At 72.5% G+C, this 115,343-nt stretch carries 8 protein-coding genes and 1 pseudogene (1 of these 9 running past the window's edge); 7 read left to right on the forward strand and 2 right to left on the reverse strand.

The genetic code is table 11. The features are described from left to right. Nucleotides 1-502: 502 nt before the first annotated feature. Together QSK25_RS04130 and QSK25_RS04135 are read right to left on the reverse strand one after the other, a co-directional pair. Nucleotides 503-2,191, reverse strand: coding sequence for a flavin monoamine oxidase family protein (locus tag QSK25_RS04130; protein WP_285633048.1), 1,689 nt, complete (start codon nt 2,189-2,191; stop codon nt 503-505). A gap of 33 nt (nt 2,192-2,224) precedes the next feature. Continuing rightward, the gene (locus tag QSK25_RS04135; RefSeq protein WP_285633051.1) at nt 2,225-2,965 is read right to left on the reverse strand and encodes a carbon-nitrogen hydrolase family protein; all 741 of its coding nucleotides are present in this window, start codon (nt 2,963-2,965) and stop codon (nt 2,225-2,227) included. Nucleotides 2,966-3,647: 682 nt separating this feature from the next. On the opposite strand from QSK25_RS04135, the gene QSK25_RS04140 reads away from it, so the two are divergent. The 7 genes and pseudogenes from QSK25_RS04140 to QSK25_RS04170 form a co-directional block, all read left to right on the forward strand. Beyond that, nucleotides 3,648-6,374 carry a helix-turn-helix transcriptional regulator gene (locus tag QSK25_RS04140; protein ID WP_285633054.1) on the forward strand — a complete coding sequence of 909 codons (2,727 nt, stop codon included), beginning with the start codon at nt 3,648-3,650 and terminating at the stop codon, nt 6,372-6,374. Between the two features lie 231 nt (nt 6,375-6,605). Next, the gene (locus tag QSK25_RS04145; protein ID WP_285633057.1) at nt 6,606-33,563 is read left to right on the forward strand and encodes a type I polyketide synthase; all 26,958 of its coding nucleotides are present in this window, start codon (nt 6,606-6,608) and stop codon (nt 33,561-33,563) included. Between the two features lie 195 nt (nt 33,564-33,758). Next, a complete protein-coding gene (locus tag QSK25_RS04150; RefSeq protein WP_285633059.1) occupies nt 33,759-54,296 on the forward strand; it encodes a type I polyketide synthase in 20,538 nt (6,845 codons plus the stop codon). A 25-nt stretch (nt 54,297-54,321) separates the two neighbouring features. Beyond that, the gene (locus QSK25_RS04155; RefSeq protein ID WP_285633063.1) at nt 54,322-74,703 is read left to right on the forward strand and encodes a type I polyketide synthase; all 20,382 of its coding nucleotides are present in this window, start codon (nt 54,322-54,324) and stop codon (nt 74,701-74,703) included. Nucleotides 74,704-74,965: 262 nt separating this feature from the next. Then, a pseudogene (locus tag QSK25_RS04160) lies at nt 74,966-81,247 on the forward strand (SDR family NAD(P)-dependent oxidoreductase); the annotation flags it as partial. Nucleotides 81,248-81,290: 43 nt separating this feature from the next. After that, a complete protein-coding gene (locus QSK25_RS04165) occupies nt 81,291-100,913 on the forward strand; it encodes a type I polyketide synthase (RefSeq protein WP_285633070.1) in 19,623 nt (6,540 codons plus the stop codon). 38 nt (nt 100,914-100,951) lie between these two features. Next, nucleotides 100,952-115,343, forward strand: partial view of an SDR family NAD(P)-dependent oxidoreductase gene (locus QSK25_RS04170; RefSeq protein ID WP_285633073.1) — the 5' portion only. 497 nt of this gene lie beyond the right edge of the window; the window shows 14,392 of its 14,889 coding nt (coding positions 1-14,392); its start codon is at nt 100,952-100,954; its stop codon lies off the right edge, out of view.

Here is a 115,343-nt window from a genome sequence, read left to right on the forward strand (position 1 = left end):
TCATCCGCTGCCTCAAACGCTACCTCGCCCGCGAGATCTATCCCCGCCTCATCGCAGACCTCGCCGCCATACCCAGCACAGCTTGACAATCCATAGGAGCATCTTCGGGGCCCTTGCGAGGCGCTGGTCGTCCGGAAAAGGCCGGGCTGAAAAGCGCCCGGCCGATCCGCCGGGGGTAGCACCTCGCACCCGAAGTCAAGCCCCGAGCCCTTCGGGTGCGTGGCTGGGTTTGTGCTGGCACGTCACCGATACCGGCTCGACGGTGTAGCCAAGACTGTCGGCTCGCCTGCGGCATTGCGTTGGGTCTTGGCGGGCTCGGCCGCGCCGTCGCGGTGCTTGTGCTCGGACGGGCTCGCCTGCGGCTTCGCATCTCCTCAAGCCATCTTCGATCAGGTCTTGCCTCGACCCGTCCGGGCTGGCCGCTTCCCCGTCTGCTGCCGGAACACGTCTGGGCCCCGCGATCAGCTGATCGCGGGGCCCAGACGGTGGGAAGGGAAAGTGGCTAGTGGTCGGGTAGTTCGAGCGGGGCGATCTCGTGGAAGACGTCGCCGGGGCCGGGGTTGCCGCGGTGCGTGCGGCCCCCGAGGTGGTGCAGCACGCCCCAGACCGCGTTCAGGGCTGTCGTGACCGCGCCCTCGGCGAAGCCGCCGCACCACGAGATGTCGTCGCCTGCCAGGAAGAGACCGCGCTGGGCGTCCGTCAGGCCGTCCTGCATGAAGTGCGTGTAGAGCCGGCGCTGGTAGCGGTAGTGCCCCGGCAGGTTGGCCTTGAACGCGCCCATGAAGTGCGGTTCGGTCTCCCACGTGATGGTCACCGGGTCGCCGATGATGTGCTTGCGCACCTCCACGCCGGGGTAGATCTCGGCCAGCGAGCCGAGGACGACCTCCAGGCGTTCCTCGAGGGTGAGGGTCGCGAGTTTGAGCGAGTCGTCGTTCCAGGTGTAGGACAGGCACATCACGCCGGGCTTGTCCGGGCCGTCGTCGAACAGGTAGACGCCGCGCGGCATGCGGTCGGTGAGCGTCATGCTCATGACGTGCCGGCCGGTGTCGGGGTCGATGTCGAGCCAGAACGGGCGGTCCGTCACGACGAAGAGTTTCGAGCTGCCCATGTAGTGGGTGCGTTCGACCGCGGTCCACAACGGTTGGGGCAGCAGGGCTTCGTCGGTCTTGACCTTCGACAGCAGCGCCCAGCTCTGTGCGGTGAACACCACGGCGGGGAACGTGCGGATGCCGTGGTCGGCGTCCTCGACCGTGATGCCGTGCGCGGTGCGGCGCATCCACTTGGCCGCGGGCAACGGTTCGCCGCGCCGGTGCAGCGAGGCGAGCGTCGTGCCCTCCGGCCAGTGGTCGAGCCGTTCCGGCGCGTGTGACCACAGCCTCGTCGGCAGCTGCTGGCTGCCGCCGATGATGCGGTGCTGGTCGACGTCGGCGCCGTTGTAGACGACGCGCAGGATCTCCAGCATCGAGTTGGGGAAGTCGGTGTCCCAGCCGCCGGTGCCGAAGCCGACCTGGCCGAAGATCTCGCGGTGCTCGAACGAGGCGAACGCCGGTGAGCCGGCCAGGAAGCCGTAGAACGAGACGTCGTCGAGGCGGGGCACCAGCCGGTTCCAGATCGCCTTGATGGCGGCCACGTCGCGGGTGCGCACCGCGTCCGCCATCGCGGAGAGCTCCGCGGTCTCGTGCAGCGCCTTCTCCCACGCGTCCGCTACCTGCTGGTAGATCACCGGCAGGTCGGTCATGGTGTGCGCGAAGTGGCTGACGCCCTTGAGGTCCACCACGGTGCTGGGGGTCTCGTGCGACAGCGGGTTGGGGAACGGCGAGGTGCGCAGACCGACCTTGTCGATGTAGTGGAACAGGGTCGTGGCCGCCAGCGGGAACCGCATGGCGCCCATCTCGGCGACCGACTCCGGGTGCTCCCGGAACGGTACCGAGCGCATCCGGCCGCCGAGCTGCTCGGCCTCGTAGAGAACCGGTCGCAGGCCGAGCTTCATCAGCTCGTACGCGGCCACGAGGCCCGCGATGCCGCCACCGATCACCGCGACTTCGGTGCCGTGGGCCGAGGCCGGCACGGCACCGAGGCCCGCGGGGTGGTTGAGCCAGTCGTCGTAGGCGAACGGGAAGTCCGGGCCGAACATCGTGACCGGCGATCGCAGGCCGTGCGGAACGGCGTCGGACGGGAAGCCTTGGTCCATGTGCGCTACCCCCGGGTGACGGTGGTGACCTGTTCAGGCAGGGTCGGTGGAAAGGGAGCCGTAGAGGTCCGGCCGTCGGTCGGCGACGTAGTCGTTGATCTCCTTGGCCTTCGTGATCCGCGCGGGATCGAGGTCGGCCAGCACCAGCTGTTCGCCGTGCACGTCGTCGTGCAGCGCGAAGCCGGACGGCCCGACCACGCGGGTGAGGCCGCAGTAGTCGAGTTCGCGTTCGGAGCCCGACCAGTTCACATAGGCGATGTAGATCTGGTTCTCCAGCGCGCGTGCGTGCACGAGCGTCTGCGCCACGATCTCCCACGGCTTCATCAACGCCGTGGGCACGACCAGCAGTTCGGTGCCCGCGAGCGCGTGCGCCCGCACGGTCTCCGGGAACTCGACGTCGTAGCAGATCAGCATGCCGACGGTCAGCCCGTCGAGCTCCGCCTGCACGACGGGGGTCTGGCCGGGTTCGAAGATCGCCCGGTCGATGTCGCCGAACAGGTGGGTCTTGCGGTAGGTCGCGAGGGTCGCACCCGTGTGGTCGACCATGCGGACGGAGTTGTACACGTTGCCGTCGGCCAGTTCCGGCCAGCCGAAGACGATCGCGATGCCCGCCTCGGCGGCGATCTCCGCCACCTCGGTGCACATCGGGCCGTCGCCCGGCTCCGCGAGCTGGCGGAGCCTGCGCGGACCCAGGTGGTACCCGGTCAGCGACACCTCCGCCGTGATCAGCAGTCGGGCACCCGCCGCGGCGGCTTCGTGTGCTGTGGCCCGCAACCGGTTCCTCGGGGGCTCACCACCCGCGGTGGTTTGCCAGCAAGCGATCCTCATGTGCTTCGGCCCCTAGTCGACGGTGGGTGGGCAATGACGGGATGAGAGATCCAACGCGACAACGCTAGGTAGCGCCGTCACCGCGCTACAACCCGGCGAAACCCCCTGCCCGACCCCTGTCCGACCTGGGGTGACCCCTGTCGTGCCCAGGGCGGTGCCGGTGCGGTGACGCGGCGTATTGGCACGAGTTCGCCAGATGAACTTTGCGGGCGTGTTTGTGAAGTATTTATTAAGGACGAGTTTGGTGGCATGTGTGTGCGCATCCGTGTTAAATCGACGTCAGTTGTACTCGCTGGCTATTTTTCGCATTTGGTTCACCGGGCACGCCTGAGGGCGTCGCGCCTGGCTCGCGCGACCTGTTCCTGCTCCTCGGAGCCCTGTTAAAAGCGGGACTATCGCGGATTTGCGCTGTTCTATCGCATTGCTATCAAGGCTCTAATTTCCGGGCTCAGGCATCTCAATAGACGCCTGACTAGGGGATGTACTAAGGGCTCTCGGGGTCTGATTTTCGCAGTGCCGGAATGCCCTGGTGTCACACCTCCTCGGTCTTGAGCTCGTCGCTGCCGGATCGCAGCGCGCTCGTCTGCGGGGCAGGGGGAACAACACCGCGAGAGGAACGTGGTCCTAGATGTTGGTCGAACGAACGCGCGAACTGGCCACCCTCCTGCACGCGCTGGAGGACTGCCGGCGAGGCCGGTCCGCGGTGGCCATGATCACCGGCGCCAGGGCGACCGGTAAGACCGCGCTGCTGCACGCGTTCGGCGAGGAGGTCCAGCGTTCGGAGGCACTCCTGCTCAGCGCTTCCTGCACGCCGGGGGAACGCTCCTTACCGCTGGGGGTGTTCAGCCAGCTGCAGCGCAACGTGCCGGAGGAGTTCCGCCCGGCCCGCCCCGCCGACGACCTGGCCCCGCTGCTGGACGAGGACACGAAGCGCGGGCACCTGCTCCGCGAGGCGAGCACGGCGTTGCTCGCCATCGCGGAGACCCGGCCCGTCGTGATCGTCGTGGACGACGTGCAGTACGCGGACGAGCTGTCCAAGGAGGCCCTGCTGCACGTGCTGGGCAGGCTGCGGTCGACGCGCGTCGCGGTCGTCTTCACCCAGGGCGTCGGAGCGCGGGAGCCCCGCTCGCTGTTCCACACCGAGTTCCTGCGCCACCCCCACCGCCACAGCGTCTGGGTGGGCCTGTTGTCGCCCCGCGGGGTGGCGGAGGTCGTGGCCGCCGAGCTGGGCTCGCGGATCGCGGACGAGTTCGGCGCGCGGTACCACGAGATGACCGGTGGCAACCCGTTGCTGCTCCGCGCGTTGCTGGAGGACCAGCACCGCACGCCGTTCGACGGTGCCCCGGTGGCGGGCGAGGGGTTCGCCGAGGCCGTGATGAGTTGCCTGCACCGCGGTGACCCGGCGATCCGCGAGGCCGCCCACGCGCTCGCCGTGCTGGGCACGCACTCCGACCACACCAGGCTGCTGGCCCGCCTGCTGGGCGCCGGCCAGAAGACCGCGGCCAAGGACGTCGAGACCCTCGCGGACATGGGATTGGTGCAGGGCACCGACTTCCGCGACCCGGCGATCCGCGAGGCCGTGCTCGACGACGCGCCGAACCTCCCGGAACTGCACCAGCGCGCCGCGTGCCTGCTCTCCCAGGACGGTGAGGACCGGCGTGTCGTCGCCGCGCACCTCGTCTCGTCCGGCGAGGCCTGCCCGGCGTGGGCGCTGCCCCTGCTGCGCGAGGCCGCCGACGCGGCGATCCTCGACGACCAGGTCTGCGAAGCCGTCGAGTACCTGGAGTTCGCCCTGCTCGACCACGAGGACCAGGCACCCGTCGACCTCGTGATGATGCTGGTGCGCCTCAAGGAACGCCTGGCGCCCGCGTCCGTGCTGCAGCACGTGCCCGAGCTGGGACAGGCCATGCGCGAGGGCAGGCTGCTGGGGCACGGGCTGTCCTGGTTCGTGCGCCTGCTGGTCGTGCACGGACGGGGCGACGACGTCGCGGAGGGCCTGGCGAAGCTGGTGTCCCGGGCCGAGGAGCTCGACGACCACGACAGGGCCGAGGTCGCCATCGCTCGCATGTGGACCGCCGGGGAGTACCCGGACCTGGTCGCCGACGTGCCGCAGATCCGCCTGGAGCCCGTCGGGGTCGACGTGCGGACGGGGATGCGGGTGGACGCCGCCACGGCGCTGTCACAGGTCGTCGACGGCCGGCTCGACGAGAACCTGATCATGACCGCGGAACGCGTCCTGCAGAGCGCCAACCTCGCGGAGGAGCCGTCCGACGAGATCAGCTCCGCGCTGCACGTGTTGCTGTACCTGGAGAAGCTCGACAGCGTGAAGACGTGGTGCGACCGGCTGGTCGCACGCGGGCCGCACTCGTCGCCCGGCTGGCACGGCGTGCCGGCGATGGTCCGCGCCGAGGTGGCGTACCGCACGGGAGACCTGGGCACCGCGCGGGACCACGCGCAGGAGGCGCTGGAGAAGGCCGACCCGCGGATCTGGGGCGCGAGCATCGGCATGGCGCTGGGAACGTTGATCCTCGCCACCACCGCGATGGGCCGCTACGACGAGGCCGCCGCCGCGATGCGCCAGCGCGTGCCGCAGCACGCCTACCGAGGCCGTTACGGCCTGCACTACCTCTACGCGCGAGGGCACTACCACCTGGCGACCGAGCAGTTGCACGCCGCGCTGGGCGACTTCCTGACCTGTGGCGAGCTGATGGTGAAGTGGAAGATCGACTCGCCGGGCATCGTGCCGTGGCGCGCCGGCGCCGCCGAGGTCTACACCCGGCTCGGGAACCACGCCAAGGCACGGGAACTGGCGGACCAGCAGCTGGCCCTGCCGGTCATGGACCGCTCGTCGTCCCGCGGCATGGCGATGCGGGTCAAGGCCGCCACCACGGACCTCCGGCAGCGTTCGCAGCTGCTGTACGGCGCGCTGGAGGAAGTGCAGGCCGCCGGGGCCCAGCTGGAGGTGGCGCGCGTGCTGGCCGACCTCTCGCAGATGTACCACGAGCTCGGCCAACCCGACCGTGCCCGCATCACGGCCCGCCGCGCGTGGCGCCTCGCCAAGGACTGCCAGGCGGAGACGTTGTGCTCCCAGCTCATCCCCGACAACGAGGCGCGTGCCGAGACGTCGCCGGGAGAGGCCAGGGCGGAGGCCCGCTGGGGCGCGCTCTCCGACGCGGAACGCCGGGTGGCGGGACTCGCGGCCCTCGGCCACACCAACCGGGAGATCGCCACCAAGCTGTACGTGACGGTCTCCACCGTGGAGCAGCACCTCACCAAGGTCTATCGCAAGCTGAACATCACACAGCGCAGGGACCTTCCCGCCGATCTGTGGAACGTCGTGGCGCTGGGTGCCTGATGCCGGACCGCAAGAGCTCCCTCCGAGCGAGGGAGCTCTTGCTGTGTCCGCAGCGCCGTCAGCGGTGCGACGACCCGTCCCGTCAAGTTCTTCGCACCCCGCCTCGGCCCACCTGGAACGCCGTGAACGCAAGGGTTTCTTAGGGGCCGGGTAGGGGTGTTTGCGTCCGGGCGACCGGGAAACGATGCGTACGGTCGCGCATTTTCTGCCTTCGGATTGTGGAGCGTCACGTTGAACGAGCCAGAGCACAACACGTCCACCTCCACCAACGCTGCGGAGTCGTGGGAACGACTCGTGCACGCTCCGGCAGCCGAGCAGCACCAGTTGCTCGTCGACCTCGTGGCGCAGGCTTCGGCCGCCGTGCTCCGCCGGACGCAGGAAATCCCGCCCGACCGGCCGTTCCTCGAGCTGGGGTTCGACTCCATCGCGGCGGTGGACCTGCACGCCAAGCTGACGGCGGCGACCGGGTTGCACCTGCCGATCACGCTGGCGTTCGACTACCCGACGCCGGAGGCGGTGGCGACGTTCCTGCGGGCCGAGGCGCTGGGACTGTCCGCGGCCCCGATCCTGCCGCCCGCCGCCAACACGGCGTCCGACGAGCCGATCGCGATCGTGTCCATGGCCTGCCGCTTCCCCGGTGGCCTCAACAGTCCGGAAGACCTGTGGGCGTTCGTCGAGGACGGCGGCGACGCGATCAGCGAGTTCCCGGACAACCGCGGCTGGGACCTCGCGAACCTCTACGACCCCGACCCCGAGCGGCAGGGCACGACCTACACCCGTGAAGGCGGGTTCCTGCACGACGCCGACCTGTTCGACGCCGGTTTCTTCGGCATCGCACCCCGCGAGGCCATCGCGATGGACCCGCAGCAGCGGTTGCTGCTGGAGACCTCGTGGGAGGTGCTGGAGCGGGCGGGCATCGACCCCGGCACCCTGCGCGGCAGCGCGGCCGCCGTCTACGTGGGTGCCGAGCAGCAGGACTACGGCCCCCGCCTGCACGAGGCGCAGCAGCACGAAGGCACGCTGCTGACCGGTAACACCGCCAGCGTCGCGTCCGGTCGCATCGCTTACACGCTGGGACTTGAAGGTCCCGCGGTCACCGTCGACACGGCCTGCTCGGCCTCCCTGGTGGCATTGCACCTCGCGGTGCAGACGCTGCGCCGCGGCGAGGCCACGCTGGCGTTCGCCGGCGGTGCGGCGATCATGGCGAGCCCCGGGTCGCTGGTCGCGTTCAGTCGCCAGCGCGGGCTCGCGCCCGACGGCCGGTGCAAGGCGTTCTCCTCCGACGCGGACGGCACCGGCTGGTCCGAGGGCGTCGGCATGCTGTTGCTGGAGCGGCTTTCCGACGCCCAGCGCAACGGGCACCCCGTGCTCGCCATCGTCAAGGGCACGGCGATCAACCAGGACGGCGCCTCGAACGGCCTCACCGCGCCGAACGGGCTGTCCCAGCAACGCGTCATCCACCAGGCGCTCGTCGACGCCGGTCTGTCCACCGCGGACGTCGACGTCGTCGAGGCGCACGGAACCGGCACCAAGCTCGGCGACCCGATCGAGGCCCAGGCCATCCTGGCCACCTACGGGCAGAACCGCGACAAGCCGCTGCTGCTGGGATCGCTGAAGTCGAACCTCGGTCACACGCAGGCCGCCGCGGGCGTCGCCGGTGTGATCAAGATGGTCATGGCGTTGCAGAACGAACGCCTGCCGCAGACCCTGCACGTCGACCGGCCGTCCCCGCACGTCGACTGGTCCGCGGGCTCGGTCGAGCTGCTCACCGAGGCCGCGCCGTGGCCGGTGGGCGAGCGCACGCGGCGGGCCGGCGTGTCCGCGTTCGGCATCAGCGGCACCAACGCGCACACCATCATCGAGGAGTACGTCCCCGAACCCGTCGCGCGGCCGGAGGCGCAACGCCCGGCGGGCGTGCTGCCGTGGGTGTTGTCGGCCAAGACGGTGGAGGCTCTCGGCGACCAGGCCCGGCACCTGCTGGCGCACCTCGACGCGCGGCCCGAACTGTCCGAAGTGGACGTCGGCTGCTCGCTCGCCACGACGCGCGTCCCGTTCGAACACCGCGCCGTCGTGCTCGGCGCGGACCCCTCCGACTTCCGGCAGGCGCTGCAGGCGCTCGCCGACGGCACCTCCTCGCCCGGTCTGCTGACCGGCAGCGGCACCGGTGGCAAGCTCGCGTTCCTGTTCACCGGTCAGGGCAGCCAGCGGCTCTCGATGGGACGGGAGCTGCACGAGCAGCTCCCCGTGTTCGCGCAGGCGTTCGACGAGGCGTGCCGCCACCTGGACCCGCACCTCGACGTGCCGCTGCGCGACGTCGTCTTCGGTGACGACGCGGACCCGCTGGACCGCACCGAGTACACCCAGCCCGCCCTGTTCGCGATCGAGGTCGCGCTGTTCCGCACGCTCGAGTCCTGGGGCGTGCGGCAGGACTTCGTGGCAGGGCACTCGATCGGCGAGATCGCCGCCGCGCACGTCGCCGGGGTGCTGTCGCTCGACGACGCCTCCGCGCTCGTCGCCGCCCGCGGCCGGATGATGCAGGCGCTGCCCGCCCTCGGCGCGATGGTGGCCCTGCGCGCCTCCGAAGAAGAAGTGCTGCCCCACCTGCACGACCTCGTCTCGATCGCCGCGATCAACGGGCCGGGTTCGGTCGTCATCGCCGGTGACGAGGACGCGGTGGCCGAGGTCGTCGCGGCGTTCCCCGACCGGCAGTCCAAGCGGCTCACCGTGTCGCACGCGTTCCACTCGCCGCTGATGGAACCGATGCTCGACGAGTTCCGCTGGGTCGCAGAGGTCCTCGACTACTCGGCGCCGCGCGTGCCGGTCGTGTCGACCGTGACCGGCCGGGTCGTGACGGCCGAGGAGCTGTGCTCGCCCGAGTACTGGGTGCAGCACGTGCGCGAGCCCGTCCGGTTCGCCGACGCCGTGGAGACGTTGAAGGCCAAGGGCGTCTCGACGTTCCTCGAACTCGGCCCCGACGCCGTGCTCACCGCCATGGCCGCGGAGTCCGCGCCCGACAGCGAGCTCATCCCGGTGCTGCGCAGGGACCGGTCCGAGGTCCGCTCGCTCGTGACGGCGCTCGCCCGGCTGCACGTGCGCGGTCTGCGCGTGGACTGGGCCGGTTTCTACGAGGGCACCGGCGCGGTCCGGGTCGACCTGCCGACCTACCCCTTCCAGCGCGAGAGCTTCTGGCTCGTCGGCCAGTCCGCGCCCACCTCCGTCGACCGGCACGAGACCGAGTTCTGGGCCGCCGTCGACCGCGAGGACCTGGACTCGCTCACCGCCTCCCTGTCGCTGCCCGACTCCGCCGCGCTCGCCGACCTGCTGCCGGTGCTGGCGAAGTGGCGCCGCGGCTGGGCCTCTTCCTCCATCGTGGACTCGTGGCGCTACCGCGCCGAGTGGCGCCGGCTGGCCGAGGGCGGGACCAGGGCGACCGGCCGCTGGCTGCTCGTCTCCCGCACGGACCTCGACCTCGGTCTGGACCTCGTGCGGGTCGACCCGTCGGCCGACCGGGTGGCGCTGGCGGAGACGCTGGCCGCCGCCGGTCCCGTCGACGGCGTGCTGGCGTTGTGCGACGACGTCGTCGAGACCGTCGTGCTGATCCAGGCGCTCGGGGACGCGGGCATCGGAGCGAAGCTCTGGTGCGCCACCCGGGGCGCGGTGTCCGCCGCACGCGCCGACGAGGTGAACCCGGCGCTCACCCAGATCTGGGGTGTCGGCCGGGTGGCCGCGCTGGAGCACCCCGACCGCTGGGGTGGTCTGGTCGACCTGCCCGCCGTCGTGGACGGCCGCGTGCTGGACCGGCTCGCGTGCGTGCTCACCGGCGACGAGGACCAGGTGGCCCTGCGCGGTCACCGCGTCCTGGGCCGCAGGCTCGTGCAGGCCTCCGCGGCGGGCGGCGCGGAGTGGACTCCGCGCGGCAGGGTGCTCATCACCGGCGGTACGGGTGCGCTGGGCTCGCAGGTGGCCCGCTGGCTCGCGGACGCGGGCGCCGAGCACCTGGTGCTGACCTCCCGCCGGGGCATGGACGCTCCCGGCGCGGCCGAACTGGTGGCGGAGCTCGCTGTTCCCGTCACGGTGGTGGCCTGTGACGTGGCGGACCGCGACGCGTTGGCTGCCTTGCTGGCGGAGTACCCGCCGGACGCCGTCGTGCACGCCGCGGGCGTCGACTCGCTGGTGTCGCTCGACGCCGAGGACCCGGACGGCTTCCGCGCGGTCGTCGCCGCCAAGGCGGCCGGCGCCGCGAACCTCGACGCGCTGGTCGGCGACGTGGACGCGTTCGTGCTGTTCTCGTCCATCGCCAGCACGTGGGGCAGTGGCGGCCAGGCCGCTTACGGTGCGGGCAACGCCTTCCTGGACGGCCTCGCGGAGTCGAGGCGGGCGCGTGGCCTGACCGCGTTGTCGGTGGCCTGGGGTGCCTGGGCCGGCGCGGGCATGGCGACGGTCGAGGACACCGAGGAACACCTGCGGCTGCGCGGCGTCCGCGCGATGGACCCGGCGCTGGCGCTCAGCGCGCTGCGCAAGGCCGTCGCACTGGACGAGACCGTCGTGACCGTCGCGGACGTCGACTGGGCGCGGTTCGCGCCGGTCTTCACCTCCGAACGGCACAGCCCGCTGTTCCAGGACCTGCCGCAGGCCAAGGAGGCCCTCGCGGCGGGCGTGCGCAAGGACGCGGGAGCGGGCCTGACGGCCAAGCTGACCGGACTCGGCGAGCAGGAGCAGCGCCACGTCGTCCTCGACCTGGTGCGCAGGCACGCCGCCGCCGTGCTCGGTCACTCCTCCGGCGAGGCCATCGAGCCCAACAAGGCGTTCAAGGAGATCGGGTTCGACTCGCTGGCCGCCGTGGAGTTCCGCGGCGTGGTCGCGGCGGACACCGGGCTCGCGCTGCCGGCCACGGTGGTGTTCGACTACCCGACCCCGGTCGCGCTGGCCGACCACCTGCGGGCGGAGCTCGTCGGCGGCCAGGCGGAGGCGGTGGACACGACGGCGGTCCGCACGGACGAGCCGATCGCGATCGTGGCGATGGCGTGCCGGTTCCCCGGTGGCGTCTCGTCTCCCGAGCAGTTGTGGGACCTCGTCTTCGAGGGCGTCGACACGGTGACCGGCTTCCCGGCGGATCGCGGCTGGGACCTGGCGGACCTCTACGACCCGGACCCGGACGCGGCGGGCAAGACCTACGCCCGCGAGGGCGCGTTCCTGCACGACGCGGGGGAGTTCGACCCGGCGTTCTTCGGGATCTCCCGGCGTGAGGCCCTGGCGATGGACCCGCAGCAGCGGTTGCTGCTGGAGACGTCGTGGGAGGCGTTCGAACGGGCGGGGATCGACCCGACCTCGTTGCGGGGCGGTCAAGTCGGCGTCTTCGCCGGTACGAACGGCCAGGACTACGGCGCGCAGCTGACGTCGTTGCCGCCGGAGCTGGAAGGCTACTTCGGCACGGGTAACGCGGCGAGTGTGTTCTCCGGTCGCATTTCGTACACGTTCGGCTTTGAGGGTCCTGCGGTCACGGTCGACACGGCGTGTTCTTCTTCGTTGGTGGCGTTGCACTTGGCGGTGCAGGCGCTGCGCAATGGTGAGTGTTCGCTGGCGTTGGCCGGTGGTGTGACGATCATGTCGTCGCCTGCCGCGTTCATCGACTTCTCCCGGCAGCGCGGGCTCGCGGCCGACGGGCGTTGCAAGGCGTTCGCCGCTGGGGCCGACGGCACCGCGTGGGGCGAGGGTGTCGGCATGCTGCTCGTCGAGCGGCTGTCGGATGCCCAGCGCAACGGTCACGAGGTGCTGGCCGTGGTGCGTGGCACCGCGATCAACCAGGACGGTGCGTCGAACGGTTTGACGGCGCCGAACGGTCCGTCGCAGCAGCGGGTGATCCGCAAGGCGCTGGCGAACGCCGGTCTGTCCACTTCGGACGTCGACGTGGTGGAGGCGCACGGCACGGGTACCGCGCTCGGTGACCCGATCGAGGCGCAGGCGCTGCTGGCGACCTACGGCCAGGACCGCGAGGTTCCGCTGCTGCTGGGCTCGATGAAGTCGAACATCGGGCACACCCAGGCCGCCGCCGGTGTCGCCGCGGTGATCAAGATGGTGCTGGCGATGCGGCACGGGATCGTGCCGAAGACGTTGCACGTGGACGAGCCCACGCCCGAGGTCGACTGGTCGGCCGGGGCGATCGACCTGGCCACGTCGACCACGGACTGGCCGGAGGCCGACCGGCCGCGGCGGGCGGGTGTGTCGTCGTTCGGGTTCAGCGGTACGAACGCGCACGCGATCCTGGAGCAGGCGCCGGTCGCCGAGGCACCCGCCGCGACGAGGCTGACGCCGGCCGTGGTGCCGGTGGTGTTGTCCGGCAAGACTTCCGCGGCGTTGCGGGCGCAGGCCTCCGCGCTGCTGGACTACTCCGGTGACGTGACGGACCTCGGGTTCTCCCTCGCCACCGGCCGGGCCCGGCTGGAGCACCGGGCGGTGCTCGCGGTCACCGACGACCTGCGCGCGGAACTGGAGACCGTGCTGCGCGGCGAGTCCGAGCCCGCGACCGGCGGCCGGCTCGCGTTCCTGTTCACCGGTCAGGGCAGCCAGCGGGCCGGCATGGGCCGGGAGCTGTACGAGGCGTTCCCCGTCTTCGCGGACGCCTTCGACGAGGTCAGTGACCTGGTCGACGTGCGGATCGACGACCAGGAGACGTTGAACCGCACGGAGTTCACGCAGCCGGCGATCTTCGCGCTCGAGGTGGCGTTGTTCCGGTTGGTGGAGTCGTGGGGTGTGCGCCCGGACTTCCTGGCCGGGCACTCGATCGGTGAGATCGCTGCCGCGCACGTCGCCGGGGTGTTGTCGCTCGAGGACGCGGCGAAGCTGATCAGCGCCCGTGCGCGGTTGATGCAGGCGTTGCCCGAGGGCGGTGCGATGGTGGCGTTGCAGGCCACCGAGGACGAGGTCACGCCTCACCTGACCGAGCTGGTCTCGATCGCCGCGATCAACGGGCCTTCGTCCGTGGTCGTCGCCGGTGACGAGGCCGCGGTCGAGCAGGTGGTGGCGCAGTTCGCGGACCGCAAGTCGAAGCGGCTGGCCGTGTCGCACGCGTTCCACTCGCCGTTGATGGATCCGATGCTGGACGACTTCCGGGCCGTGGTCTCGGGTCTGACGTTCCACGAGCCCCGGATTCCGATGCTGGGCGACGTCACCGACCCGGAGTACTGGGTGCGGCACGTTCGCGAGGCGGTGCGGTTCGCCGACGCGATCACGACGTTGGAAGGCCGGGGCGTTTCGACGTTCCTGGAGCTGGGGCCGGACGGTGTCCTCACGGCGATGGGCGCGGAGAGCGTCACGGACGCGGTGCTGGTCGCCGGGCTGCGCAGGGGCCGGCCGGAGGCCGAGTCGCTGGTGCGGGCGGTCGGCGCGGCGCACGCCCGTGGCGTCGAGGTCGACTGGGCTGCGTACTTCGCCGGGTCCGGCGCCCGGCGGGTGGAGCTGCCGACGTACGCGTTCCAGCGCGAGTGGTTCTGGCTCGGCGCGGAGTCGCGTGATTCGGGCTGGGGCTATCGGGTCGAGTGGCGGCCGGTCACCGTTTCCGGGCGGGTTTCGGGACGCTGGTTGGTGGTCGCTGACCAGGACGAGTCGGCGTTGGTCGACGGACTGGTGGCGCGTGGCCTCGACGTGGTCGTGGCGGGCCCGGATTCGTTGCCGGACGGCGAATTCGACGGTGTGCTGTCGTTGTGCGCGGACGTGCTCGACACGATCTCGCTGGTGCGCGGCCTCGATGCGAAGCTGTGGTGCGCGACGCGCGGCGCGGTGTCGACCGGCCGCGACGACGTCGTGGTCGATCCGGACCTGACCCGGATCTGGGGCCTCGGCCGGGCCGCCGCGCTGGAGCAGTCGCACCGCTGGGGTGGTCTGGTCGACCTGCCGGAGCTGGACGACCGGGCGCTGGACCGCCTGGTCGCGGTGCTGGCGGGCAGCGAGGACCAGGTCGCGATCCGGCCGTCCGGTGTGTTCGGCAGGAGGCTCGTCTCCACGAGCGTCGGCACCACCGAGTGGTCGCCGCGCGGCACGGTGCTGATCACCGGCGGTACGGGTGCGCTCGGCAGCCGGGTCGCGCGATGGCTGGCCGGTGCGGGTGCCGAAAGGCTGGTGCTGACGTCTCGCCGGGGCCTGGACGCTCCCGGCGCGGCCGAACTGGTAGCGGAGCTGGGCGTTCCCGTCACGGTGGTGGCCTGTGACGTGGCGGATCGCGACGCGCTGGCCGCGGTGCTGGCGGAGTACCCGCCGGACGCCGTCGTGCACACGGCGGGCGTGGAGATCTCCGCTCCGCTGGCGGAGCAGGACCTGGCCGAGTTCGAGACCGTGCTGGCCGCGAAGGTCGACGGCGCCAGGAACCTCGACGCGCTGGTCGGCGACGTGGACGCGTTCGTGCTGTTCTCGTCGATCTCGGGCATCTGGGGCAGTGGCGGCCAGGCCGCCTACGGCGCCGCCAACGCCTACCTCGACGGTCTCGTGGAGTCGCGCCGGGCACGGGGGCTGACCGCGACGTCGGTCGCCTGGGGTGGCTGGGCCGAGAGTGGCATGGCCACCGAAGGCGACACCGAGGAACACCTGCGGGCGCGTGGTGTTCGTTTGATGGCGCCGGAGCTGGCGCTTGCGGAGCTGCGGCGCGCGGTCGGGTCGAACGCCGGTGCGGTGGTCGTCGCGGACGTGGAGTGGGAGAAGTTCGCCCCGCTGTTCACCTCCGTGCGGCCGAGCGCGTTCCTGGCGGACCTTCCCCAGGTGCGTCAGGCCCTGTCCTCCGTTCCGGCCGGGAACGCGGACGTGGTGGCCCGGTTGAGGGACCTGTCCGAGAACGACCAGCGGCACCTGCTGGTGGAGCTGGTGCGCGAGCACGTCTCCGCCGTGCTGGGCGCCAAGGACGTCGTCGAGTCCGGACGCGCGTTCAAGGACCTCGGCTTCGACTCGCTGACCGCGGTGGAGTTCCGCGGCGCGATCGCCACCGCGACCGGGCTGAAACTGCCCGCCACGGTGGTCTTCGACTATCCGACACCGGCCGCGCTGGCCGAGCACCTGCGGTCGGAACTCGTGGGTGTCGAGTCCGAGGCGCTCGACACGACGGCCGTCCGGTCCGACGAGCCGATCGCGATCGTGGCGATGGCGTGCCGGTACCCCGGTGGCGTCACGTCCCCGGAGGACCTGTGGCAGCTGCTGCTCGACCACCGCGACGCCGTGACCGGGTTCCCGGCCGACCGCGGCTGGGACCTGGCGGACCTCTACGACCCGGACCCGGACGCCGCGGGGAAGTCGTACGCCCGCGAGGGCGCGTTCGTCGACGGTGTCGGCGACTTCGATCCGGCCTTCTTCGGGATCTCGCCGCGTGAGGCGCTGGCGATGGACCCGCAGCAGCGCCTGTTGATGGAAACCTCGTGGGAAGCCTTCGAGCGGGCGGGGATCGACCCGACCTCGTTGCGCGGTGGCCAGGTCGGTGTCTTCGCGGGCACCAACGGCCAGGACTACGCACTGCAGGTCGGGACGGTGCCGGCGGAGCTGGAAGGCTACTTCGGCACCGGTAACGCGGCGAGTGTGTTCTCCGGTCGCATTTCGTACACGTTCGGCTTTGAGGGTCCTGCGGTCACGGTCGACACGGCGTGTTCGTCTTCGTTGGTGGCGTTGCACTTGGCGGTGCAGGCGCTGCGCAACGGTGAGTGTTCGCTGGCGTTGGCCGGTGGTGTGACGATCATGTCGTCGCCTGCCGCGTTCATCGACTTCTCCCGGCAGCGTGGACTCGCGGCCGACGGGCGCTGCAAGGCGTTCGCCGCTGGGGCCGACGGGACGGCGTGGGGCGAGGGTGTCGGCATGCTGCTCGTGGAGCGGCTGTCTGACGCCCAGCGCAACGGTCACAAGGTGCTGGCCGTAATTCGTGGCACCGCGATCAACCAGGACGGCGCCTCCAACGGCCTGACGGCGCCGAACGGTCCGTCGCAGCAGCGCGTCATCCGCAAGGCCCTGGCCAACGCCGGGCTGTCCACTTCGGACGTCGACGTGGTGGAGGCGCACGGCACCGGTACCGCGTTGGGTGACCCGATCGAGGCGCAGGCTCTTCTCGCCACCTATGGCCAGGACCGCGAGGTGCCGCTGCTCCTGGGGTCGATGAAGTCGAACATCGGGCACACGCAGGCCGCCGCCGGTGTCGCCGCGGTGATCAAGATGGTGCTGGCGATGCGGCACGGGGTCGTGCCCAAGACGCTGCACGTGGACGCGCCGTCGCCGCAGATCGACTGGAGCGCCGGTGCGGTCGAGCTGGCGACGGAGACCGTGCCGTGGCCCGAGACGGGTCATGCCCGCCGGGCCGGTGTGTCGTCGTTCGGCTACAGCGGCACGAACGCGCACGCGATCATCGAGCAGGCCCCGGTCGTCGAGGGTGCTGTGGTGGAGCGCGTCACTCCTGGCGTGGTGCCGGTGGTGCTGTCCGGTAAGACCCCGGAAGCGTTGCAGGCGCAGGCGTCGTCGTTGCTGGAGTACTCGGGTGATCTGACGGATCTCGGCTTCTCGCTGGCGGTCGGCCGGGCCAGGCTGGAGCACCGGGCCGTGCTCGCGGTCACCGATGATCTGAAGGCTGAGCTGGAGACCGTCGTCAACGGCTCGTCGACCGCTGCCTCCGAGGGCCGGTTGGCGATCCTGTTCACCGGTCAGGGCAGTCAGCGGGCCGGGATGGGCCGTGAGCTGTACGACGCGTTCCCCGCTTACGCCAAGGCTTTTGACGAGGTCGCGGCTCTGGTTGATGTTCGTGACGAGGAGCTGGACCGGACGGAGTTCACGCAGCCGGCGATCTTCGCGCTGGAAGTCGCGTTGTTCCGGTTGGTCGAGTCGTGGGGTGTCCGGCCGGACTTCCTGGCGGGGCACTCGATCGGTGAGATCGCTGCCGCGCACGTTTCCGGTGTGCTGTCGCTGGAAGACGCGGCCACGTTGATTTCCGCTCGGGCACGCCTGATGCAGGCGTTGCCCGAGGGCGGTGCGATGGTGGCGTTGCAGGCCACCGAGGACGAGGTCACGCCTCACCTGGGTGACCTGGTCTCGCTCGCGGCGATCAACGGGCCTTCGTCCGTGGTCGTCGCGGGTGACGAGGCTGCGGTCGAACAGGTCGTGGCGCGGTTCGTGGACCGGAAGTCGAAGCGGCTCAGTGTTTCGCACGCGTTCCACTCGCCGTTGATGGACCCGATGCTGGACGACTTCCGCGCCGTGGTGTCGAAGCTGACGTTCAACGCGCCTCGGATCGCGATGCTCGGTGACGTGACGGACCCGGAGTACTGGGTGCGGCACGTGCGTGCCACGGTCCGGTTCGCGGACGCTGTGCGCGCGCTGGAATCCGATGGCGTGTCGACGTTCCTGGAGCTGGGGCCGGACGGCGTTCTCACGGCGATGGGCGCGGAGAGCGTCACGGACGCCGTGCTGGTCGCCGGGCTGCGCAAGGGCCGCCCGGAGGCCGAGTCGCTGGTGCGGGCGGTCGGTGCGGTGCACAGCCGTGGCGTGCCGGTGGACTGGGCCGCGTACTTCGCGGGGTCCGGTGCGCGGCAGGTGGATCTGCCCACCTACCCGTTCCAGCGCGAGCGGTTCTGGCTCGAAGGCACCGGCGCGGTCGTCGGACAGGACTCGGCCGAGCACCCGTTGCTGGGCGCCGTCTTCCTGATGCCCGACGGCGGGGTGCTGGGCACCGCGCGGCTGTCCACGACGTCCCACCGCTGGCTGGCCGACCACGTGGTGGCCGGGTCGGTGGTGGTGCCGGGGACGGCGTTGCTGGAGCTGGTGGTCCGCACGGGCGATGAGGTCGGCTGCGGGCACGTCGAAGAGCTGTTGTTGCAGCAGCCGCTGGTGCTGACCGACGCCGGTGTGAGCGTGCGGGTGCAGGTCGGTGAGCTCGACGGCGGTCGCAGGCCGGTCACCCTGCAGGCGCAGGAAGGCGATGTCTGGACGACCCACGCGGTCGGCGTGCTGACCGAGTCCGAGGCGCCGGACTTCGAGCTGGGCGCGTGGCCGCCGGCCGGCGCGACCGAGCTGGAGATCACCGATCTCTACGACGTTCTGGCCGCGAGCGGGCTCGTGTACGGGCCGGTGTTCCGCGGTCTGAAGGCGGCCTGGAAGTCGGGCGACGACCTGTTCGCCGAGGTCGCGCTGCCGGAGTCGGAGCTGCGTCAGGCCGCCGGGTTCGGTGTGCACCCGGCGTTGCTGGACTCGGTGCTGCACGCGCTGGGGATCGGGCAGACCGGGACGGGCACGGTGCCGTTCTCGTGGAACGACGTGCACCTGTTCGCCTCGGGTGCCGCGGTGCTCCGCGCCCGGATCTCGTTCGCGAGCAACGGCTCGGTGTCGGTGCTGGCCGCCGACGGGGCAGGCGCCCCGGTGCTGCGCGTCGACTCGCTGGCGTTGCGGGAGATCGGCTCGGTCCGCAAGGCCGCCGACCCGCTGTACGCCCTCGGGTGGACGGAGCTGCCGGCCGAGGACTTCGAGCAGGCCTCCGACGTGCTGGTGGTCCCCGCGGGCGACCCGCGCGAGGTCACGGCCGCGGTGCTGGCGGAGTTGCAGACGTTCCTGGCGAGCGACCGCGACCAGCTCGTGGTGGTGACGTCCGGCGCGGTGTCGGTGGCGGGGGAGGACGTGACCTCGCTCGCGCACGCCGCGGTGTCCGGCCTGGTGCGCTCGGCGCAGATCGAGCACCCGGACCGGCTGCTGCTGGTGGACACCGACGATCCCGCGACCGTCCCGCTGATCAGCGGTGAGCAGGAGACGGCGGTGCGAGCGGGCAAGGTCTTCGTGCCGCGGCTCGTCGCCGTCGCGCCGGCCGCCGAGGCCGTGCCGCTCGACGGCACGGTGCTGATCACCGGTGGTACCGGTGGGCTGGGTGCGGAGTTGGCGCGTCACCTGGTCGCTGAGCACGGTGTGCGGCGTTTGGTGCTGACTTCTCGTCGTGGCCTGGACGCGCCGGGCGCGGCCGAGCTGGTGGCGGAGCTGGACGCGCAGGTCGAGGTCGTGGCCTGTGACGTGTCCGATCGCTCGGCTTTGGCCGCGGTGCTCGCGGGTGTCGAGGATCTGATCGGTGTGGTGCACACGGCTGGTGTGCTGGACGACGGCGTTCTGGAGTCGTTGACGCCGGAGCGTTTCGACACGGTGTTCGCGCCCAAGGTCGACGCCGCGGTGCACCTGCACGAGCTGACCCAGGACCTGGACCTGGCGATGTTCGTCCTGTTCTCGTCGGCGTCGGGCGCGCTCGGCGCGCCGGGCCAGGCGAACTACGCGGCGGCCAACACGTTCCTGGACGGCCTGGCGGCTCACCGCCGGGCGCACGGTCTGCCCGCGGTGTCGATGGCGTGGGGTGTGTGGGAGCAGAGCACCACGGGCATGGGTGCCGGCCTGTCGGCCGCGGACCTGGCCCGGATCGCCCGGGCGGGCATGCCCGCGTTGCCGATCGCGGACGGGCTGGCGTTGTTCGACGCCGGTCTGCGCGCGGACGCGGCGCTGGTGGTGCCGATGAAGCTCGACACGACGGTGCTCAGGACGAGCGCCGAGGTGCCCGCGTTGCTGCGGGGCTTGGTGCGGGCGCCGAAGCGCCGCACGGCGGCCAAGTCGTCGGCGGAGTCCCGGCAGTGGTCGAAGCAGCTGGTCGGACTGTCCACCGAGGAGCAGGACCGTCTGCTGCTGGACCTGGTCCGCACGCAGGTGGCGGCTGTTCTCGGTTACCGCGACCAGAACGTGGTGGAGCCGGGGCGTGGCCTGGTCGAGATGGGCCTGGACTCGTTGTCCGCGGTGGAGTTGCGCAACGCGCTCGGTGCCGCGACCGGTCTGCGACTGCCGGCGACCTTGGTGTTCGACTACCCGACCTCGATCGCACTTGCGGCACATCTGCGCACGGAACTCGTGGGCGAGGAGCAGGTCGCCGAGGCGGTCGCGCCCGTGCGGGTCACCGACGACGACCCGATCGTGATCGTCGGCATGGCCTGCCGCTTCCCCGGCGGCGTCACGTCACCGGAGGACCTGTGGCGGTTGGTCGATTCCGGGACCGACGCCATCTCCTCCTTCCCGACCAACCGCGGCTGGGACGTCGACGGGCTCTACGACCCGAACCCCGATGCCGCAGGCAAGAGCTACACCCGTTCCGGGGGCTTCCTGCACGACGCGGGCGAGTTCGACCCCGCGCTGTTCGGCATCACCCGGCGTGAGGCGCTGGCGATGGACCCGCAGCAGCGGTTGCTGCTGGAGATCTCCTGGGAGGCGTTCGAACGCGCGGGCATCGACCCGGTGCGGGTGCGCGGCAGCCGGACGGGCGTGTTCGCGGGCCTGATGTACCACGACTACGCGACCGGGCCGATCACGATCCCGGAGGAGGTCAGCGGTTACGTCGGCACGGGTGTGTCGGGCAGCGTGCTGTCCGGCCGGGTGTCCTACACGTTCGGGCTGGAGGGCCCGGCCATCACCGTCGACACGGCGTGCTCGTCGTCCTTGGTGGCGTTGCACCTGGCGGTCCAGGCGCTGCGGTCGGGTGAGTGCGACCTGGCACTGGCCGGTGGTGTGACCGTGATGGCCTCCCCGGAGACCTTCGTCGACTTCTCGCGCCAGCGCGGGCTTTCGGCGGACGGCCGGTCGAAGGCCTACGCGGCCTCCGCGGACGGCGTCGGCTGGTCCGAGGGTGTCGGCATGCTCCTGGTGGAGCGGTTGTCGGACGCTCGTCGCAACGGGCACGAGGTTCTTGCGGTGGTGCGTGGTTCGGCGGTGAACCAGGACGGCGCGTCGAGCACGTTGACCGCGCCGAACGGCCCGTCGCAGCAGCGAGTCATCCGGCAAGCGCTTGCGAGCGCTGGTCTGTCCACTTCGGACATCGATGTGATCGAGGGTCACGGCACCGGCACGAAGCTGGGTGACCCGATCGAGGCGCAGGCTCTGCTGGCGACCTACGGTCAGGACCGCGACGAGCCGGTGCTGCTCGGCTCGTTGAAGTCGAACATCGGTCACTCGCAGGCCGCGGCCGGCGTCGGTGGCGTGATCAAGATGGTCATGGCGCTGCAGCACGGCGTCGCGCCGAAGACGTTGCACGCGGAGGAGCCGACCCCGCACGTGGACTGGGAGTCCGGGGCGGTCGAGCTGCTGACCGAGGCGCGGGACTGGCCCGCGGTCGACCGGCCGCGGCGCGCGGCGGTGTCGTCGTTCGGCATCGGCGGGACGAACGCGCACACGATCATCGAGCAGGCCCCGGTGGTCGATGCTCCTGTCGTGGAGCGCAAGCCGCTGCCTGTGGTGCCGGTCGTGCTTTCCGGCAAGACCGCGGCCGCTGTGCAGGCCCAGGCGGATCGGCTGCTGGACGTTTCGGCTGATCTCGCGGATCTCGGGTTCTCGTCGGTGACGACGCGGGCGTTGCTGGAGCATCGTGCTGTGGTGGTCGCGGCGGACCACGAGGATCTGCGCGCTGGTTTGCGGAACCTGACTCCTGGTTCGGTGGTCGGTGGCCGGTTGGCGTTCCTGTTCACCGGTCAGGGCAGTCAGCGGGTGGGGATGGGTCGTGAGTTGTACGACGCGTTCCCCGCCTATGCGAAGGCGTTCGACGAGGTCGCGGCTCTGGTTGACGTTCGTGACGAGGACCTGGACCGGACGGAGTTCACGCAGCCGGCGATCTTCGCGCTCGAAGTCGCGTTGTTCCGGTTGGTCGAGTCGTGGGGTGTCCGACCGGACTTCCTGGCCGGCCATTCGATCGGTGAGATCGCGGCGGCGCACGTCTCCGGGGTGCTCTCGCTGGAAGACGCGGCCACGTTGATCACGGCCCGTGCTCGGTTGATGCAGGCGCTGCCCGAGGGTGGTGCGATGGTGGCGTTGCAGGCCACCGAAGCGGAAGTGCTGCCGCTGCTCACGGACCTGGTCTCGATCGCGGCGGTCAACGGGCCTTCGTCCGTGGTCGTCGCGGGTGACGAGGCTGCTGTTGAACAGGTGGTCGCGCAGTTCCCGGACCGCAAGTCGAAGCGGCTCAGCGTGTCGCACGCGTTCCACTCGCCGTTGATGGACCCGATGCTGGACGACTTCCGGGCCGTGGTCTCGGAGTTGACGTTCAACGAGCCTCGGATCGCCATGCTGGGCGACGTGACCGACCCGGAGTACTGGGTGCGGCACGTGCGGGCCACGGTGCGGTTCTCCGAAGCGGTCACGACTCTGGAGGAGCGGGGCGTCTCGACGTTCCTGGAGCTGGGCCCGGACGGCGTGCTCACCGCGATGGGTGCGGAGAGCGTGTCGGACGCGGTGCTGGTCGCGGGCCTGCGCAAGGGCCGGCCGGAGGCCGAGACGCTGGTGCGGGCGTTGGGTGTCCTGCACGAGCGCGGGCAGGACGTCGACTGGACGGCCTACTTCGCCGGTTCGGGCGCCACGAAGACCGTGTTGCCGACCTACGCGTTCCAGCACGAGTGGTTCTGGCTCGGCGCGGAGTCGCGTGATTCCGGGTGGGGCTATCGGGTCGAGTGGCGGCCGGTCACCGTCTCCGGGCAGATCTCGGGTCGCTGGTTGGTCGTTGCTGATCAGGACGAGTCGGCGTTGGTCGACGGACTCGTCGCGCGGGGTCTTGACGTTGTCGTCGCGGGTCCGGGTTCGGTGCCGGAGAGCGATTTCGACGGTGTGTTGTCGTTGTGCGCGGACGTGCTCGACACGGTCTCGCTGGCTCGTGACCTCGATGCGAAGCTGTGGTGTGTGACCCGCGGTGCGGTGTCGACCGGTCGTGACGACGTCGTGGTCGTCCCGGAGCCGGCGCAGATCTGGGGCCTCGGCCGGGTGGTCGCGCTGGAGCACTCCGACCGCTGGGGTGGCCTGGTCGACCTGCCGTCCACTGTGGACGAGAAGGTGCTGGACCGGCTCGTCGCCGTCCTGACGGGTGGCGAGGACGAGGTCGCGATCCGGGCGGACGGTGTGTTCGGCAGGAGGCTCGTCTCCACGAGCGTCGGTACCACCGAGTGGTCGCCGCGAGGGACGGTGCTGATCACCGGTGGCACGGGTGCGCTCGGCAGCCGGGTGGCGAGGTGGCTCGCGGGTGCGGGTGCCGAGCACCTGGTGCTGACGTCTCGCCGGGGCATGGACGCTCCTGGCGCAGCGGAATTGGTGGCGGAGCTGGACGTTCCCGTCACGGTGGTGGCTTGTGACGTGGCGGATCGGGATGCGCTGGCGGCGGTGCTGGCGGAGTATCCGCCGGACGCCGTCGTGCACGCGGCGGGTGTGGAGATCTTCTCGCCGTTGGCGGAGCAGGACCTGACCGAGTTCGGGAACGTGCTGGCGGCCAAGGTCGACGGCGCCAGGCTTCTCGACGAGCTGGTCGGCGACGTGGACGCGTTCGTGCTGTTCTCGTCGATCGCCGGTGTGTGGGGTGCGGGTGGCCAGGCCGCCTACGCGGCCGCGAACGCCTACCTGGACGCGTTGGCCGAGTCGCGCCGGGCGCATGGACTGAGTGCCGTGTCGGTTGCCTGGGGTGCGTGGGCCGACGGCGGTATGGCCACCGAAGGCGGTGCTGAAGAGCACCTGAGGGCGCGTGGCATCCGTTTGATGGCGCCGGATCTGGCGCTCGCCGAGTTGCGGCGCGCGGTCGGGTCGAACGCCGGCGCGGTGGTGGTCGCGGACGTGGAGTGGGAGAAGTTCGCCCCGCTGTTCACGTCCGTGCGCCCCAGCCCGCTGCTGGCGGACCTTCCCCAGGTGCGCAAGGCGTTGTCGTCCGGCCCGGTCGGCAACCCCGACGTGCTGGCTCGGTTGAGGGGTCTGTCCGAGAGCGACCAGCGGCACCTGCTGGTGGAGCTGGTGCGTGAGCAGGTCTCCGCCGTGCTGGGTGCGGACGACGCCGTCGACTCCGGACGGGCGTTCAAGGACCTCGGCTTCGACTCGCTGACCGCCGTGGAGTTCCGCGGCGCGATCGCCACCGCGACCGGGCTGAAACTGCCGGCCACGCTGGTGTTCGACTACCCGACGCCGGTCGTGCTCGCCGAGCACCTGCGGTCGGAGCTCGTCGGCGCACAGGCCGAGGTGGTGGAGACGGCCGCGGTCCGGACGGACGAGCCGATCGCGATCGTCGCGATGGCGTGCCGGTTCCCCGGTGGGGTCACGTCTCCCGAACAGTTGTGGGACCTCGTCTTCGACGGTGTCGACACGGTGACCGGGTTCCCGACCGACCGGGGCTGGGACCTGGCGGACCTCTACGACCCGGACCCGGACGCGGTGGGCAAGTCGTACGCCCGCGAGGGTGCGTTCGTCGACGGTGTCGGTGACTTCGACCCGGTGTTCTTCGGCATTTCGCCGCGTGAGGCGCTGGCGATGGACCCGCAGCAGCGCTTGTTGCTGGAGACCTCGTGGGAGGCGTTCGAGCGGGCGGGGATCGACCCGACCTCGTTGCGCGGCGGTCAGGTCGGTGTGTTCGCCGGCACCAACGGGCAGGACTACGGCTCGCAGCTGACGTCGCTGCCGGCTGAGGTCGAGGGTTACTTCGGCACCGGCACCGCGGCGAGCGTGTTCTCGGGCCGCATCTCCTACACGTTCGGCTTCGAGGGCCCTGCGGTCACGGTTGACACGGCCTGCTCTTCTTCGTTGGTGGCGCTGCACCTCGCGGCCCAGGCGCTGCGCACCGGTGAGTGCGACCTGGCGCTGGCCGGTGGTGTGACGATCATGTCGTCGCCCGCCGCGTTCGTGGACTTCTCCCGGCAGCGCGGGCTCGCGCTGGACGGGCGGTGCAAGGCGTTCGCGGACGGTGCTGACGGCACGTCGTGGGGCGAGGGTGCCGGCATGCTGCTCGTCGAGCGGCTGTCGGACGCCCAGCGCAACGGACACGAGGTGCTGGCCGTCATCCGGGGCAGCGCCGTGAACCAGGACGGTGCTTCGAACGGTTTGACGGCGCCGAACGGTCCGTCGCAGCAGCGGGTGATCCGCAAGGCGCTGGCGAACGCCGGTCTGTCCACTTCGGACGTCGATGTGGTGGAGGCGCACGGCACGGGTACCGCGTTGGGTGACCCGATCGAGGCCCAGGCGCTGCTGGCGACCTACGGCCAGGACCGCCGGACGCCGTTGTTGCTCGGTTCGGTGAAGTCGAACATCGGGCACACGCAGGCGGCCGCGGGTGTGGCCGCGGTGATCAAGGCCGTGCTGGCCATGCGGCACGGGGTCGTGCCGAAGACGTTGCACGTGGACGCGCCGTCCGCGCAGATCGACTGGAGCGCCGGTGCGGTCGAGCTGGCGACGGAGACCGTGCCGTGGCCCGAGACGGGTCACGCGCGCCGGATCGGTGTGTCGTCGTTCGGCTACAGCGGAACGAACGCGCACGCGATTCTGGAGCAGGCTCCGGTGGTCGAGGGTGCTGTGGCGGAGCGGGTCGCTCCTGCCGTGGTGCCGGTCGTGTTGTCCGGCAAGACTCCCGAGGCGTTGCAGGCCCAGGCGGACCAGTTGCTGGACTACTCCGGTGACCTGACGGACCTCGGGTTCTCGTCGGTGACGACCCGTGCGGTGCTGGAGCACCGTGCTGTGGTGGTCGCGGCGGACCACGAGGATCTGCGTGCTGGTTTGCGGAACCTGTCGTCTGGGTCGGTGGTCGGTGGCCGGTTGGCGTTCCTGTTCACCGGTCAGGGCAGCCAGCGGGTCGGGATGGGCCGTGAGCTGTACGACGCGTTCCCCGCTTACGCCAAGGCTTTTGACCAGGTCGCTGCTCTGGTCGACGTGCGGGATGAGGAGCTGGATCGGACGGAGTTCACGCAGCCGGCAATCTTCGCGCTCGAGGTGGCGTTGTTCCGGTTGGTGGAGTCGTGGGGTGTCCGGCCGGACTTCCTGGCCGGGCACTCGATCGGTGAGATCGCTGCCGCGCACGTTTCCGGTGTGCTGTCGCTGGAAGACGCGGCCACGTTGATCTCGGCTCGGGCGAGGCTGATGCAGGCGTTGCCCGAGGGCGGTGCGATGGTGGCGTTGCAGGCCACCGAGGACGAGGTCCTGCCGCATCTGACCGAGCTGGTGTCCATCGCCGCGATCAACGGGCCGAACTCGGTCGTCGTCGCGGGTGATGAGGCCGCGGTCGAGGCCGTGGTGGCGCGGTTCGCGGACCGGAAGTCGAAGCGGCTCAGTGTTTCGCACGCGTTCCACTCGCCCCTGATGGATCCGATGCTGGACGACTTCCGTGCTGTCGTCACGGAACTCACGTTCCACGAGCCCCGGATCCCCATGCTCGGCGAGGTGACGGACCCGGAGTACTGGGTGCGGCACGTTCGCGAGGCGGTGCGGTTCGCCGACGCGATCACGACCCTGGAAGGCCGGGGAGTCTCCACGTTCCTGGAGTTGGGTCCGGACGGTGTGCTCGCGGCGATGGGTGCCGAGAGCGTGACGGACGCGGTGCTGGTCGCCGGGCTGCGCAAGGACCGTTCCGAGGTCAGGACCCTGGTCCAGGCGGTCGGTGCGCTGCACAGCCGTGGCGTGGCGGTGGACTGGGCCGCGTACTTCGCGGGGTCCGGTGCGCGGCGGGTGGAGCTGCCGACGTACGCGTTCCAGCGCGAGCGGTTCTGGCTGGAGGGCTCCGGCCACGTCGCCGGGCGGGGTTCGGCCGTGCACCCGCTGCTGGACGCGGTGCTGCCGATGCCCGACGGTGGAGTGGTCGGCACCGCGCAGCTGACGCTCGGCACGCACCGCTGGCTGGCCGACCACGTGGTGGCCGGATCCGTGGTGGTGCCGGGAACGGCGTTGCTGGAACTGGTGGTCCGCACCGGTGACGAGGTCGGCTGCGGACACGTCGAAGAGCTGCTGTTGCAGCAGCCGCTGGTGCTGACCGACGCCGGTGCGAGTGTGCGGGTGTCGGTCGGGGAGCTGGACGCCGGTCGGCGGTCGGTGTCCGTGCTGACGAACGAGGGTGACGTCTGGACGACCCACGCGGTCGGTGTGCTGACGGAGTCCGACGCAGCGGACTTCGAGCTGGGCGCGTGGCCGCCGGCGGGCGCGACCGCGGTGGAGATCGCTGATCTCTACGACGAACTGGCCGCTGGTGGATTGGCCTACGGGCCGGTGTTCCGCGGTCTGAAGGCCGCGTGGAAGTCGGGCGACGACCTGTACGCCGAGGTCGCGCTGCCCGAGTCGGAGCTGCGTCAGGCCGCCGAGTTCGGAGTGCACCCGGCGTTGCTCGACTCGGTGCTGCACGCGCTGGGGATCGGGCAGACCGGGACCGGCATGATTCCGTTCTCGTGGAACGACGTGCACCTGTTCGCGTCGGGAGCCGCCGTGCTGCGGGCCAGGATCTCGCCCCAGGGCAACGGCTCGGTGTCGGTGCTGGTCGCCGACGGTGCCGGTGCCCCGGTGCTGCGCGCCGACTCGCTGACGTTGCGGGAGATCAGCACTGTGCGCAAGGCCGCCGACCCGTTGTACAAGGTCGAGTGGACCGAGTTGCCGGCCGAGGACTTCGAGCAGGCCTCCGACGTGCTGGTGGTCCCCGCGGGCGACCTGCACGAGGTGACCGCCGCCGTGCTGGCCGAGCTGCACGCGTTCCTCGCGAGCGACCGCGACCAGCTCGTGGTCGTCACCTCCGGGGCCGTGTCGGTGGCGGGGGAGGACGTGACGTCGCTAGCGCACGCCGCGGTGTCCGGCCTGATCCGCACCGCGCAGTCCGAACACCCGGACCGGTTCCTGCTGGTGGACACCGATGATCCGGCGAGCACGCCACCGATCAGCGGCGAACCGGAGACGGCGGTGCGGGCTGGCCGGGTCTTCGTGCCGCGGCTCGTCGCCGTCGCGCCGGCCGCCGAGACCGTGCCGCTCGAAGGCACCGTGTTGATCACCGGTGGTACCGGTGGGCTGGGCGCGGAGTTCGCACGTCACCTCGTGACCGAGCACGGAGTTCGGCACCTGGTGCTGACCTCTCGCCGCGGCCTGGACGCACCGGGTGCGGCCGAGCTGGTCGCCGAGTTGGACGCGCAGGTCGACGTGGTGGCCTGCGACGTGTCCGATCGTGACGCCCTCGCGGCCGTGATCGCCGACATCGACTCGTTGAGCGGTGTGGTGCACACGGCCGGTGTGCTGGACGACGGCGTGCTGGAGTCGCTGACGCCGGAACGCTTCGCCGCGGTGTTCGGCGCGAAGGCCGACGCCGCCTGGCACCTGCACGAGCTGACGCGCGATCGGGACCTGGCGATGTTCGTCCTGTTCTCGTCGTCGTCGGGTGTGCTCGGCGCTCCCGGACAGGGCAACTACGCGGCGGCCAACACGTTCCTCGACGGCCTGGCAGCTCACCGCCGGGCGCACGGCCTGCCCGCGGTGTCGATGGCCTGGGGCGTGTGGCAGCAGACCACGGGCATGGGCGCCGGCCTGTCGGCCGCGGACCTGGCCCGGATCGCCCGGGCGGGCATGCCCGCGCTGCCGATCGCGGACGGTCTCGCGTTGTTCGACGCCGCCCTGCGTACGGACGCGGCCCTGGTCGTGCCGATGAAGCTCGACACCGCCGTGCTGAGGACCAGCGCCGACGTTCCCACGCTGCTGCGGGGTCTGGTGCGGGTGCCGAAGCGCCGGACGGCGGCCAAGTCGTCGGCGGAGTCGCGGCAGTGGTCGAAGCAGCTGGTCGGACTGTCCACCGAGGAGCAGGACCGTCTGCTGCTGGACCTGGTCCGCACGCAGGTGGCGACCGTGCTCGGTTACCGCGACCAGAACGTGGTGGAGCCGGGGCGTGGACTGGTCGAGATGGGCCTGGACTCGTTGTCCGCGGTCGAACTCCGCAACGCGCTCGGCGCCGCGACGGGTCTGCGACTGCCGGCGACGGTGGTGTTCGACTACCCGACCTCGATCGCACTGGCGACGCACCTGCGCACCGAACTCGTGGGTGAGGAAGAGGTCGTCGAGGCGGTCGTGCCGGTGCGGGTCGTCGACAACGACCCGATCGTGATCGTCGGCATGGCCTGCCGCTTCCCCGGCGGCGTCACGTCGCCGGAGGACCTCTGGCGGTTGGTGGTGGACGGCCAGGACGCGATCACCGGGTTCCCGACCGGCCGCGGCTGGGACATCGACGGGCTGTACGACCCGGACCCCGGTGCCATCGGCAAGACCTACACCCGCTCCGGCGGCTTCCTGCACGACGCCGACGAGTTCGATCCCGCGTTCTTCGGGATCTCGCCGCGTGAAGCCCTCGCGATGGACCCGCAGCAACGCCTGTTGCTGGAGACCTCGTGGGAGGCGTTCGAACGCGCGGGCATCGACCCGGCGAAGGTGCGCGGCAGCCGGACCGGTGTGTTCGCCGGCCTGATGTACCACGACTACGCGACCGGGCTGGACTCCATCCCGGACGAGGTCGAGGGCTACCTCGGCACCGGCACCTCCGGCAGCGTCGTGTCCGGCCGGATCTCCTACACCTTCGGGCTGGAAGGCCCGGCGGTCACGGTCGACACCGCCTGCTCGTCGTCGCTCGTCGCCCTGCACTGGGCCGTGCAGGCGCTGCGGTCCGGTGAGTGCGACCTGGCACTGGCCGGTGGTGTGACCGTGATGGCCACGCCCGAGACGTTCGTCGACTTCTCTCGCCAGCGCGGGCTTTCCGCCGACGGCCGGTCGAAGGCCTACGCGGCCTCCGCGGACGGCGTCGGCTGGTCCGAGGGCGTCGGCATGGTGCTGGTGGAACGACTTTCGGACGCGCGCCGCAACGGGCACCAGGTGCTCGCGGTGGTGAAGGGGTCGGCGGTGAACCAGGACGGCGCGTCGAGCACGTTGACGGCGCCGAACGGTCCGTCGCAGCAGCGGGTGATCCGGCAGGCGCTGGCGAACGCCGGTCTGTCCACTTCGGACGTCGACGTGATCGAGGGCCACGGCACCGGCACCCCGCTCGGCGACCCGATCGAGGCGCAGGCGCTGCTCGCGACCTACGGTCAGGACCGCGACGAGCCGGTGCTGCTGGGCTCCTTGAAGTCCAACATCGGTCACTCGCAGGCCGCGGCCGGCGTCGGTGGCGTGATCAAGATGGTGATGGCGCTGCAGCACGGTGTCGCGCCCAAGACATTGCACGCGGAAGAGCCCACCCCGCACGTCGACTGGGCCTCCGGCTCCGTCGACCTGCTGACCGAGACGCGCGACTGGCCCGCCGTCGACCGGCCGCGCCGCGCCGCGGTGTCGTCGTTCGGCATCGGCGGGACCAACGCGCACACGATCCTCGAGCAGGCTCCCGCAGGGGAGCCGGCGAAGGTCGAGCGCACGCCGTTGCCGCTGGTGCCGGTGGTGCTGTCGGCGAAGACGCCGGAAGCGGTGCGGGAGCAGGCGGAACGCCTGGCCGCGTCGGAGCCGGTGGACCTGACGGACCTCGGCTTCTCGCTCGCGACGACGCGGGCCCGGTTCGACCACCGGGCCGTGGTGGTCGCCGCCGACCAGGACGAACTCGTTCGTGAACTGGCCGCGGTCGCACCCGCGACGGTGGTGCCGGGCCGGTTGGCGTTCCTGTTCACCGGTCAGGGCAGTCAGCGGGTCGGCATGGGCCGTGAGCTGTACGAGGCGTTCCCCGTGTACGCCAAGGCGTTCGACGAGGTTGCTGCTCTGGTTGATGTGCGGGACGAGGAGTTGGACCGCACCGAGTTCACGCAACCGGCGATCTTCGCGCTGGAAGTTGCTTTGTACCGGCTCGTCGAGTCGTGGGGCGTCAGGCCGGACTTCCTGGCGGGGCACTCGATCGGTGAGATCGCGGCGGCCCACGTCGCCGGTGTGCTGTCCCTGGAGGACGCGGCCACGTTGATCAGTGCCCGTGCGCGGTTGATGCAGGCGCTGCCCGAGGGCGGGGCGATGGTCGCGTTGCAGGCCACCGAGGACGAGGTCACGCCTCACCTGGGTGACCTGGTCTCGCTCGCGGCGATCAACGGGCCGGACGCGGTGGTCGTCGCCGGCGACGAGGCCGCGGTCGAGCAGGTGATCGCACTCTTCCCGGACCGCAAGTCGAAGCGCTTGGCCGTGTCGCACGCGTTCCACTCGCCGTTGATGGACCCGATGCTGGACGACTTCCGCGCCGTGGTCACGGAACTCGCGTTCCACGAGCCGAAGATCGCCATGCTGGGCGAGGTGACGGACCCGGAGTACTGGGTGCGGCACGTGCGCGGCACGGTCCGGTTCGCGGACGCGGTCGCGGAGCTCACCGAACGCGGTGTGTCGACGTTCCTGGAACTCGGCCCGGACGCGGTGCTGTCCGCCCTGGGCGGCGGGCCCGAGTTCGTCCCGGCGTTGCGCAAGGGCCGGGACGAGACGCGGTCGCTGCTGACCGCGCTCGGCAAGGTGCACGCCCGCGGTGTCGAGGTCGACTGGGCGAAGTTCTACGCGGGAACGGGTGCGCGGCGGGTCGACCTGCCCACGTACGCGTTCCAGCACGAGCACTTCTGGCTCGGGAGCGGCACCAAGCGCCGCTCGGTGGAGGCAAGCAGCCGCTACCGGGTGGGGTGGACGCCGGTCGAGACCGGTGCGGCCGCGACCGGACGCTGGCTCGCCGTCGGCGAGGCGGACCCGGTGGTGCTCACGGGCCTGACCGCACGGGGTGTCGAGATCGTCCCGGTCAGCGCGTCGACCGACCGCACGCTGCTGTCCGAGCTGCTGATGGCCGAAGGACCGGCCGACGGGGTGCTGTCGTTCGTCGACGACGCCGCGTCCATGGTCGTGCTGGTGCAGGCGCTCGGGGACGCCGTCGTCGACGCTCCGCTGTGGAGCGTCACGAGCGGTGCCGTGGCCGTGGGCGACGAAAGCGTCGACCCGGTGGCCGCGGGCCTGTGGGGCCTCGGCCGAGTGGTCGCGCTGGAACACCCCGACCGCTGGGGTGGCCTGGTCGACCTGCCGTCCACCGTGGACGAGACGGTGCTGGACCGGTTCGCCGGTGTCCTGACGGGAACCGAGGACCAGGTCGCCATCCGGCCGGACGGCGTGTTCGGCCGCCGGCTCGCCGCCGCACCCGCGCAGGCAGGTGCGGAGGAGTGGTCGCCGCGCGGCACGGTGCTGATCACCGGCGGCACGGGTGCGCTGGGCGGGCACGTGGCCCGGTGGATGGCGGGCGCGGGCGCCGAGCACCTGGTGCTCACCTCGCGCCGCGGGCCGGATGCGCCCGGTGCGCTGGACCTGGTCGCGGAGCTCGAAGGACTGGGCTCCAAGGTGACCGTGCTGGCGTGCGACGTCGCCGACCGGTCGTCGGTCGAGTCGCTGGTGGAGCTGTACCCGCCGGACACCGTCGTGCACGCGGCGGGCACCGACCTGTTCTGCCCGATCGAGGACCACGACCTGACCGAGTTCGGCGCCGTGCTGGCGGCCAAGGTCGACGGCGCCCGGCACCTCGACGACCTGCTGGGCGAGCGGGAGCTGGACGCGTTCGTGCTGTTCGGGTCCATCGCCGGCACGTGGGGCAGTGGCGGGCAGGCGGCGTACTCGGCCGCGAACGCCGCGCTCGACGGACTGGCCGAGTCGCGGCGAGCCCGAGGGCTCACGGCGCTGTCGGTGTCGTGGGGTCCGTGGGCGGACGGCGGGATGGCGGACGAAGAGGTGGCGGAACACCTGCGCCGCCGCGGCGTGACCGCGATGTCCGCCGAGCGCGCGGTGTCCGCGTTGCGCGAGTCGATGGCGCAGCAGGACACCACGATCACCCTGGCCGACGTGGACTGGACGCTCTTCTCCGCCGTGTTCACCTCGGCCAGGCCGGCCCCGCTGCTCGCGGAGCTGACCGGGGCGGCGGACACGCCTGCACCGAAGGAGAACGGCGAGCCGGACCTGGTGCACAGGCTGGCCGCGGTCAGCCCGATGGAACGGGACCGGCTGCTGCTGGACGCGGTGCGGGCGAGGGTGGCCGCGGTGCTCGGGCACAGCGGGATCGACGCGGTGCAACCGGACCGCCCGTTCGGCGAGCTCGGCTTCGACTCGCTGTCCGCGGTGGAGTTGCGCAACACGCTGGGCGCGGCGACCGGGTTGGCGCTGCCGGCCACGCTGATCTTCGACTACCCGACGTCGACCGCCCTGGTCGGTTACCTCAGCGAACAGCTGGGGCTGACCGAGCAGGTGGCCACGCCGGTGCTGGACGAGCTGGAGCGGCTGGAGGGCGTCGCCGTGCGGACCGAACTGGACGACGACGCGCGCGCCAACGTCGTGAAGCGGCTGCAGGCACTGCTGGCCCGCTACACGGCCGCGGACGGCGAGGACGGCATCAACGACCGGCTCGACACCGCCGACGACGACGAGATCTTCGCGTTCATCGACAAGGAGCTCGGCGTCTGAGAAACGGCATTTTTCTAAGGTTTTCCCAACCTTTTCTTTAGGGATTTCCCGATTCTTTTCGGAACGGGCGCCCTAGGGGACGCGTAGGGGGCCGTCAGGGGTGTTGTCCCTGACGGCCCCCTCGTTAGTTTTCGGTCCAGAGGTCTGTCGGACTTACCCCGAGACGTGCCGGTTGCCCTGAAGAGGTGGCGTTGAATGTCCAACGAGCAGAAGCTTCGCGACTACCTCAAGCGGGTGACGGCGGACCTGCACAACACGCGCCAACGCCTGCAGGCGGTGGAGGCCAAGGGGCATGAGCCCATCGCGATCGTCGCGATGGACTGCCGCTTCGCGGGTGGTGTCTCGTCACCGGACGAGTTCTGGGACTTCGTCGTCGCGGAACGGGACGCCATCGCGCCGTTCCCGACCGACCGCGGCTGGGACCTCGAGTCGCTCTACCACCCGGACCCCGACCACCAGGGCACGTCCTACGTGGCCGAAGGTGCGTTCGTCGACGGTGTCGCGGAATTCGATCCCGGGTTCTTCGGCATCTCGCCGCGTGAGGCGCTGGCGATGGACCCGCAGCAGCGCCTGCTGCTGGAGACCGCGTGGCAGACGTTCGAACGCGCGGGCGTCGACCCGCAGACGTTGCGCGGCAGCCGGACCGGTGTGTTCACCTCCACCAACGGCCAGGACTACGTCACGCTGTTCGAGGGCGACACCCCGGACGGCCTGGAAGGTCACCTCGGCACCGGCAACGCGGCGAGCATGTTCTCGGGCCGCATCTCCTACACGTTCGGCTTCGAGGGCCCGGCGGTCACGCTCGACACGGCCTGCTCCGGCTCTCTCGTCGCCCTGCACCTCGCCGTCCAGGCACTGCGCAACGGTGAGTGCGACCTGGCGCTGGCCGGCGGCGTGACGATCATGTCGTCGCCCGCCGCGTTCATCGACTTCTCCCGTCAGCGCGGACTCGCGATGGACGGGCGCTGCAAGTCGTTCGCGGCCGCCGCCGACGGCACGGCGTGGGGCGAGGGCGTCGGCATGCTGCTCGTCGAGCGGCTGTCGGACGCGCAGCGCAACGGCCACCAGGTCCTCGCCGTCGTGCGCGGCAGCGCGGTGAACCAGGACGGCGCGTCGAACGGCCTGACCGCGCCGAACGGCCCGTCGCAGCAGCGGGTCATCAAGCAGGCGCTGGCCGACGCCCGACTGTCCTCGGTGGACGTCGACGTCATCGAGGCGCACGGCACGGGCACCGCGTTGGGCGACCCGATCGAGGCGCAGGCCATCCTCTCCACCTACGGCCAGGAGCGGGAGACCCCGCTGCTGCTGGCCTCGGTCAAGTCGAACATCGGCCACACGCAGGCCGCCGCCGGTGTCGCCGCCGTGATCAAGGCCGTCCTGTCGCTGCGGCACGGCGTGGTGCCGAAGACGCTGCACGTGGACGAGCCGTCGAAGCAGATCGACTGGAACGCCGGCGCCGTCACGCTGGCCACCGAGACGACGCCGTGGCCCGAGACGGGCCGCGCCCGCCGCGTGGGTGTGTCGTCGTTCGGCTACAGCGGCACCAACGCGCACGCCATCCTGGAGCAGGCACCGGAGCAGGAGGCGGGCGAGGAGTCCCGCGCCGCGCTGCCGGTCGTGCCCGTGCTGGTCTCGGGCAAGACCGAGAACGCCCTGCGCGCCAACGCCGCCAGGCTCGCCGAGGCGGTGCGGGCCGGGGCCGACCTGGCCGACCTCGCGTACTCCGCCGCCACCCGGCGCACCCACCACGCCCACCGGGCGACGGTCGTCGCCACGGGGTCCGAGGACCTGCTCGCCGCACTGGACGGGCTCGCCACCGACGCGCCCCTGCCGGAGGCGGCCGTCAAGGGCCGGACCGCGATCCTGTTCACCGGGCAGGGCAGCCAGCGGATCGGGATGGGGCAGCAGTTGCACGCCGCGTTCCCGGTGTTCGCCGAGGCGTTCGACGCCGTCTGCGCCCACCTGGACCCGGAGCTCGCCGAGGCACTGTCCACTCCGGACCTGCTGAACCGCACCGAGTTCACCCAGCCCGCACTGTTCGCGATCGAGGTCGCGCTCTACCGCCTCGTCGAGTCGTGGGGCGTCAGGCCGGACTTCCTGGCGGGCCACTCGATCGGCGAGATCGCCGCCGCGCACGTCGCCGGTGTGCTGTCCCTGGAGGACGCGGCCGCACTGGTCAGCGCACGGGGCCGGCTCATGCAGGCGCTGCCGGGCAGCGGTGCCATGCTCGCGTTGCAGGCCACCGAGGAGGAGGTGCTGCCGCACCTCACCGACGCCGTCTCGATCGCCGCGATCAACGGCCCGCGCTCGGTCGTCGTCGCGGGCGCCGAGGACGCCGTCGAGCAGATCGCCGCGCGGTTCCCGGACCGCAAGGCCAAGCGGCTCAGCGTGTCGCACGCGTTCCACTCCCCGCAGATGGACGGCATGCTGGCGGACTTCCGCGCCGTGGTGCAGAAGCTGACCTTCAACGCTCCGTCCACCTCGATCGTCTCCACGCTGACCGGTGCGCTCGTCACGGCCGAGGAGATCACCTCGCCGGAGTACTGGGTGCGGCACGTGCGCGAGGCGGTCCGGTTCGCCGACGCCGTGCGCGCACTGGAAACCGAAGGCGTCACGACGTTCCTCGAGCTCGGCCCGGACGGCGTGCTCACCGCGATGGGTGCGGACAGCGTCCAGCACGCGGTGCTCGTGTCCGCCCTGCGCAAGGACCGCGACGAGGTCCAGAACATCGTGTCCTCGCTCGGCCGGATCCACGGCCGCGGCGTGCGGGTCGACTGGTCCGGCTACTTCGCTGGATCCGGCGCGCGGCCGATCTCGTTGCCCACCTACGCGTTCCAGCGCGAGCGTTACTGGATCGACTCCACCGGTGTGGTGCACGACGTGACGGCCGCCGGTCTCGGCGCGGCCGACCACCCGCTGCTCGGCGCCGTGCTCTCCACCCCCAACGGCGGAACCCTGTTCACCGCCAGGCTGTCCCGCTCCTCGCACGCCTGGCTCGCCGACCACGTCGTCGCGGGCAACGTGGTCGTGCCGGGCACCGCGATCGTCGAACTCGCCATCCGCGCGGGCGACCAGCTGGGCTGCGGCCACCTGGACGAACTGCTGCTGCAGGCACCGCTGGTGCTGCCGGCGAAGGGCGCGGTCACGCTGTGCATCGCGGTCGCCGAGGCGGACGCCTCCGGCCGCCGCACGGTCACCGTCTACACGCGACCCGACGGCGAGGACGACTCCGCGTGGACCACGCACGCCGTCGGTGTGCTGGCGCAGGACGAGGTGGCGGCGGGCTTCGACCTGAAGACGTGGCCGCCGGCGGACGCCGAGGAGATCGAGCTCGACGGCGTCTACGACGACCTCGCGAGCGCCGGTCTGGTGTACGGCCCGGTGTTCCGCGGCCTGCGCGCGGCCTGGCGGTCCGGTGACGACGTGTACGCCGAGGTGGCGCTGCCCGAGTCGGAGCACCGGCAGGCGGCCAAGTTCGGGCTGCACCCGGCGTTGCTCGACTCGGTGCTGCACGCGCTCGGCCTGGAGGCGGAGAAGGGCCAGGGCGGTTCGCTGCCGTTCTCCTGGAACGGCGTCACCCTCTTCGCCTCCGGCGCCTCGGTGCTGCGGGCGAAGATCTCGCCGAGCGGGCAGGGCGACGCGGTCTCGGTCCGGGTCGCCGACGAGACCGGCGCACCGGTCGCCCAGGTCGACTCCCTGGTGCTGCGGCCCATCGGTGGTCAGCTCAAGGCCGGGTCCGGTCAGCCGGACTCGTTGTTCCGCATCGACTGGAACCCCCTTTCGCTGGAGCGCGAGGGCAGCGCGGCACGGGTCGTCACGGTGGTCGCACCGGACGGCGAGACCCGCGACGTCGTCAGCCGGGTGCTGGCCGACGTGCAGGCCTTCCTGGCCGGGGACCACGAGTCGGTGCTGGCCGTCGTCACCACCGGCGGCGCGGCCGTGCTGCCCGGCGAGGACGTGCCGAACCTGGCGCACGCCGCGGTGTCCGGCCTCGTCCGCGCCGCCCAGTCCGAGCACGTCGACCGGATCGTGCTGATCGACGCCGACGCGCCGGGTGAGCTCGAGGACCTGCTGCCGGCCATCGCGGCCTCGGGCGAGAGCGAGGTCGCGGTCCGCGGCGGCAAGGCGTTCGTGCCGCGGCTCGCCCGTGGTTTCACGGGCTCGGTCACGCCGTTCGCCGGCGACGAGCCGTGGCGCCTCGACTTCACCGAGCAGGGCACGTTCGACAACCTCGTCACCATCCCGTGGCCCCAGGCCATGGACGACCTGGAACCCAACCAGGTCCGCATCGCCGTGCGCGCGGCGGGCGTCAACTTCCGCGACGTCATGAACGCGCTCGGCATGTACCCCGGTGACGCGGGCCTGATGGGCCTCGAAGCCGCCGGTGTCGTGCTCGAGGTCGGGTCCGAAGTGGACGGTCTCGCGCCCGGCGACCGGGTGATGGGCATGATGGACGCCGCCTTCGGCCCGGTCGCGGTCGCCGACGAGCGCATGGTCTGCCCCATGCCCGCCGGCTGGACCTACGCCGAGGCGGCCGGTGTGCCGCTGGTGTTCCTCACCGCGCTCTACGGACTCGGTGACCTCGCCGGTCTGCAGGCCGGCGAGTCGGTCCTGATCCACGCCGCCGCCGGTGGTGTCGGCATGGCCGCGACGCAGGTCGCCCGCCAGCTCGGCGCCGAGGTGTTCGGCACGGCCAGCACCGGCAAGTGGCACATCCTGCGCCAGGCCGGTATCCCGGACGACCACATCGCGTCCTCGCGCACCACGGAGTTCGAGCAGCAGTTCGCCGCCGTCACCGGCGGCCGCGGCGTCGACGTCGTGCTGGACGCGCTGTCGGGCGAGTTCGTCGACGCCTCGCTGCGGCTGACCGGCCTGGGCGGTGGCGGCCGGTTCGTGGAGATGGGCAAGACCGACGTCCGCGACCCTGAAGAGGTCGCCACGCAGTACCCCGGAGTCCGCTACCGGGCGTTCGACCTGATCGAGGCGGGCCCCGACCGCATCCGCGAGATGCTCTACCAGCTCTACGACTGGTTCAGCGCGGGCGTGCTGCACCCGTCGCCGGTGACGGCGTGGGACCTGCACCGGGCGCCCGAGGCGTTCCGGTACCTGGGCCAGGCCAAGAACATCGGCAAGGTCGTGCTCACGATCCCGGCGCCGCTCGACCCCGAGGGCGCGGTGCTGATCACCGGCGGCACCGGTGGTCTCGGTGCGGAGCTGGCGCGCCACCTCGTGACGGTGCGCGGCGTCCGGCACCTCGTGCTGACGTCACGTCGTGGTCTGGACGCGCCGGGCGCGGCCGAGCTGGTCGCGGAACTGGACGCGCGGGTCGACGTCGTGGCCTGTGACGTGTCGGATCGCGATGCGCTTGCGGCCGTGGTCGCGGGCATCGAGAACCTCACCGGTGTCGTGCACACGGCCGGTGTTCTCGACGACGGTGTGCTGGAGTCGCTGACGCCCGAACGCATCGACAGCGTCTTCGGCCCCAAGGCCGACGCCGCGTGGTACCTGCACGAGCTGACCCGTGACCGCGACCTGGCGGTGTTCGCCCTGTTCTCGTCCACGGCCGGTGTGCTGGGGTCGCCGGGCCAGGCCAACTACGCGGCCGCCAACACCTACCTCAACGGCCTCGCCGCCCACCGCCGTTCCCTCGGCCTGCCCGCCGTCTCGCTGGTGTGGGGCCTGTGGAGCTCGCACGTGGGCATGGGGTCCGGCCTGACCAAGGCGGACCTCGCCAGGATGGCGCGGGCCGGCATGCCGGCGATGTCGATCGCCGAGGGCTTCGCGTTGTTCGACTCGGCACTCGTGCTGGACGAGGCCGTCGCCGTGCCGATGAAGCTCGACCTGGCCGCCCTGCGCGGAGCCGACGAGGTGCACCCGGTGCTGCGCGGCCTGGTCCGCACGCAGCACCGGCGGGCCGCGGCCGCGGGCGGCAAGTCCGAGCCGTCGTCGTGGACGACGCGGCTCGCGGGTCGTTCCCCGGCGGAACAGGACGAGCTGCTGCTGGAACTGGTGCGCGGCCAGGTCGCGGTGGTGCTCGGGTTCTCCTCGGCCCAGCAGGTCCAGGTGACCCGCGGTCTGGTCGAGATGGGCCTGGACTCGTTGTCCGCGGTCGAGCTGCGCAACACGTTGAGCGTCGCGACGGGGCTGCGGTTGCCGGCCACCGTGGTGTTCGACTACCCGACGCCGCAGGCGCTCGCCGCACACCTGCGGGGCGAGTTGGCCTCGTCAGCCGACGAGGCGCCCGTGCAGGCGGTGGTGGCCGCGACGGTCGGCTCGGACGAGCCGATCGCGATCGTGTCGATGGCCTGCCGCTTCCCCGGTGGGGTCCGGTCGCCCGAGGACCTCTGGGACCTCGTGGCCACGGGCCGGGACGCGATCTCGCCGTTGCCCGCCGACCGCGGCTGGCTGTTGCAGGACCTGGACTTCGACGTCGCCGGTGGTGGTTTCGTCGACCACGCCATGGACTTCGACAACGACTTCTTCGGCATCTCCCCGCGCGAGGCGCTGGCGATGGAACCCCAGCAGCGCCTGCTGCTGGAGACCTCCTGGGAGGTGTTCGAGCGGGCTGGGATCGACCCGGCGACCGTGCGCGGCAACCAGGCGGGCGTGTTCGTCGGCGGTAGCGCCACGGACTACGGTTCCCAGGGGCAGGTCGTGCCCGACGAGCTGGCGGGCCTGCTGCTCACCGGCAGCACCCCGAGCGTGATGTCCGGCCGGATCGCCTACACCTTCGGCCTCGAAGGCCCCGCGCTCACCGTCGACACCGCGTGCTCCTCCTCGCTGGTCGCGATCCACCTCGCCGTGCAGGCGCTGCGCCGCGGTGAGTGCGACTTCGCGCTGGCCGGTGGCGTCATGGTGCTGTCGACGCCGGCGCTCTTCGCCGAGTTCGCCAAGCAGAACGGGCTCTCGCCGGACGGCCGCTGCAAGGCCTTCTCGGCCGACGCGGACGGCACCGGCTGGTCCGAGGGCGTCGGCATGATCATGCTCGAACGGCTCGCCGACGCGAAGCGCAACGGGCACGAGGTGCTCGCCGTGGTGCGGGGTTCGGCGGTGAACCAGGACGGTGCGTCGAGCACGCTGACGGCGCCGAACGGCCCGTCGCAGCAGCGCGTGATCCGCCAGGCGCTCGCCAACTCCGGTCTGTCCACTTCGGACGTCGATGTCGTCGAGGCGCACGGCACCGGCACGAAGCTCGGTGACCCGATCGAGGCGCAGGCGGTGCTCGCGACCTACGGTCAGGACCGCGACGAGCCGGTGCTGCTAGGGTCGCTCAAGTCCAACATCGGCCACTCGCAGTCCGCCGCCGGCGTCGGTGGCGTGATCAAGATGGTGATGGCGCTGCGGCACGGTGTCGTGCCGAAGACGCTGCACGCCGACGAGCCCTCTCCGCACGTGGACTGGGAGTCCGGAGCGGTCGAGCTGCTGACCGAGTCGCGGTCGTGGCCGGACCGCGGTCGTCCGCGCCGCGCGGGTGTGTCGTCGTTCGGCATCGGTGGCACCAACGCGCACCTGATCGTCGAGCAGGCCCCTGCCGCGCGGCCGTCGACCGTCGAGCACAAGCCGGTGCCGCTGGTGCCGGTCGTGCTGTCGGCGAAGACGCCGGAAGCGGTGCGGGAGCAGGCGGAACGCCTGGCCGCGTCGGAGCCGGTGGACCTGACGGACCTCGGCTTCTCGCTCGCGACGACGCGGGCCCGGTTCGACCACCGGGCGGTGGTGGTCGCCGCGGACCAGGACGAACTCGTCCGTGAACTGGCCGCGGTCGCACCCGCGACGGTGGTGCCGGGCCGGTTGGCGTTCCTGTTCACCGGTCAGGGCAGCCAGCGAGCCGGGATGGGTCGTGAGCTGTACGACGCGTTCCCCGTCTACGCCAAGGCTTTTGACGAGGTCGCCGCGCTGGTCGACGTGCGGGACGACGAGCTGGACCGCACGGAGTTCACCCAGCCCGCGATCTTCGCGCTCGAAGTCGCGCTGTACCGGCTCGTCGAGTCGTGGGGTGTCCGGCCGGACTTCCTGGCGGGGCATTCGATCGGTGAGATCGCGGCGGCTCATGTGGCCGGTGTGTTGTCGCTGGAGGACGCGGCGACGTTGATCTCGGCTCGTGCGCGGTTGATGCAGGCGCTGCCGGAAGGCGGTGCGATGGTGGCGTTGCAGGCCACCGAGGACGAGGTCACGCCGCACCTGGGTGACCTGGTCTCGCTCGCCGCGATCAACGGGCCCAACGCTGTCGTCGTCGCCGGTGACGAGGCCGCGGTGGAAGCCGTGATCGCGCAGTTCGCGGACCGCAAGTCCAAGCGCCTCACCGTGTCCCACGCGTTCCACTCGCCGTTGATGGACCCGATGCTGGACGACTTCCGTGCGGTGGTCACGGAACTGACGTTCCACGAACCCCGGATCGCGATGCTGGGCGACGTCACCGACCCCGAGCACTGGGTGACCCACGTCCGCGACACCGTCCGGTTCGCCGACGCGCTCGCGGAGCTGCGGTCCCGGGACGTCACGACGTTCCTGGAACTCGGTCCGGACGCGGTGCTGTCCGCGATGGGCGGCGACGTCGCGGCGTTCGTGCCGACCCTGCGCAAGGGCCGGCCGGAAGCGCGGTCGCTGGTGCAGGCGCTCGGCAGGGTGCACGCCAGGGGCGTCGAGGTCGACTGGACCGCCTACTTCGCCGGTTGCGGCGCGCGCAGGGTCGACCTGCCGACGTACCCGTTCCAGCGCGAGCGGTTCTGGCTCGACTTCTCGACCTCGACGAGCGGACGCGACTCGGCCCAGCACCCGTTGCTGGACGCGGTGTTCGCGATGCCCGACGGCGGGGTGCTCGGTACCGCGCACCTGTCCCTGAACACCCATCGCTGGCTCGCCGACCACGTCGTCGCGGGTGCCGCGGTCGTGCCGGGGACGGCGTTGGTCGAGCTGGTGATCCGCACCGGTGACGAGGTCGGCTGCGGGCACGTCGAAGAACTCCTGTTGCAGCAGCCGCTGGTGCTGACCGCTGCCGGGGTGAACGTCCGGGTCGTGGTCGGCGAGGTCGACGGCGGCCGCCGGACGGTCACCGTGCTGGCGCAGGACGGCGACGTCTGGACGACTCACGCGGTCGGCGTGCTGTCGGACGAGGCGGTCGCGCCGGGCTTCGACCTGAGCGTGTGGCCGCCCGCCGGTGCGGACGTGTTGGACCCGTCGGACCTCTACGACGGCTTGGCCGAGGGCGGTCTGGCCTACGGTCCGGTGTTCCGCGGCCTGAAGTCGGCCTGGAGGTCGGGCGACGACCTGTTCGTCGAGGTCGCGCTGCCCGAGTCGGAGCACCGTCAGGCCGAGAAGTTCGGGGTGCACCCGGCGTTGCTGGACTCCGTGCTGCACGCGTTGGGGCTGGAGTCGGAGAAGGACCAGGGTGCCTCGCTGCCGTTCTCGTGGAACGGCGTGACCCTGCACGCGGCGGGTGCTTCGGTGCTGCGGGCCCGGATCTCCCCGAGCGGGCACGCGGTCTCGGTGAGCGTGGCCGACGGCGCCGGTGTGCCGGTGGCCCGGATCGACTCGCTGGTGCTGCGCCCGATCGGTGGTCAGCTGCTGAAGTCGGGCGCCGGCCAGTCCGACTCGTTGTTCCGCGTCGAGTGGGCTCCGCTGTCCCTGGACCGGGTGGACGGCGCGCCGCGTCTAATGACCTTGGTGGTGCCGGACGGCGACGTCCGGGACGTCGTGGGCGGGGTGCTCACCGACGTGCGGGGCTTCCTGGCCGAGGACGAGGAGTCCGTGCTGGTCGTGGTGACCAGCGGTGCCGTGTCGGTGCTGCCCGGTGAGGACGTGACGTCGCTCGCGCACTCGGCGGTGTCCGGTCTGGTCCGTGCCGCGCAGGCGGAGCACCTCGACCGGATCGTGCTCGTCGACGCCGACGTGGTCGACGGTCTGGACGCCCTGCTGCCCGCTGTCGTCCTGTCGGGCGAGAGCGAGGTGGCCGTCCGTTCCGGTGCGGCCTTCGCGCCTCGCCTGGCCCGTGGTTTCGCCGGCTCGGTGCTGCCGTTCGCGGGCGACGGCCCGTGGCGACTGGACTTCACCGAGCAGGGCACCTTCGACAACCTGGTCACCATCCCGTGGCCCGCCGCCGAGTCCGAACTGGGCGCCGGTGAGGTCAGGGTGGAGGTGCGCGCCGCGGGCGTGAACTTCCGCGACGTGATGAACGTGCTCGGCATGTATCCGGGTGACGCCGGCCTGATGGGTCTGGAAGGCGCGGGCGTCGTGCTGGAGGTGGGCGCCGGGGTCACGGACCTCGCGCCCGGCGACCGGGTGATGGGCATGTTCTCCGCCGCGTTCGCGCCGGTGGCGGTGGCGGACCGGCGGCAGGTCTGCCGCATCCCGGACGGCTGGTCGTACACCCAGGCGGCCGGTGTGCCGCTGGTGTACCTGACCGCGTTGTACGCCTTGGACGACCTGGGTGGGCTGCAGGCCGGGGAGAAGGTCCTGATCCACGCCGCCGCCGGTGGTGTGGGCATGGCCGCGACGCAGGTGGCCCAGCTGCTCGGCGCGGAGGTGTTCGGCACCGCCAGCACCGGCAAGTGGGACGTGCTGCGGGCCGCCGGCCTGGACGACGACCACATCGCGTCGTCGCGCACGACGGACTTCGAGCAGCAGTTCACCGCCGCGACCGACGGCCGTGGTGTGGACGTGGTGCTCAACGCGTTGTCCGGTGAGTTCGTCGACTCGTCGCTGCGCCTGGTGGCGCGGGGCACGGGTGGCCGGTTCCTGGAGATGGGCAAGACCGACGTCCGCGACGCGGACGTCGTCGCCGCCGAGCACTCCGTCCGCTACCGGGCGTTCGACCTGATCGAGGCCGGGTTCGACCGCATCGGCGAACTGCTGACCCGGTTGTACGACTGGTTCAACGCGGGTGACCTGCGTCCGCTGCCTGTGACGACGTGGGACCTGCACCGCGCGCCGGAGGCGTTCCGGTACCTGGGGCAGGCCAAGAACATCGGCAAGGTCGTGCTGACCGTGCCGGCTCCGCTGGACCCCGAGGGCACGGTGCTGATCACCGGTGGTACCGGTGGGCTCGGCGCGGAGTTGGCCCGTCACCTGGTTGCCGAGCACGGTGTGCGGCGTTTGGTGCTGACTTCTCGTCGTGGTGTGGACGCGCCGGGTGCGGCCGAGCTGGTCGCCGAGCTGGACGCGCAGGTCGAGGTGGTCGCGTGTGACGTGTCCGATCGTGGAGCGCTTGCCTCGGTGATCGAGGGGATCAGGGACCTGACCGGTGTCGTGCACACGGCTGGTGTGTTGGATGACGGTGTTCTGGAGTCGTTGACGCCGGAGCGTTTCGACACGGTGTTCGCGCCGAAGGTCGACGCCGCCTGGCACCTGCACGAGCTGACCCGTGATCGGGACCTGGCGATGTTCGTCCTGTTCTCCTCGACGGCCGGGTTGATGGGCTCTCCCGGCCAGGCGAACTACGCGGCCGCGAACACGTACCTGAACGGTCTGGCCGCGCACCGTCGTTTCCTCGGGCTGCCGGGCGTCTCGCTCGCGTGGGGCTTGTGGAACCAGAGCACGGGCATGGGCGCCGGACTGTCCCGGGTGGACCTGGCGCGGATGACCCGTGCCGGGATGCCGGCGCTGTCGGTCGCCGAGGGCTTCGAGCTGTTCGACTCCGCGCTCGTGCTGGACGAACCGGTCTCCGTGCCGATGAAGCTCGACCTCGTCGCGTTGCGGGGCAGCAAGACCGACCTGCACCCGTTGCTGCGCGGCCTGGTCCGCGTGCCGGCGCGCAGGAACGCGTCGGGTGTCGTCGTGGGAGCGTCGCAGTGGAGCCAGAAGCTGGGTTCGCTGTCGGTCGCCGAGCAGGACGAGGTGCTGCTGGACCTGGTGCGCGGTCAGGTCGCGGTGGTGCTGGGGTTCTCGTCGGCGCAGCAGGTGCAGGTGACCCGCGGGCTGGTCGACATGGGCCTGGACTCGTTGTCGGCGGTGGAACTGCGCAACACGTTGAGCGCTGCCACGGGTCTGCGCCTGGCGGCGACGGTGGTGTTCGACTACCCGACCCCGCAGGCGCTGGCCGTGCACCTGCGCGGCGAGCTGGTGGGGTCTGCCGACGAGGCGCCCGTGCAGGCGGTGGCCGCGACGATCGGGTCGGACGAGCCGATCGCGATCGTGTCGATGGCGTGCCGCTTCCCCGGTGGGGTCCGGTCGCCGGAGGACCTGTGGGAGCTCGTCGCCACGGGCACGGACGCGATCTCGCCGTTGCCCGTCGACCGCGGCTGGCAGTTGCAGGAGTTCGACTTCGACGTCGCCGGTGCCGGTTTCGTCGACCACGCCATGGACTTCGACCGCGACTTCTTCGGGATCTCGCCGCGTGAAGCCCTCGCCATGGACCCCCAGCAGCGGTTGCTGCTGGAGACGACGTGGGAGACGTTCGAGCGGGCCGGGATCGACCCGGCGTCGGTGCGGGGCCGCCAGGCCGGTGTCTTCATCGGTGGCAGTTCGACCGACTACGGCACCGCGGGCCAGGTCGTTCCCGACGAGCTGGCGGGGTTGTTGCTCACCGGCAGCACGCCGAGCGTGATGTCCGGCCGGATCGCCTACACCTTCGGCCTCGAAGGCCCGGCGCTGACGGTCGACACCGCGTGTTCGTCGTCGCTGGTGGCGATCCACCTCGCGGTGCAGGCGCTGCGGCGCGGCGAGTGCGACTTCGCGCTCGCGGGCGGCGTGATGGTGCTGTCGACGCCGGCGATCTTCGCCGAGTTCGCGATGCAGAACGGCCTTTCGCCGGACGGCCGGTGCAAGGCGTTCTCCGCCGACGCGGACGGCACGGGCTGGTCCGAGGGCGTCGGCATGCTCCTGGTGGAGCGGTTGTCGGATGCTCGTCGCAACGGGCACGAGGTTCTTGCGGTGGTGCGGGGTTCGGCGGTGAACCAGGACGGTGCGTCGAGCACGTTGACGGCGCCGAACGGTCCGTCGCAGCAAAGGGTCATCCGGCAAGCGCTGGCGAACGCTGGTTTGTCCACTTCGGACGTCGACGTGGTGGAGGCGCACGGCACCGGCACGAAGCTCGGTGACCCGATCGAGGCCCAGGCCATCCTCGCCACCTACGGCCAGGACCGCGAGCAGCCGGTGCTGCTCGGGTCGCTGAAGTCCAACATCGGGCACTCGCAGTCCGCTGCCGGTGTCGCGGGTGTGATCAAGATGGTGATGGCGCTGCGCCACGGTGTCGCGCCGAAGACGTTGCACGCGGAAGAGCCGACCCCGCACGTGGACTGGGAGTCCGGGGCCGTTGAGCTGCTGACCGAGTCGCGGGAGTGGCCCGCGGTGGGCAGGTCGCGCCGGGCGGGTGTGTCGTCGTTCGGCATCGGCGGCACCAACGCCCACGTGATCATCGAGCAGGCTCCTGCCGCTCGACCGTCGACCGTCGACCGCACGCCGTTGCCGCTGGTGCCGGTCGTGCTGTCGGCCAAGTCGCCGGAAGCGGTGCGGGAGCAAGCGGAACGCCTCGCCGGGGCGGAGCCGGTGGACCTGACGGACCTCGGCTTCTCGCTCGCGACGACGCGGGCCCGGTTCGAGCACCGGGCCGTCGTGGTCGCCGCCGACCAGGAGGAGTTGGTCGCGGGCCTCGGCTCGGTGGAGCCGGCGACGGTCGTGCCGGGTCGCCTCGCGTTCCTCTTCACGGGGCAGGGCAGTCAGCGGGCCGGCATGGGTCGTGAGCTGTACGAGGCGTTCCCCGTGTACGCCAAGGCGTTCGACGAGGTTGCTGCTCTGGTTGATGTGCGGGACGAGGAGCTGGACCGCACGGAGTTCACGCAGCCGGCGATCTTCGCGCTGGAAGTGGCGCTGTACCGCCTTGTCGAGTCGTGGGGCGTCAAGCCCGACTTCCTGGCCGGCCACTCGATCGGTGAGATCGCGGCGGCCCACGTCTCCGGTGTTCTCTCGCTGGAGGACGCGGCCACGTTGGTGTCGGCGCGGGCTCGCCTGATGCAGGCCCTGCCCGAGGGCGGCGCGATGGTGGCTTTGCAGGCCACTGAAGCGGAAGTGCTGCCGCTGCTCACGGACCTGGTGTCGCTCGCGGCGGTCAACGGGCCGGACGCGGTGGTGGTCGCCGGTGACGAGGCCGCGGTCGAGCAGGTCGTCGCGCGCTTCCCGGACCGGAAGTCCAAGCGACTGGCCGTCTCGCACGCCTTCCACTCGCCGTTGATGGACCCGATGCTCGACGACTTCCGGGCTGTGGTCACGGAACTGACGTTCCACGAGCCCCAGATCGCGATGCTGGGCGAGGTGAGCGACCCGGAGTACTGGGTGAGCCACGTCCGGAACACGGTCCGGTTCGCCGACGCCGTCGCGGCGCTCGAGGCCCAGGACGTCACGACGTTCCTGGAGCTGGGCCCGGACGCGGTGCTGTCGGCCATGGCCGGTGGCGGCGCGGCGTTCGTGCCCGCCCTGCGCAAGGGACGGCCGGAGGCGCGGTCGCTGCTGACCGCGCTCGGCCGGGTCCACGCCCGTGGTGCCGAGGTCGACTGGGCGAAGTTCTTCGCCGGCACCGGTGCGCGGCGGGTGGATCTGCCCACCTACGCGTTCCAGCGCGAGCGGTTGTGGCTGGAGACGGCCTCCGCCCGCGTGGCGGACTCGATCGAGGCCCGGTTCTGGGACGCCGTCGAGCGCGAGGACCTGGAGTCGCTCGGCGCGACGTTGAGCGAGGAGGACTCGCAAGCGTTTGACGCGGTGCTGCCGGTGTTGTCCCGCTGGCGGCGGGACAGCCGCGGTGAGTCGGTTGTGGAGGGGTGGCGTTACCGGGTCGAGTGGAAGCCGGTCTCGGCGGCCCAGGCCGAGGTTTCCGGTCGCTGGCTGGCCGTGGGTGCCGACCCAGTCGTGGACTCGCTGGTGGCACGAGGTGTCGAGGTCGTCACCGTCACGGACCTCGCGACGGTGGCCGGACTCGGTGAGTTCGACGGTGTGCTGGCGTTCCCGGCCGATGTCGCCGAGGCGCTCGCCGTGACGCAGGCACTCGCCGCTGTCGCCGCGCCGCTGTGGCTGGTGACGCGGAACGCCGTGACCGTCGGCCGCGCGGACGACGCGGTCGACCCGGAAGCCGCGCAGCTGTGGGGCTTCGGCCGGGTCGCGGCGCTGGAGCTCTCCGAGCGCTGGGGTGGTCTGGCCGACCTGCCCGGCACGCTCGACGACCGCGCCCTGGACCGCTTCGCCGCCGTGCTGGCCGGGTCCGAGGACCAGGTCGCGGTGCGCGCCAGCGGTGTCTTCGGCCGCCGGCTGGTGCACGCGCCGGTCGCCGGTGGCTCGACCTGGACGCCTCGGGGCACGGTCCTGATCACCGGTGGCACGGGTGCGCTGGGCGGGCACGTGGCCCGGTGGCTGGCAGGCGCGGGTGCGGAGCACCTGGTCCTGACCTCCCGCCGTGGCCTCGACACCCCCGGTGCGGCGGAACTCCGGGCAGAGCTGGCAGAACTCGGCGCACGGGTCACGATCGCCGCGTGCGACGCGGCCGACCGCGACGCCGTCGCCGCACTGGTCGCGGAACACCCGCCCACGGCGGTGTTCCACGCGGCCGGCGTCGACCACACCGAGGCCGTCGAGGGACACGACCCCGAGACGTTCCGGAAGGTGCTGGCGGGCAAGGTCTCCGGTGCGCGAAACCTGGACGAGCTGGTCGGCGAGGTCGACGCGTTCGTGCTGTTCTCGTCGATCGCCGGCGTGTGGGGCAGCGGTGGCCAGTCGGCCTACGCGGCCGCGAACGCGCACCTGGACGCGCTCGCCGAGTCCCGCCGCGCCCGCGGCCTGACCGCGCTGGCGGTCGCCTGGGGCCCGTGGGCGGACGGTGGCATGGCCGTCGAGGGTGACGCAGCCGAGCAGCTGCGCCGCCGCGGTGTGGTCACGATGGACTCGGCCGCCGCCATGACCGCGCTGCGCCAGGCGATCCGGTCCGGCGACACCACGATCACCGTCGCGGACGTCGACTGGGCCCGGTTCGCGCCGGTGTTCACCGCCGTCCGGCCGAGCCCGCTGCTGAGCGAACTCCCCGAAGTCGCCGCGCAGACCGTCACGGCGGCGGGGGAGTCGACGCTCGCCCGCAGGATCGCCGAGCTGTCCGAGGGCGAACAGCTGCACACGCTCGTGGAACTGGTGCGCGAGCAGGTCGCGGCCGCGCTCGGCCACGGCTCCGCGGACGACGTCCGGCCCGACCGGGCGTTCAAGGACCTGGGTTTCGACTCGCTGACCGCGGTCGAACTGCGCAACAGCCTCGTCGCGTCGACCGGCCTGACCCTGTCGGCCACGCTCGTCTTCGACTACCCGAACACGGCCGCTCTCGCCGCGCACCTGCGCGGTGAACTCCTCGGCGCCCGGCCGGCCGAGCTGACGACGGTCACCACGGCCGTCGCGGACGACCCGATCGCGATCGTCGCCATGTCCTGCCGGTTCGCGGGCGGCGTCTCGTCGCCGGAGGACCTGTGGCGGCTGCTGGTCGACGGCGGCGACGCGGTCACCGGCTTCCCGGCCGACCGCGGCTGGGACCTGGCCGGGCTGTACGACCCGGACCCGGACGCGCCGGGCAAGTCCTACGCCCGCGAGGGTGCGTTCCTGCACGCGGCAGGGGAGTTCGACCCGGCCTTCTTCGGGATCTCGCCGCGTGAGGCGCTGGCGATGGACCCGCAGCAGCGCTTGCTGCTGGAGACCTCGTGGGAGGCGTTCGAGCGGGCCGGGATCGACCCGACCTCGTTGCGCGGCGGTCAGGTCGGTGTCTTCGCGGGCACCAACGGCCAGGACTACGGCTCGCAGCTGACGTCGCTGCCGCCCGAGCTGGAGGGCTACTTCGGCACGGGCAACGCGGCCAGTGTGTTCTCCGGCCGCATCTCCTACACGTTCGGCTTCGAGGGTCCGGCGGTCACCGTCGACACCGCGTGCTCGTCGTCGCTGGTGGCCCTGCACCTCGCGGCCCAGGCGCTGCGCGACGGCGAGTGCGATCTGGCGCTCGCCGGCGGCGTGACGATCATGTCGACGCCCGCCGCGTTCGTGGACTTCTCGCGGCAGCGCGGACTCGCGGTCGACGGGCGCTGCAAGGCGTTCGCCGCCGGGGCAGACGGCACCGCGTGGGGTGAGGGTGTCGGCATGCTGCTCGTCGAGCGGCTGTCCGACGCGCAGCGCAACGGCCACGAGGTGCTCGCGATCGTCCGCGGCACCGCCGTCAACCAGGACGGCGCCTCCAACGGCCTGACCGCGCCGAACGGTCCTTCGCAGCAGCGGGTGATCCGCAGGGCCCTGGCCCGCGCGGGCGTCGCACCGTCCGATGTGGACGTCGTGGAGGCGCACGGCACGGGTACCGCGCTGGGTGACCCGATCGAGGCGCAGGCGCTGCTCGCGACCTACGGCCAGGACCGGCAGGCACCGTTGCTGCTCGGTTCGGTGAAGTCGAACATCGGTCACACCCAGGCCGCGTCCGGTGTCGCCGCCGTGATCAAGGCGGTGCTCGCGATGCGGCACGGTGTGGTGCCGAAGACGCTGCACGTGGACGAGCCGTCGCCGCAGATCGACTGGAGCTCCGGCGCGGTCGAGCTGGCCACGGAGACCACGCCGTGGCCCGAGACGGGCCACGCCCGCCGGGTCGGTGTGTCGTCGTTCGGCTACAGCGGTACCAACGCCCACGCGATCCTGGAGCAGGCACCGGCCACGCCGGTCGCGGAACCCGCCGAGGCCGCCGTGGTGCCGGTCGTGCTGTCCGCGAAGACCCCGGCGGCGTTGCGAGCCCAGGCCGCCCAGCTCCAGTCCTTTGTGGACGGTGACCTGGCCGGCCTCGGGTTCACCCTCGCCACCGGCCGGGCGAACCTGGAACACCGTGCGGTGATCATCGCCGGTGACCGGGACGACCTGGACCGCGGCCTGCTCGCGGTGGCCGGCGGCACCGACGCACCCGAGGTGGTGCGCGGCAGCGCGGCGAACGGGAGGCTCGCCTTCCTGTTCACCGGCCAGGGCAGCCAGCGGATCGGCATGGGCCGCGAGCTCTACGAGACCCAGCCGGTGTTCGCCGACGCGTTCGACGAGGTCTGCGCCCGGTTCGACCTGCCGCTGCGCGACGTCGTCTTCGGCACCGACGCGGCGGCCCTGAACGAGACCGGCAACACCCAGCCAGCCCTGTTCGCGCTGGAGGTCGCGCTGTTCCGCCTCTACGAGCACTGGGGCGTGCGGCCGGACTTCCTGGCCGGGCACTCGATCGGCGAGCTGGCCGCCGCGCACGTCTCCGGCGTGCTGACGCTGGACGACGCCGTGACGCTGGTCGCCGCGCGCGGCCGGCTGATGCAGGCGCTGCCCACCGGCGGCGCGATGATCGCCCTGCAGGCCACCGAAGCCGAGGTCACGCCGCTGCTGGGTGACCGCGTGTCGCTCGCCGCGGTGAACGGGCCCCGCTCGGTCGTCGTCGCGGGTGACGAGGACGCCGTCGAGCAGGTCGTCGCGCAGTTCGGCGACCGGAAGTCCAAGCGGCTCAGCGTGTCCCACGCGTTCCACTCGCCGCGGATGGACGCCATGCTCGAGGAGTTCCGGGTCGTGGCCAAGGGACTGGCCTTCGCCGCGCCTCGGATCCCGATCGTCTCGACCCTGACCGGCCGGCTCGCCACGACCGCCGAGCTGACGTCGGTGGACTACTGGGTCCGCCACGTCCGCGAGGCCGTCCGATTCGCCGACGCGGTCACCACGCTGGAGAACGCCGGTGTGTCCACGTTCCTGGAGTTGGGCCCGGACGCGGTGCTGACCGCGATGGGCGCGGAGAGCACGCACGACGCGGTGCTCGTCTCCGCCCTGCGCGCCGACAAGCCCGAGTCCGGCTCGGTCGTCACCGCGCTGGCCGGTCTGCACGTACGGGGCGTGGCGGTCGACTGGTCGCCGTTCTTCGCGGGCTCCGGCACGCGGCGGACCGACCTGCCGACCTACCCGTTCCAGCGCGAGCGGTTCTGGCTGACCTCCGACGAGACGCCGGACACGGACAGCCTGCGGTACCGCGTCGAGTGGACCCCGGTCGCCGCCCACGGCGGGCAGCCCACCGGGCGTTGGCTCGTCGTCGGTGCCGAGGACACCGCGCTGCGGCACGGCCTCGTGCACCGCGGCCTCGAGGTCGGCGCCGTCGAGGCCTCGACCGACCGGGCCGCGCTCACCGAGGCGCTGACCGGGGTCGGGACCGTGGACGGCGTGCTGGCCCTGGCCGGCTCCGCCGAGGAGAACCTCGTGCTGGTGCAGGCACTCGGCGACGCGGGCCTCACCGCGCCGCTGTGGGTCCTCACCCGCGGCGCGGTCGGAACCGGCGCCGACGACCCGGTGCGCGACCCGGCCCAGGCCCAGAACTGGGGCCTCGGCCTGGTCACCGCGCTGGAGCACCCCGACCGCTGGGGTGGCCTCGTCGACGTGCCGGCGCAGTGGGACGACGTCGCGCTCGACCACCTGGCCGACGTGCTCGCGGGCACCGAGGACCAGGTCGCGATCCGCACCTCCGGGGTGCTGGCCCGACGGCTGGCGCACGCGCCGGCCGGTCCGGCCACCGGCGGGTGGACGCCCCGCGGCACGGTGCTGGTGACCGGTGGCACCGGGGTCCTCGGCGGGCAGGTCGCCCGCTGGCTCGCCGGAGCGGGCGCCGAGCACCTGGTGCTGACCGCGGACCACGACGGCCCTGTGGACGAACTGCTCGCGGACCTGGACGTGCGGACCACCGTGGTGCGGTGCGACGTCACCGACCGGGACCAGGTCGCCGCACTGGTCGGCGAGCACGTGCCGGACGCCGTCGTGCACGCCGTCGAGGTCGCCCAGGCGACCCCGGTGGGGGAGCAGGACCTCACCGAGTTCTCCGCGGTCCTCTCCGCGAAGATCCTCGGTGCCGCCCACCTCGACGACCTGCTCGGCCAGACGCCGCTCGACGCGTTCGTGGTGTTCTCCTCGACCGCGGGTGTCTGGGGCGCCGCGAACCAGGCGGCCTACGCCGCGGGCAGCGCGTTCCTCGACGCACTGGTGGACCGGCGCCGGGCCCGCGGCCTCGCCGGAGCCTCGGTCGCCTGGGGCCCGTGGGCCGGCGGCGACCAGGACGAACTGCTGCGCCGCAGCGGACTTCCGGCCATGGCACCGGAACGGGCCATCGCCGCGCTGCGGCAGGCCGTCGAGTCCGGGGACCGCGCGGTCACCGTCGCCGACGTCGAGTGGGCCCGGTTCGCGCCGATCTTCACCGCCGGCCGGCCGAGCCCGCTGATCGCGGACCTGCCCGAGGTGCGCCGTGCGAGCGACGAGGCGTCCGATGTGGACACCAGCGCCGCGTTGCGGGCGAAGCTGACGGCACTGCCCGCGGACGACCGCGACCGGGTGCTGCTCGACCTGGTGCGGGACGAGGCGGCCGCGGTGCTCGGGCACCAGTCCGCCGGTGCCGTCGAGGCCGACCGCGCGTTCCGCGAGCTCGGGTTCTCCTCGATCACCGCGGTCGAACTGCGCAACCGCCTCAACACCCTGACCGGGTTGCGGCTCCCCGCGACCCTGGTCTTCGACTACCCGACCCCGCTCGTCCTGGTCGACCTCCTGCGCACCGAACTGATCGGTGACACCGCGGAGGCCGAGGTGCGCCAGGCGCTCACGGGCCTCTCTCTGGAGCAGTTGCGCGAGGCAGGCCTGCTGGACGCGTTGCTGCGGCTCGCGAACGGCGAAGCGGAACCGGTCGCTGACGAAGGGGACTCGATCGACGACATGGACATCGACAACCTCGTCGAGATGGCCCTCGACACCAAGAACTCCTGATCAGCCCGAAGTGCGGAGCGAAAAGATGACCACCTCGTCCAACGATAAGGTCGTTGCGGCACTGCGGGCGTCTCTGAAGGAGACCGAGCGCCTGCGCAAGCAGAACCAGCAACTCGCGGCCGCGGCACGCGAACCCATCGCGATCGTCTCGATGAGCTGCCGCTACCCCGGCGGCGTGAGCTCGCCGGAAGACCTGTGGCACCTGGTGTCCACCGGCGGCGACGCCATCTCGGCGTTGCCCGCCGACCGCGGCTGGCTCGACGACGAGCTGACGTTCGGCGTCAGCGGCGGCGGTTTCCTGCACGACGCCGCCGAGTTCGACCCGGCGTTCTTCGGCATCTCGCCCCGCGAGGCCCTGGCCATGGACCCCCAGCAGCGCCTGCTGCTGGAGACCTCCTGGGAGGCCGTGGAACGGGCGGGCATCGACCCCAGGTCGTTGCGCGGCAGCCAGACCGGTGTGTTCGTCGGCGGCAGCGCCACCGGCTACGGCACCGGTCTCGAAGAGGTGCCGGAGGGCCTCGAAGGCCACCTGCTGACCGGCAGCACGCCCAGCGTGATGTCCGGCCGGGTCGCCTACACCCTCGGCTTCGAGGGCCCCGCGGTCACCATCGACACGGCGTGCTCCTCCTCGCTGGTCGCCATCCACCTCGCGGCGCAGTCGCTGCGCAACGGCGAGTGCTCGCTGGCGCTCGCCGGTGGTGTCATGGTCATGGCGAACCCCTCGGTGTTCGCCGAGTTCGACAAGCAGGGTGGTCTCTCGCAGGACGGCCGCTGCAAGGCGTTCTCCGCCACCGCCGACGGCACCGGCTGGTCCGAGGGCGCCGGCGTCCTGCTGCTGGAGCGGCTGTCCGACGCCCAGCGCAACGGCCACCAGATCCTGGCCGTGGTGCGGGGTTCCGCGATCAACCAGGACGGCGCGTCCAACGGCCTCACCGCCCCGAACGGCCCGGCGCAGCAGCGGGTCATCCGCCAGGCGCTCTCCGGCGCGAAGCTCACCCCGTCCGAGGTGGACGTCGTCGAGGCGCACGGCACCGGCACCCGGCTCGGTGACCCCATCGAGGCGCAGGCGATCCTCTCGACCTACGGCCAGGACCGCGAACGCCCGCTGCTGCTGGGCTCGCTGAAGTCCAACATCGGCCACTCGCAGGCGGCCGCCGGCGTCGGTGGCGTGATCAAGATGGTCATGGCCATCCGGAACGGCATCGCCCCGCGCACCCTGCACGTCTCCGAGCCGACCCCGCAGGTCGACTGGGAGGCGGGCGACGTCAAGCTGCTCGTGGAGGAGCAGGCCTGGCCGGAGACCGGCCGTCCGCGCCGCGCCGCCGTGTCGTCGTTCGGCGTCAGCGGCACCAACGCGCACACGATCATCGAGCAGGCTCCGGAGTCCGAAGAGGACACTCGTGAGTCGCCGCGGACCGTCGGCGTGCTGCCGTGGGTGCTGTCCGCTCGCACCGCGGAGGCGTTGCGCGCCCAGGCCACCGGGCTGGAGGGCGTGGACGGCGACCCGGTGGACGTCGGCTTCTCGCTGGCCACCACCCGCACCCCGTTCGAGCACCGCGCCGTCGTCCTCGGTGACGTCCAGGCCGGTGTCGCTGCACTGGCCGCCGGCGAGCGCGCCGAGCACGTCGTCTCTGGCCGGACGGTCGAGGGCCGCACGGCCTTCCTGTTCACCGGGCAGGGCAGCCAGCGGGTCGGCATGGGCCGTGAGCTGTACGAGGCGTTCCCCGTGTACGCCAAGGCGTTCGACGAGGTCGCGGCTCTGGTCGATGTGCGGGACGAGGAGTTGGACCGCACGGAGTTCACGCAGCCCGCGATCTTCGCCCTGGAAGTCGCGTTGTTCCGGTTGGTCGAGTCGTGGGGGGTCAGGCCGGACTTCCTGGCCGGGCACTCGATCGGTGAGATCGCGGCGGCTCACGTCTCCGGCGTGCTGTCGCTCGAAGACGCGGCGACGTTGATCAGTGCTCGGGCGAGGCTGATGCAGGCATTGCCCGAGGGCGGTGCGATGGTGGCGTTGCAGGCCACCGAGGACGAGGTCCTGCCGCATCTGACCGAGCTGGTGTCGATCGCTGCTGTCAACGGGCCGCAGTCCGTCGTGGTCGCGGGTGATGAGGCCGCGGTCGAGGCCGTGGTGGCGCGGTTCGCGGACCGGAAGTCGAAGCGGCTCAGTGTTTCGCACGCGTTCCACTCGCCGTTGATGGACCCGATGCTGGACGACTTCCGCGCTGTGGTGTCGAAGCTGACGTTCAGCGCGCCGAAGATCGCGATGCTCGGTGACGTGACGGACCCGGAGTACTGGGTGCGGCACGTGCGGGACGCGGTGCGGTTCGCCGACGCCGTGACGTCCCTGGAAGCCCAGGGCGTGCGCACGTTCCTGGAGATCGGACCGGACGGTGTGCTGACCGCGATGGGTCAGGACTCCGTCACCGAAGCCGTGCTGGTCGCGGGGCAGCGCAAGGGCCGCGACGAGGTCGCCACGATCGTCCGCGCGGTCGCCGAACTGCACGTGCGCGGGGTGAAGGTCGACTGGTCGGCGTTCTTCGTGGACGCGCGGCCGGTGGCCCTGCCGACCTACCCGTTCCAGCGCGAGCACTTCTGGCTGGAGGTCGGCGCTTCGGGCGCGGCCACCACCGGTGGTGGCGAGGACTCCGAGTTCTGGGCCGCGGTGGAGAGCGGTGACCTGGAGTCGCTGGGCGACTCGCTGTCACTCGGGCAGGACGCGCTGGAGGCGCTCGCCGAGTGGCGGCGCAAGAGCAGGACGAGCAGCACCGTGGACGCGTGGCGGTACCGCGTCTCGTGGCTGCCGCTGACGAACCTCGGCGCCGCCACGGCGTCGGGACGGTGGCTGGTGCTCGGCACCGGTCACGACGAGATCGCCGCCGGGCTGGCCGAGCGCGGTGTCGAGGTCGTCCGGGTCGCGTACGACGCCGACCGGGAGACGCTCGCCGCGACGCTGCGGGACGTCGGCGCGGTCGACGGGGTGCTGTCGCTGGTGGCCCTGACGGAGCCCGCGACCGCGACGCTCGTCGTGGTGCAGGCCCTGGGCGACGCGGAGATCACGGCCCCGCTGTGGGTCACGACCCGCGGCGCGGTGTCGACCGGCCGGTCCGACGGCGTGGTCGACCCGGCGCAGACCCAGGTGTGGGGCATCGGGTACGTGGTGGGCCTGGAGCACGCCGACCGCTGGGGCGGCGTCGTGGACCTGCCGGAGGTCTTGGACAAGCGGGCGATGGACCGCTTCGCGGCCGTGCTGGCCGGAACCGAGGACCAGGTCGCCGTGCGCGGTTCCGGTGTCTTCGGCCGCCGGCTCGGTCACGCCCCGCTCACGTCGGAAGGATCGGAATGGACGCCGAACGGCACGACCATCGTCACTGGTGGTACCGGGTCTCTGGGTGGGCGTGTAGCTCGCTGGCTTGCTGGTTCTGGCTGTGAACACGTCGTCCTGACGTCCCGCCGGGGCCCGGACGCGCCCGGCGCGGCGGAACTGAAGGCGGAGCTGGAAGAACTCGGCGCTCGGGTGTCGATCGTCGCGTGCGACGTGGCGGACCGCGACGCGGTCGCCGCCCTGCTCGCCGAGTACCCGCCGGACGCCGTGGTGCACGCGGCCGGTGCCGACTACCTGATGGCGATCGAGGACCACGGCCTCGCCGAGTTCGACGAGGTGTTGCGCGGCAAGGTCTCCGGCGCCGTCCACCTGGACGAGCTGCTCGGCGACGTGAACGCGTTCGTGGTGTTCTCGTCGATCGCCGGTACCTGGGGTTCCGGTGGACAGGCCGCGTACTCGGCGGCCAGCGCGTTCCTCGACGGCCTGGCGGAGTCGCGGCGCGCTCGCGGGCTCGTGGCTACGTCCGTGTCGTGGGGCCCGTGGGCCGAGAGCGGCATGGCGACGGTCGGCGACACCGAGGAGCACCTGCGCAAGCGCGGTCTGACCTCGATGGCACCGGAACTCGCGATCACCGCGCTGGAGCGGGCGATCCGTTCCGGTGAACCGGCCGTGACCGTGGTCGACATGGACTGGGCGAAGTTCACGCCCGCGTTCACGATGGCCCGCCCGAGCCCGTTGATCGGCGACCTGCCCGAGGTCCGCGCGGCGCTCGAAGCCGAGGCGCCCGCGCCCACCGGCGAGTCCGAGCTGGTGCGGAAGCTGGCCGGCCTCACCGAGGCCGAGCAGCGCGACGCCGTGGTCGAGCTGGTTCGCACGCACACCGCGGCCGTGCTGGCGTACTCGTCGGCCGACGCGATCGAGACCGGGCGCGCGTTCCGCGAGCTGGGCTTCGACTCGCTGACCGCGGTCGACCTGCGCAACCGCCTGACCGCCGACACCGGTCTGCGGCTGCCCGCGACGCTGGTGTTCGACTACCCGAACGCAGCCGTGCTGGCCGCGTTCCTGCACGGCGAACTCCTCGGGGCGCGAACCGAAACCGAGGCCGCCACGGTCTCCTCGCACGACGGCGAACCGATCGCCATCGTCGCGATGAGCTGCCGCTACGCCGGTGACGTGAGGTCGCCGGAGGACCTGTGGAAGCTCGTCGCCACCGGCACCGACGCGGTCTCGGGCATGCCGACCGATCGCGGCTGGGACCTGGAGGCGTTGTACGACCCCGATCCCACCCGCCAGGGCACCTCGTACGCCCGCGAGGGCGGCTTCCTGCACGACGCACCGATGTTCGACCCGACGTTCTTCGGCATCTCGCCGCGTGAGGCGACCGCGATGGACCCGCAGCAGCGCCTGCTGCTGGAGACCTCGTGGGAGGCGTTCGAACGCGCCGGGATCGACCCGAACTCGGTGCGCGGCAGCCGGACCGGTGTCTTCGCCGGCACCAACAACCACGACTACCTCGCGCTGCTGGAGGAGGTGCCGGACGGCCTCGAAGGCCACCTCGGCACCGGCAATGCCGCCAGCATCGTGTCCGGCCGCGTGTCCTACACGTTCGGCCTCGAAGGCCCGGCCGTCACGGTCGACACCGCCTGCTCGTCCTCGTTGGTGGCACTGCACCTCGCCGTCCAGGCACTGCGCGCCGGCGACTGCGACCTGGCGCTGGCCGGTGGTGTGACGATCATGTCCACGCCGGGCACGTTCATCGACTTCTCCCGCCAGCGCGGCCTCGCGGTCGACGGGCGCTGCAAGGCGTTCGCCGACGCGGCCGACGGCACCGGCTGGGGCGAGGGCGTGGGCATGCTGCTCGTCGAGCGGCTGTCCGACGCGCAGCGCAACGGCCACCAGGTGCTCGCGGTCGTCCGCGGCACCGCGGTCAACCAGGACGGCGCGTCCAACGGGCTGACCGCCCCGAACGGCCCGTCGCAGCAGCGGGTCATCCGGCACGCGCTCGGCAACGCCGGCCTCGCACCGTCCGAAGTGGACGTCGTCGAGGCGCACGGCACGGGCACCGCCCTGGGCGACCCGATCGAGGCGCAGGCGATCCTGTCGACCTACGGCCAGGACCGCGAACGCCCGTTGCTGCTGGGTTCCTTGAAGTCCAACATCGGCCACACGCAGTCGGCGTCCGGCGTCGGCGGCGTGATCAAGATGGTCATGGCCATGCGGCACGGTCTCGTGCCGCAGACGCTGCACGTGGACGAGCCGTCGGCGCAGGTCGACTGGTCGGCCGGCGCGGTCGAGCTGGTCACCTCGCCCGTCGAGTGGCCGGAGACCGGGCGTCCGCGCCGGGCCGCCGTGTCGTCGTTCGGGTTCAGCGGCACCAACGCGCACGCGGTGATCGAGCAGGCACCGCAGGTCGAGACCGCGGCGGTCGGGCGCACGCCGCTGCCCGCCGTACCGGTCGTGCTGTCCGGGCGGACCGCCGCCGCGCTGCGGGCGCAGGCCGCCCGGCTGCAGTCCGCCGTGGACGGTGCCGACCTGACCGACCTCGCGTTCTCGCTCGCCACCACCCGCGCTCAGCTGGAGCACCGCGCGACCGTCGTCGCCCGTGACCACGCGGAACTGCTCGCGGGTCTCGCCGACGTGGCCGCCGGTCGCGGTGAGCGCGGCATGCCCGGCGAGGGCCGCACGGCCTTCCTCTTCACCGGGCAGGGCAGCCAGCGCCTCGGTATGGGACGCGAGCTGTACGAAGCGTTTCCGGTGTTCGCGGACGCTTTCGACGCGGTGTGCGCCGAGCTCGACGGTCTGCTTGACCGGCCGTTGCGCGACGTCGTCTTCGGTGACGCCGAGGCGCTCGACCAGACCGGCTACACGCAGCCCGCGATCTTCGCGGTCGAGGTCGCGTTGTTCCGGACCCTGCAGGCGTGGGGCGTCCGCCCGGACTTCCTCGGCGGCCACTCCATCGGCGAGATCGCCGCGGCCCACGTGGCCGGGGTGCTGACGCTTCCGGACGCCGCTGCACTGGTTGCCGCGCGCGGCCGGTTGATGCAGGCGCTGCCGACCGGTGGCGCGATGGTCGCGTTGCAGGCCACCGAGGAAGAAGTCAGGCCGCACCTGGGCGACCTGGTCTCCCTCGCCGCGATCAACGGGCCGTCGTCCGTGGTCGTCGCGGGTGACGAGGAGGCAGTGCAGCGGGTCGTCGCGCAGTTCGCGGACCGGAAGTCCAAGCGGCTCACGGTCTCGCACGCGTTCCACTCGCCGTTGATGGACCCGATGCTCGACGACTTCCGGGCCGTGGTCTCGAAGTTGACGTTCACCGCGCCGAAGATCGCGATGCTCGGTGACGTGACGGACCCGGAGTACTGGGTGCGCCACGTCCGCGGCACGGTCCGGTTCGCCGACGCGGTGACCACGCTGGAGGGCCGGGGCGTCCGGACCTTCGTGGAGCTGGGCCCGGACGGCGTGCTGACCGCGATGGGCGCCGAGAGCGTCCAGGACGCGGTGCTGGTCAGCTCGCTGCGCAAGGACCGCGACGAGGTGCCGACGCTCCTGCGGGCGCTCGGCGTCCTGCACAACCGCGGTGTCGCGGTCGACTGGGCGGCGTTCTACGAGGGCACCGGCGCCCAGCGCGTCGACCTGCCCACCTACGCCTTCCAGCGCGAACGGTTCTGGTTCGACGTCACGCCCGCGAAGCCCAAGGACACCCCGGCGTACCGCGTCGCGTGGCAGCAGGCCACCGATCCCGGCACCGCCGTGGCCCACGGCCGCTGGCTGGTCGTCGGGGACGCCGAGATCGCCACCGGCCTCGCCGACCGCGGGCTCGACGTCGTCGCGATCGACGACGTGGCCGGCCTGCCGGAGGAGGAGTTCGACGGCGTCGTGTCCGCGGCGGGCGTCGAGTCGGCGCTGCTGCTGGTGCAGCGCACGACCGCACCGCTGTGGTGCGTCACCCGCGGCGCGGAGTCCACACCGGACGCCGCCCAGGTCTGGGGCTTCGGCCGGGTCGCCGCGCTGGAGCACCCCGGCCGCTGGGGCGGCCTGGTCGACCTGCCGTCCACTCTGGACGGTCCGGCGCTCGACCGGCTCGCCACGGTGCTCACCGGCACCGAGGACCAGGTCTCCATCCGCGAGAACGGGATCTACGTCCGCCGCCTCAAGCACGCCTCCGTCGAGGCCGGCACGTGGGCGCCGCGCGGCACCGTGCTCGTCACCGGCGGCACCGGCACGCTCGGCGGGCACGTCGCCCGCTGGCTGGCCGCCGAGGGCGCCGAACACCTCGTGCTGACGTCGCGCCGCGGGCAGGACGCGCCCGGTGCGGCCGCGCTGCAGGCCGAGCTCGGCGACCGGGTCACCATCGTCGCGTGCGACGTGACCGACCGGGCCGCGATGTCCGCACTGGTCGAGGAGTTCTCGCCCAGCTCCGTGCTGCACCTGGCCGGCATCGGCCAGGACAGCGCACTCGACGACACCGACGCCGCGCTGCTCGACGAGGTCCGCTCGGCCCGCGTCGAGGGTGCCCGCCTGCTGGACGAGCTGGTCGGCGACGTGGACGCGTTCGTGCTGTTCTCGTCGACCTCCGGCGTGTGGGGCGCGGGCCGCCAGTGCGGGTACGCGGCCGGTGACGCGTTCCTGGACGCACTGGCCGAGTCCCGCCGCGCCCGCGGCCTCGCCGCGCTGTCGATCTCGTGGGGCCCGTGGGCCACGTCGAACGTCGAGTGGGCGGACCTGCTGCGGCGTCAGGGCGTCATGCCGCTGGCACCGTCGGCGGCGCTCACCGCGTTGCGCAACGCCCTGGCCTGGCAGCTGACCTCGCTCGTCGTGGCGGACGTCGACTGGGCGCGGTTCGCCCCGGCGTTCACCGCGACCCGGCCGAGCCCGCTGCTCGGCGACCTGCCCGAGGTCGTGGCCGCGCTCAAGCCCGCGACCGAGGACGACGCCGCGGCGTCCGAGCTGGTCGTGCGCCTGCGCGGGCTGTCCGCGGCCGAGCAGGAGGCGGCCCTGGTCGAACTCGTGCTCACCGAGGTCGCCGCCGTGCTCGGCTACGCCTCCGCGGACTCGATCGAACCGGGCCTCGCCTTCCGCGACCTCGGGTTCGACTCGCTGACCGCCGTCGAGCTGCGCACCAGGCTGGCCGAGGCCACCGGACTCCGGCTGCCCGCCACCCTCGTGTTCGACTACCCCAACCTCGCCACGCTGGCCGCGCACCTGCGTGACGAGCTCCTCGGCACCGAGGCCGACGGCGCGCTCGTGGCCGCGCGGGGCATGTCGTCCGACGAGCCGATCGCCATCGTGGGCATGGGCTGCCGCCTTCCCGGGGACGTGTGGACGCCGGAGGACCTGTGGCGCTTGGTGTCCACCGGCAGCGACGCCGTCGGCGGCTGGCCGACGGACCGCGGCTGGGACCTCGAGAACCTGTACCACCCGGACCCCGACCACGAGGGCACCTCGTACGCCCGTGAAGGCGGGTTCCTCTACCAGGCCGGTGAGTTCGACGCCGCGTTCTTCGGGATCAACCCGCGTGAGGCGCTGGCGATGGACCCGCAGCAGCGCATGCTGCTGGAGACGTCGTGGGAGGCCGTCGAGCGGGCCGGCATCGACCCGGAGTCGTTGCGGGGCAGCCGGACCGGTGTGTTCACCGGTACGAACGGTCAGGACTACGCGGCGGCGACGTTCGAGCTGCCGCCGGGCATCGAGGGTTACCTCGGCACGGGTGTCGCGGCCAGCGTCGTGTCGGGTCGCATCTCGTACGCCTTGGGCCTCGAGGGTCCGGCGGTCACGGTCGACACCGCGTGCTCGGCTTCGTTGGTGGCGATTCACCTCGCGGTGCAGGCTTTGCGTGCTGGTGAGTGCGATCTGGCGTTGGCCGGTGGTGCGTCGATGATGTCGACGCCGGGTGCGTTCATCGACTTCTCCCGTCAACGCGGTCTCGCGGTCGACGGTCGCTGCAAGTCCTTCGCGGCCGCCGCCGACGGCACCGGCTGGGGCGAGGGCGTCGGCATCCTGCTCGTCGAGCGGCTGTCGGACGCCCAGCGCAACGGGCACCAGGTGCTCGCGGTGATCCGCGGTTCGGCGGTGAACCAGGACGGCGCGTCGAACGGCCTCACCGCGCCCAACGGTCCTTCGCAGCAGCGCGTGATCCGTCAGGCACTGGCGAACGCCGGTCTGTCCACCGCGGACGTCGACCTGGTGGAGGCGCACGGCACCGGCACGAAGCTGGGTGACCCGATCGAGGCGCAGGCGCTGCTCTCCACCTACGGCCGGGACCGCGACGTCCCGCTGTACCTGGGTTCGCTGAAGTCCAACATCGGCCACACGCAGGCCGCGGCCGGTGTCTCCGGTGTCATCAAGATGGTGATGGCGCTGCAGAACGGTGTGCTGCCGAAGACGTTGCACGTGGACGAGCCGTCGCCGCACATCGACTGGACCTCCGGGTCCGTGGAGCTGCTGACCGAGAACCAGGAGTGGCCGGAGTCGGGCCGTCCGCGCCGTGCGGCGGTGTCCGCGTTCGGCATGAGCGGTACGAACGCACACCTGATCGTCGAGCAGGCACCGCCGGCGCAGGCCGTCGACGCCGAGGCGACGCGGACCGTGCCGATGGTTCCGGTCGTGCTGTCGGCGAAGTCCGCCGAGGCGTTGAAGGGCCAGGCGGCGGCGCTGCTCGACGCGGTGGACGCCGGCTGGTCGCTGACCGACGTCGCGCACTCCGCCCTGCTGCGCACCCCGATGCCGCACCGGGCGGCCGTGGTCGCCGCCGACCACGACGACCTGGTCCGCGGCCTCACCGCCATCACCGCCGGGCAGGGGCTCGGCACGGTGGCGGACGGCAAGCTCGCCTTCCTGTTCACCGGACAGGGCAGCCAGCGGGTCGGCATGGGCCGCGAGCTGTACGACGCGTTCCCCGCCTACGCCAAGGCCTTCGACGAGGTCGCGGCACTGGTGGACGTGCGGGACGAGGAGCTGGACCGCACCGAGTTCACGCAGCCGGCGATCTTCGCGCTCGAGGTGGCGTTGTACCGCCTGGTCGAGTCGTGGGGTGTCCGCCCGGACTTCCTGGCCGGGCACTCGATCGGCGAGATCGCTGCCGCGCACGTCTCCGGTGTTCTCTCGCTGGAGGACGCGGCCACGTTGGTCAGTGCTCGGGCTCGCCTGATGCAGGCGCTGCCCGAGGGTGGTGCGATGGTGGCGTTGCAGGCCACCGAGGACGAGGTCACGCCGCATCTGACGGACCTGGTGTCGCTCGCGGCGATCAACGGCCCCAACGCCGTGGTCGTCGCAGGTGAGGAAGCCGCCGTCGAGCAGGTCGTGGCTCAGTTCCCGGACCGCAAGTCCAAGCGACTGGCCGTCTCGCACGCGTTCCACTCACCGCTGATGGACCCGATGCTGGACGACTTCCGTGCTGTGGTCACGAAGTTGACGTTCCACGAGCCTCAGATCGCGATGCTGGGCGAGGTGACCGACCCGGAGTACTGGGTGCGGCACGTCCGCGACGCGGTCCGCTTCGCCGATGCCGTGCAGACCCTCACCGACGAGGGCGTGCGGACGTTCCTGGAGTTGGGTCCGGACGCGGTGCTGGCCGCGATGGCCGACGTGCCCGTGATCCCGGCCCTGCGCAAGGACCGGTCCGAGGTCCTCGGCGTCACCACCGCGCTCGGTGCCCTGCACACCGCCGGTGTGCGGGTCGACTGGGACGCGTTCTTCGCCGGCACCGGCGCGCGGCGGGTGGACCTGCCGACCTACGCGTTCCAGCGGCAGAAGTTCTGGCTGGAGTCGACCGGGTTCCCCGCCCTCGAAGGCGGCGCGGACTCCGCCGAGCTCAAGTTCTGGGAGGCCGTCGAGAAGGAGGACTTCAGCCTGGTCGGCAGCACCCTCGCGCTGGACGAGAGCGAACTGGGCGTGGTCCTGCCCGCGCTGTCGTCGTGGCGCAAGGCCCGCCGGGCGAACAACGAGATCGACAGTTGGCGTTACCGCGCCTCCTGGCTGCCGCTGACCGACCTGGGCGCGTCGACGTTGACGGGCCGCTGGGCCGTGGTGGTGCCGGAAGGCGTTGCGGCGGAGGAGATCACCGCCGGGCTGACCGCTCGCGGTGCCGACGTCGTCACGGTCGCGAGCGCCGATCGCGCCACGCTGACCACGGCGTTCGCCGGCCTCGGCCGGCTCGACGGGGTGCTGGCGCTCACCGGGCTCACCGCGTCCGTCGAGGTCGTGCAGGCGCTCGGTGACGCGGGGGCCGCGGCGCCGCTCTGGATCGCGACGCGCGGCGCGGTGTCGACCGGCCGGTCCGACGGCGTGGTCGACCCGGCGCAGCGGGGGATCTGGGGCCTGGGTTACGTGATCGGCCTCGAGCACCCCGAACGCTGGGGTGGCCTGGTCGACCTGCCCGAGACGCTCGACGCGCGGGTGTTCGACCGGCTCGCGACCGTCCTCAACGGACTGGAGGACCAGGTCGCGATTCGCTCGTCGGGTGTGTTCGGCCGCCGGCTGGTGCACGCGCCGCTGGGCGACGACCTGTCCGACTGGTCGCCGCGCGGCACGGTCCTGGTCACCGGTGGCACCGGTGCGCTCGGTGGCCGCGTCGCCCGTTGGCTGGCGGAGAACGGTGCCGAACACCTCGTGCTCACGTCCCGTCGCGGTCTGGCCGCGCCGGGTGCCGCGGAACTCCAGGCAGAACTGGAAGAACTCGGCGCGCGCGTCACGATCGCCGCGTGCGACGTGGCGGACCGGGACGCCGTCACCAGCCTGGTGACCGAGTTCCCGCCGAACGCCGTGGTGCACGCCGCCGGTGCCGACCACACGATGGCGCTGGCGGACCACGACCTGCCGACGTTCGAGGACGTGCTGCGGGCCAAGGTGTCCGGTGCGGTCCTGCTGGACGAGGTGCTGGGCGAGCTGGACGCGTTCGTGGTGTTCTCGTCGATCGCCGGTACCTGGGGCAGTGGCGGGCAGGCCGCGTACTCGGCGGCCAGCGCGTTCCTGGACGGTCTGGCCGAGTCGCGCCGTGCGCGCGGCCTGGTCGCCACCTCCGTGTCCTGGGGTCCGTGGGCCGAGGCCGGCATGGCCACGGTCGGCGACACCGAGGAGCACCTGCGCAAGCGCGGTCTCCTCTCGATGCCGCCCGCCATGACGCTCGCCGCGCTGCAGCGGGCGATCCGCTCCGGCGAGCCGACCGTGACCGTCGTGAACATGGAGTGGGAGAAGTTCACGCCCGCGTTCACGCTGGCCCGTCCCAGCCCGTTCATCGGCGACCTGCCGGAGGTGCGTGCCGCGCTGGCCGAGGAGGCCGGCACCGAGGCGGACTCGGAGCTGGCCCGCAGCCTGGTGGGGCTGCCCGAGCAGGAGCAGCGGTCGTTGCTCGTGGACCTGGTGCGGACGCAGGTCTCGTCCGTGCTCGGCCACTCCTCGGTCGACGCGGTCGAGAAGGACCGGGCGTTCCAGGAGCTCGGCTTCGACTCGCTCACGGCGGTCGAGCTGCGCAACACCCTGACCACGGCGACGGGCCTGAAGCTGCCCGCGACGCTGGTCTTCGACTACCCGAACGCCGTCGTGCTGGCCGATCACCTGCGCACCGAACTCCTCGGTGCGGCGCCGCAGGCGGCCGAGGTCGCGACCGTCACGGCGAGCACCGACGAGCCGATCGCCATCGTCGCGATGAGCTGCCGGTACGCCGGTGACGTGTCCTCTCCCGAGGACCTGTGGCGGATGGTGCTGGCCGGCGAGGACGCGATCAGCGGGTTCCCGACCGACCGCGGCTGGGACCTGGAGAACCTGTACCACCCGGACCCCGACCACCAGGGCACGTCGTACGCCCGCGAGGGTGCGTTCCTGCACGACGCGGCCAAGTTCGACCCGACGTTCTTCGGGATCTCGCCGCGCGAAGCCACGGCGATGGACCCGCAGCAGCGGTTGCTGCTGGAGACCTCGTGGGAGGCCTTCGAACGCGCCGGGATCGACCCCGCGGTGGTGCGCGGCAGCCAGACCGGTGTGTTCGTGGGCAGCAACGGCCAGGACTACCTGGCGTTGCTGGAGGACATCCCGGAGGGCGTCGAGGGCCACCTCGGCACCGGCAACGCGGCCGCCATCGCCTCGGGCCGCATCTCCTACACCTTCGGGCTGGAAGGTCCGGCCGTCACCGTCGACACCGCCTGCTCCTCCTCGTTGGTGGCGCTGCACATGGCGGTGCAGTCGCTGCGGTCCGGCGAGTGCGACCTGGCGCTCGCCGGCGGTGTGACGATCATGTCCACGCCGGGCACGTTCATCGACTTCTCCCGCCAGCGCGGGCTCGCGGTGGACGGTCGCTGCAAGTCCTTCGCGGCCGCCGCCGACGGCACCGGCTGGGGCGAGGGTGTCGGCATGCTGCTCGTGGAGCGGCTGTCGGACGCCCAGCGCAACGGTCACCAGGTGCTGGCCGTGGTGCGGGGCTCCGCGGTGAACCAGGACGGCGCCTCGAACGGCCTGACCGCGCCGAACGGCCCGTCGCAGCAGCGGGTGATCCGCAAGGCACTGGCCAACGCCGGTCTGTCCACCTCGGACATCGACGTGGTGGAGGCGCACGGCACGGGCACCGCTCTGGGCGACCCGATCGAGGCACAGGCCCTTCTCGCCACCTACGGCCAGGACCGGGAGACCCCGCTGCTGCTGGGTTCGGTCAAGTCGAACATCGGCCACACCCAGGCCGCGGCCGGCGTCGGCGGCATCATCAAGATGGTCATGGCCATGCGGCACGGCCAGGTGCCGAAGACGTTGCACGTGGACGAGCCGTCGCCGGCGATCGACTGGTCGACCGGTGCGGTCGAGCTGGTCACCTCACAGGTGGCGTGGCCGGAGACCGGACGTCCGCGCAGGGCAGCCGTGTCGTCGTTCGGCGTCAGCGGCACCAACGCACACACGATCATCGAGCAGGCGCCGGTCACCGAGGTTCCGACCGTCGAGCGGGTCGCCCCGCCGGTCGTGCCGTTCGCGGTGTCGGCGAAGAACGCGGGCGCGCTGGCCGAGCAGGCCGCCAACCTGGCCGAGCTGCTGGAACAGTCCGATGTGGACACCGTGGACGTGGCCTACTCGCTGGCCACCTCCCGCGCGACGCTCGCGCACCGGCTGGTCGTCGTCGCCGAGGACCGTGCCGCGGCGATCGAAGCGCTCACGGCGGCGAGCAGCGGCGGTACGAGGAACACCCTCGTGGACGCGCCCCTGGCGATGCTGTTCACCGGGCAGGGCAGTCAGTGGGCGGGCATGGGTGCCCAGCTGTACGCCGCGTTCCCGGTGTTCGCCGACGCGTTCGACGCGGTGTGCGCCGAGCTCGACGGCCTGTTGGACCGGCCGTTGCGCGACGTGGTGTTCGGGGACGCCGAGGCGCTCGACCAGACCGGCTACACGCAGCCCGCGCTGTTCGCGCTGGAGGTGGCGTTGTTCCGGCTGGTGGAGTCGTGGGGCGTCCGCCCGGACTTCGTCGGCGGCCACTCGATCGGCGAGCTGGCGGCGGCCCACGTCGCCGGGGTGCTGACGCTCGCGGACGCCGCCAGGCTGGTCGAGGCGCGGGGCCGGTTGATGCAGGCCCTGCCCGCCGGTGGCGCGATGATCGCGTTGCAGGCCGGCGAGGACGAGGTCGCGCCGCTGCTCACCGAGCTCGTCTCCATCGCGGCCGTCAACGGCCCCGACGCACTGGTCGTCGCGGGGGACGAGGCGGCGGTGGAAGCCGTGATCGCGCAGTTCCCGGACCGCAAGTCCAAGCGTCTGGCCGTGTCGCACGCGTTCCACTCGCCGTTGATGGACCCGATGCTGGACGAGTTCCGCGCTGTGGTGTCGAAGCTGACGTTCAGCGCTCCGAAGATCGCGATGCTCGGTGACGTGACGGACCCGGAATACTGGGTGCGGCACGTGCGGGACGCGGTGCGGTTCGCCGACGCCGTCGTCGAGCTGCAGGCCAAGGGCGTCCGGACGTTCCTGGAGATCGGACCGGACGGCGTGCTGACCGCGATGGGCGCCGACAGCCTCACCGACGCGGTGCTGGTGGCGTCGCAGCGCAAGGGCAGGGACGAGGCCGCGACCCTGGTGCGGGCACTCGGTGCCCTGCACGTCCGGGGTGTCCGCGTCGACTGGGCGGCCTACTTCGCGAAGTCCGGCGCCCAGCGCGTCGACCTGCCGACCTACGCGTTCCAGCGCGATCGCTACTGGCTCGTCGACAGCGGGGACCTCCGGGCACTGCCCGAGGTGGGCCGCGCGCCGGAGCTCCCGGCCGAGGCCAGGATGAGCGACTCGCCGCTCGCGGCCAGGATCGCCGCGATGTCGGAGGCCGAGCAGATCGCCGTGCTCACGGAGCTGGTGCAGGTCGAGGTCGCCGCCGTGCTCGGGTTCGCCTCACCGCAGGCGGTCGAACCGGGACTCGCGTTCCGGGAGCTCGGCTTCGACTCGCTGACCGCGGTCGAGCTGCGCGGCAAGCTGAACGACGTCATCGGGTTGAAGCTGCCGGCCACGCTGGTGTTCGACTACCCGAACCTGGCCACGCTCACCGCGTTCCTGCGCGAGGAGCTGATGGGCAGCCGTCAGGACGCGCTGACGCCGGCGACGGTGCGCCGCGGCTTCGACGAGCCGATCGCCATCGTGGGCATGGGCTGCCGCCTGCCCGGGGACGTGCAGTCGCCGGAAGACCTGTGGCAGATGGTGTTCACCGGCGGCGACGGCGTGGGCGAATGGCCGACGGACCGCGGCTGGGACCTCGAGAACCTGTACCACCCGGACCCCGACCACGAGGGCACGTCCTACGTGACGCGCGGTGGCTTCCTCTACGACGCCGGTGAGTTCGACGCCGCGTTCTTCGGGATCAACCCGCGTGAGGCTCTCGCGATGGACCCGCAGCAGCGCATGCTGCTGGAGACCTCCTGGGAGGCAATGGAACGCGCAGGGCTGGACCCGGAGTCGTTGCGGGGCAGCCGGACCGGTGTGTTCACCGGTACGAACGGCCAGGACTACGCGGCGGCGACGTTCGAGTTGCCGCCGGGCATCGAGGGCTACCTCGGTACGGGTGTCGCGGCCAGTGTGGTGTCGGGTCGCATCTCCTACACCCTCGGGCTGGAGGGCCCGGCGGTCACGGTGGACACCGCGTGCTCGGCGTCGCTGGTGGCGATCCACCTCGCGGTGCAGGCACTGCGAGCGGGTGAGTGTGACCTGGCGTTGGCCGGTGGTGCGTCGATGATGTCGACGCCGGGTGCGTTCATCGACTTCTCGCGCCAGCGCGGTCTGGCCGAGGACGGTACGTGCAAGTCCTTCGCCGCGGCGGCGGACGGCACGGCCTGGGGTGAGGGTGTCGGCATGCTCCTGGTGGAGCGGCTGTCGGACGCGCAGGCCAACGGGCACCAGGTGCTCGCGGTGATCCGCGGCAGCGCGGTGAACCAGGACGGCGCGTCCAACGGCCTCACCGCCCCGAACGGTCCGTCGCAGCAACGGGTGATCCGCCAGGCGCTCGCGGCCGCCGGTCTGTCCACTTCGGACGTCGACGCGGTCGAGGCGCACGGCACCGGCACGAAGCTGGGTGACCCGATCGAGGCGCAGGCGCTGCTCTCGACCTACGGCCAGCAGCGTGAGCTGCCGTTGCTGCTCGGTTCGCTGAAGTCCAACATCGGCCACACCCAGGCCGCCGCCGGTGTCTCCGGTGTCATCAAGATGGTGATGGCGCTGCAGAACGGCGTGCTGCCGAAGACGTTGCACGTGGACGAGCCGTCGCCGCACATCGACTGGACCTCGGGCTCGGTCGAACTGTTGACCGAGAACCAGGAGTGGCCGGAGACCGGTCGTCCGCGCCGTGCTGCGGTGTCCGCGTTCGGCATGAGCGGCACCAACGCGCACCTCATCCTCGAGCAGGCCCCGCCGGCGCAGCCGAAGGCGATCGCCGAGCCGGCCAGGGTCGTGCCGGTGGTTCCGGTGGTGCTGTCGGCGAAGACGCCGGAAGCGGTGCGGGAGCAGGCGGTTCGGCTGGCCGAGTCGGTGCCGGTGGACCTGACGGATCTCGGTTATTCGCTGGCGACCACGCGGGCCAAGTTCGACTACCGGGCCGTCGTGGTTGCCGCGGACCAGGACGACCTGGTCGCGGGCCTCGGCGCGGTGGAACCGGTGGCGGTCGTGCCGGGCAAGCTGGCCTTCCTGTTCACGGGTCAGGGCAGCCAGCGGGTCGGCATGGGTCGTGAGCTGTACGAGGCGTTCCCCGTGTACGCCAAGGCGTTCGACGAGGTCGCGGCTCTGGTGGACGTGCGGGACGAGGAGTTGGACCGCACGGAGTTCACCCAGCCGGCGATCTTCGCGCTGGAAGTGGCGTTGTACCGCCTTGTCGAGTCGTGGGGTGTCCGCCCGGACTTCCTGGCGGGGCACTCGATCGGTGAGATCGCGGCGGCGCACGTTGCCGGGGTGCTCTCGCTGGAGGACGCGGCCACGTTGGTCAGTGCTCGGGCTCGCCTGATGCAGGCGTTGCCCGAGGGCGGTGCGATGGTGGCGTTGCAGGCCACCGAGGACGAGGTCACGCCTCACCTCACCGACCTGGTGTCGCTGGCCGCCATCAACGGGCCGTCGTCCGTGGTCGTCGCGGGTGACGAGACTGCGGTCGAACAGGTGGTGGCGCAGTTCCCGGACCGCAAGTCCAAGCGGCTCAGCGTCTCGCACGCGTTCCACTCGCCGTTGATGGACCCGATGCTGGACGACTTCCGCGAGGTCGTCGCACAGCTGACCTTCTCCGAGCCGAAGATCGCGATGCTCGGCGAGGTGACGGACCCCGAGTACTGGGTGCGCCACGTCCGGGGCACCGTCCGGTTCGCCGACGCGATGCAGACTCTCGACGCCGAGGGTGTGCGGACGTTCCTGGAGCTGGGGCCGGACGGCGTGCTGGCCGCGATGGCCGAGGTGCCGGTGATCCCGGCGCTGCGCAAGGACCGGTCCGAGGTCACCACGCTCACCGCGGCGCTCGGCGCGCTGTACACCGCCGGGGTGCGGATCGACTGGGAGGCCTTCTACGCCGGTGCGAACGCCCGCCGGGTGGACCTGCCGACCTACGCGTTCCAGCGGCAGCGGTTCTGGCTGGAGTCGACCGCGTTCCCGGCGCTCACCAACGAGGAGGATGAAGCCGAGGCCAGGTTCTGGGAGGCCGTCGAACAGGAGGACGCCGGCCTGGTCGGCAGCACCCTGTCGCTCGACGAGAGCGTGCTCGCCGAGGTCCTGCCCGCGCTGTCGACGTGGCGCAAGGCCCGCCGGACCACCAGCAAGATCGACGGCTGGCGCTACCACGTCGAGTGGAAGTCCCTGCCGCAGAGCAAGGCACGCGCCGAGGGCCGCTGGCTCGCGGTCGTGCCGGGCGACGCCGGGCACCCGCTGCTCGCCGGGCTCGAAGCCCGCGGTGTCGAGGTCGTGCCGGTGGCGTGGGCGGACGACCGGGCCGCGCTGGCCACGGCGTTCGAGAAGGCCGTCGTCGACGGACCGGTGGCCGGTGTGCTCGCCCTGTCCACCGAGGTCACGTCCGTCGTGCTGGCCGTGCAGGCCCTGGGCGACACCGGGGTCGAGGCCCCGCTGTGGGTCGCGACCCGCGGCGCGGTGTCGACCGGCAAGACCGACGGGGTGGTCGACCCGGCCCAGTCGACGATCTGGGGCGCCGGGTACGTGGCCGCGCTGGAGCACCCCGACCGCTGGGGTGGCCTGGTCGACCTGCCCGAGACGCTCGACGACCGGGCGTTCGACCGGATCGCCGGTGTGCTGGCGGGCGGCGAGGACCAGGTCGCCGTCAGGGCCTCGGGTGTGTTCGGCCGCAGGCTGACGCACGCGCAGTCGGCCGACAAGCTGTCCGACTGGTCGCCGCGCGGCACGGTCCTGGTCACCGGTGGCACCGGTGCGCTGGGCGGCCGGGTGGCGCGCTGGCTGGCCGAGAACGGTGCCGAGCACCTGGTGCTGACGTCCCGTCGCGGTCTGGCCGCGCCGGGTGCGGCGGAGCTCCAGGCGGAGCTGGAAGAACTGGGCGCGCGGGTCACGATCGCCGCGTGCGACGTGTCCGACCGGGACGCGGTGACCGGCCTGATCACCGAGTTCCCGCCGAACGCCGTGGTGCACGCGGCCGGTGCCGACCACTACCAGGCCATCGCCGACCACGACCTCGGGACGTTTGAGGACGTGCTGAACGCGAAGGTGTCCGGTGCGGTCCTGCTCGACGAACTGCTGGGCGAGCTGGACGCGTTCGTCGTGTTCTCCTCGATCGCCGGCACGTGGGGCAGTGGTGGCCAGTCCGCGTACTCGGCCGCCAGCGCGTTCCTCGACGGTCTGGCCGAGTCGCGACGTGCTCGCGGCCTGGTCGCGACCTCCGTCTCGTGGGGCCCGTGGGCCGAGGCCGGCATGGCGACGGTCGGTGACACCGAGGAGCACCTGCGCCGGCGCGGCCTGATCGCGATGCCGCCCGCGCTGACGCTCACCGCGCTGGAACGGGCCATCCGCTCCAGCAGGCCGACGGTGACCGTGGTGAACGTCGAGTGGGAGAAGTTCGCGCCCGCGTTCACGATGGCCCGCACCAGCCCGCTGCTCGGCGACCTGCCGGAGGTCGGCGCGGCGCTGGCCGAGGACGAGGTCGCCGAGACCGAGTCCGGGCTGGGCGCCCAGCTGGCCGCCCTGTCCGAGCCGGAGCAGCACGCGTTGCTGGTCGACCTGGTGCGCACGAGGGTCGCGGCGGTGCTCGGGCACGACTCGGCCGACGCGGTCGCGAAGGACCGGGCGTTCCAGGAACTGGGCTTCGACTCGCTCACGGCGGTGGAACTGCGCAACAACCTCACCGCGGCCACGGGCCTGAAGCTGCCCGCGACGCTGGTGTTCGACCACCCCAGCGCCGAACCCCTGGCGAAGTTCCTGCACTCCCAGCTCGTGGTCGGCGGCGCGACGGTGCCGGTGCTCGACGAGCTGGACCGCCTGGAGGCCGTGCTCGCCACCGCGACGCCCGACACCCTGACCCGCACGAAGATCACCATCAAGCTCCAGGCGCTGGTCACGCAGTGGGGCTCGGCCAAGGGTGAGGCGGCGGCGAGCCTCGACGACGCCTCGGACGACGACCTGTTCGCGCTGATCAACCAGGAGCTCGGCCGGTAACCACGCCACCGGGCTCGACCCCCGCTACCCCTCTCGGACCTGTTCCGAGGGGGGTAGCGCTATTTGTACTGAACTTTTTGTTAGACATTTCCGCTGGGGGAGCCTAGGGGCAGGTTAGGGGTTGAGGGTGATTGGGAGCGCGGCCAGAATCTGTTCGTGAACTGGAGTTTCTCTGCAGCGTCGGCGGGGTTCTTCGGTTTCACGCATGTCATTCTCTGCGCCGGAAATCACCTAGTCTCCAGTAGCGAAGAGGTACTCTTAAATGGCGAATGAAGAGACGCTCCGGGAGTATCTCAAGCTGGCGACAGCTGATCTCCAGGCCACCCGACAGCGCCTTCGGGAGCTGGAAGAGGGCGACAAGGAACCGATCGCGATCGTCGCCATGAGTTGCCGCTACCCCGGCGGGGTCCGCACGCCGGAGGATTTGTGGCAGCTCGTCGCCACCGGCGGGGACGCGATTTCCCCGCTGCCCGGTGACCGCGGCTGGGGCACCGAGAACGGTGGCTTCGGCGTCGAGGGCGGCGGCTTCCTCTACGACGCGGGCGATTTCGAGCCCGCCTTCTTCGGCATTTCCCCGCGTGAGGCCCTCGCGATGGACCCGCAGCAGCGCCTGCTGCTGGAGACCTCGTGGGAGGTCTTCGAACGCGCGGGCATCGACCCGCGGAGCCTGCGCGGCAGCCAGACCGGCGTGTTCGTCGGCGGCAGCGCGATGGGCTACGGGATCGGGCTGACCGAGGTGCCCGACGAGGTCGCGGGTCACCTGCTCACCGGTGCCGCCCCCAGCGTGCTCTCCGGTCGCATCTCCTACACGTTCGGGCTCGAAGGCCCCGCCGTCACCGTCGACACCGCCTGCTCCTCGTCGCTCACCGCCCTGCACCTCGCGGTCATGGCGCTGCGCAACGGCGAGTGCTCGCTCGCCCTCGCGGGCGGCGTGATGGTGATGAGCACCCCGGCCGTGTTCGTCGAGTTCGACAAGCAGGGCGGCCTGTCGAAGGACGGCCGCTGCCGCGCCTTCGCCGACGCCGCCGACGGCACCGGCTGGTCCGAGGGCGTCGGCCTGCTGCTCGTCGAGCGCCTCTCCGACGCGCGCCGCAACGGCCACGAGGTGCTCGCGGTCGTCCGCGGCAGCGCGGTCAACCAGGACGGCGCGTCCAACGGCCTCACCGCCCCCAACGGCCCGTCGCAGCAGCGCGTGATCCTGCAGGCACTGGCCAACGCCACGCTCTCGCCGTCCGACGTGGACGTCGTCGAGGCGCACGGCACCGGCACCCGGCTCGGCGACCCGATCGAGGCGCAGGCCATCCTCGCCACCTACGGCCAGGACCGCGAACGCCCGGTGCTGCTCGGCTCGCTCAAGTCCAACATCGGCCACTCCCAGGCCGCCGCCGGCGTCGGTGGCGTGATCAAGATGGTCCTGGCCCTCCAGCACGGCGTGGCCCCGCAGACCCTGCACGTCGACGAGCCCTCGCACCAGGTCGACTGGGCCGACGGCAACCTGACCCTGCTCACCGAGGCCCAGCCGTGGCCCGAGACCGGCCGGCCGCGCCGTGCGGGCGTCTCGTCGTTCGGCGTGAGCGGCACCAACGCGCACGTCGTCCTGGAGCAGGCCCCGGCCGCCGAGACGCCCGAGATCGTCCGTGACGAGCGCCCGGTGCGGCCGTGGCTGCTCTCGGCGCGCACCGAGGACGGGCTGCGCGAGCAGGCCCGCAAGCTGCGCGAGCGACTCGACACCACCGACGCGCACGTCGACGACGTGGCGTTCTCGCTCGCCACCACCCGCACCGCGCTGACCCAGCGGGCCGTGGTCGTCGGCACGGACCGCGCCGCGCTGGTCGCCGGGCTCGACGCCCTGGCGGACGGCACGCACGCCGCCTCCGTGGTGCGCGGTGCCGCCGAGGACGGCGGCCTGGCCGTGCTGTTCACCGGCCAGGGCAGCCAGCGGCTCGGCATGGGCCGCGAGCTGTACGAGGCGTTCCCGGTGTACGCCCAGGCGTTCGACGAGGTCTGCGCCGGATTCGGCCAGCCGGTCGTCGAAACGGTGTTCGGCACCGACGCCGCCGCCCTCGACCAGACCGGCCTGACCCAGCCCGCGCTGTTCGCGCTGGAAGTGGCGCTGTACCGGCTCGTCGAGTCGTGGGGCGTCAAACCGGACTTCCTGGCGGGCCACTCGATCGGCGAGCTCGCCGCCGCGCACGTCGCGGGCGTGCTGTCCCTGCAGGACGCCACCACGCTGGTCGAGGCACGCGGCCGCCTGATGCAGGCGCTGCCGACCGGTGGCGCGATGATCGCCCTGCAGGCCACCGAGGCCGAGGTCGAGGCCCTGCTCACCGACCGCGTGTCCATCGCCGCGATCAACGGCCCCTCCTCGATCGTGCTGGCGGGTGACGAGGACGCGGTCGAGGCCGTCGTCGCGCAGTTCGCCGACCGGAAGTCCAAGCGCCTCACCGTGTCGCACGCGTTCCACTCGCCGCACATGGACGCGATGCTCGACGACTTCCGCGCCGTCGCGGAAACGCTGACCTACCAGGCACCGGCCATCCCGATCGTGTCCACGGCCACCGGCAGGATCGCCACCGCCGCCGAGCTGACCACCCCCGACTACTGGGTGCGGCACGTCCGCACCGCCGTCCGCTTCGCCGACGCCGTCACCACGCTGGAGAACGCCGGGGTCGCGACGTTCCTCGAACTCGGCCCGGACGGCGTGCTGACCGCGATGGGCGCCGAGACCGCCACCAAGGCCGTGCTCGTCGCGTCCCTGCGCAAGGACCGCCCCGAGGCCGCCGCGATCACGACCGCCCTCGCCGGACTGCACGTGCGCGGCACCCGGATCGACTGGAAGCAGTTCTTCGACGGCACCGGCGCGCGCCGCGTCGACCTGCCGACCTACGCGTTCGACCGCCAGCGCTTGTGGCTGGTGGACAACGGTTCCGTCGCCGACGTCACCTCCGCGGGCCTGCTCGCCGCCGACCACCCGCTGCTCGGCGCGGTCCTGCCGCTGCCCGGCGGCGGTGTCCTGTGCACCGCCCGGCTCTCGGTCGCCACGCACGGCTGGCTCGCCGACCACGTGGTCTCCGGCAACGTCGTGGTGCCCGGCACCGCACTGGTGGAACTCGCGATCAAGGCCGGCGACCAGGTCGGCTGCGGCCACCTCGAGGAGCTGCTGCTGCAGACCCCGCTGGTGCTGCCCGAGCACGGCGGAATCAGCCTGCACGTCGAACTCGGCGCGCCCGGCGACGACCCCGGCCGCCGCCTGATCACCGTGTACTCGCGGACCGGCGACGACGACACCACCTGGGTCGTGCACGCCACCGGTGCGCTCACCGACGAGGCCGCGACGCCCACCTTCGAACTGACCGCGTGGCCGCCCGCCGGTGCCGTGGCTCTTGACCTGACCGGCCTTTACGAGGACCTCGCCGAGATCGGACTGGGTTACGGCCCGGTCTTCCGCGGGCTGGTGAACGCCTGGCGCAGCGGCGACGACGTGTTCGCCGAAGTCGCGCTGCCCGAGGCGGAACAGCGCCGGGCCGCCGCGTTCGGCGTGCACCCGGCGCTGCTCGACTCCGTGCTGCACACCCTCGGCATCCCCACCGGGGACGACGCGGGGGAGGGCGGCACCGCCTCGCTCCCGTTCGCCTGGAACGGGGTGAGCCTCTTCGCCGCCGGCGCCCAGGTGCTGCGCGCCCGCGTCCGCCCGGCCGGTGACGGCATCAGCGTGGACGTCGCCGACGGCGCCGGGAACCCGGTCGCCCGCGTCGACTCCCTGGTGCTGCGGCCGATCAGCGGCGAGCAGTTCCGCCCCCGCGGCGGCAGCGACTCGCTCTTCCGCGTCGACTGGACGGCACTGCCCGCGGCCGAGGGCGGCGACCCGGCGGACGTGACGGTGCTCGCCGTCTCCTCGTCCGCCGACGTGCACGAGGTGACGACGGAACTCCTCGCCGGCCTGAAGTCCTACCTGGACGGTGAGCGCTCCGACGACGCGCTGCTCGTCGTCGTGACCCGCAACGCGGTCGCCGCGCTGCCCGGCGAGGACATCGCCGTCCCCGCCCAGGCCGCGGCCTCCGGCCTGGTGCGCTCGGCGCAGACCGAGCACCCCGGCGCGATCGTCCTCGTGGACCTCGACGCCGGGACCGAACTCGACGCCGTGCTGCCCGCCGTCCTGGCCGGGGACGAGCCCGAGGTCGCCGCCAGGGCGGGCGTGCTGCACGCGCCCCGGCTGGTGCGCGCGACCACCGGCACGATCCCGTCGGCACCGGACGGCCCGTGGCGGCTCGACTTCACCACGGCCGGCACGGTCGACAACCTCACGCCCATCGCGTGGCCGCCCGCCGCGGCACCGCTGGAGGCCGGCGAGGTCCGCATCGCCATCCGGGCCGCGGGCGTCAACTTCCGCGACGTCATGAACGTGCTCGGCATGTACCCCGGCGACGCCGGGATCATGGGCCTCGAAGGCGCGGGCGTCGTGCTCGAGGTGGGCGCGGGCGTAACGGACCTCGCCCCCGGCGACCGGGTGATGGGCATGTTCAACGCCGCGTTCGCCCCCGTGGTGGTCGCGGACCGCCGCAAGGTCTGCCCGATCCCGGACGGCTGGTCCTACACCCAGGCGGCCGGTGTGCCGCTGGTGTTCCTCACCGCGCTGTACGCCCTGGACGACCTCGGTGGCCTGAAGGCCGGCGAGAAGATCCTGGTGCACGCCGCCGCCGGTGGTGTCGGCATGGCCGCCACGCAGATCGCCCAGCACCTCGGCGCCGAGGTGTTCGGCACCGCGAGCACGGGCAAGCAGGACGTGCTGCGCGCCGCCGGGCTGGCCGACGACCACATCGCGTCCTCGCGCACCACGGACTTCGAACACGAGTTCACCATCGCGACGGACGGCCACGGCGTGGACGTCGTCCTCAACGCCCTCTCCGGCGAGTTCGTCGACGCCTCGCTGCGCCTGGTGGCGCAGGGCGAGGGCGGCCGGTTCCTGGAGATGGGCAAGACCGACGTCCGCGACCCCGCGGAGGTCGACCGCCGGCACGGGGTCGCCTACACCGCGTTCGACCTGTTCGAGGCGGGCCCCGACCGCATCGGCGAGCTGCTGAACAGGCTCTACGAGTGGTTCAACGCCGGTGCGCTGCGGCCGCTGCCCGTCACGACCTGGGACCTGCACCGCGCGCCGGAGGCGTTCCGCTACCTGGGCCAGGCCAAGCACGTCGGCAAGGTCGTGCTGACCATCCCGGCGCCGCTGCACCCCGAGGGCACCGTGCTCGTCACCGGCGGTACCGGGGGACTGGGCGCACTCGTCGCCCGGCACCTCGTCACCGGCCACGGCGTCCGCCACCTGGTGCTCACCTCCCGTCGTGGCGCCGACGCACCCGGTGCGGCCGACCTGGCCGCCGAACTCACGGCGCTCGGTGCGGACGTGCGGCTCGCGGCGTGCGACGTGTCCGACCACGCGGCGGTGGCCGCGCTGCTCAAGGAGTTCCCGGCGGAGCACCCGCTCACCGGTGTCGTGCACGCGGCCGGCGTGCTGGCCGACGGCGTGCTCGGCTCGCTGACGCCCGAGCGACTGTCCACCGTGCTCGGTCCGAAGTCGGACGCCGCCGCGCACCTGCACGAGCTGACGGCGCAGGACGACCTCGCGATGTTCGTGGTGTTCTCCTCCGCGTCCGGCCTCATGGGCGGTGCGGGACAGGCGAACTACGCCGCGGCCAACACCTACCTCGACGCCCTCGCCGTGCACCGCCGCTCGCGCGGACTCCCGGCGATCTCACTCGCCTGGGGCCCGTGGGACCAGACCGCGGGCATGGGCGCTTCCCTGTCCGACAACGACATCGCCCGCATGGCCCGCTCCGGTATGCCGGTGCTGTCCGCCGCCGACGGCCTGGCGCTCTTCGACCTCGCCCGCACCACCGACGACGCGGTGCTCGCGCCGGTCAAGCTCGACCTCGGCACGTTGCGCGCCGCCGGTGAGGTGCACCCGTTGCTGCGCGGCCTGGTCCGCGCCCAGACCAAGCGGGGGAGCGCGGCCACCGGGTCCGGGCCGGAACCGGCCTCCTGGTCGCAGCGGCTCGCCGGCCGGTCGAAGGCCGAGCAGGACGAACTGCTGCTGGACCTCGTGATCGGCCAGGTCGCGGTGGTGCTCGGCTACGAGTCACCGCAGGACATCCAGCCCACGCTGGCGTTCAAGGAGCTCGGCTTCGACTCGCTGTCCGCGGTGGAGTTCCGCAACATGCTCGCCGCGGCGACCGGCGTCAAGCTGCCCGCCACGCTGGTCTTCAACTACCCCAACGCCGTCGAGCTCGCCGCGCACCTGCGGAATGAGCTGGCGGGCGATGACAGCCCCTCGTCGTCGTTGCTCGACGAACTCGACCGCCTCGACCTGGCCCTCGCCGGCGTCGGGAAGGACGACCCGCTGCGCGACCAGCTCGCCGGCCGGCTGCGCCAGGTGCTGGCGCGGCTGACCGACAGCGGCGCGGACGAGGAGGAGGCGAAGCCCGCCCTGCAAGAGGCGAGCTTCGACGAGCTCTTCGCCTTCATCGACAACAACCTCAGCTCCTCGTGACCGTCCTCACCCCGCCTGCCCGCTCTAGAGGAGACGAACTCGCATGACCAACGACGAGAAGGTCCTCGGCTACCTGCGAAAGGTGACGAGCGAACTCGACGACGCCAAGCGCAGGCTGCGCGAGCTCGACCGAGATGGCCAGGAGCCCATCGCCATCGTCGGCATGGGCTGCCGGTTCCCGGGCGGGATCTCCTCACCCGACGAGCTGTTCCGGTTCGTCGAGGCGGGCGGGGACGCGATCGGCGGCATGCCGCTCGACCGCGGCTGGGACCTCACCGTGGACGACGACCAGGAGGCCGCGGGCACCTCCTACGTCGGCACCGGCGGGTTCCTGCACGACGCGGGCGAGTTCGACGCCGGCTTCTTCGGCATCTCCCCGCGCGAGGCGCTGGCGATGGACCCGCAGCAGCGGATCCTGCTGGAGACCTCGTGGGAGACGCTGGAGCACGCGGGCATCGACCCGGCCACGTTGCGCGGCAGCAAGACCGGCGTCTTCGTCGGCGCGGCCCAGTACCAGTACGGCGCCGCCGCGTCCTCCGACGAGGAGGAGGGCGCCGAGGGGTACATGCTGACCGGCAACGCGACCAGCGTCGCGTCCGGCCGCATCTCCTACTCGCTGGGCCTGGAAGGTCCCGCGGTCACCATCGACACCGCGTGCTCCTCGTCGCTGGTGGCGCTGCACCTCGCCATCCAGGCGCTGCGCAGCGGCGAGTGCTCGCTCGCGCTCGCGGGCGGTGTCGCGGTCATGGCCACGCCCGGCATGTTCGTCGAGTTCTCCCGCCAGAAGGGGCTCGCCACCGACGGCCGCTGCAAGGCGTTCTCCGAGGACGCGGACGGCACCGGCTGGGCGGAGGGCGTCGGCCTGCTGCTCGTGGAGAAGCTGTCGGACGCGCGCCGCAACGGCCACGAGGTCCTCGCCGTCGTGCGCGGCAGCGCGATCAACCAGGACGGCGCCTCCAACGGGCTGAGCGCCCCCAACGGCCTCGCTCAGGAACGCGTCATCAAGGACGCGCTGTCGAGCGGCAAGCTCACGCCGGCCGACGTGGACGTCGTCGAGGCGCACGGCACCGGCACCAAGCTCGGCGACCCGATCGAGGCGCAGGCGCTGCTCGCCACCTACGGCCGCCAGCGCGAGATCCCGTTGCTGCTGGGCTCGTTCAAGTCCAACATCGGCCACGCCCAGGCCGCCGCGGGTGTCGCGGGCATCATCAAGATGGTCATGGCCATCCGCAACGGCGTCGTGCCCAGGACGTTGCACGCGGAGAACCCGACCTCGCACGTCGACTGGTCCTCCGGCGCGGTCGAGCTGGTGACCGGCAACCGCGAGTGGCCGGAGACCGGGCGTCCGCGCCGCGCCGCCGTGTCGTCGTTCGGCATCAGCGGCACCAACGCCCACACGATCATCGAGCAGGCCCCGGCGCCGGCCGAGGTCGAGCAGGCCCAGCGCCCCGCGCTCCCGGTCGTGCCGCTGGTGCTCTCCGGCAAGACCCTGGACGCGTTGCGCGCGCAGGCCGACCGGCTCACCGCCACCGCCGCCGAGGCCGACCCGGCCGACCTGGCGTTCTCCCTGCTGGGCCGCACCCGGTTCGACCACCGCGCCGTGGTCGTCGGCGGCGACCCGGTCGCCGGGCTGCGCGGGCTGGTCGCCGACGACCCCGCCGCCGGTGTGGTCCGGGGTGTCGCGGACGTGCGCGGCAAGGTCGCGTTCGTGTTCCCCGGCCAGGGTTCGCAGTGGGCCGGCATGGCCCTGGAACTCCTGGAGACCAACGAGGTCTTCCGCGCCCGGATGGCCGAGTGCGAGCAGGCGCTGTCGTCCTACGTGGACTGGTCGCTGACCGACGTGCTGCGCCAGGCCGACGGCGCTCCGGGCTTCGACCGGGTGGACGTCGTGCAGCCCGCGACGTGGGCGGTCATGGTGTCGCTGGCACAGGTGTGGCGCTCGTTCGGCGTCACGCCCTCGACCGTGATCGGCGGCTCGCAGGGCGAGATCGCCGCCGCGTGCGTCGCGGGAGCGCTCTCACTGGACGACGCCGCCCGCGTGATCGCGTTGCGCGGCAAGGCGTTGAACGCGTTGTCCGGGGTCGGCGGCATGGTGTCGGTCCTGCTGCCGGTGGACGAGGTGCGCGAGCGCCTGACCCGGTGGGAGGGCAAGATCTCCGTCGCCACGGTGAACGGCCCGCGCGCCACCGTGGTGTCCGGCGACAACGACGCGCTGGACGAGCTGCTGGCCTCGTGCGAGGCGGACGAGGTCCGCGCCCGCCGGCTCCAGATCGACTACCCCTCGCACTCCGCCCAGGTCGAGGTCGTCCGCGACGAGATGGCCGCGGCGCTCGCGCCGGTCCGGCCGGTCGCGGCCGAGATCCCGTTCCTGTCCACGGTCACCGGTCAGCTGGTCGACGGCACCGCGCTCGACGCCGAGTACTGGTACACGAACCTGCGCGAGACGGTCGAGTTCGAGCAGGGCGTGCGCGCGCTCGTCGCGAGCGGCCACCGGTTCTTCCTGGAGATGAGCCCGCACCCGGTGCTCACCATGTCCGTGCAGGACGTCATCGACGACACCGGCACCGACGCGGTCGTGGTCGGGTCGCTGCGCCGCGACGAGGGCGGCCTGCCCCGGCTGCTCAACTCGGTGGCTCAGGCGTACGTCCGCGGCCTGCCGGTCGACTGGGCGTCGATGTTGCCGGGCGCGCGCCGGATCCCGTTGCCCACCTACGCCTTCCAGCGCCGCCGCTACTGGCTGACCGGCGACGGCACGGCCGTCGTCGACGTGACCTCCGCCGGCCTCGGCGAGGTCGACCACCCCCTGTTCGGCGCGGTGGTCGAGTTGCCCGACGACGGCGGTGTGCTGTTCACCGGCCGCATCTCGGCGAGCACCCATCCGTGGCTCGCCGACCACGTCGTGTCGGGCCTGGTCTTCGTGCCCGGCACGGCCTTCGTCGACCTCGCCGTCCGCGCGGGCGACCACGTGGGCTGCGGGGCGCTCGACGAGCTGACCCTGCGCGCCCCGCTGGTGCTCCCCGCCCACGGCGGCGTCCAGCTGCAGCTCGCCGTCGCCGAGGCCGACCAGTCCGGGCGGCGCACGTTCACCGTCTCCAGCCGCCCCGACGACGGCACGTGGACCCGCCACGCCTCCGGTGTGCTGGCCCCGGCCACCACGGCCGCCGTCGACGACCTGACCGAGTGGCCGCCCGCGAACGCCGAAGAGGTCGACCTCACCGGCTCGTACGACGCGCTCGCCGCCTCCGGCCTGCACTACGGTCCGGTGTTCCAGGGCCTGCGCGCGGTCTGGCGGGACGGCGAGACCGTCTACGCCGAGGCCGAACTGCCCGAGGGCACCGACGTCACCGGCTTCGGCCTGCACCCCGCGCTGCTCGACGCGGCGCTGCACGCCCTGGCGCACAGCGGTTTCCTCGGCGCGGAGGACGGCCCCTACCTGCCGTTCTCGTGGAACGACGTGGAACTGCTCTCCAGCGGTGCGACCTCGCTGCGGGTCCGGATGACCCGTGCCGGCACCGACGCGGTGTCGCTGCTGGTGGCGGACGGCAGCGGGCAGGCGGCCGCGGCCGTCGGATCGCTGGTGCTGCGGCCGATCTCGGCCGAGCAGCTCCGCGTCACCGCGCCGGACGCGCTGTTCCAGCTCACCTGGGTGCCCGTCGTGGCCGGTGGTGACGATGCCGGCGAGTTCGTCGTGCACCCGATCAACGGCGGCGACGGCCTGGACGCCGTGCACGCCACCACCCACTCCGTCCTGCGGACCCTGCAGGACTGGCTGTCCGAGGACCACGACGAGCGTCTGGTGCTCGTGACGACCGGCGCGGTCGCCCTGCCCGGCGAGGACGTCACCGACCTCGCCGCCGCCACGGCCCGCGGCCTGGTGCGCTCGGCGCAGTCCGAGAACCCCGGCCGGTTCGTGCTGGTCGACACCGACGGCCTGGCCTCCTCCGAGGCGGCACTGGCCACCGCGCTGGCCGCCGACGAGTCCGAACTGGTGATCCGTGACGGCGCGGTGTCCGCGCCCCGGCTCGCCAAGCCCACGTCCGTGGTCGACCGCCCGGCGCTCGACCCCGAGGGTGCCGTGCTCGTCACGGGCGGCACCGGCGTGCTGGGCGGCCTGATCGCCCAGCACCTCGTCACCGAGCACGGCGTGCGTCACCTGGTGCTGACCTCGCGCCAGGGCAACGCCGCCGCCGGAGCCCTCGACCTGGTCCGCGAGCTGACCGAACTCGGCGCGGACGCCTACGTCGTCGCCTGCGACGCGGCCGACCGGGACGCGCTTTCCGCGGTGCTGGACGGCATCCGGCAGGAACGCCCGCTCACCGGTGTCGTGCACGCCGCCGGTGTCCTGGACGACGGGGTGCTGGCGTCGCTCACGCCCGAGCGGATCGACGCCGTGCTGGCCCCCAAGGCCGACGCCGCCTGGCACCTGCACGAACTGACCTCCGGCGACGACCTCGCGCTGTTCGTCTCCTTCTCCTCGGCCGCGGGCGTGCTCGGCTCGCCCGGCCAGGGCAACTACGCCGCCGCCAACGCCTTCCTCGACGCCCTGACCGCGCACCGCCGCGCGACCGGCCGCCCCGCCACGTCGCTGGCCTGGGGCCTGTGGGAGCGCGCGAGCGGTCTGTCCGCCGCGATGGGCGCGGGCGGCCAGGAACGCCTGGCCCGCGGCGGTTTCCACGCGCTGACCGACGACGAGGGCCTGGCCCTGTTCGACGCGGCGCTGGGCACCGGCCACGAACTCCTGCTGCCCGTGCGCGTCACGCTCAGCGCGTTGCGCGCGGGCGACGGCACGGTGCCGCGCTTGTGGCGCGGCCTGGTCCGCACGCCGACCCGGCGCCGCGCCCGCGCCGCCGACGAGGCGGCCGTGGCCGGTCTGGTGGGCCGGATCATGGCGTTGCCCGCCCAGGAACGCGTCTCCGAGGTGCTGGAGATCGTCTGCGCCTACGTCGCCGCCGTGCTCGGCTACTCCTCGCCCGCCGAGGTGGCTCCGGACCGGGCGTTCAAGGAGCTCGGCTTCGACTCGCTGACCGCCGTCGAGCTGCGCAACCAGCTGGGCGCCGCGACCGGCCTGAAGCTGCCCGCCACCCTGGTGTTCGACTACCCGACCGCCGCGGTGCTGACCGAGTTCCTCTGCGGTGAACTGCTCGGCACCGCGCCCGAGGTGGTCGCCACGACCGCCCGCGCCACCACCGACGAACCGATGGCGATCGTGTCGATGGCCTGCCGCTTCCCCGGCGGCATCGGCTCGCCGGAGGACCTGTGGCGGGTGATGACCGAGGGCGTCGACGCCATCTCGCCGTTCCCGACCGACCGCGGCTGGGACATCGACCTGCTGCGCCTCGTCACGGACTCCGACGAGGGCGGTTTCCTGCACAACGCCAGCGAGTTCGACTCGTCCTTCTTCGGCATCACGCCGCGCGAGGCCCTCGCGATGGACCCCCAGCAGCGCCAGCTGCTGGAGGTGTCCTGGGAGACGTTCGAGCGCGCCGGCATCGACCCGGCGACGCTGCGCGGCAGCCGCACGGGTGTCTACACCGGACTGATGTACCACGACTACGTCAACGGACTCACCACGATCCCGGAGGAGGTGTCGGGCTACCTCAGCACCGGCAACTCCGGCAGCGTGGCGTCCGGCCGCATCTCCTACACGTTCGGCCTGGAAGGCCCCGCGGTCACCATCGACACCGCGTGCTCCTCCTCGCTGGTGGCACTGCACATGGCCGTCCGCGCGCTGCGTGCCGGCGAGTGCGACATGGCCCTGGTCGGCGGCGTCGCGGTGATGTCCACGCCCGGCGTGTTCGTCGACTTCGCGAGCCAGGGCGGCATGGCGGCCGACGGCCGCTGCAAGCCGTTCGCGGCCGCGGCCGACGGTGCGAGCTGGTCGGAGGGCGTCGGCCTGCTGCTCGTGGAGCGGCTGTCCGACGCGCGCCGCAACGGCCACCAGGTCCTCGCCGTGGTCCGCGGCACGGCGGTCAACCAGGACGGTGCGTCCAACGGCCTCACCGCCCCCAACGGCCCGTCGCAGCAGCGCGTGATCCGCCAGGCGCTCACCGACGCCGGTCTGTCCACTTCGGACGTCGACGTGGTCGAGGCGCACGGCACCGGCACGAGGCTCGGTGACCCGATCGAGGCGCAGGCGCTGCTCGCCACCTACGGCCAGGACCGCGAGACCCCGCTGCTGCTGGGCGCGCTCAAGTCGAACCTCGGCCACACGCAGGCCGCCGCGGGTGCCGCGGGCGTCATCAAGATGGTGCTCGCGATGCAGCACGGCGTGCTGCCCAAGACGCTGCACACCGACGCGCCGACGCCGCACGTCGACTGGACCGCCGGCTCCGTCGAGCTGCTCACCGAGCAGCGGGACTGGCCGGAGACCGGCCGTCCGCGCCGCGCCGGTGTGTCGTCCTTCGGCATCGGCGGCACCAACGCGCACACGATCATCGAGCAGGCGCCCGCCGAGAAGACCACCGCCGCACCCCGCGTCGCGCCGCCGGTCACCCCAGTGGTGCTGTCGGCCAGGTCGGCCGAGGCGTTGCGCGACCAGGCCGCGAACCTGGCGGCCCTGACCGGCGTCGACCTGACGGACCTCGCGTTCTCCGCCGCCACCACCCGCGCGCACCTGGAGCACCGCGCCGTCGTGGTCGCCACGGACCACGCCGAACTCCTCGACGGCCTGCGCGACCTGGCGATCCGGGACGCAGTCGTGCCCGGCAGGCTCGCGTTCCTCTTCACGGGGCAGGGCAGCCAGCGGGCCGGCATGGGCCGCGAGCTGCACGCCGCTTACCCGGTGTTCGCCAAGGCGTACGACGAGGTCGCCGCTCTGGTGGACATCCAGGACGACCAGCTGGACCGCACGGAGTTCGCGCAGCCCGCGATCTTCGCGCTGGAAGTCGCGCTGTACCGGCTCGTCGAGTCGTGGGGCGTCAAGCCGGACTTCCTGGCCGGTCACTCCATCGGCGAGATCGCCGCGGCCCACGTCTCCGGCGTGCTGTCGCTCGAAGACGCCGCCACGTTGATCAACGCCCGCGCCCGGCTCATGCAGGCGCTGCCCGAGGGCGGCGTGATGGTGGCTTTGCAGGCCACCGAGGACGAGGTCACACCGCACCTCACCGACGTCGTGTCGATCGCCGCGATCAACGGGCCGTCGTCCGTGGTGGTCGCGGGTGAGGAAGGGGCCGTGCGGCAGGTCGTCGCGCGCTTCCCGGACCGCAAGTCCAAGCAGCTCAACGTCTCCCACGCGTTCCACTCGCCACTCATGGACCCGATGCTGGACGACTTCCGCGCGGTGGTCTCGCAGCTGGCGTTCCACGAGCCCAAGATCTCGATGCCCGGTGACGTGACGAACCCGGAGTACTGGGTGAGCCACGTCCGCGGCACCGTCCGGTTCGCCGACGCCGTCACCACCCTGGAAGCCCAGGGCGTGCGGACGTTCCTGGAGATCGGCCCCGACGGCGTGCTGACCGCGATGGCCGCGGACAGCGTCAAGGACGCGAAGCTGATCGCGGGTCTGCGCAGGGACCGCCCGGAGGCCAAGGCGATCGTGACCGCGCTCGGCGCGCTGCACGCCCGTGGCGTCCGCGTCGACTGGGCCGGGTTCTTCGCCGGTACCGGCGCCCGCCGCGTCGACCTGCCCACCTACGCGTTCCAGCACCAGCAGTACTGGCTGGAACGGCCGGTCGTGGCCGCCGGGGTCGACGACCTCGAAGCCCGGTTCTGGGAGACCGTCGACCGCGAGGACCTGGAGTCGTTCGCGAAGTCGTTGTCTCTGCCCGTCGACGAGGTCGGCGGGATCGTCCCGGCCCTCGCGCAGTGGCGCAGGAGCCGTCGCGCAGAGTCCACTGTGGAGGGCTGGCGCTACCGGATCGAGTGGCGGCACGTCCAGACCGGGACCGCCACCGCCACCGGTCGCTGGCTCGTCGTCGGGCCGCGCGAACTCGCCCTTCCTGGCGTCGAGATCGTCCGCGTCGAGGCCTCTGCCGACCGCGCGGAATCGAGGACCAGGCTGGAGTCCGCCGGCGCGATCGACGGCGTGCTCTCCACCAGCACGGACGTCGCCGAGGTGCTCGCCCTGGTGCAGGCGCACGCCGACGCCGGGCTCACCGCACCGCTGTGGTGCACGACCCGCGGCGCCGTCGCGACCGGTCGTGCGGACGCGGTCGCGGCACCGGACCAGGCCACCATCTGGGGCCTCGGCATGGTCGCCGGACTGGAGCACCCGGACCGCTGGGGCGGTCTGGTCGACCTTCCCGAGGAGCTCGACCAGCGCGGGTACGAGCGGCTGGCCGCCGTGCTCGCCGGCACCGAGGACCAGGTCGCCCTGCGCGGCACCGGCGTCTTCGCCCGCCGCCTCGCCCACGCCGGAATCGCGGACGCCGCAGGCGGCTTCGCACCGCGCGGCACCGTGCTCGTCACCGGCGGCACCGGTGCGCTCGGCGCACGGGTCGCCCACTGGCTCGCCGAGGCGGGCGCGGAGCACCTGGTGCTCACGTCCCGCCGCGGTCCGGACGCGCCCGGCGCCGCCGACCTGGCCGCCGCGCTCGAACAGCGCGGTGTCCGGGTCACGCTCGCCGCGTGCGACGTGGCCGACCGCGACTCCGTGGCCGCCCTCGTGGCGCAGTACCCGCCCGACGCCGTCATCCACGCCGCGGGCGCCGAACACTTCACGCCGATCGCCGAGTACGACCAGGCGGACTTCGCGACCCTGCTGGCCCCCAAGGTCGACGGCGCGAGGCACCTCGACGAGCTCGTCGGCGAGGTCGACGCGTTCGTGCTGTTCTCCTCGATCGCCGGCACGTGGGGCAGTGGCGGCCAGTCCGCCTACGCCGCCGCGAACGCCTACCTCGATGCCCTCGCGTCGGCCCGCCGCGCCCGCGGCCTGACCGCGCTGTCGGTCGGCTGGGGTGCCTGGGCGGACGGCGGTATGGCCGACGGCGAGGCGGGGGAGCAGCTGCGCCGCCGCGGCGTCACGCCGATGAACCCGGACTCCGCGCTGACCGCGTTGCGCCAGGCGATCCGGCACGACGACACCGCCGTCGCCGTCGCGGACATCGACTGGGCCAAGTTCGGCCAGATCTTCACGACGCTGCGCCCCAGCCCGCTGATCAGCGACCTGCCCGAGGTCCAGGCGGCCCTCACCCAGGACGCGCCGGCCGAGGTGGCGCAGAACTCCGCGTTCGCCGGACTGTCCGCCCAGGACAGGGCGCGCGCCCTGCTGGAGCTCGTGCGCACCCAGGCCGCTCTGGTCTGCGGTTACGCCTCCGCCGACGACGTGTCGAGCACCCGCTCGTTCCGCGAGCTGGGCTTCGACTCGCTGACCGCGGTGGAACTGCGCAACCGGCTCACCGCCGAGACGGGCCTGGCGCTGCCCGCCACGCTCGCCTTCGACTACCCGAGCCCGGCCGCGCTCGCCGAGTACCTCGACGGGGAACTGGGCGGCGCGAGCACGAGCCGCGCGGTCGTCACGGCCAACACCCCGGTGGACGACGAACCGATCGCGATCGTCGCGATGTCCTGCCGCTTCCCCGGCGGGGTCACCACGCCCGAGCAGCTCTGGCAGCTCGTCGACGAGGGCCGCGACGCGATCTCGCCGTTCCCGGCCGACCGCGGCTGGGACGCGGGCGCCCTGTTCGACGCCGACCCGGACAGCAAGGGTTCGTCCTACGTCGTCGAAGGCGGCTTCCTGGACGGCATCAGCAAGTTCGACCCGACGTTCTTCGGCATCTCGCCGCGTGAGGCCCTCGCGATGGACCCGCAGCAGCGGCTGCTGCTGGAGACCTCCTGGGAGGCCTTCGAACGCGCGGGCATCGACCCCACCTCGTTGCGCGGCGAGCAGATCGGCGTCTTCGCCGGCACCGCGCACCAGGACTACTCCGCGCTGCTCGTCGCGGGCGGCGACAACGTCGAGGGCTACCTCGGCACCGGCAACATCACCAGCGTCCACTCCGGCCGCGTCGCCTACACGTTCGGGCTGGAGGGCCCGGCCGTCACGGTCGACACCGCGTGCTCGTCGTCGTTGGTGGCACTGCACCTCGCGGCCCAGGCGCTGCGCAGCGGCGAGTGCACGATGGCGCTGGCCGGCGGTGTGACGATCATGTCCACGCCCGGCACGTTCATCGAGTTCTCCCGCCAGCGCGGCCTCGCCACCGACGGCCGCTGCAAGGCGTTCGCGGAGTCCGCGGACGGCACCGGCTGGGGCGAGGGCGTCGGCATGCTGCTCGTCGAGCGGCTCTCGGACGCCCAGCGCAACGGCCACCAGGTCCTCGCCGTGGTCCGCGGTTCCGCGATCAACCAGGACGGCGCCTCGAACGGCCTGACCGCCCCGAACGGCCCGGCGCAGCAACGCGTGATCCGCCAGGCGCTGGCGAACGCCGGTCTGTCCACTTCGGACGTCGACGTGGTCGAGGCGCACGGCACGGGCACCGTCCTCGGCGACCCGATCGAGGCGCAGGCCGTGCTCGCCACCTACGGCCAGGACCGCGAGATCCCGCTGCTGCTCGGCTCGCTGAAGTCCAACATCGGCCACGCCCAGTCGGCGGCCGGTGTCGGCGGCATCATCAAGATGGTCATGGCGATCCGGCACGGCGTCGCCCCCAAGACGCTGCACGTCGACACGCCCACCCCCAAGGTCGACTGGACCTCCGGCGCGGTGGAGCTGCTGACCGAGGCCCGCGACTGGCCGGAGACCGGCCGTCCGCGCCGCGCCGCCGTGTCGTCGTTCGGCATCAGCGGCACCAACGCCCACACGATCATCGAGCAGGCTCCGGCGGCCGAGGTCGAGCAGACCGAACGGGCCTCCTCGCCGGTGCTGCCGGTGGTGCTGTCGGCGAAGACCCCGCAGGCGTTGGCGGCGCAGGCCGAACGGCTGCTCGGCCACCTCGAGCACACCGTGGCCGACCTGACCGACCTCGCGTTCTCCGCGGCCACCACCCGCGCCCGGCTGGAGCACGGCGCCGCCGTGGTCGGCACCGGCCGCGACGACCTCGTGCGCGGCCTGACCGCGCTGGCCGGCGGCACCCAGGACGCGAACCTGGTGCGCGGCGAGGCGACCGAGGGCAGGCTGGCCGTGCTGTTCACCGGCCAGGGCAGCCAGCGGCTCGGCATGGGACGCGAGCTCTACGACGCGTTCCCGGTGTACGCCGAGGCTTTTGACGAGGTCGCGGCGTTGGTGGACGTGCGGGACGAGGAGCTGGACCGCACGGAGTTCACGCAGCCGGCGATCTTCGCGCTGGAGGTGGCGCTGTACCGGCTCGTCGAGTCGTGGGGTGTGCGACCGGACTTCCTGGCGGGCCACTCGATCGGTGAGATCGCTGCCGCGCACGTCTCCGGCGTGCTGTCGCTGGAAGACGCGGCGACGTTGATCAGTGCACGGGCGCGGCTGATGCAGGCGTTGCCCGAGGGTGGCGCGATGGTCGCGTTGCAGGCGACCGAGGACGAGGTCACGCCCCACCTGTCCGATCTGGTGTCGCTGGCCGCCGTCAACGGACCTTCGTCCGTCGTGGTCGCCGGTGAGGAAGCCGCTGTGCAGCAGGTGATCGCGCAGTTCCCGGACCGGAAGTCGAAGCGTCTGGCCGTGTCGCACGCGTTCCACTCGCCGTTGATGGACCCGATGCTGGACGACTTCCGCGCCGTGGTCTCGAAGCTGACGTTCAGCGAGCCCCGGATCGGGATGCTCGGCGACGTCACCAACCCCGAGCACTGGGTCCGCCACGTCCGGGAGGCCGTGCGGTTCGCGGCCACCGTGCAGGACCTCGAAAGCCGTGGTGTCACGACGTTCCTGGAGCTGGGCCCGGACGCGGTGCTGACCGCGATGGGCGCCGAGAGCGTCACCGGCGCCGTCCTGGTGCCCGCGCTGCGCGCCGACCGTCCCGAGGCGACGGCGCTCGTCAAGGCCGTCGGCTCCCTGCACGTGCGGGGCGTCGCGATCGACTGGCCCGCGTTCTTCGCCGGCTCCGGCGCCCGCCGCGTCGAGCTGCCGACCTACGCCTTCCAGCACGAGAGCTTCTGGCCGAGCCCCGCTCAGGGCTGGGCCGACGTCACGGCCATCGGCCTGCGCGAGGTCGGTCACCCGATGCTCGGCGCGGCCCTGTCGCTCGCGGAGGGGGACGGCCTCGTCCTCACCGGCCGCCTGTCGACGGACACCCAGCCGTGGCTCGCCGACCACGTCGTGCTCGGCTCCGTCCTGGTGCCCGGCACCGCGTTCGTCGAACTCGCCCTGCACGCGGGGGAGCAGGTCGGCTGCGACCTGCTCGAGGAGCTCACCCTCGAAGCACCGCTGGCGATCGACGGCGACGTCGCGATCCAGCTCACCGTCGGCGCGGCCGACGAGCACGGCCGCCGGTCGCTGCAGGTGCACTCCAGCGTCGCCGACGGCCCGTGGACCCGGCACGCGAGCGGCTCGCTCGCCACCGGCGACGGCGCGCGGACCAGCCTCACCGAGTGGCCGCCCGCCGGGGAACCCGTCGACCTGACCGGCTTCTACGAGTCGATGGCCGACTCGGGCTACGGCTACGGCCCGGCGTTCCAGGGCCTGACGGGCGTCTGGGTCGCGGGCGACGAGGTGTACGCGGAGGTCGCGCTGCCCGCCGAGGGCACCGGCTTCGACCTGCACCCGGCCCTGCTCGACGCCGCGCTGCACGCCACCCGGTTCGGCGGCCTGCTGCCCGGCGGCGACAAGGCGCGCATCCCGTTCGCCTGGTCCGGCGTCTCGCTGCACGCGGTCGGCGCCACCGCCCTGCGGGTCAAGCTGACGCGCGGCCGGGGCGAGGGCATCACCCTCGCCGTGGCCGACCAGACCGGCGCCCCGGTCGCGCACGTCGAGTCGCTGGTGCTGCGCGAGGTGTCCGCCGAGGCGGTGAACACCCAGTCGCACCACGACTCGCTGTTCCGCGTCGACTGGCGGACGGTGTCGCTCGGCGACGCCGAGGCGTCGTTCTCCGAGGTGTCCGTCGAGGACGTCCAGTCGCTCACCGACGTGCCGGACTTCGTTCTGACGCGGCCCGCCGACGCGCGGCAGGCGCTCGCCCTGGCGCAGACCTGGCTCGCGGACGACCGCTTCGCCGAGAGCCGGCTGGTGTTCGCCACCACCGGCGCCGTCGCCACGACGGCCGGTGAGGACGTCACCGACCTGAACGCCTCCGCGGTGTGGGGCCTGATCCGTTCCGCCCAGACCGAGAACCCCGACCGGTTCGTGCTCGCCGACCTCGACGGCACGGACTCGTCGCAGATCGCGTTGCCGGCCGCTCTGGCCGGTGGCGCGCCGCAGCTGGCGTTGCGTGCCGGGACCGTCTCCGTGCCGCGCCTGGCCCGGGTCACCGAGCCCGCCGGGGAACGGCGCGAGCTCGACCCGGCCGGCACCGTCCTGATCACCGGCGCCACCGGCGCCCTGGGCGGCCTCGTCGCCAAGCACCTGGTGACCGAGCACGGCGTCACGAACCTGCTGCTCGTCAGCAGGCGCGGCGTGGACGCGCCCGGCGCCACCGAGCTGGCCACCGAACTGCTCGAACTCGGTGCCACGCCGACGTTCGCGGCCTGCGACGTCGCCGACCGCGCCGCCGTCGAGCAGCTCCTCGCGGCCGTGCCCGCCGAGCACCCGCTCACCGGTGTCGTGCACACCGCGGGTGTCCTGGACGACGGCACGTTCGAATCGCTCACCCCCGAGCGGCTGGACGCGGTGGCCCTGCCCAAGGCCGAGGCCGCCCGCCACCTGCACGAGCTGACCGGCGACCTGGCGATGTTCGTGCTGTTCTCCTCGCTCTCCGGCACCTACGGCACGGCGGGCCAGGCGAACTACGCCGCCGCCAACGCCTACCTCGACGGCCTCGCCCAGCACCGCCGGGCCCACGGCCTCGAAGCCACCTCACTGGCCTGGGGCCTGTGGCAGACCGACACCGGCATGGCCACCGACCGCGCCGGGAGGGGCGGCATCGGCACGCTGTCCACCGTGGACGGCCTGGCGCTGTTCGACGCCGCACTGGCCACCGGCGAGGCCTGCCTCGTGCCGGTGAACCTGGACCTCGCGGTGCTGCGCACCTACCCGGCGGTGCCGGTGATCCTGCAAGGTCTCGTCCGCCCGGCCCGCCGGGCCGCGCGGGCCGCCGACTCCGCCGCCCGCCTCGGCCTCGCCGAGCTGGCAGGGCCTCAGCGCGCCGAGGCCGTGCTGGAGCTGGTCCGCACGCAGGTCGCGGCCGTGCTCGGCTACGACTCGCCGGACGCCGTGCCTGCCGCCAGGGCGTTCAAGGAACTGGGCTTCGACTCGCTCACCGCGGTCGAGCTCCGCAACGGCCTCAACGCCGTCACCGGGATGCGCCTGCCCGCCACGCTGGTCTTCGACTACCCGAACGCCGCCGTGCTGGCCGACCACCTCGTCGCCGAGATGTTCGGCGCCGACGACACCCCGGCCGTCGAGGTCCGCGCGGCCAAGGTCGTCGACGACGAGCCCATCGCGATCGTCGCGATGAGCTGCCGCTACCCCGGTGGCGTGCGCACCCCGGAACAGCTGTGGGACCTGGTGGTCGCCGGTCGCGACGGCATCTCGCCGTTCCCGGCCGACCGCGGCTGGGACCTGGAGAACCTGTTCGACGACGACGCGGACGTCCCCGGCACGACCTACGCCCGCGAAGGCGGCTTCCTGCACGACGCCGCGCAGTTCGACCCGGCGTTCTTCGGGATGGGCCCGCGTGAGGCGATCGCCACCGACCCCCAGCAGCGACTGCTGCTGGAGACCGCGTGGGAGACGTTCGAACGGGCGGGCATCGACCCGACCGCCGTGCGCGGCAGCAAGACCGGTGTCTTCGCCGGCGTCATGTACTACGACTACGCGTCGCGCCTCACCATGATCCCGGCCGAGGTCGAGGGCTTCGTCGGCACCGGCAACTCCGCCAGCGTCGTCTCCGGCCGCGTCGCCTACACGTTCGGGCTGGAGGGCCCGGCCGTCACGGTCGACACGGCGTGCTCGTCGTCGTTGGTGGCCCTGCACCTCGCGGTGCAGGCGCTGCGCAGCGGGGAGTGCGACCTGGCCCTGGCCGGTGGCGTCACGGTGATGCCGTCGCCCGGCACGTTCACCTCGTTCGCCCGTCAGCGCGGCCTGGCCGCCGACGGCCGGGTCAAGTCGTTCGCCGCGGGCGCCGACGGCACGGCCTGGGGCGAGGGCGCCGGCCTGCTGCTCGTCGAGCGCCTGTCCGACGCCCGCCGCAACGGCCACCCGGTGCTCGCCATCGTGCGCGGCACCGCCGTGAACCAGGACGGCGCCTCCAACGGCCTCACCGCCCCCAACGGTCCCTCGCAGCAGCGGGTGATCCGCCAGGCGCTGGCCAACGCGCGGCTCGGAGCGTCCGATGTGGACGTCGTCGAGGCGCACGGCACCGGCACCACGCTGGGCGACCCGATCGAGGCGCAGGCCCTGCTGGCCACCTACGGCCGGGAACGTGCGGGCGACGAGCCGCTGTGGCTCGGCTCGATCAAGTCCAACATCGGCCACACCCAGGCCGCCGCGGGTGTCGCGGGCGTGATCAAGATGGTCGAGGCGATGCGCCACGGCGTGCTGCCGAAGACCCTCAACGTCGACGCGCCGTCCCCGCACATCGACTGGACCGCGGGCGAGGTCGAGCTGCTGACCGAGCCGCGCGACTGGCCGGAGACCGGCCGTCCGCGCCGTGCCGCCGTCTCGTCGTTCGGCATCAGCGGCACCAACGCCCACGCGATCATCGAGCAGGCCCCCGCCGAGGCCGCCCCGGCCGTCCCGGCGATCACCGAGCAGGTGGTCCCGGTGCTGCTGTCGGCCCGCGGCGAGGAAGCCCTGAAGGCGCAGGCGGCCCAGCTGCACGCGCACATCACGGCGAACCCGGACTTCGACCTGGTCGAGGCCGCCGCAACCCTGGCCACGCGCCGTGCGGCGCTGGAGCACCGCGCGGCCGTCGTCGCCGGGTCCCAGGCCGAGCTGCTGGACAAGCTGAGCGCCTTCGACGCGAGCACCGGCACCTCCGACAACGCGGGCAAGGTGGCGTTCCTGTTCACCGGTCAGGGCAGCCAGCGGCTCGGCATGGGCCGCGAGCTCTACGACGCCTTCCCGGTGTTCGCCCAGGCCTTCGACGCGGTGTGCGACCGGTTCTCCGAGCCGGTGCGCGACGTCGTGTTCGGCACCGACGCGGAAGCGCTGGACCAGACCGGGATGACGCAGCCCGCGTTGTTCGCCGTCGAGGTGGCGCTCTTCCGGCTCCTCGAGAGCTGGGGGGTGCACGCCGACCACGTGGCGGGCCACTCGATCGGTGAGCTCGCCGCCGCGCACGTCGCCGGGGTGCTCTCGCTGGACGACGCGACGACGCTCGTCGCCGCCCGCGGCCGGCTCATGCAGGCGCTGCCGCCCGGCGGCCTGATGATCTCCATCCGTGCGGCCGAGTCCGACGTGGCGCCGCTGCTGACCGAGGGCGTCTCGATCGCCGCCGTCAACGGGCCGCGGTCCGTGGTCGTCGCCGGCGACGAGGACGCGGTCCTCTCCGTGGCGGGACAGCTCTCGGAGCAGGGCTTCAAGACCAAGCGGCTGCGGGTGTCGCACGCGTTCCACTCGCCGCTGATGGACCCGATGCTGGACGAGTTCCGCCAGGTCGCCGAAGGCCTGACCTACTCGGCGCCGCGGATCCCGATGGCGGGGGAGGTGACGTCCCCGGAGCACTGGGTCCGCCACGTCCGCGACGCCGTCCGGTTCGCCGACGCGCTCACCGCGCTGACCGGTCTTGGGGTGACGACCTTCGTCGAGGTCGGCCCGGACGGGGTGCTCACCGCGATGGCCGCCGAGGCCGACGTGACCGCGGTGCCGGTGCTGCGCAGGGACCGCGCCGAGGTCGCCACGCTCACCGCGGCGATCGGCGAGCTGCACGTCCGCGGCATCTCCGTGGACTGGCGGGCGTTCTTCGCCGGACGCGCCACCCGTCAGGCCGAGCTGCCCACCTACGCGTTCCAGACCTCCCGCTACTGGCTGGAGGACGCGGCCGTCGCGGTCGACGTCTCGTCCGCCGGACTGGACTCGGCCGGCCACCCGCTGCTCGGCGCGGCCGTGCCGCTGGTGGACTCCGACGGCTTCCTGTTCACCGGCAGGCTCTCCCTGGAGACCCACCCGTGGCTCGCCGAGCACGAGGTCCACGACGTGGTCCTGTTGCCCGGCACGGCCTTCGTGGAACTCGCACTGCACGCCGGTGAGCAGGTCGGCTGCGGCACGCTGGACGAGCTGACGCTGCAGGCGCCGCTGGTGCTGCCGCGCACCGGGTCGGTCCAGCTGCAGGTCGTGGTCGGCGCGCCGGAGTCCGGCGTGCGACCGGTCGCGGTGCACAGCCGCGTCGGCGAAGAGCCGTGGACGCGGCACGCCGTCGGCGCGCTGACGGAGTCGCAGGACGCGGGCTTCGAGCTGACCCAGTGGCCGCCGGCCGGCGCCGAGCAGATCGACGTGACGGGGACCTACGACGGGTTCGCGGACGCCGGGTTCGGCTACGGGCCGTTGTTCCAGGGCCTCACCGCGGCCTGGCGCAGCGGTGACGAGGTGTTCGCCGAGGTGTCGCTGCCCGGCACGGTGGACACCGACGGCTACGGCCTCCACCCGGCCCTGCTGGACGCCACGCTGCACGCCATCGGCGCGGGCGGCCTGCTCTCCGGCGGCGCGCTCCTGCCGTTCGCCTGGGGCGGGGTCCGGCTGCACTCCACGGGCGCGAAGTCGGTGCGGGTCAGGCTGACCGCGACCGGTGAGTCCGTGGCCCTCCAGCTCGCCGACGGCACCGGTGCTCCGGTGGCGTCGGTGGACTCCCTTGCCCTGCGGGCGATCTCGGCCGAGCAGCTCACCGGTTCCGCCGGGAACGTCGAGTCGCTGTACCGGGTCGAGTGGACCCCGGTCACGCCCGGCACGCCGGAGCCCGGTGTGCAGTACGCCGTGCTCGGCAACGACGAGCTCAAGGTGGGTGCCGGCCTCGAAGCCGCAGGCGTGCACCTGGTGCCCGCCGCCGACGCCGACGTCGTCTTCGTGTCCTGCACGACGGCCCAGGACGGATCGGTCCGCGCGGTCACGGCGGGGGTGCTCGACCTGCTCCGCACGTGGCTGACCGAGGAGCACGACTCGCACCTGGTGCTGGTCACCCGCAACGCGGTCGCGGTCGGGGCCGGTGACGACGTCGCCGACCTGGCCGGTGCCGCCGCGCGTGGCCTGGTCCGCTCGGCGCAGGCCGAGAACCCCGGCCGGTTCGTCCTCGTCGACCTGGACGAGGCGGACAGCTCCTACCAGGCGTTGACCGCCGCACTGGCCGCCGGCGAGCAGGAACTGGCGCTGCGCGACGGTGCCGCGTTCACCCCGAGGCTCGCCAGGGCGGCCGCGCCGGAGCAGCCGGCCGTGCTCGACCCGGACGGGACCGTGCTCGTCACGGGTGCCACGGGCACGCTCGGAGGGCTGGTGGCCGAGCACCTCGTCACCCGGCACGGGGTGCGCCACCTGGTCCTCACCAGCAGGCGCGGCCTGGCCGCGCCCGGTGCGGAGGACCTGCGCGACCGGCTGGTGGCGAGCGGTGCCGCGGTGGACTTCGTCGCCTGCGACGTCGCCGACCGCGCCGCCGTGGCCGGGCTGCTGGCCGCGGTGCCGGCCGAGCACCCGCTGACCGCCGTCGTGCACACCGCCGGTGTGCTGGACGACGGCACGATCGCCTCGCTCACCGCCGACCAGTTCGACCGCGTGCTGCGGCCGAAGGCCGACGCCGCGCAGGTGTTGCACGAGCTGACCCGCGACCTGGACCTCACCGCGTTCGTCCTGTTCTCCTCGACCGGTGGTGTCTTCGGCGCCGCGGGCCAGGGCAACTACGCCGCGGCGAACGCCTACCTGGACGCCCTGGCCCAGCACCGGAAGTCGGCCGGACTGGCCGCGACCTCGGTCGCGTGGGGGCTGTGGGCCAGCTCGGGCGGCATGGACGCCGACCTCACCGAGGCCGACCTCCAGCGCATGGCCCGTGCCGGCGTCGCGCCGCTGACCCCGGCGGAAGGCCTGGGGCTGTTCGACATCGCGCTCGGCCACGACCTCGCCGGGCTGGTGCCGATCAACCTCGACACCGCCGTCCTGCGCACGCAGGCCGCGGCCGGGACGCTCGCACCGCTGCTGCGCGGCCTGGTCCGCGTGCCCGCCCGCCGGGCCACCGAAGCGGTCAGCGAGGCATCGGCGGCGGGCAAGCTCGCCGGACTGACCGGTGCGGACCGCGACAAGGCCCTGCTCGACCTGGTCCGCGGCCACGCCGCCGCGGTGCTCGGCTACGACTCCCACACGGCGGTCGAACCCGGCAGGGGCTTCCTGGAGCTGGGCTTCGACTCGCTCACCGCCGTCGAGTTCCGCAACCAGGTCAGCGCCGCGATCGGGGTGCGCCTGCCGGCCACGCTGATCTTCGACTACCCGTCACCGAACGCACTCGCCCAGCACCTCGGCACGGTCGTGCCCGCCGAGGACGTGGCTTCGCCGGTGCACACCGAACTGGACCGGCTGGCCGCCGCGCTCGCGACGGCCGCGCCGGACGAGACCGAACGGCGGCACGTGGCCGAGAGGCTGCGTTCCCTGCTCGCCGAGTGGGACTCGGGGGCTTCCGCGGAAGTGACCGAGGACGACCTGGCCTCCGTGACCGCCGACGAGCTCTTCGACCTGCTCGACAACGAGCTGTCATGACCCACGTGACCGATGCCGCTGCCCGAGGAGATGACCACGTGGCGACTGAGGACAAGTACCTCGAGTACCTGAAGCGGGCCACCGCCGACCTGCGCGAGGCGCGCAAGCGCCTCCGCGACGTCGAGGACAGGGCGACCGAACCCATCGCGATCGTCGCGATGTCGTGCCGCCTGCCCGGCGGGGTCTCCACCCCGGAAGAGCTGTGGGACCTCGTCGCGGGTGGCCGCGATGCGATCGCGGGCTTCCCGGCCGACCGCGGCTGGCAGGTGGAGGACGTCCCGCTGGAGGGCGGGTTCCTCTACGGCGCCAGCGAGTTCGACCCGGCGTTCTTCGGGATCTCGCCGCGAGAGGCCCTCGGCACGGACCCGCAGCAGCGGCTCTTGCTGGAGACCTCGTGGGAGGCCTTCGAACGCGCGGGCATCGACCCGACGACGTTGCGCGGCAGCCGGACCGGCGTGTTCGCCGGTCTGATGTACCACGACTACGTCATGCGCGACATCGCGCCGCCGGAGGGCGTCGAGGCGTACCTCGGCAACGGCAGCGCGGGCAGCATCGCCACCGGCCGGATCGCCTACACGCTCGGACTCGAAGGCCCGGCCGTCACCATCGACACCGCGTGCTCGTCGTCGTTGGTCGCGCTGCACTGGGCCGTGCAGGCCCTGCGGCTGGGCGAGTGCGACATGGCACTGGCCGGCGGTGTGGCCGTGATGTCCACGCCCGGCACGTTCATCGACTTCGCCCGTCAGGGCGCGCTGGCCGCCGACGGCCGCTGCAAGGCGTTCGCGGCCGAGGCCGACGGCACCGGCTGGGGCGAGGGCGCCGGCATGCTCCTGGTGGAGCGGCTGTCCGACGCCGTCGCCAACGGCCACCCCGTGCTCGCGGTGGTGCGCGGCAGCGCCATCAACCAGGACGGTGCGTCGAGCGGCCTGACCGCCCCGAACGGGCCGGCGCAGCAGCGGGTCATCCGGCAGGCGCTCGCGTCCGCCGGTCTGTCCACTTCGGACGTCGACGCGGTCGAGGCACACGGCACCGGTACCCGGCTGGGCGACCCGATCGAGGCGCAGGCCCTGCTGGCCACCTACGGTCAGGACCGCACGGAGCCGCTGTGGCTGGGCTCGCTGAAGTCCAACGTCGGCCACACCCAGGCCGCCGCGGGTGTCGCGGGCATCATCAAGATGGTCATGGCGCTGCAGAACGGCGTGCTGCCCAAGACCCTGCACGCCGAGACGCCGACCCCGCAGGTCGACTGGTCGGAAGGCAACGTCAAGCTGCTGACCGAGGCGCGCGAGTGGCCCGCCTCCGACCGTCCGCGCCGCGCCGGCGTGTCGTCGTTCGGCATCAGCGGCACCAACGCCCACCTGATCATCGAGCAGGCGCCGGCCGCCGCGGAACCCGGTGAGCACACCGGTCCGGTGACCGTGCCGTTCGTGCTGTCGGGCAAGACCGAGCAGGCGCTGCGCGCGCAGGCCGCCAAGCTCCGCGACCACCTGACGGCGAACCCCGGCCTGAACCCGCGCGACCTCGCCTGGTCGCTCGCCACCACCCGCACCGCGCACAGCCACCGCGCCGCGATCGTCGGCAGCGACCTGGCCGACGTGACGCGCGGGCTCGACACCCTGTCCTGCGGCGTCGCGAAGGAAGAGGGCCTCGCGTTCCTGTTCACCGGTCAGGGCAGCCAGCGGGCCGGGATGGGGCGTGAGCTGTACGCCGCGTTCCCGGTGTACGCCAAGGCCTTCGACGAGGTGGCCGCTCTGGTCGACGTGCGGGACGACCAGCTCGACCGCACGGAGTTCACGCAGCCCGCGATCTTCGCCCTCGAGGTGGCGCTGTACCGGCTGGTCGAGTCGTGGGGCGTCCGCCCGGACTTCCTGGCGGGGCACTCGATCGGTGAGATCGCGGCCGCCCACGTGGCCGGCGTGCTGTCGCTGGAGGACGCGGCGACGCTGGTGTCGGCGCGGGCTCGCCTGATGCAGGCCCTGCCGGAGGGCGGGGCGATGGTGGCGGTGCAGGCCACCGAGGACGAGGTCACGCCTCACCTGTCCGACCTGGTGTCGCTGGCCGCGATCAACGGGCCGAACGCCGTTGTCGTCGCCGGTGCGGAAGACGCTGTGCAGCAGGTGATCGCGCAGTTCCCGGACCGCAAGTCGAAGCGGCTCAGCGTGTCGCACGCGTTCCACTCGCCGTTGATGGACCCGATGCTGGACGACTTCCGCGCGGTGGTGTCGAAGCTTTCGTTCAGCGCGCCGAAGATCGCGATGCTCGGCGACGTGACGGACCCGGAGTACTGGGTGCGCCACGTCCGGGACACCGTCCGGTTCGCCGACACGATGGCCGAGCTGGAGTCGCGGCACGTCCGCAAGTTCCTGGAGATCGGCCCGGACGGCGTGCTGGCCGCGATGGCCGACGTCCCGGTCATCCCGTTGCTGCGCAAGGACCGCCCCGAGACCGAGACCGTCGCGGCCGCGGTGGGCGCCCTGCACGTCGGCGGCGTCGCCGTCGACTGGACCGCGTTCTTCGGCGGCGGCAACCGGGTCGACCTGCCCACCTACGCGTTCCAGCGCGACCGCTACTGGCTCTCCGAGGTGTCCGGCGTCCGCCTCGGCGCGTCGATCCACCCGCTGCTCGGCTCGGCCGTGTCGCTCGCCGACTCGGACGGCCTGGTCCTGAGCGGCCACCTCTCGCTCGACACCCACGAGTGGCTGGCCGACCACGCGGTGCACGGCGTGGTCCTGTTGCCCGGCACCGCGTTCGTGGAGCTGGCGATCCGCGCCGCCGACGAGGTCGGCTGCGACCTCGTGGAGGAGCTCACCCTCGAAGCGCCGCTGGTCGTGCCGGAGCACGGCGGCGTGCAGGTCCAGGTCGGCGTCAGCGGCCCGGACGAGACCGGGCGCCGCGCGCTGACCGTCCACTCGCGACTCGACGGCCCGTGGACCCGGCACGCCACCGGCACGGTGTCCCCGGCCGCGCCCGCACCCGCCCACGAGCTGACCGAGTGGCCGCCGGCCGCCGAACCGGTCGCCGCCGACGCGCTCTACGACACCCTGGCGAGCGCCGGACTGGTCTACGGCCCGCTGTTCCAGGGCGTCCAGGCGGTCTGGCGGCGCGGGGACGAGCTGTTCGCCGAGATCTCGGTCGACGCCGAGAGCGGCGACACCGCGGCGTTCGGCCTGCACCCCGCTCTGCTGGACGCGGCCCTGCACCCCCTGGCCCTGGTCACCGACGGCGCCGCCAAGCTCCCGTTCGCCTGGCGCGACGTCGCCCTGCACGCCGTCGGTGCCACCGAACTGCGCGTGCGGCTGGCTCCGGCCGGTTCCGGCTACGAGCTGAACGTCGCCGACGGCACCGGCGCACCCGTCGCCACCGTCGGATCGCTGGTGCTGCGCGAGGTCGGCCAGCTCGCGCAGGCCCACACCGAGTCGCTGTTCCACGTCGACTTCGCGCCGATCAGGACCGGCGACGCGCAGGCCACGATCGTCGAGGCCGCGCTGGACGCCGACCTGGCGACCATCACCACCGTGCCCGACGTCGTGCTGGTTCCCCTGCGCTCCACCGGGTTCCGCGCCGACGAGGTCCACGACGCCGTCCAGACCGCGCTGCGGCTGGTCCAGGCGTGGCTCGCGGACGACCGGTTCGCCGCCGCCCGCCTGGCGTTCCTCGCGGGCGACCTGACCCAGGACGGACCGGCCAGCGCCGTGTTCGGCCTGATCCGTTCCGCGCAGAGCGAGCACCCGAACCGGTTCCTGCTGATCGAGAGCGACGGTTCCGAGGCTTCCCACCGGGTCCTGCCGGCGGCCGTGCTCGCCGACGAGACCCAGCTCCAGCTCCACGGCGGCGGCGTCCGTGCGGCCCGGCTCGCCCGCAGCCCGCAGAACCGCGTCGACGCACCCGTGCTCGACGGCACGGTCCTCGTCACCGGCGGCACCAGCGGCCTGGGCGCGTTGTTCGCCCGGCACCTCGTCACCGGGTACGGCGTGCGGCAGCTGCTGCTGATCTCCCGGCGCGGCCCGGAATCGCCCGGCGCGGCGGACGTGGTCGCCGAGCTGGAGAACCTCGGTGCGACGGTCACGGTCGCGGCCTGCGACGCGGCGGACCGCGACGCGCTCGCCGCGCTGCTGGCCGACCACCCGGTGACCGCCGTCGTGCACTCCGCCGGCGTGCTGGACGACGGCGTGATCGAGGCGCTGACCCCCGAGCAGGTCACCCGCGTGCTGCGGCCGAAGGTCGACGGCGCGATCAACCTGCACGAGCTGACCACGGACCTCAAGGCGTTCGTGGTGTTCTCCTCCTCGGCCAACGCGCTGGGCAACGCGGGGCAGGCCAACTACGCCGCGGCCAACTCGGTGCTGGACGAGCTGGTCCGGCACCGCCGGGCCACCGGTCAGCACGGCCTGTCACTCGCCTGGGGCCTGTGGACCGGCGTGGGCGGCATGGACGTCGACGACGCCACGGTCAAGCTGATGACCCGCATGGGCGCGCGTCCGCTGACCGAGTCCGAAGGGCTCGCGCTGTTCGACGCCGCGTTCACCTCCGGCCTGCCGGTCCAGGTGCCCGTGCACCTCGACACCAAGGTCCTGAGTGGACTCACCGGCGTGTCCGCGTTGCTGCGCGGTCTGGTCCGCCCGGCGAAGCGCGCCGCCCGCACCACCGCCGCCGCCTCGGCCCAGACGACCGTGCTGTCGCGCGCCGAGCTGATCGACATCGTCCGCCACCACGTGGCCGAGGTCCTCGGCTACGCCACCGGCGACGACGTGGAACCGTTGCTGGCGTTCAAGGAACTGGGCTTCGACTCGCTCACCGCGGTCGAGCTGCGCAACCGGCTGAGCGGCCACACCGGCCTCCGGCTGCCCGCCACCCTGGTCTTCGACTACCCGACGCCGCTCGCTCTCGCCGAGCACCTGCGGGACGAACTGGGCGGCGCCGCCACCACCGCCACGGTGACCGAGCCGGTCGTCCTCGGCTCCGACGAGCCGATCGCCATCATCGGCATGAGCTGCCGGTTCCCCGGTGGCATCACCACGCCGGAAGACCTGTGGCGACTCGTCGACGAGGGCGCCGACGCCATCACGCGCTTCCCGGCCAACCGCGGCTGGGACCTCGACGGCCTCTACCACGAAGACCCCGACCACCCCGGCACGTCCTACGTGCGCGACGGCGGTTTCCTGCACGACGCCGCCGAGTTCGACCCCGCGTTCTTCGGCATCAGCCCCCGCGAGGCCCTCGCGCTGGACCCGCAGCACCGGCTGCTGCTGGAAACCACCTGGGAGGCCTTCGAACGCGGTGGCATCGACCCCGCGTCCGTGCGCGGCAGCCGCACCGGTGTGTTCGCCGGGATCATGTACCACGACTACTCGTCGGTGGTGGAGCGCGGCGTCGAGGAGGTCGAGGGCTACCTCGGCACCGGCGGCAGCCTCGCGTCCGGCCGCGTCTCCTACACGTTCGGGCTGGAAGGCCCCGCGGTCACCGTCGACACCGCGTGCTCGTCGTCGCTGGTGGCACTGCACCTGGCCGTGCAGGCGCTGCGCAACGGCGAGTGCACGCTCGCCCTGGCCGGCGGCGCCACCGTGATGGCGACCCCGTCCACGTTCGTCGGCTTCAGCCGCCAGCGCGGTCTCGCCCCGGACGGCCGCAGCAAGTCCTTCGCGGGCGCGGCGGACGGCACGAGCTGGAGCGAGGGCGCGGGCATGCTGCTCGTCGAGCGCCTGTCGGACGCCCGCCGCAACGGTCACCCGGTGCTCGCCATCGTGCGGGGCAGCGCGGTCAACCAGGACGGCGCGTCCAACGGCCTCACCGCCCCCAACGGCCCGTCCCAGCGCCGCGTGATCCAGCAGGCGCTGGCCAGCGCTCGACTGTCCACTGCGGACGTCGACCTGGTCGAGGCGCACGGCACCGGCACCCGGCTCGGCGACCCGATCGAGGCGCAGGCCCTGCTGGCCACCTACGGCCAGGACCGCACCACCCCGCTGCTGCTCGGCTCGATCAAGTCGAACATGGGCCACCCGCAGGCCGCGGCCGGTGTCGCGGGCATCATCAAGGTCGTCGAGGCGATGCGGCACGGCGTCGTGCCGAAGACGTTGCACGTCGACGTGCCGACCCCCGAGGTCGACTGGACCGCGGGCGCCGTCGAGCTGACGACGACCGCGCGTCCGTGGCCGGAGACCGGTCGCGCCCGCCGCGCCGGTGTGTCGTCGTTCGGCATCAGCGGCACCAACGCCCACGTGATCATCGAGCAGCCGCCGGCCGAAGACGTTCCCGAAGCCCGCGAGGTCCGCGAGTTCCCGCGGCCGTGGGTGCTCTCCGGCCGGACCCCCGCCGCGCTGCGCGGTCAGGCGCTCGCGCTCGCCGCGCACGTCGAGGCGCACCCGGAACTGGACCCGCTGGACATCGGCCACTCGCTGGTGACCACCCGCACCGCCCACGAGCACCGGGCCGTGGTCTTCTCCGGCGAGAACGCGCTGCGCGACCTCGCCGCGGTCGGCCGCGCGGAGGTGCCGGGCGGCAAGCTCGCGTTCCTGTTCACCGGTCAGGGCAGCCAGCGGCTCGGCATGGGCCGCGAGCTGTACGACGCGGTGCCGGAGTTCGCGCGGGCCTTCGACGAGGTGCGCTCGCACTTCGACCTCCCCCTGCGGGACATCGTGTTCGGCTCGGACGCGGCGGCGCTCGACCAGACCGCCGTCACCCAGCCCGCGCTGTTCGCGGTCGAGGTCGCGTTGTTCCGCACGCTGGAGCACTGGGGGATGACCCCGGCCCACGTGGCCGGCCACTCGATCGGTGAGATCGCCGCGGCCCACGTCGCGGGTGTCCTCTCACTCGAGGACGCGGCCAAGCTCGTCGAGGCGCGCGGCCGGTTGATGCAGGCGCTGCCCGCCGGTGGCGCGATGGTCGCCTTGCAGGCCACCGAGGACGAGGTCACGCCTCATCTGTCCGATCTGGTGTCACTGGCCGCGATCAACGGCCCCGACTCCGTTGTCGTGGCGGGGGAGGAGAACGCGGTCCAGCAGGTGGTCGCGCGGTTCGGCGACCGGAAGTCCAAGCGGCTCAGCGTGTCGCACGCGTTCCACTCGCCGTTGATGGACCCGATGCTGGACGACTTCCGCGCTGTGGTCACGGGATTGACGTTCCACGAGCCGCAGATCGCGATGCTGGGCGAGGTGACGGACCCGGAGCACTGGGTGCGCCACGTCCGGGACACCGTCCGGTTCGCCGACACGATGAAGGCACTGGAGGCCGCGGGCGCCGGAACGTTCGTCGAGATCGGCCCGGACGGCGTGCTGGCCGCGATGGCCGACGTGCCGGTGTTCCCGGTGCTGCGCAAGGACCGTCCCGAGGTCACCACGCTGCTCCAGGCCGTCGGCCAGGCCTACGCGGCCGGAGCGGACGTGGACTGGACGAAGCTGCTGCCCGGTGGCCGCAGGGTCGACCTGCCCACCTACGCGTTCCAGCGCCAGCACTACTGGCCGACGGCCGGTGTGGCGTTCGGCGACGTGACCTCCGTCGGTCTCGGCGACGCCGACCACCCGCTGCTGGGTGCCGCGGTGTCCCTGCCCGACGGCCACCTGTTCACCGCCCGGCTGTCCGTCGAGACCCACCCGTGGCTCGCCGACCACGTCGTGTCCGGCACGGTGCTGGTGCCCGGCACCGCGTTCGCCGAGATGGCGTTCCGCGCGGGTGCCGAGGTCGGCTGCGACCTGGTCGAGGAACTGACCCTGGAAGCACCGCTCGCCCTGCACGGCCCGGTCCAGCTGCGGCTGGCTCTCGGCGAGCCGGACGACGACGGCCGCCGTTCGCTGACCGTGCACTCGCGGCCGGAGGGCGACGAGCCGTGGACGCGGCACGCCACCGGATCCCTGCTGCCGCAGGCCCCGCGGGCCGGCTTCTCGCTCGCGCAGTGGCCGCCCGCCGCGGAACCCGTTGAGGTGGAGGAGGTCTACCCCGGCCTCGCGGCCGCCGGACTGGAGTACGGCCCGGCGTTCCAGGGCCTGCGCGCCGCGTGGCGCACCGGCGAGGAGATCTTCGCCGAGGTCGCGCTGGACGGCACGGCCGACCGGTTCGGCCTGCACCCCGCCCTGTTCGACTCGGTGCTGCACGCCCTCTCGCTGGGGGCGGAGGCGGGGGAGACCCGGCTGCCGTTCGCGTGGCGGGGTGTCGCTCTGCACGCCGAAGGTGCCACGGCACTGCGCGTGCGCATCTCCCGGGCCGGCGACGGCTTCGCGCTGGAGATCGCCGACGGCACCGGCGCGCCGGTCGCCTCGGTGGACTCGCTGGTGCTGCGGGCCTTCTCGCCCGACGAGGTCGGCGCGCCGCCCGTGAGCCGCTCGCTCTTCCAGATCGACTGGGTGCCGGTCACCGGCACCGAGCAGATCGGCGTGGTCGAGGCCGAGATCACCGACGAGTCCGTGTCGGCCGCCGTGCACCAGGCACTGGCTTCGGTGCGCTCCTGGCTCGCCGAGGACCGTCCCGCCGAGCGGCTGGTCTTCGTGACCCGCGACGCGGTCGCGGTCAAGCCCGGCGACGACGTCACCGACCTGATCGGTGCCGCGGTGCGCGGCCTGGTGCGGTCGGCGCAGTCCGAGAACCCCGACCGGTTCGTGCTGGTGGACACCGACTTCACGCTCGACCTGGCCGCCGCCGTGGCGACCGGTGAGCCCGAGATCGCGGTGCGCCAGGGCGTCGCGCTCGCCCCGAGGCTCGCCCGTGCGTCGTCCACTGTGGACGCCAAGCTCTCGTTCGACGGCACGGTGCTGGTCACCGGCGCCACCGGCGCGCTGGGCGCGGTCTTCGCGAAGCACCTCGTCACCGGGTACGGCGTCCGCGACCTGCTGCTCACCTCGCGGCGCGGTCCGGACGCCCCCGGTGCCACCGAGTTGCGCGACGACCTGGTCGCGCTGGGCGCGTCGGTCGAGGTCGTCGCCTGCGACGTCGCCGACTTCTCCGCGCTGAAGAACCTCCTGGACGACCGGGTCGTGGGCGCCGTCGTGCACACCGCCGGTGTGCTGGACGACGCCACGATCACCTCGCTCACCCCGGAGCAGGTCGAGACCGTGTTGCGCCCCAAGGTGGACGCGGCGCGCAACCTGCACGAGCTGACCCACGACCTGTCCGCGTTCGTCGTCTTCTCCTCGGCCGCGGGCACGTTCGGCAACGCCGGCCAGGGCAACTACGCCGCCGCCAACGCCTACCTCGACGCCCTCGCGCAACACCGCGTGGCACAGGGGCTTCCGGCGCTGTCGCTGGCCTGGGGCCTGTGGGAGGACACCGGCGGCATGACCGCCGAGCACCTCAGCCGGCTGGCCACGCTGTCGGCGGACGAGGGCGTCCGGCTGTTCGACCTGGCTCCCACCACCGGTAACCCGGTCGTGGTGCCGATGCGCCTCGACGTCGCCGCGCTCAAGGGCACGGCCGTCCCGCCGCTGCTGAGCGGGCTCGTCCGCACCACGCGCCGGGCCGCCACCGCGGTGGCCGGGGACTCGGGGCTGCGCGACCGGCTCGCCGGGCTGTCCTCGGCGGAGCAGGACGCGGTGCTGCTCGATCTGGTGCGCGGCCAGGCGGCCGACGTGCTCGGTTACGGCGGCGCGGACGACGTGGACGCCGTCCGGTCGTTCCGCGAGCTGGGCTTCGACTCGCTCACCGCGGTCGAGCTGCGCAACCGGCTCGCGGCCGACACCGGCCTGCGGCTGCCCGCGACGCTCGTCTTCGACTACCCGTCACCCCTCGCGCTGGTCGAGCACCTGCGCGCCGAGCTCGGCGGAGCGGCCACCGCGGTGACCGGCCCGGTGACGGTCGACGTCGTCGACGACGAGCCGATCGCCATCGTCGGCATCGGCTGCCGGTTCCCCGGTGGCGTCACGTCCCCGGAGGACCTGTGGCGCCTGCTGGAGGACGGCGGCGACGCCATCGGCGGCTTCCCCACCGACCGCGGCTGGGACATCGAGAACCTGTACCACCCGGACCCGAGCCACCAGGGCACCTCGTACTCGCGTGAGGGCGGATTCCTCTACGACGCCAGCGAGTTCGACCCCGCCTTCTTCGGCATCAACCCGAAGGAAGCGCTGGCGATGGACCCGCAGCAGCGCCTGCTGCTGAAGACCTCCTGGGAGGCCCTCGAACGCGCGGGCATCGACCCGCACACCCTGCGGGGCAGCCGGACCGGCGTGTTCGCCGGCGTCATGTACCACGACTACGCGTCGCGGCTGCGGTCCGTACCGGACGGCATCGAGGGCTACCTCGGCACCGGCAGCTCGGGCAGCGTCATCTCCGGCCGCGTGTCCTACACGTTCGGCCTGGAGGGCCCGGCCGTCACGGTCGACACGGCGTGCTCGTCGTCGTTGGTGGCACTGCACCTCGCCGTGCAGGCGTTGCGCAGCGGTGAGTGCACGCTGGCGCTGGCCGGCGGTGTGACCGTGATGGCCACGCCCGGCACGTTCATCGGCTTCAGCCGCCAGCGCGGTCTCGCCGCCGACGGCCGCTGCAAGGCGTTCTCCGCCGACGCGGACGGCACCGGCTGGGGCGAGGGCGCGGGCATGCTGCTCGTCGAACGCCTCTCCGACGCCCGGCGCAACGGCCACCCCGTGCTCGCCATCGTGCGGGGTAGCGCCATCAACCAGGACGGTGCGTCGAATGGTTTGACGGCGCCGAACGGCCCGTCGCAGCAGCGGGTGATCCGCCAGGCGCTGGCCAACGCCGGTCTGTCCACTTCGGACGTCGACGTGGTCGAGGCGCACGGTACCGGCACCTCGCTGGGCGACCCGATCGAGGCGCAGGCGCTGCTCGCGACCTACGGTCAGGACCGCGCGCAGCCGCTGCTGCTCGGCTCGATCAAGTCCAACCTCGGCCACACCCAGGCCGCCGCGGGCGTCGCGGGCATCATCAAGATGGTCATGGCGCTGCGCCACGGCGTGCTGCCGAAGACGTTGCACGTCGGGGAGCCCTCACCGCGCATCGACTGGACCGCGGGCGCGGTCGAGCTGCTCACCGAGCAGGTCGCGTGGCCGTCGGTCGACCGGCCGCGCCGGGCCGCGGTGTCGTCGTTCGGCATCAGCGGCACCAACGCGCACACGATCATCGAGCAGGCACCGGAGGAGGAGCCGGTCGAGACCGGCGCCGACGTCGAACTGCCGTGGATGATCTCGGCCCGCACGGCCGGGTCGTTGCGCGGCCAGGTCGAGCGGCTCGGGCAGCACGTGCGCGACCGTGAGCTGCGCACGCTCGACGTCGCGTACTCGCTCGCCACCAGCAGGTCCACCTTCGAGCACCGCGCGTTCGTGGTGCAGCCGGCGCAGGACGGGCTCGACGAGGTCGCGCTCACCGGGGTGGCGGGCCACGGCAAGCTCGCGTTCCTGTTCACCGGCCAGGGCAGCCAGCGGCTCGGTATGGGCCGCGACCTGTACGACCGGTTCCCGGTGTTCGCCGAGGCCTTCGACGCCGCGTGCGCCGAGCTCGACGCGCCGGTGCAGGAGGTCGTGTTCGGCATCGACGTCACCGCGCTCAACGAGACCGGCACGGCGCAACCCGCGCTGTTCGCCATCGAGGTCGCGCTGTACCGGCTGTTCGAGCACTGGGGCGTGAAGCCGGACTTCCTGGCGGGGCACTCCATCGGTGAGATCGCGGCCGCCCACGTCGCCGGGGTGCTGTCCCTGGCCGACGCGGGCAAGCTCGTCAGCGCTCGCGGCCGCCTCATGCAGGCGCTGCCGACCGGCGGTGCGATGGTCGCGGTGCAGGCCACCGAGGACGAGGTCACGCCTCACCTCACCGACCTCGTGTCCATCGCGGCCGTCAACGGCCCCAACGCGATCGTCGTCGCCGGTGCGGAAGACGCCGTGCAGCAGGTGGTCGAGCAGTTCCCGGACCGCAAGTCCAAGCAGCTCACCGTCTCGCACGCGTTCCACTCGCCGCTGATGGACCCGATGCTGGACGACTTCCGCGCCGTGGTCTCGACGTTGACGTTCCACGAGCCCAAGATCGCGCTGCTCGGCGACGTGACGGACCCCGAGCACTGGGTCCGGCACGTGCGGGACGCGGTCCGGTTCGCCGAGGCCGTCACGACGCTCGAAGCCAAGGGCGTGCGGACGTTCGTGGAGCTCGGCCCGGACGCCGTGCTCACCGCGATGGGCGCGGAGAGCGCCGAGGAGGCCGTGTTCGTCTCCGCGCTGCGCAAGGGCCGCGGGGAGGTCCAGACGCTGTTCCACGCTCTCGGCACCGCCTACGTGCGGGGCGCGAAGATCGACTGGACGACGTTCTTCGCGGGCACCGGCGCCCGCCGCGTCGACCTGCCGACCTACGCGTTCGACGACGAGCGCTACTGGCTGAACGACGGCTCGGCCGCCACCGGTCAGGGGCTCGCCGCGACCGGGCATCCGTTGCTCGGCGCCGGCATCGGGCTGCCCGACTCCGACGGTCATCTCTTCACCGGCAGCATCGGCCGGGGCAGCCTCCCGTGGCTTGGCGACCACGCGGTCTCCGGCACGGTCCTGCTGCCCGGCACGGCGTTCGTCGAGATGGCGCTGCGGGCGGGCGAGGAGGCCGGCTGCGGGGTGCTCGAAGAGCTCACCCTCGCCGCACCGCTGGTCCTGCCCGAGCACGGCAGCGTCCAGGTGCAGGTGCTCGTCGGCGGACCCGACCACGAGGACCGCCGCACCGTCACCGTCCACTCACGACTCGACGACGAGCCGTGGACCCGGCACGCCACCGGTGTGCTGGCGGTGGCCGGGGACCGACCTGCAGGCGGACTGGACGTGTGGCCGCCGCTCGACGCCATGCAGGTCGACGTCGGCGGTCTCTACGACGGCTTCGAGGCGATCGGCCTGGAGTACGGCCCGGCGTTCCAGGGCCTCAAGGCTGCCTGGCGCCGTGACGACGAGGTGTTCGCCGAGATCGCGGTCGACGCCGAGGACGCGGGGGAGTACGGACTGCACCCGGCGCTGCTCGACGCATCGCTGCACGCGGTCGGTCTCGGCGAGTTCTTCGAGAACACCGGCCAGGCGCGGCTCCCGTTCGCCTGGAGCGGCGTCCGGGTGCACGCGGTCGGCGCGTCGGCGTTGCGGATCCGGATGGCCAAGGCCGGCGCGGACTCGGTGACGCTGGAGATCGCGGACCCGACCGGCGCACCGGTCGCCTCGGTCGAGTCGCTGGTGCTGCGGCCGCTCGCGGCCGACCAGCTCGGCGGCGGCGGCTTCACCCGCTCGCTCTACCGGGTCGACTGGACGCCGACCACCAGCCCGGCCGCCTCCGCGGCCACGTGGGCGGTGCTCGGCCCGGACGACCTGAAGCTCGGCCACCTGCTGGACCTCCCGGTGCACGCCACCCTCGCCGAGATCGGCGACGTGGACGCGGTGCTCGTGTCCGCGGTGGCGGACCTGAGCGTCGGCAGCGGGTACGCGGACGCCACGAGGGCCGGCGTCGAACGGATCCTCGGCCTGGCCCAGGAATGGATCGCCGAGGACCGCGACGCCAAGCTGGTCGTGGTGACCAAGGGCGACGTGGCGGGTGCCGCCGTGCACGGCCTGGTCCGCTCGGCCCAGGCCGAGAACCCCGACCGGTTCGTGCAGGTGGAACTGGACGACCACGAGGACTCGCCGCGCGCACTGGCCGCCGCGCTCGCCACCGGTGAGCCGCGGATCGCGATCCGCGAGGGCGCCCTGCACGTGCCGAGGCTGGCGCGGGTGCGGGCGGCCGAGGACGCGAGGCCGGAGTTCCGGGCCGGTGGCACGGTGCTGCTGACCGGCGCGACGGGCGCGCTCGGCGCGTTGTTCGCGAAGCACCTGATCACCGCGTACGGCGTGGACGGCCTCCTGCTCACCAGCAGGCGCGGTCTGGACGCGCCCGGTGCGCCCGAGCTGCGCGACGAACTGCGCGCCCTGGGTGCGACGGTCGAGATCGCCGCGTGCGACGTGGCCGACCGGGAAGCGTTGGCAGGCTTGTTGAATGAGCACGCGGTTACCGCCGTGGTGCACGCTGCGGGTGTGCTGGACGACGGCGTGTTGACCTCGCTCACCCCGGAGCGGCTGGAGAAGGTGTTGCGGCCCAAGGTGGACGCGGCCTGGAACCTGCACGAGCTGACCGGTGACCTGGACGCGTTCGTCCTGTTCTCGTCCGCCGCCGGCACGTTCGGCAACCCGGGCCAGGCCAACTACGCCGCCGCGAACTCGTTCCTCGACGCGCTCGCCCAGCACCGGCGCGAGCAGGGCCTGCCCGCCCTGTCACTCGGCTGGGGCCTCTGGGAGGACACCGGCGGCATGACCGCCGACTCCGCCCGGCTCGGCACCGCACTGTCCGAAGAGGAGGGTGTCGCGCTGTTCGACACCGCGCTCTCCGGAACGGACGCCGCGGTCGTGCCGATGCACCTCGACACCTCGGGGATCGGTGACCGGGTGCCCGCCCTGCTCAGCGGACTGGTCCGCGGCAAGGCACGGCGCGCGGAGGCCGCGGTGGCCGAGG

It is taken from the genome of Lentzea sp. NBRC 102530 (genome assembly GCF_030269365.1).
Classification (GTDB): domain Bacteria; phylum Actinomycetota; class Actinomycetes; order Mycobacteriales; family Pseudonocardiaceae; genus Lentzea.

Excerpts from the sequence above, each read along its gene's own strand:
- QSK25_RS04130 (WP_285633048.1), bottom strand. The coding sequence starts at position 2,191 with ATGGACCAAGGCTTCCCGTCCGACGCCGTTCCGCACGGCCTGCGATCG.
- QSK25_RS04140 (WP_285633054.1), top strand. The coding sequence starts at position 3,648 with ATGTTGGTCGAACGAACGCGCGAACTGGCCACCCTCCTGCACGCGCTG.
- QSK25_RS04150 (WP_285633059.1), top strand. The coding sequence starts at position 33,759 with ATGTCCAACGAGCAGAAGCTTCGCGACTACCTCAAGCGGGTGACGGCG.
- QSK25_RS04155 (WP_285633063.1), top strand. The coding sequence starts at position 54,322 with ATGACCACCTCGTCCAACGATAAGGTCGTTGCGGCACTGCGGGCGTCT.
- QSK25_RS04165 (WP_285633070.1), top strand. The coding sequence starts at position 81,291 with ATGACCAACGACGAGAAGGTCCTCGGCTACCTGCGAAAGGTGACGAGC.